We start from the raw sequence: 94280 nt of genomic DNA on the forward strand, positions 1-94280 counted from the left end.
CCATAGCGTTTTGGACCCACCTGATTTCCATGCCGAACTCAGAAGTGAAACGAAATAGCGCCGATGGTAGTGTGGGGTTTCCCCATGTGAGAGTAGGACATCGCCAGGCTTTAGTTTTATTTTCACTTTTTCGAAAAGTGAAGACAAAAGCGGACACTTGCTTATTAAAGCGAGTGATACCACTGCGGAGTGGTAGTTCAGTTGGTTAGAATACCGGCCTGTCACGCCGGGGGTCGCGGGTTCGAGTCCCGTCCACTCCGCCACTTATTTGAGCGTCGTCTCAATAAACACGAATTACAGGGGTGTAGCTCCAATTGGCAGAGCAGCGGATTCCAAATCCGCGTGTTGGGAGTTCGAATCTCTCCACCCCTGCCATACTCTGAAGCCTCAGCAGTAATGCTGGGGCTTTTTTGCATCTGAAGAAAAGAGAAGCTGACTAGTTGGAAGAGTTGTCGACTCCTCTGATACCAAAGTATCGGGGGATTGAAAGCTCATATCTCCGGGATATTGGTCCACTTCACCTATCCCCCATGTTCATAAGCTCTGGCTTAGGTCAGGGGCTCTTTTATTTCTAACGAATATGTCTTTTATTCCTAACGTATAGTTCCGATGTCAGGTGTATGTTTATCCAACGAATATGGCATACCTTTGCTTCAGGTAGATTTATTTTCTAGTAATGTAATTACTAAATGTTGATGTATCGCTTTGTTCTTTCTGGTTTACCTTCGAATTTCATAACACTTTTTCTTCGTTATCGAGCACATCTGATTCACAATTTATTGAAAGGTTAGTGGTTACATTGACTTGGATGATTACTGACTTGGTTCCTGTTATCATCATGCATTAATGCTAATAATTAGGAAGTAAGTTTATGCCACATTTTCGATTCCGTGCTGTAGAGCCACAAGCTGTTCAGGCATTATCAAAACCCCTTACGGATGAACTTCAGCCTCTAATGGACTGTCCGCGTGAGGATTTTACTTTTGAGTATATCTACACTACGTTTTTCAATGAGGGTGAGGTGAGTGCTGCATATCCTTTTGTCGAAGTGCTTTGGTTCGACCGTGGCCAGGAAGTGCAAGATGAAGTTGCCAAGCTTATTACGCAACAAGTGCGCGGTATCGCTGGTGCCGATATTGATGTTGCAGTTATCTTTTCCGCCTTATCTCCTAAAGCTTATTACGATAATGGCGAACACTACTAAAGGTTAAAGGCTATGAGGCTGAGTTTCATTGTAACTTTGGGTTTATGTTTCTCAGCTTCAGTATGTTCTACTCCTTGGGAGTCTGCGGTTAATCCTACCCGAAACTCTTCCTCCTCTATTGGTAGTTATGCTAACGGTTGTTTAGATGGTGCATTACCCTTGCCTCTCGATGGCGTTGGTTATCAAGTCTTACGTAGTAAAACGAAGCGCTACTATGGGCACCCTAAAACGATAGAGTTTATTGAAAATCTGGCGCTTAAAGCTCATCAAAATCTCAACACCACTCTGCTAATTGGTGATTTATCTTTACCTAGAGGTGGAAGGTTCTCCTCTGGTCATTCTAGTCATCAAACCGGGTTAGATATCGATATCTGGTTAAGACTTGCTGACCAACCGCTTTCTTATAACGAATTACAACTTCCTAAGCCCATGAGTGTGGTGGATTTAAAAGGTTATTCCATACTTAATCATCGCTGGGAAGAACGGCACTTTAAGCTAATTCGGTACGCTTCAAAAAGTAAGGATGTTGCACGAATTTTTGTACATCCTGTTATTAAGGAGCAACTTTGCTTGCAAGAAAACGGCAAAGATCGTTCTTGGTTACGTAAAGTACGTCCATGGTGGGGGCATCATTACCACTTTCACGTCAGGTTGTCTTGTCCTGATTCGAGCGACTATTGTGTTGATCAAGCACCACCTCCAGTAGGCGATGGCTGCGGTGTTGAGCTCGCAAGTTGGGCCCCGAAAGCGAAACTTATTGATACCCCTCCACGGGTAAAAACAACCTCTAAGCCCAAACGAAAAAAAGTCGTTCCACCTCAATGCTTGCCGCTTATCAATCCTAATTAGTGTTACTCTCCAGGTTTATCTGTACTTGGTGATCTCTTTTATGAAACTGGAGAAACATCATACTTTTGTCTACATTGAATAATACCAATACAAAAACTAACCCAATTAGTTTTGGGGACATATTATAGAAATCTAAATTAAACAAAGAGTTGTAGTATGGGTAAGTTGTAACTTCTTTGTTTAGAAAAAGATCTTTCGTCACGATACTCTGGTTTCTTAGCAATATGTCTGTCAGTTGGCTAAAAAGCGATAACAACGCAGACAAGTGTGTAAGGCAGGGATATGCCCTTTTCCTGTTAGAAGAGTAAATCAAGGACAAAACCATGACTATGATTTGTGCAAAAGAATTTGCAGAGTGGTTAAGACACAGATTTAGCAGTGATACTAAAGGAGTCTCTTTGACTCGAGAGGATGTGAATCACCTGACTGGGCGTCAACGCCTTGATCCGGGTTTTGTTAATGATGTGCATTATGAGCTGATGCAATATGGGATGGCTTTCGTTACTGATACGAGCCGAGAAAACTTTTATTTAATACCTGTTTCTCAAGCGGAGAATTGGCGTGAGAGACTAGAGTATCATTTTGAAAAAGAGCTATTCTGCAATATTATCCCTATTGAAAAATCAGGTTGAGAAAAGGTTCAACTTTGATGTCAAAGTTGAACCTAATTGCTCTTATGCTAACCCTTGAATAATCACGAATTTTTCAAGCAACTGCTCTTCAGTTTCGACATGGTTCGGATCAGTGATTATGCATTTTGTAATTGGACACACTGACTGACAGGTCGGCTTTTCGTAATGCCCCTTACACTCTGTACATAGCGCTGGATCAATTTCGAAAATGCTCTCTCCCATACTGATTGCCCCATTGGGGCATTCGGGATCACACATGTCGCAGTTAATGCATTTATCAGTAATGAGCAAGGCCATGGTTACTTACCAGTCGGGTTACGGGTGTCCTGCCCTGAGTTTAGATTACGCATTAATAGGCCATATTCTAAATCTAGCTCTGCTGGTACTGGAATGAATACAAAGTGACCGTTTCCTTTCGCGTCTTCAATAGACTCTGATTTGCGGTTTTCCATTGCCTCTAGCGTGAAAACAATATTGCCTTTTGGCGTCATTAGTTCAAGGCTATCACCGACAAGAAACTTATTTTTTACTTCTACTTCAGCCATGTCACCACGACGTTTGCCAGTGAATTCACCAACAAACTGTTGAGCATCAGAGACTGAGTAACCATAATCGTAGTTTTGGTAAGTATCGTGTGTATGACGGCGTAGGAAGCCTTCAGTGTAGCCACGGTGAGCTAGGCTTTCTAGTGTACCCATTAGGCTTTCATCGAATGGTCGACCTGCTACAGCATCATCAATTGCTTTACGATAAACTTGAGCGGTACGTGCGCAGTAGTAGAACGATTTAGTACGACCTTCAATTTTCAATGAGTGAACACCCATCTTAGTTAAGCGTTCAACGTGCTGAACCGCTCGTAGGTCTTTAGAGTTCATGATGTAAGTACCATGCTCATCTTCGTAAGCCGCCATTTTTTCTTCTGGACGGTGCGCTTCAGAAAGCAGAACGACTTCATCTGTTGGTTTGCCGCGACCAATTGTGGTTTCAGGGCGCTCGTCTTGTACTTCGACAGGCTGTGCTTCAGTCGGGTCGAATTTCTCTACGATATCACCAGCGTCGTTTTCTTTACCCTCTTCAACTTTGTATTCCCAGCGGCATGCGTTAGTGCAAGTGCCTTGGTTAGGGTCACGTTTGTTGATATAGCCAGAAAGTAGGCAACGACCAGAGTAAGCCATGCATAATGCACCGTGAACGAATACTTCAAGCTCAGTTTCAGGGCAATGCTCACGAATTTCTTCGATTTCTTCTAGAGATAGCTCGCGAGAAACGATCACACGCTCCACGCCATTCGCTGCCCAGAACTTAACGGTCGCCCAGTTTACAGCGTTCGCTTGTACAGAAAGGTGAATTGGCATTTCTGGGAAAGCTTCACGAACCATCATAATTAGGCCTGGATCTGACATGATCAATGCGTCAGGACCCATCTCTACGATTGGCTTAAGATCACGGATGAACGTTTTTAGCTTCGAGTTGTGTGGTTGAATGTTACATACCACATAAAGCTTTTTGCCTAGGGCGTGGGCTTCATCGATACCGATTTTTAGGTTCTCGTGGTTAAACTCGTTGTTACGTACGCGAAGGCTGTAGCGAGGTTGGCCAGCGTAAACTGCATCTGCCCCGTAGGCGAATGCGTAACGCATGTTTTTCAGGCTGCCCGCTGGAGATAGTAGCTCAGGCACGAATGCTTTCTCAGTTGTCATTGCTCAATTCTCTTTTATCTGATCACAAGTCAGGCCAATTCCACCTAATGGAAATGGGGCGCAAATTTTACGTCAAAATGTGAACTGTGACTAGGGTAATTGTGCTTCAGATAGAAAAACGCCCTCAAAAAAAGTGAGGGCGTTATGGTTAACCTTTATACAATATTATGCGTTAGGATTCGGTAAGCCGCCTAGCGCATCGTATAGGTTGGGAAGGAAAGCACTGAACTCTCCACACATTAGAGAGAAGTCTGCATCAAATCGAGCTGCTTGATCTTCACGTGGAATATCATCGTTTTGATCTTTCAATTCATCAGAGAATTTTAGACGTTTGATGCCTGCATCTTCCGTCATAATGAACTCAATACGATCTTGCCAATTAAGCGCAAGTTTCGTCACGACTTTATCCGCAGCGATGTGGTTGCGGATTTCATCAGTGGTTAGCTCTTGCTTCTTACAGCGAATCACACCACCTTCTTCAAGTACGGATTTTAGCTCAGCTTCGTCCATCATGCTGATACCTTGAGGTGTGTCACCGCTTTTCACCCACTCGGTTAGCGTAGTTTCAATCGCCACTTCTGGAATAGCAGGAACAACAGGTAAACTACCCATGGTTTTACGAAGCAATGCTAATACATCTTCTGCTTTTTTATAGCTGCTTGCATCAACAAGGATAAAACCTTCTTTTGGCATGATGAGCACGTGAGTGTGGCTGCTGCGGCTGAATGCGCGCGGCAGTAAATCCATTACGATGTCATCTTTCAGATTGTCTTTCTCTTTCTTCTTCAGAGGACGACCTTCTTGCGCTTCCATTGCTTCTACTTTTGCATTCAATGATTCTTTGATCACAGAGGCAGGTAGCATTTTCTCTTCTTTCTTGGCGCAAATCAGAATGCGGTTTTCTGACACGTGAGTCATCATATCGCCATGTCTACCCATTGCACTGACCCAGCCAAATTTCTGTTTGTCTTGACTGCCACACGGGGTGAATCGGAATTCAGACAGCTGAGTTTCTAGTTGTTCGGCGTTAAAAGTAACCTCGCGGTTAACGCGGTATACCAGACAGTTTTTAAACCACATAAATCTTCTCTAGGCTTGATGACAAGGGACTAATCATAGGGAATTTTTGTGCTGATGTCTTAATAGAAATGAAAAATATCCGAATGAACCTCAAAAGAAAGTTATATGAAAATTTGTTTTCAAAGGTCACAAAAGTGTCATAATTGGTAGTGATAATGCTTATGCATAGAGAGGCGCTTTGTCTCTTAAATTCATTAGCTCAACGAACATAAGGTTACTCAATTATGTCTAGAAGGATTCTGGTTGTTGAAGACGAAGCTCCTATTCGCGAAATGCTGTGCTTCGTACTTGAGCAGAAAGGTTACCAAGCGGTAGAAGCGGAAGATTATGATACTGCAGTAACCAAACTGGCTGAACCCTTCCCTGATTTAGTTTTACTGGATTGGATGTTACCAGGCGGTAGTGGCATTAACTTCATCAAACATATGAAGCGAGAGGAATTAACGCGCAACATTCCAGTTGTGATGCTTACCGCTCGTGGTGAAGAAGAAGATAAAGTGCGCGGTTTAGAAGTCGGTGCGGATGACTACATTACTAAGCCATTCTCTCCTAAAGAGTTGGTTGCACGCTTAAAAGCGGTGATTCGTCGCGTTACTCCGACTGCACTAGAAGATGTAATTGATGTACAGGGATTAAAGCTTGACCCTGTATCGCACCGTGTTACGGCTAATGATGCGCCATTAGACATGGGTCCAACAGAATTTAAGATGCTTCATTTTTTCATGACGCATCAAGAACGCGTATACAGCCGTGAGCAGCTATTAAACAATGTTTGGGGCACTAACGTGTATGTCGAAGACCGTACGGTCGATGTTCACATTCGCCGCCTGCGTAAAGCATTGGAAGCTGCAGGGCATGATAAGCTGATCCAAACTGTTCGTGGTGCTGGATACCGCTTCTCGACGAAGGCATAAATTAACACGCAGCTTATCGGTACCATTTCTGGAGTTATGAGTGGTTGAAAGATTAACGTGGAAAAAGCTGGCCTGGGAGCTGGCTTTTTTTTACACCCCATGGGTGATAGTAGGTTGGATATTCGGTTATATGCCGTGGTTGCTTTTGGCTGCTACGGCATTGCAGCTTGTGTGGCATTTGCATAACCAAGTACGTTTATCTTCTTGGTTATGGGATGAAAAACGCCTCACGCCACCATCTGGTAGCGGTAACTGGGAATCTTTGTTCAATGGGTTGTATCGCTTACAACAGCGCCAACGCCGCAAACGAAAAGAGCTTACTAATCTTATTCGTCGATTCCGAAATGGTGCAGAATCGCTACCCGATGCGGTAGTGGTATTCCGTGCTGAAGGTAATATTGTTTGGTGCAACAAGCTGGCTCAGCACTTACTGGGCTTTCATTGGCCAGAAGATTCAGGTCAACCTATCTCCAATCTCATTCGTACACCTGATTTTATCAAGTACCTCAACAAGAAAGACTTTTCAGAGCCATTAGAAATGCGTTCACCACTCAATGTCGAACGCATGCTAGAACTACGTATCGTACCGTATACCGAAGGTGAACATTTGATGGTGGTGCGTGATGTTAGCCAGTTAAAACAACTTGAGGGAATGCGTCGCAACTTCTTTGCCAACGTATCTCATGAACTGCGTACACCAATGACGGTGCTACAAGGTTATCTTGAGATGACAGAAGATCCTGATATGGTCGTGGGTCCAATGTGGAGCAAAGCTCATGGTGTCATGACGGAGCAGCTTAACCGCATGAACAGTTTGGTGAACCAACTACTGACACTATCTAAAATTGAAGCGGCACCTATGCATGAGCTTGAGGAAGTCGTGAATGTGCCCGCGATGCTTGAAGTGTTAGAAAAAGAGGCGGTTAGCCTTAGTGGGGACAACCAACATAAATTGAAATTTGATGTTGATGCTAGCCTACGCGTGCTGGGCGATGATGACCAGTTACGTAGTGCTATCTCTAACCTCGTTTATAATGCCGTCAAATACACACCGCCTGGTGCGAACATTAATGTTCGTTGGTTCCAGACCTCTCAAGGCGCATGCTTAGAGGTGGAAGATAGTGGTGATGGCATTGAACCTCAGCACCTCCATCGACTTACTGAGCGTTTTTATCGAGTGGATAAAGCAAGATCACGTGATACTGGTGGAAGTGGTTTAGGGCTAGCCATTGTAAAACACGCGCTGAGTCACCATGACTCTCATTTAGAAATTCACAGTGAAGTAGGTGTGGGCAGTAAGTTTTCTTTCGTATTGCCTGAGCGTTTGGTGGTGAAATAATGACTTTACGATTGGCAAAAACATTCAGTTTATTCGCGCTTGTTTGTTCTTTTATGGCTGGCGCTCAAGATAAACCATTGCCGACTTATCATAAAACGACGGGGATTGTCGGGAACTTGCTCTCTGTTGGCTCCGATACACTTGCGGGTATGACAACGCTTTGGGTTGAAGAGTTTAAATCCATTTACCCGAATATTAATGCGCAAGTCCAAGCGTCTGGCTCTTCTACTGCCCCTCCAGCATTGACCGAACAAACAGCTCAGTTTGGTCCCATGAGCCGCCCTATGCGTTTAAGAGAGGTTGAAGCGTTTGAACGTGAACATGGCTACAAGCCAACGGCGCTTAGGGTAGCCATCGATGCAATCGGTATTTTTGTTCATCAAGATAATCCAATTCAAGGTCTTAACTTTAGTCAATTAGATGCTTTGTTTTCTGCCACGCTACGCTGTGGTGAAAGTCAATTTGTAACAAACTGGCAGCAACTCGGTCTTGAATCACAGTGGGCAAAGCGAAACGTACAGTTGTTTGGTCGTAACTCCGTTTCTGGAACTTATGGTTACTTCAAAAGTAATGCCTTGTGTGGCGGCGATTTCAAGACTCGAGTTAACGAGCAGCCAGGCTCCGCGTCAGTTGTGCAAGCTGTAGCGTCAACCATCAGTGGAATTGGTTATTCCGGTGTCGGTTATCGAGTGGCAGGCGTGCGCTTAGTCCCTGTGGCTAAAATGGGAAATGACTACGTGACTCCAACGCGAGAACATATTGTTAGTGGTAAGTACCCACTATCACGTTACTTATATGTTTACGTGAATAAGCACCCTGATTACCCATTAACACCAATTGAAGCTGAGTTTATTCGCTTTATCTTTTCTGCTCAGGGACAAGCGTTGGTTGAGAAAGATGGTTATGTGCCCATTACGGCAGACTTTGCAGAAGAAGAGTTAAAAAAAGTCGGCCTGTAAGCCGACTTTTTATTTAGGTATGGACAGTACGAGATCAGAAAGTGAGTGTCCACTTCGCGCTGTCCCAACGTTCTTGTTCTTCCTGTAAATCCGCGTGAAGTAATTTATTGTTTTCTAGCCATGCTTCATCTGTGCAGGTGAGAATCCATTCGTCATTTTTGATAGATAAGGTGATATCAGGCAATGGATCTTCATTACGCTGCCCATTTAATACGATAGAAAGTCGTAATATTTTGATGAGGCTTATAATGTCACTCTGTTTATAGAGGTTGAAATCTGGTAGTTCTTGCAATTTGAGCGCTTTACGCTGGAAGCGAGCTAATGTTGCAAGCACTAATTGCTGCTCACGGTTGAAGCCTTGTAGGGTGGAGTGCAACAGAATATAAAAAGAGTGGCGATGGAAACTACGCAAGTTGATACTTAATCCGACTTCATGAAGCAACGCTGCCCATTCTAGTAAGTCAAATAACTCACTCTTTTTCTTAATGCCTAGTTCAGAGCGTACCTGACATAACATCTCACGTGCATGCCCCTTAACACGAGCGGCATGCTCTAAGTCGACTCGGTGCTTGTTGGCTAAATTTTCTGTGGTGCGCATGCGAATATCGGAGCGTGCAAAACGTTCTTCCATTTCGTACAACAGGCCTTCGCGTAGAGCACCATCGGAGAAAAACATTTGCTCAATGCGAAGCGCTTTGAAAATCGCGGACAAAATCGCTACGCCTGCTGCGAATACGGGTTTACGTTCTTCTGTTAGACCCGCCAGCTCAATATCTTCAATTGAATCAAATTTACACAGAGTTTCGATAAGTGTATCCAGTCGACTCGCTGTGATCAGGCCATCTTCAAAACCTAATCCTACTAGCACTTCTTGAATCGCTTTGATGGTTCCTGATGAGCCGAGAGCAATATCCCAGCCCTTTTTACGATATGTTGAAGCGATGGACTCGAGTTTTTGTTCGGCCGCTAACATCGCCTTGCTGAAGTTTTTTCCTGACAGTTTGCCGTTTTTAAAGTATTGCTCTGTAAAACTGACGCATCCCATCTGTTTACTGTTGAGAAGCTCAGGCTCAAATTCTTGTCCAATAATCATCTCGGTACTGCCGCCTCCGATATCGATGACTAGTTTGGAGTTGGATTCTACTTGAGTGTGCGCGACACCTAAGTAAATCAGGCGGGCTTCTTCTTCTCCAGGGATAATTTCTATTGGGAAAGGCATCACTTCTTTTGCACGCTCGATGAAAAGGTGGGCATTTTTAGCGCGTCTTAGTGTGTGTGTTGCGGCGATACGTACATTTGACTCATCAAGCCCTTGCAACCTTTCAGCGAACATGGCTAAGCATTCTAGTGCACGCTCCATTGCGGCGTGACTTAAGTTCAATTCACTGTCGAGTCCTGATGCTAAGCGAACACGTTGTTTATGACGACTAACCAGTTGTAGGTCACTGCCAACAACTTTGGCCACCACCATATGGAAACTGTTTGAGCCGAGGTCTATCGCGGCAATGTAGCGAGTATCTTGTTCAAGTATTTGAGGCATCTGAATTTTGTTTTCTAGTTTGCTTTTCTATATTTTTAAGATAGTCATAGATAGCGATTTGAGAGCGAACTTTTTTGCGATTACCTCGTGGTACGTAAGCGTTACTCATTTCTTTATCTATTAAACGAGCCTTTACTGTATCGGTAAAATGGATATTCGTTATATCAATAATTCTCTGTTTCAAACGTGGATCACGGACTGGTACTGCTACCTCGATACGGTGATCAATATTTCTTGTCATCCAGTCTGCGGAGGAGATATAAACTTGCGGATCGCCATCATTGTGGGTGATCACCACGCGAGGGTGCTCAAGAAAGCGGTCAACAATACTGATGATGCGAATATTGTCGCTGATCCCCTCAATGCCCGGTACTAATGAGCACATGCCTCGAATGATCATGTTTATTTTTACACCGGAAGTACTTGCTCCATAAAGCTTATTGACGATGCCTTTATCGACTAGGTTATTGACCTTGATCGTAAGAGCGGCTTTTTTCCCTAGCTTGGCATTCGCAATTTCATTATCAATTAAGCGGTAGATTTGGGTTCGAGAATTACGAGGAGATACCATAAGGTGATTGAACTTCACTGGTCGGTATGGATTCTCAATGTAACCGAAGACATTACGGACTTCATTAGTGATTTCTTGATCTGCCGTAAGAAGGGAGAAGTCGGTATAAATTCGTGCCGTCTTCTCATGGAAGTTGCCTGTGCCGATGTGTGCGTAGCGAATAATTTCTTCACCTTCGCGTCGGCTAATCATCAGTAGCTTTGAGTGAATCTTAAGACCAGGTGCACCAAAGATGACGTGAACACCCGCTTCGGTTAATACTTTTGACCATTCGATATTGGCTTCTTCATCAAAGCGAGCTTGCAGCTCGACGACCACAGTGACATTTTTGCCGTTGTGCACTGCATCAATTAAAGAGTTCATCAAGCGAGAATCTTTCGCGACGCGATAAATGTTAATCTTGATACTAAGTACTTTGGGATCGAAGGAGGCTTGGCGCACTAATTCACTAATGTGGTCAAAAGTGTGGTAGGGATAATAGAGCAGAATATCTTTCGCTTTAATCGCGTCAAAGCTGTTGGCATAACCTTCGAAATCGGCACATTTCATTGGCGGGAGAGGTTTATTTTCAAGATACTCTCGTCCAACATTTGGAAAGCCGATGAAGTCTTTAAAGTTGTGATAGCGTCCGCCGGGGATAAGGTTATCGTAGTTAGAGATATTAAGTTTGTTACACAGAAACTCTAACATTTGAGGCGGCATATCGCGTTCGTAGACGAAGCGAACGGGCTTTGCTGTCAGTCGCTGATTGACACCCTCTGACATTTGTTCAAGCAAGCTGTACTCGATTTCATTGCGTAAATCGTATTCAGCGTCACGCGTCATTTTCATCGCATAGCCGCTAAGCTCATCATAATCAAAAAAGCCTTTGAACAGCTCGTCCAAACAGTGGCGGATAATATTATCAAGTAAGATGATGGTTTTTCGACGCTTTCCTTTCTGTTCTGGTACCATCACAAAGCGGGGAAGGTGATCGGTCGGAATTTCGATCAGAGCGTATTGGTAATGTTCTTCTTTACGCAGTTCTACGGCGATGTAAGCGTACTCGTCTTTGAGAAATTGCAGAACATCAATCTCGTCTTTCATTAGGAGGGGAGTGATATGCGGCATTACCTCTCTACGGAAGTATTTCGCGATCCACTTTTGTTGCGATTCATCCAGTTGCTGTTCGTTGACCAAGAAAATGCGACGTCGCGCCATTTCTCGAATCAATTCGCTGTAAAGCTCATCAAATTGTTCGTTAAGCTTTAGTGCTTTCGACTGCATTTTGGTTAACAGTCGTTTAGGGCTATCACTGCCACCGCGCTCTTGGCTGATTAGGATTCTGCGCTTCACGTCCGCAAAGCGTACTTTGTAAAATTCATCTAAATTGTTGGAAAAGATCCCAAGAAAGCGAATACGTTCGATCAAAGGGACGGTTTTATCGGCAGCTTCTTGTAATACTCGTTCGTTGAAAGACAACCAACTCAGTTCTTTTTCTATATATAGTTTTTCTGCGCTCATAACCTTACCTAGCCAAAAGTGAAGTAATACGTACTCATCTTGGAAAAATGGATGAGTGAGAACATTATGAGATTTTCATTACAGATTTATTTCATACCACGCATTGCATAAGAGTTGTATTCTTTTCAGGTGTTTAATGTGATCTGTAATATAATTGTCATCTTAACGACATATTCTAGTACTAAGTCAAAAAAGGTAGAGATTTAAATGGCACAAGCCGAGTTTTCATTGCAGGAAAAAGATAAGAAACGACTGATAAAAGATCGTTTAGTTCGACTTGCAGTGACATCCGGTGGTGTCGGCGTACTTGCGGCGCTTATTTTGATCTTTGTCTACCTCGCCATGGTGATCATTCCGCTTTTTTCTGATGCGGAGATCAAAACCAACCAAGCCATTCGAGCCACTCATATTGAAACACCACTTGCGATTTCAGTGGATGATTACGCTCAGCTCGCGTTCGTTCTAACCCAAAGTGGTGAGATTCAATATTTGTCGATGGACGATCCTACGAAACCTGCGGTGTATACACAGCAAATCGCCCAGAAACCCGTCGCTTTCTCTCAATCTGCTCCTGGGCTAGGTTGGTATGGATTTGTTGATGGGCAGGGTAAAGCGAACCTTTTCAAGCCAGAATTTAATGCCACATTGAGAGAAAATACACGTCCTCCGGAAGTGATTGAGCTAGACACCAGCATGGATCTGACACTAAGTACGTCTCAAGATCCTGTGACTCAGTTTGTATTTGCAGCTTCGACGCCCTTACCAACGGTTGTTTGGCAGACGCAAAGCGGTGAAGTGAAAGCTCGCTGGCAAGTGGCTTCGTCTTTGGGTACGTCTCCTACAACGATCGATTTTACGTTCTCTTCAGGCTTTAATACGCCTCAGCAAATGTTGTTGACACCTGACGGTGAAACGCTTTATTTGCGCGATGGCTCTGAGTTGATCGTGTTAAAGAAAACCGCACGTAAATTTGCTGTGCGAGAGGTGGTCGATCTCACTCAAGGTGATAAGAAGCATTCCGTTCGTACGATAGACTTATTGGCTGGTGCTTACTCGCTTTTGGTGACGCACAACGATGGTCGGGTGTCGCAATGGTTTGATACGCTGCAAGAAGAAAAACGCACGTTAACGCATATTCGTGATTTTAAATTGGCATCAGAGCTTAAGTATTTGTTGCCGGATTCTCATCGAAAAGGATTTTATAGCTTTTACACCAACGGCACGTTGCAAAGCCATTATACAACCAGTGAAAAACTGGTGTTGTTTAAGCGTGCGTACAATCAAGCGCCCGCAATCGCAGCAATGTCTAACAATGAACGCTACTTAATCACTTGGCAAAATAATGCGTTAAATGTTGCGGAAGTGGACAATGCCTATCCGGAAATTTCATTGTCTTCATTATGGCAAGAAGTGTGGTACGAAGGGTATCCTGGGCCTGAATTTGTGTGGCAATCGACTTCGGCGAGCGATAACTTTGAGGCTAAGTTCAGCCTAGTACCTATTGCGTTTGGAACGATAAAAGCGGCGATGTTTGCGATGCTGTTTTCAGTACCGCTCGCAGTGCTAGGTGCTATTTATACGGCTTACTTTATGTCGCCACGCATGCGTCGTGTAGTAAAACCGTCGATTGAGCTAATGGAAGCACTGCCGACGGTGATCATTGGTTTCCTCGCGGGATTGTGGTTCGCGCCTATTGTCGAAGATCATTTGATTACGATCGTCGTTATGCTGTTTGTTTTGCCCTTGAGCACCATGATTATGGGCGGGCTATGGGCATTAATACCGCAACCTTTGCGGAATCGTCTGCCTAATGGTTGGCATGCTTTAGTGCTCATGCCTGTCATATTGGTACTGATTGGGCTTGGAGTGTGGATTTCGCCTACGATTGAGCAGACGTTCTTTGGTGGCGATATGCGCTTATTCTTAACCGAGCATGGTATTGGTTACGATCAACGCAATGCATTGGTGGTGGGGCTAGCGATGGGGTTTGCTGTTATCCCGACGATTTTTACCATTGCCGAAGATGCTATTTTCTCTGTACCGAAGCATTTATCGGATGGCTCTTTGGCATTAGGGGCCACGCCTTGGCAAACTTTAATCTATGTTGTCTTGCTTACTGCAAGCCCAGGTATTTTTTCTGCCATTATGATGGGCCTGGGACGCGCTGTTGGCGAAACCATGATTGTGTTAATGGCAACGGGCAATACGCCATTAATGGATTGGAATATTTTGGAAGGATTGCGCAGCCTGTCGGCGACCATCGCCGTTGAGTTGCCAGAGTCGGAAGTTGGAAGTTCGCATTATCGCCTGCTGTTCCTAGCTGCATTGATTTTGTTTGTGTTTACGTTTGCAGTAAACGCGCTTGCGGAGTGGGTTCGTCAGAGACTGAGAGATAAGTACCGTGCGTTGTAATAATGGTTTGAATAAAGAGCGAGTAATAACGTGTTAAATTGGATTCGTTCTGGCGCACCGTGGATATGGCTAACAGGCGGTGCAGTCAGCATCAGTTTGTTGTCGGTATTAGGGTTGTTACTCCTTATCGGCTGGAAAGGCCTGACTTACTTTTGGCCAGCGCCCTTGTATCAGTGGAATGTTGCAGCGCTGACTCCTGTACAAGGCGAAGTGCTACATGAAAATACTATTCTGATTGGTCAAGTGTATGAGCGCAGCTTTGTACCGAAGAGTTATTTGCCTGAAAGCGCAGCACAACAGTTAGAAGACGATGAAGATTTTGCCACGCGACTCAACATCAAAATCGCTAACCGAGAGTTGTATCCCGCCGATTTTATCTCCGTATTGCAAATGCAGTTGGATGAGCCCACGACGCCAAAAGAGTGGGCGGTGATAGAGCGCAGTAGCGGTGGTTATTTCTTTGGTAAGCTGGTGGCGTTTCAAGATGGCGATAATATATACACCAGTGATATTCAATCGATACTAAATAAAAAGCTTGATGATGCAGAAACTCTGCGCCATGAGATTGATTCTTTGGTGGTCGATCAGCTTAAAGAGCTTGGTTGGAAGCTAGAGCAGTTGCGATTAGAAAAGCGCAAGCATGAATTGAATGACACGCTGACAGAAAGCTTCTTAAAGGAAAATCAGACGAAAAAAGAGCAGATAGAAAAAGCGCTTGCGACGTTAGATTTGCAACTTGATGGTTTACGACTTCAGCTCTCTGACTATGCCTTGATTGCCGAGGATATGACGGGGTCACAAGTATCGATTCCGCTCGAAGATATTTTGGACTACTGGTATCCAAACCAAATGTCACTGCCTGATAAAGTCATGCATTGGGGAAAACAGGTTTGGAAGTTTTTATCTGAAGATCCAAGAGAGTCTAACTCCGAAGGAGGCGTGTTCCCTGCGATATTTGGTACGGTTTTCTTAGTACTCATCATGTCGATCATTGTGATGCCACTCGGGGTGATCGCCGCTATCTATCTACATGAATACGCTAAGAATAACGCTCTAACCAGAGTTATTCGTATTGCGGTTATAAACCTAGCGGGTGTTCCATCGATTGTTTATGGCGTGTTTGGTTTAGGCTTCTTCGTTTATACGATTGGTGCCTCTATCGACAACGTATTCTATGCGGAGAAGCTACCGGCACCAACCTTTGGTACGCCGGGTTTGTTATGGTCTGCACTAACTCTTGCCGTGCTGACGCTTCCAGTTGTGATTGTGACGACGGAAGAAGGTTTAACTCGTATTCCGAGTTCAGTACGACATGGCTCTCTGGCACTTGGTGCAACTCAGTTCGAAACGCTATGGCGCGTGGTTTTGCCTATGGCGACGCCAGCTATTATCACAGGTTTGATCCTTGCGATTGCGCGTGCAGCTGGCGAAGTAGCGCCACTGATGCTGGTGGGGGTCGTGAAATTGGCATCCAGTTTACCGGTTGACGGACAATTCCCTTATGTGCATTTGGATAGAAAGTTCATGCATTTAGGTTTTCACATTTACGATGTTGGCTTTCAAACCTCCAACATCGAAGCGGCGCGACCATTAGTTTATGCCACCTCTTTCTTACTCGTGACAGTGATTGTCGGGCTAAACTTAACAGCAATCAGTATTCGCAATAATTTACGAGAAAAATACAGAACGTTAGGACAAGATTAAGTATGTTTAATTTTGATAGTACATTAGGTTATGAGCCACCATTGGACGTTCATAATTTAACGGATGAACAAACAGCCATCTCAATCGAGAACCTTAATCTGTTCTATGGTCAAACTCAGGCGCTGCATGATATTTCGATGCGAATTCCCAAAGGGCGAGTCACCGCTTTTATCGGTCCTTCAGGGTGTGGAAAGTCGACGTTATTACGTTGCATCAACCGCATGAACGACTTAGTGGAAGGATGTCGAGTCACAGGCAAAGTGCGTCTCCATGGCAAGAATGTTTATCATCCTAATGTCGATGTTGCGACACTTCGACGCCGAGTGGGGATGGTGTTTCAAAGACCCAATCCATTTCCTAAGTCTATTTATGAAAATGTAGTTTATGGCTTACGCTTACAAGGTGTAAAAAACAGCCGCAGTTTAGATGACGCAGTGGAGCGATCCTTGCGCTCGGCGGCGTTGTGGGATGAGGTAAAAGACCGCTTGCATGAGAACGCATTTGGCTTATCTGGTGGTCAGCAACAGCGCTTGGTCATTGCGCGCGCGGTGGCGATTGAGCCGGAAGTCCTGTTATTGGACGAGCCAACATCAGCGTTGGATCCAATCTCAACTTTAACTATTGAAGAGCTTATCAATGAGCTGAAGACTCAATATACTGTCGTTATCGTTACCCATAACATGCAACAAGCGGCGAGAGTGAGCGATCATACTGCATTCATTCATATGGGTAAGTTAATTGAATACTCTGACGCGGACTCGATCTTCACCTCGCCAATGAAGAAACAGACCGAAGATTACATTACGGGTCGCTACGGTTAAGTCGCGACTCTATACGGAATAAGGAACATCATGCACTTTGGACGTCATATTTCAGGACAATTTAACGTAGAGCTAGAATCGATTCGTACTCATGTATTAACCATGGGAGGCTTGGTAGAGCAGCAGCTTTCGTATGCTATTCAAGCCTTGCATAAAGAAGACATCGAACTGGCGCGTAAGGTTGTGCGTGACGATCATAAAGTGAATGCGATGGAAGTCTCGATCGATGACGCTTGCACACGCATTATTGCTAAGCGTCAGCCAACGGCAAAAGACTTGCGCTTAATTATGGCTATCATCAAAACGATCACTGATTTAGAACGTATCGGTGACGTGGCGACACGTATTGCTTACGTTGCCATTGAAAGCCCATCATCAAAAGAACGACAATTCCAAGTGTCGTTAGAGCCTCTCTGCCGTCAGGCAATTAATATGCTGCATCAGGTTTTAGACGCGTTTGCCCGTATGGATGTAGAAGCGGCAGCAGAGGTGCACAAACAAGATGACAAACTAGACGCCGAGTATGAAGCGGTGATTCGTCAGTTGATGACTTACATGATGGAAGATCCAAAAAATATCCCTAATATTCTGCAAGTGATGTGGTCTGCACGCGCGATTGAACGCGTGGGGGACCGCTGCCAGAACATCTGTGAATACATTATTTACTTTGTGAAAGGGAAAGATGTACGCCACCTAGGTGATCAAAGTATTGATGACGTACTGAAGTAACTGACTTCAACAAATAGACCAGCTTTTAGGCTGGCCTATTTATTAGAGAGAAGGAAAGCACGTCAATATTTATCAGGAACGAAGGTCTGATCATCAATGGGCGCTCTGACGTAACCTTCTTTATTGAGTTCAGGTAATTCGATGGGTGAGTACTCAAGTGCTTTGTAGTCAATCTGGCTTAGTAAATGACTGATACAGTTCAAGCGCGCTTTCTTTTTGTCATCTGAAGGGACGACCCACCAAGGGCAGCTTTTCGTGTCTGTATAGGCAAACATCTTATCTTTTGCTTCCGAATACTCCGCCCAGCGATGACGTGACTCCAAATCCATGGGGCTGAATTTCCAACGTTTGATCGGCGTATTAATTCGACCTAGAAAACGTTTTTCCTGCTCTTCGTCTGAAACCGAAAACCAATACTTAATCAGAATAATCCCAGAGCGTTGCAACATTCTCTCGAATTCAGGGCAAGAGCGTAAAAACTCCTCGTATTCATCTGGAGTACAGAACCCCATGACTTTTTCGACACCTGCTCGGTTATACCAACTTCGGTCAAATAAAACGATTTCACCAGCAGATGGTAAATGAGCGACGTAACGTTGGAAGTACCATTGCGTTTTTTCTTTTTCTGTCGGTGCAGGCAGAGCCACTACGCGACAAACACGCGGGTTTAGCTTTTCTGTAATTCGCTTTATCACTCCGCCTTTGCCCGCAGCATCACGTCCTTCAAACAGAACCACCACTTTTAACCCTTTGTGTTTGACCCACTCTTGAAGTTTTACGAGCTCAATTTGAAGGTTTTTGAGCTCCTTTTCGTATTCCTTTTTCTTCAATTTAGACATACACATTTCCTCACTCCTTGATAAACAATATGTTAGCACTCAAAAGCTATGCGCGTGAGGTTACGGTGGTCTATTTGAGAGCTGCTACGACATCGGTAATGGCTTGTGTACTTGTGATGGGGATTAAAAAATCATCGACATCGGATGCGCCCATTTTGCTTTGTTCAGCAACAAAGGTCATTTGGCTAGGGCGTGTGGTTTTGCCTGACAGATGGATTTCAGGAATTTGAGTGTCTTCTACTAACGCACGTACGTTACTCGCATTAACGCCAGCCCCCGCCATGATTGCTATGCGCCCTTGGGCTTGCTTAACCAAAGCTCTAAGCACATCGATCCCTTGTGGTGCTGAAGGCGCAAGACCGGAGGTTAAAATACGTTCACAACCTAAGCTGATCACTTCTTCCAAAGTTTTTTCAGCGTCACGACACTGGTCAAAGGCACGATGGAAGGTCACGCCTAAGCCAAGCGCTTGAGCAAATTCACACAGCGCAGCCGCGTAAGGCATATGAATATCACCGTCTTGAGTGAGCACGCCGAACACGACACCGCTCAAGCCTGATTGGTGAGCCGCTTCAATATCCCAACGCATCATTTCGATCTCTTCTTCATTGTAGAAGAAGTCACCTTGGCGTGGGCGGATCATGGCATAAACTGGAACACTCGAAAGCTTAGCCGCTTGCTGCATAAAACCATAACTGGGTGTTAGTCCGCCTAAAGCCAAAGAGGAGCAAAGTTCAATCCGAGTGGCGCCGCCAGCAATGGCGTAGTGCAGAGATTCAATATTATCGATACAGACTTCTAGGTGAGTAACCATGTTCATTCATCCTGCTAACGTTACAAATAGGTGTTGTGGCTAAGATATTAACAGGGCAAGTAAGCAGAATCTGTATGGAGGGGATGATAAATAGAGGTAAAGTTTACGCTAAAGCGTTACCTCATTTTGGCGGTTTATCTGAAGGAAAAAGAAAGCCCAGAGCAGAGGCTCTGGGCTTTGATAGGACTTTACTTAGACTGATTGGCGTTTGCTGTTTTCCGCATTAGCTTATTGCTTTATATACATCCAACCATCACACCCGTTGAGCTAGGGTGAAGGTCTATTATTTTTTGCCTAGGTCAGCTGCGTGCTCAGATAGGAACGCTGCAACACCTTTTGGAGATGCGTCCATACCTGCTTTACCTTCTTCCCATTGTGCAGGACATACTTCGCCGTGCTTCTGGTGGAAGTTAAGAGCGTCAACCATGCGTAGCATTTCGTCGATGTTACGGCCTAGTGGTAGGTCGTTAACTACTTGGTGACGTACAACGCCTTCTTCGTCGATTAGGAAAGAACCACGGAAAGCAACGCCTGCTTCTGGGTGCTCAACGTCGTAAGCTTTACAGATTTCGTGCTTAACGTCAGCAACTAGTGGGTACTTAACTTGACCGATACCGCCATCTTCGATAGCAGTGTTACGCCATGCGTTGTGAGAGAACTGAGAATCGATAGAAACACCGATTACTTCAACACCTTTAGCTTGGAAGTCAGCTAGACGGTTGTCGAATGCGATTAGCTCAGATGGGCAAACGAAAGTGAAATCTAGTGGGTAGAAGAATACTACTGCTTTCTTACCTTTAGTGAACTCTGCAAAGTTGAAGTTTTCAACGATTTCACCGTTACCTAGAACAGCTGCTGCAGTAAAATCAGGGGCTTGACGACCTACTAGTACCATTTTTTTGCTCCTAAAAAGTATGGTTAGCTCCAAACCGAATTCAGTTGTGTCGGTTTGGTTCGTGTTTGTACGAGACAAACTATAGTACAGATTGTAGTATTGAAAAAAGCGAAATAAATAGATTGAGTTAATCGAAAAAAACGATAATAACAAAACTCTTAACTCGATCACTGGAACGGCGGTAGATACAAATACAATTATGAATAAATGGCCCAGTTTGAAGCAGTTACACTATTTAGTCACACTGCATGAAACAAGACATTTTAGTGACGCTGCAGAGCGTTGTTTTGTCAGTCAGTCGACTTTAAGTAAGGGTATTCAAAACTTAGAGGAATTGATTGGTTGTCCCTTATATGAAAAGAAAGATAAAAAAAGTCCACTGGTTTTTACCCAAACAGGAGAAATGGTAGTAAAGCAGGGGCGAGAGCTGTTAGCAAAAGGGCAAGATTTGGTCGAGCTTGGACGTATGTGCCAAGGCGACGATATGCAAGGCCAGCTAAAAGTAGGATGTATACCAACAATTGCTCCGTTTTTACTGTGTGATTTGGTACAAGAGGTGAACTACCGTTTTCCACAACTGAATCTTTTATTAAGAGAAGACACGACGACAAACTTACTTCAAGCGCTCAGACATGGTGAGCTGGATGTGCTTATTTTAGCGTTACCAGTCGAAATTGATGGGATGGAAAGCCGAGTAGTGGGTAAGGATCCGTTTCGAATGGTTATAAGCGCTAATCAAGCCCAATCGGTCCCTGTGCCGATTCGTTACGCGGATTTACCTGACGAATCCGTCTTTCTACTAGAGAAAGAACATTGCTTAACGGAACATGCGGTATCAGCGTGTAAATTAACAGACAAAGAAAAAATCAATCCGTTTACGGCAACCAGCCTCCATACACTGGTGCAAATGGTTGCGAATGGTTTGGGAACAACGTTCATTCCTCAAATGGCTATCGACCATGGCTTGCTGCATAACCAGAATTTAGTCGTGATCGATCCTCCAGGTAAACAAGCTTATCGCGAAATCGGCTTAGTTTGGCGTCCGAGCTCGTCAAGAACGAAAACATTTAATCAACTTGCAGAAGTCGTTTCAGAGCTGCTTTAGCTATTAGTATTAGCCCTTACTTCTCCATTATTTATCTAAAAGCGCACTGGAAACAGTGCGCTTTCTAGTATTTTATTCTGCTGGTAAACTTTGACTTGTAAAATTTTACAGCTCTTATTTGATGAAGCTTTCATAAAATAGTGAAATTTCACAATGTTAATTTTACACAAAGCCCTGCATATCTTGTTTGACCCCTGTTTAAATCCATCTCTTCAGCCCTTGTGAATACAAGGTGTTTGTTTACCAGTCTATATTCATACGCTTGTTTGAAATGATAAAACGACTTTAAATTTAATGTAATTTTATTACGTAATAACTTACAAAATAAGGTGCTTGATAGATGGTTTTTACCTTGCGGAATAAAACTTTGAATTTTCTGTTTTGTTTATATTGGGGGTTTCACTAAACCCTTTGTTGATATAGCTTATTTAAAGGCGATACGACTTATGTCTAGATTGAAAATACACGTAGCATTACGCAATCTATCGACATGGCTAGACGAGTTGAACACAAAGTTAAAGGATGTAATTTGTTGTTCATAACTTACAAATGTAGCTTTACGCTGACTGCCCAAGATGGATAAAGCACGTTAAGGATGAATGATTATGCTTGCTCAGACAGAACAAAAAACACAACAACTAAAGCAAACCCAAGGCATGCTTGAGGTGAATGGAGTCGTTGCTCCAGAACATCAAGCAATTTTCCCTGTTGAAGCCCAAACCTTTTTATCTCTACTGTGTGAAAAATTTGCCGGACGTGTTGAACAGTTGCTGGAAGCAAGAGAAGAGAAGCAAGCACGTATTGATGCTGGTGAGCTACCAGATTTTCTACCAGAGACACAAGACATCCGTGAAGGAAGTTGGAAGATCCTAGGAATCCCACAAGATCTGCAAGATCGCCGTGTGGAGATTACCGGACCAACTGACCGCAAGATGGTGATTAACGCACTGAATGCGAATGTAAAAGTGTTCATGGCAGACTTCGAAGATTCAATGTCTCCTGCATGGAGTAAAGTGCTAGATGGTCAAATTAACTTGCGCGATGCTGTTAATGGCACCATCAGTTACACCAATCCTGGCAATGGCAAACATTATCAGCTGGAAGATGACCCAGCGGTGTTGATCTGCCGTGTTCGCGGCCTTCATTTAAAAGAAAAACACGTTACGTGGCACGGTCAGATCATTCCAGGTGCGCTATTCGATTTCGCTCTGTATTTCTATAACAACTACAAAGCGTTACTTCAAAAAGGCAGTGGCCCTTATTTCTACCTTCCAAAACTGCAATCGCATCACGAAGCGAAGTGGTGGAGCGAAGTGTTCCATTTCACGGAAGACTACTTCGGTTTGGATACAGGCACGATCAAAGCGACTGTGCTGATTGAAACCTTACCAGCGGTATTCGAAATGGACGAGATTCTGTTCTCGCTTAAAGAACACATCGTTGGTTTGAACTGTGGTCGCTGGGATTACATCTTTAGCTATATCAAAACATTGAAAAAACACTCAGACCGAGTACTGCCAGATCGCCAAGTGGTAACGATGGACAAGCCATTCTTAAACGCTTACTCGCGATTATTGGTACGTACTTGCCATAAACGAGGTGCTTTCGCGATGGGAGGAATGGCCGCATTTATCCCAGCTAAAGACCCGAAAGAGAATCAAAAAGTATTAGACAAGATCCAGACTGACAAATCGTTAGAAGCTAACAACGGCCACGACGGTACCTGGGTGGCTCATCCAGGTTTGGCTGACACTGCTATGGAAGTCTTTAGTGCTGTGCTGGGTGAACGCACCAACCAGTTGGATGTGAGCCGTGCAGAGGATGCGCCTATTACAGCAGCTGAACTGCTTGAGCCTTGTGAAGGCGAGCGCACTGAAGGCGGAATGCGCCACAATATTCGCGTTGCGCTGCAATACATCGAAGCTTGGATTTCTGGCAATGGTTGTGTGCCGATTTACGGACTGATGGAAGACGCAGCAACGGCAGAAATCTCACGCGCCTCTATCTGGCAATGGATTCAACACGGCAAGTCGCTAGACAACGGATTAAAGGTCACTAAAGAGCTGTTCGAGCTCTATCTCAAAGAGGAGATTGAAGTCGTGAAGCAAGAAATTGGCGAACAGCGCTACCATGCGGGTCGATTTGAAGAAGCAGCAGACTTAATGGCAAGGCTCACGACGAGCGATGAACTGACCAACTTTTTGACAGTTCCTGGTTATGACTACCTGGATTAATAAAGAATAACTGTAACACCAATAACGTGAAGGATTTTCAAGGCAGATAGGGAAGTACTGCCTGAGAACGGAAACTCAACGCACACGCATAAAGTGCAAATTATAAAGAGGGATAGACCAATGACTAACTTAACTCGCCGCCAACAAATTGAAGCTCTGGAAAAAGACTGGGCAACTAATCCACGCTGGAAAAATGTGAAGCGTACTTACACTGCCGAGGAAGTGGTGGAACTGCGTGGCTCTATGGTGCCTGCAAACACAATTGCACAACGTGGTGCAGACAAACTTTGGTCACTGGTCAACGGTAGTGCGAAAAAAGGTTACGTAAACTGTCTTGGTGCGCTAACGGGTGGTCAAGCGGTTCAACAAGCTAAAGCAGGTATTGAAGCGATTTACTTGTCAGGCTGGCAGGTAGCGGCGGATAACAACACCGCCTCGACGATGTATCCAGACCAATCTCTTTACCCAGTAGATTCTGTACCGTCAGTAGTAAAACGCATCAACAACTCATTCCGTCGTGCAGACCAAATTCAGTGGGCTGCTGGTAAGACGCCTGAAGATGAAGGTGGTATTGATTACTTCCTACCTATCGTAGCGGATGCTGAAGCGGGCTTTGGTGGTGTGCTTAACGCTTACGAACTAATGAAATCGATGATCGAAGCCGGTGCCGCGGGCGTTCACTTTGAAGACCAGTTAGCATCGGTGAAAAAGTGTGGTCATATGGGTGGTAAGGTATTAGTTCCTACGCAAGAAGCGGTACAAAAGCTCGTTGCAGCTCGTTTGGCTGCTGACGTAGCGGGAACAACAACATTAGTTATTGCTCGTACTGATGCGAATGCGGCGGATCTCATTACTTCAGATTGCGACCCATATGATAAAGACTTTATTGAAGGTGAGCGTACTCAAGAAGGTTTCTACCGCGTTCGCGCGGGTATCGACCAAGCGATTTCTCGCGGTCTGGCTTACGCACCATATGCAGACTTGATTTGGTGTGAAACGGCTACGCCATGTTTGGAAGAAGCACGTAAGTTTGCAGAAGCAATTCACGCTGAATACCCAGATCAATTGTTGGCGTACAACTGCTCGCCTTCATTCAACTGGGAGAAAAACCTAGATGCAGAAACCATTGCTAAGTTCCAACAAGAGCTTGCAGACATGGGCTACAAGTACCAATTCATCACGCTAGCAGGCATTCACAACATGTGGTTCAACATGTTTGAACTGGCACACGCTTACGCTCAAGGTGAAGGTATGCGTCATTATGTTGAGAAAGTTCAGCGTCCTGAATTCCAAGCGGCTGAAAAAGGTTATACGTTTGTTGCGCACCAACAAGAAGTAGGTACAGGTTACTTCGATAGAATGACCAATACTATCCAAGGTGGTAACTCTTCAGTGACAGCATTGACAGGTTCGACCGAAGAAGACCAATTCTAATTGGCAGAGAAACACTTCCTTAATCAGCGTCAGTAATGGCATTTTGAGCGGCAACCCTGCCGCTCTTTTTTCGTTTAACCGGTGTAAAAACGAAACTTACAACAAAGAGAATACGCTTGCGTACTACTCTTCCTGCTCGATTTCTTCAGGTTCCACTTCTTCTTGTAGTTCCAATAAGTTAATCGCAATCGTCACGAAGTCACTATCAGTAATAATGCCGACCAATCGACCTTTGGTGACAACAGGTAGACAGCCAACTTTATGCTTTTGCATATAGATAGCGCTCTCTTTGAGCCCCGCGATAGGCTCTGCCGTCATGATGTTGGTGTGCATCATTTCGTAGAGCGGTGTGTCTAAAGTAAAAGATTGTTCAGCCTCATCTGGGTGCAAGCTCGATTCTTGAGCAGCAAGAATGTCGCGTTGAGTCACCAAGCCTTGTAAGTGGTTATTGGCATCAACAACCGGAATGTGTCGAATATCAAGCGCATCCATCATGCTTTTTGCATCACGCAAGGTGTGCGTGCGCAGTAAGGTATGAGGATTACGAGTCATCATGTCTTCAACCTTGATCATAGAGACCTCCAGCGGCATTGTCCTTCTCTTAAATATAGAGAATATTTTTCTGTATATCTGGGAGCTAACTCGTTTTTCATCAATTAAATAGCACAATGCTGATGGGCTGCGTAATCTGTGTTTTATTGGTGTTTTTATTAATTTGAATAAGTCGGTTTGTGTGCGAGTCAGTTGGCATTTTTAGTTGATATTGAATGTGTCCCCAAGGTAATCCAATGAATTGAATCGCACATTTTTATTCGCTGGATTTTCCAAGATTCTTCTCTCGAAGAAGATACGTCCAGGCTTACCAAATTGAAGACAGCAACCTAGATGAAACGAACAACGTGTAACAAACTTATTGCGCTGGCAGTGGCGGCATTCAGTGTGCCATCAACACAGGCGATTGTGTTAGGAGATGAACAAACCGATCCTGTTGACCGCGTTACTTTGCGAGCAAGTAATATGGCAGAGTTTCCGCTGTGTGGTGGAACGATGCTGACAGAGCAATGGGTACTGACTGCGGCGCACTGTGTGGTGATGGGACAAGGAACCAATGAAGCAACCTACTATGTGACCCCGCCGGGTGAGCTGTCGGTGAATGCGAATGTGTATGAACTTAATTCTGCAGGGCTTGATAACTTCTATCCGGTGTCTCACGTTGTGGTTCATCCGGATTACACCCGGATTTCAAAAGCTGAGACCGACAGTAATGGCAACGTGAAACCTATCCAAACCGGTTTAGATTCAGACATCGCGTTGCTGTATCTCACGCGCCCAGTGGCAAACGCGAGCTTTGCTGACCTAGCGAGTAAAGTTGACATGGAGAGTATCGAAGCACGTTTGGTGGCGGATTGGAACGATAATTACCTGACCAATCAACGTGTCGAAAATGTGCAAGTGTTTGGGTGGGGGACCACTCAGCCGGATGCTTCTGAACCTTCCAATACGCTCAAAACCACCATTAGTACATTTTTACCCATCGACAAATGTTATGAGCGTTTAGAAATTGGCAGCAGTTTTCCGGGGATTATCGACTCAAGAGAAAACCAAACCAAAATCTGTACGCTACCAACACAAAACCATGTATTGGAGCCGGATAGCCATACCCAATATGGCAACTCTGCATGTAAAGGTGACAGTGGTGGCCCGTTGGTCGATGTGGCGACCGGCAAACAAATTGGTATTGTTAGTGGCGGCCCTCTTATTCTACCAACGTGTGGCTCTTTGACGATCCCAAGTTTCTATACCAAGGTGAGCCACTATTACGACTGGGTACAGTCTTACATCACTGCCGATGCGCCACCAAGTCGTTACATCATTGCGCCGAATTTTATCAAAAGTGCTAACAATGAAAGTGGTGACAATAAAGAGTGTCACGATGGCATTGCGACCAATAACTGTGATTTCAAAGGCTCAGATGATGAAGGTGGCAGTCTAGGGTTTTGGTTATTGGGTTTATTCGTGCCGTTATTCTTGTGGCGAAAGCGTGAGGTTTGATAGGGCGATTGGAATGCCAAACTAATAAGCAGCGGTATACGTTGCTTTGCTTTTTTCATGTTCTCTCTTTGGGGCTCAAATTAAAAATAGTGCCAAGTCATCGAGGCTTTTCACGTTTTATTACACTCTTCACCATGGCTTTTACTGCTATATTCTGGTGATTTGCTTGCTATTGCAGCATGTAAACATATACTAGTCTGCTGCGAAAAACTCGTCGCAATTTTATCGTCGCCTAGACGTGATTTGACCAATAGATAAGACAAGTAACATGCAAGTATCAGATTTCCATTTCGACCTTCCAGATGAACTCATCGCTCGCTACCCTCAACCAGAGCGTACCGCTAGCCGACTGCTGCAAATGGACGGCAATACCGGAGAGCTCATTGATGGCACATTTACTGATGTATTGGGCCAAGTTCAACCCGGTGACTTAGTGGTGTTTAATAATACTCGTGTTATTCCTGCTCGTCTTTTTGGCCGCAAGGAATCGGGCGGTAAATTAGAAGTGCTAGTGGAGCGCATGTTGGATGAGAAAAGCATCCTCGCGCACGTTCGTTGCTCTAAATCACCAAAACCAGGTACAACCATTATTGTTGGCGAGAATGATGAATATTCAGCAGAGATGGTTGCACGCCATGATGCTTTATTTGAACTGAAATTTAGTTCTGATAAGACGGTACTAGAAATTCTGGAAGAAATCGGCCATATGCCGCTTCCTCCTTACATCGACCGTCCAGACGAAGATGCAGATAAAGAGCGTTACCAAACGGTATATAATCAAAAGCCAGGTGCGGTTGCGGCACCTACAGCGGGCCTTCACTTTGATGATGTTCTCTTGGAGAAAATCAAAGCGAAAGGTGCAGAGTTTGCTTACGTTACTTTGCACGTTGGGGCGGGTACATTCCAGCCGGTAAAAGTGGAAAATATCAACGATCACCACATGCATGCCGAGTACGTAGAAGTACCACAAGAAGTCGTCGAAGCAATTAAAGCGACGAAAGCGCGTGGCGGACGAATTATTGCTGTTGGTACCACATCTGTGCGTTCACTTGAAAGTGCAGCGCAAGACGCATTGCAAAAAGGGACTGAGCTGGCCCCATTCTTTGGCGATACTGAAATCTTTATTTTCCCTGGTTACGAATATCAGCTAGTGGATTGCTTGATCACAAACTTCCACTTGCCTGAATCAACACTGATCATGTTGGTGAGTGCATTTGCTGGATACGAGAACACCATGAATGCTTACAAACATGCGGTGGAAAACAAATACCGTTTCTTCTCGTATGGCGATTCAATGTTCATCAAGAAGAAAACGGCGTAGTTAAAAATAGATTTACGAGTGCTAGCAGTAAGCTAGGAAATAAAGCATCCATTGCTTTGTCTCTCGCAAGGAAAAGCGACCGCTCCTTAAAGTAGGGTAGAGCCCTAAACACTCAGTCAGACTGTTTCTCTGACACCCGGAGGCATCGTGAAATTAAAATTCGATCTTAAGAAGAAAAACGGCAATGCACGTCGTGGTCAACTGACTTTCGAACGCGGCACTGTTCAAACTCCTGCGTTCATGCCAGTAGGTACTTACGGTACCGTTAAAGGTATGACACCAGAAGAAGTAAAAGGTACTGGTGCAGAAATTCTGCTAGGTAATACGTTCCACCTGTGGCTACGTCCTGGTCAAGAAGTGATGAAAATGCACGGTGACCTGCACGATTTTATGAACTGGCACGGTCCTATTCTTACTGATTCAGGCGGCTTTCAAGTATTCAGCCTTGGTAAGATGCGTACGATCACTGAAGAAGGTGTTCACTTTCGTAACCCAGTAAACGGTGACAAGATTTTCATGGACGCAGAAAAGTCGATGGAAATTCAAAAAGACCTGGGCTCTGACATCGTTATGATTTTTGACGAGTGTACGCCTTACCCAGCGACACACGATGAAGCGAAGAAATCGATGGAAATGTCATTACGCTGGGCACAGCGTTCACGTGACCACTTCGAGAAGCTAGAAAACCCGAACAACCTATTTGGTATTGTCCAAGGTGGTGTTTACGAAGATTTACGTGATGTGTCGGTAAAAGGTCTAACGGAAATCGGTTTTGACGGTTACGCGGTTGGTGGTTTGGCAGTAGGTGAGCCTAAAGAAGACATGCACCGTATTCTTGAGCATACTTGTCCTCAACTTCCTGAAGACAAACCTCGCTACTTGATGGGCGTAGGTAAGCCAGAAGACTTGGTTGAAGGTGTTCGTCGTGGTATCGACATGTTTGACTGTGTAATGCCAACGCGTAACGCACGTAATGGTCACTTATTTGTGACTGGTGGTGTGATCAAGATCCGTAATGCGAAACATAAAACGGATACAACACCATTGGATCCGCATTGTGACTGTTACACTTGTCAAAACTACAGCAAGTCGTACCTTCACCATTTAGAGCGTTGTAATGAAATCTTAGGCGCTCGCTTGAATACAATCCATAACCTGCGTTACTACCAACGTCTGATGGAAAGCATTCGTAAAGCAATTGATGAAGATCGCTTCGATGAATTTGTTACTGAGTTCTATGAGCGTCGTGGCCGTGAAGTGCCACCACTAGCAAAAGAGCAGTAATTGAAAAACTAAAAGAATTAAAGCCTTTGGCATGTCGCCAGAGGCTTTTGCTAATAAAGTAGGCTAACGCACGTTATTTTTGAGAGAGCGATCTCTATTAGTTACTCTCAGACTTGAATCTAAAATGCGAAAGCCCAATTTGTTTGATTATCAATAAAATATAATGAGGATGTTTTAATGTTTATTTCTCAGGCTCACGCAGCAGCAGAAGGCGCGCCAGCAGGCGGTGGTTTTGAAATGCTAATCATGCTTGGCATGTTCGCAGTGATCTTTTACTTCATGATTTATCGCCCACAAGCGAAACGCGTAAAAGAACACAAAAACCTAATGGCTTCTATGGGCAAAGGCGACGAAGTTTTAACTAGCGGTGGCCTAGTGGGTAAAATCACTAAGATTGCTGAAGACAATGACTACATTTCAATTGAGCTTAACGCGAACAATGAAGTAGTAATCAAGAAAGACTTCATCACTGCAGTGCTACCAAAAGGTACGCTTAAGTCTCTATAAAACAGCTAAAGGATCCTCGCTGTGCTAAACCGTTATCCATTATGGAAGTACTTGATGGTGCTTTTTGCCATCATCACCGCTGCGTTATACGCACTTCCAAATATCTACGGTGAAGATCCGGCTATTCAAGTTACAGGGGCGCGTGGCGCCTCTGTAGATATGTCAACGCTGGATGCTGTCACTACTGCTCTTAACAAAGAGCAACTTTCTCATAAATCCATTGCTCTCGAAGATGGATCAATTCTTGTTCGTTTTAACGACACTGACACACAAATCAGTGCTCGTGATGTCATCAGCGAAGCGCTAGGCAAAGACACAATTGTTGCACTTAACCTTGCACCTTCTACACCCGATTGGCTAGAAGCGATTGGCGCGTCACCATTGAAGCTAGGTCTTGACCTTCGCGGTGGTGTTCACTTCTTAATGGAAGTGGATATGGATGCAGCGATGGAAAAGCTTGTTGGTCAACAAGAAGAAGCTTTCCGTAGCGAACTTCGTGACGCCAAGATTCGTTACCGTGCAATCCGCCCTTCTGGAAAAGAAGCGGTAGAAGTGTTGTTGCGTAACGAAGAGCAATTAGCAGAAGCGAAAGCAACGCTAGAAAAGAATCACCCGGACATGATTTTTGTCGATTCTGATTCAAATGGCCGTTACGCTCTTACTGCCACTTTTACTGAGCAACGTTTACAAGAGATCCGTAACTATGCTGTTGAGCAAAACATTACGATTTTGCGTAATCGTGTCAACGAACTAGGTGTTGCGGAACCATTGGTTCAACGTCAAGGTGCTAGTCGCATTGTGGTTGAACTGCCTGGTGTTCAAGACACTGCTCGTGCAAAAGAAATTCTCGGAGCTACGGCAACGCTTGAATTCCGTGAAGTTGATGATAAAGCTGACCTATCGGCAGCGGCAAATGGTCGTGCGCCAGCAGGTAGTGAAATCAAGATGGACCGTGATGGTCGCCCAGTTGTGCTTAAGAAGCGCGTTATTCTTGGCGGTCAAAGCATCACAGATGCAAGCTCAAGTGTTGATGAATATGGTCGTCCACAAGTTAACATCTCGCTAGACAGCGAAGGTGGTAATAAGATGTCTGCGTTCTCTAAGAAGAACATTGGTAAGCTAATGGCTACCGTGTTTGCAGAATACAAAGACAGTGGCCGTCGTACGCCTGAAGGCAAAGTTATTCTGGATAAGCATGAAGAAGTCATCAACCAAGCAACGATTCAATCGGCTCTTGGTCGTAACTTCCGTATTACAGGTATCGACTCTGCTGCAGAAGCACACAACCTAGCACTTCTACTACGTGCTGGTGCACTGATTGCACCTATCTCTATCGTTGAAGAACGTACCATTGGTCCATCAATGGGCCAGCAAAACATCGATATGGGTATCCAAGCATGTATCTGGGGTATGGTTGCCGTAATGCTATTTACGCTGCTTTACTACCGCGGCTTTGGTTTGATTGCAAACATCGCTCTAATGGCAAACTTGGTGCTTATCATTGGTGTTATGTCGATGATTCCAGGCGCTACCATGACGCTTCCAGGGATAGCCGGTATCGTGTTAACAGTCGGTATGGCGGTTGATGCGAACGTACTGATCTTCGAGCGTATCCGTGAAGAAATTCGTGATGGACGCAGTCCACAACAAGCAATTCACCAAGGTTACGCGAATGCATTCAGCACGATTGCTGATGCGAACATCACAACACTAATTACTGCAATCATTCTATTTGCGGTCGGTACAGGTGCGGTGAAAGGTTTCGCAGTTACTCTATCTATCGGTATCTTAACTTCAATGTTCACCGCCATTATTGGTACACGTTGTATCGTGAACCTGATCTACGGTGGCAAACGCGTTGATAAATTGTCGATCTAAGGCTGGGAATTAATATGTTTCAAATTCTAAAAGCAGAGAAGACGATCGGCTTTATGCGTTGGTCGAAAGTAGCATTCGTTTTTTCAATTATAATGATTGCTGCTTCTATCTTCACTTTGTCAACCAAGTGGCTTAATTGGGGTCTAGATTTCACTGGCGGTACGCTTATCGAGGTAGGTTTTGAACAGCCAGCAAACCTTGAAGAGATTCGTGCAGCACTAGATTCCAAAGGCTTTGGTGATGCGACAGTACAAAACTTCGGTAGTGCTCGTGAAGTCATGGTCCGTCTTCGTCCACGTGATGACGTTTCTGGTGAAACGCTAGGTAACCAAATCATTGGTGCTATCAAAGATGGTACTGGCGAAAGCGTAGAAATGCGTCGTATTGAGTTCGTAGGTCCCAACGTTGGTGATGAGCTAACAGAAGCTGGTGGTCTAGCGATCTTGGTATCGCTGATCTGTATCCTGCTTTATGTATCGATGCGATTTGAATGGCGTCTAGCGGCTGGTGCGGTAATGGCATTGGCTCACGATATAATTATCACGCTAGGTGTCTTCTCGTTTCTACAAATTGAAGTTGACCTGACCATCGTAGCTGCGCTACTGACGGTTGTGGGCTACTCACTCAACGATACCATAGTTGTATTTGACCGGATTCGTGAAAACTTCCGTAAGATGCGTAAGGGTGAACCTTCGGACATCATGGACGCCTCAATCACTCAAACGTTGAGCCGTACATTGATTACATCTGGTACGACGCTGTTCGTGGTAATTGCACTGTTCATGCAGGGTGGTGCGATGATTCACGGCTTCGCAACCGCACTTTTACTCGGTATCACTGTAGGTACTTACTCTTCTATCTACGTAGCATCAGCACTGGCTCTAAAACTGGGTATCCAGAAAGAGCACTTGATGCCACCTCAAGTAGAAAAAGAAGGTGCAGAGTTCGACGAAATGCCATAAGGCAGATTGAGAACCGAAAACAAAAACCGCTGAACAATCAGCGGTTTTTTTGTATCTGAATAGAGTCGTGAGTTTGCCGAACCTCATTGTATGGAGAGCCTTACATTGCAGCTAAGTAGATACGGTTCGGTAGATACAAAAAAGCCCAGCTCAATGAGCGGGGCTTTCTAAAGTCATCAGCGTGACGGGCTATATATGACTTTCAAATCTTACTTAAGGATCGCGCTGTTACCGTTTTCGCGAATGTGCTTAAGGATAGATTTTACGCCACGAGCGCTTGAAGCAACGATGTTACCAGACTTCATGTAGTCAGTGCCGCCAGCAAAGTCAGTTAGGATTGCGCCAGCTTCACGAGCAATAAGCTCACCTGCTGCCATATCCCAAGGTTTTAGGCCTAGCTCGAAGTAACCATCAACACGGCCAGCAGCCACGTAACAAAGGTCAAGAGCAGCAGAGCCGCTACGACGGAAATCAGCACATTCAGTGAATAGCGCACCAACGATCTTGATGTAAGACTCAGCGTGTTGTTTCTGCTTGAATGGGAAGCCTGTTGCTAGAACAGTGCCTTGAAGGTCTTTTAGTTGAGCAACACGAATACGTGCACTGTTTAGTTGAGCGCCGGCACCGCGTTGTGCAGTGAATAGCTCGTTTTGCATTGGATCGTAAACACAAGCAACTTCAGTTTTGCCCTTAATACGAACAGCGATAGAAACCGCGAAAGTTGGGTAACCTTTTACAAAGTTAGTGGTGCCATCCAGTGGGTCGATGATCCATTGTACGTCTTTATCTTTACCTTCGATAAGACCTTGTTCTTCAGCAACGATACAGTGCTCAGGGTAAGACTGCTTGATAGTATCGATGATGATGTATTCTGCTTCTTTGTCTACGTTAGTGACAAAGTCATTAGTGCCTTTAAGAGTAGATTCTACTTTATCAGTGTTTTCTAATGATTTAGCAATATGATTGCCTGCCTTTCGCGCAGCGCGAATAGCAATGTTTAGCATTGGATGCATACGAATTTCCCAACGGATGTTAAAGAACAAATGAAAGCGGCGGCGAGTATACCAGAGATAATTAAAAAGGGAAGTGGTTATTTTTTGTTCTAAATGCGGCTGGTTGAGTGTACAGAGCATACTGCGGACGAGAACAATAACCAAGAATGAGAAGAGAGGTCTGCTTGCCTCTAGGGTGTCTTAAAAAACTATGATAACATTCTGCGGTTTTAATTTAGGTAGCAAACACAGATGTTGGATCAAGTAAAAATTGTACTCGTAGGTACCTCTCATTCAGGCAATATTGGCTCAGCAGCTCGAGCAATGAAAGTGATGGGTTTAAACCAACTAGTATTAGTCGATCCACAATGTGAAGTGGATGAACAAACTCTTGCTTTAGCTGCGGGTGCTGGTGATATTGCTCAAAATGCAAAGATTGTCGGCACATTAGAAGAAGCGGTTGAAGATTGTGGCCTTGTTGTGGGTTCTAGCGCCCGCTCTCGTACATTAGAATGGCCAATGCTCGAGCCACGTGAATGCGGTGAGAAATTTGCAGTTGAAGGCCGAAAGCATCCGGTTGCGCTCGTGTTTGGCCGAGAAAGAACTGGTTTGACAAACGAAGAGCTACAAAAGTGCCACTACCATGTTTGTATTCCCGCTAATCCTGAGTACAGCTCGCTTAACCTAGCTATGGCTGTACAAACTCTCAGTTACGAAGTGCGAGTTGCACACTTGAACTTAGAGCAAAGCCAGTTTTCCCCAAATGAATCGGAAGAATACCCGCGTCATCGAGAACTCGAAATGTTCTTCGAGCATCTTGAAAAGGTGATGGTTGAGACCCAGTTTATTAACAAAGAGCAACCTGGACAGGTGATGAATAAGTTGCGCCGTTTGTTCTCTCGTGCTCGACCAGAAACCCAAGAACTTAATATTCTACGAGGCGTTTTGACTTCGATAGAAAAGAAGTTCTGAGTAAATAATAACCACTTTAGGTGTAAGGATGAATACCTGAGTAAAATGGTCAAATAAATACTTGACCAAATTACTCAGGTATGGAAAAATCTTAACCATTACAAACCATGTGGATACGGTGTGGTATGAAACTTACATCTAAAGGAAGATATGCGGTGACAGCCATGCTGGATGTGGCACTGCATTCGCAACAAAACCCTGTACCTCTGGCTGATATTTCAGAGCGTCAAGGGATCTCGCTCTCTTACTTAGAGCAGCTATTTTCAAAATTGCGTAAAGCAGGTCTCGTTGCCAGCGTTCGTGGTCCTGGTGGTGGTTACCGACTTGGTGCCGACGCTCACAGTATCGCTATTGGTACCGTGATTGCTGCCGTTGATGAGTCAGTAGATGCAACCAAATGCCAAGGTAAAGGAGATTGCCAAGGTGGAACACGTTGCCTTACTCACACGCTGTGGCGTGACCTAAGCTCTCGCATTAGTGACTTTTTGAATAACATCACTCTTGGTGAGTTGATGACAGACAATGAAGTACTCGAAATTTCTGATCGTCAGGACATTGATCTGGCGGTAACCCATGGGCTATCAAACAAAAATACAACCGCCGCGCCCATCGGTGTAAACGTCCGCTCTTAGCGGTCAGCTTTTTACATTGGAGTAGAGAATGAAACTGCCGATTTATCTTGATTATTCCGCTACATGTCCAGTTGATCCACGTGTTGCTGAAAAAATGGTTCAGTACATGACAATGGATGGCACATTTGGCAACCCAGCGTCACGTTCGCACCGTTACGGCTGGCAGGCAGAAGAAGCGGTCGATACTGCTCGTGAGCAAATTGCTGACCTTCTAAATGCAGATCCTCGCGAAATCGTATTTACATCTGGTGCGACAGAATCAGACAACCTTGCGATTAAAGGTGCAGCGCACTTTTACTCGAAGAAAGGCAAGCACGTAATCACTTGTAAAACAGAGCACAAAGCCGTTCTTGACCCATGTCGTCAACTTGAGCGTGAAGGCTTTGAAGTGACTTACCTTGAGCCAGAATCAAATGGCTTGATCGATCTAGAGAAGCTTAGAGCAGCCATGCGTGATGACACCGTGCTTGTGTCTATTATGCATGTAAACAACGAGATTGGTGTGGTTCAAGACATTACAGCGATCGGCGAACTGTGCCGTGAGCGTAAAATTGTTTTCCACGTGGACGCTGCGCAATCTGCTGGTAAATTACCAATCGACGTTCAAGAGATGAAAGTTGATCTAATTTCACTTTCTGCTCACAAAGTTTACGGTCCTAAAGGTATCGGTGCACTTTATGTACGTCGTAAGCCTCGTATTCGTCTTGAAGCGCAAATGCACGGTGGCGGTCATGAGCGTGGTTTCCGCTCTGGTACACTACCTACTCACCAAATCGTAGGTATGGGTGAAGCATTCCGCATTGCAAAAGAAGACATGCAAAAAGATTACGATCATGCTTTAGCGCTTCGTAACCGTCTTTTTGATGGCGTGAAAGACTTAGAAGCAGTGACGGTAAACGGTGACTTTGAGCAGCGTGTACCACACAACCTAAACATCAGTTTCGCATTCGTAGAAGGTGAATCACTACTAATGTCGCTTAAAGATCTAGCGGTATCTTCTGGTAGTGCTTGTACGTCTGCAAGCCTTGAGCCTTCTTACGTTCTTCGTGCCCTAGGCATGGATGACGAATTGGCTCACAGCTCGGTTCGTTTCTCGTTTGGTCGTTTCACGACTGAAGAAGAAATTGATTACGCAATTGAACAAATCCGCGTTGCAGTGACTAAGCTACGCGACATGTCTCCTCTATGGGATATGTACAAAGAAGGGATTGATTTGAGCACTGTTGAATGGGCTCACCATTAATCTCAGGGATTGAAATAGAGGATTCGAGGTAATTTATCATGGCATACAGCGAAAAAGTAATTGATCACTACGAGAACCCACGTAATGTTGGTTCATTCGATAAAGAAGATCCATCAGTAGGTAGCGGCATGGTTGGCGCTCCTGCGTGTGGTGACGTAATGAAGCTTCAAATCAAAGTGACACCTGAAGGTATCATCGAAGATGCGAAGTTCAAAACATACGGTTGTGGTAGTGCAATCGCATCAAGCTCACTAGTAACTGAGTGGGTAAAAGGTAAGTCAGTTGATGAAGCGGCAGCAATTAAAAACTCTGAGATTGCTGAAGAGCTAGAGCTTCCACCAGTGAAAGTTCACTGTTCTATTCTTGCTGAAGATGCAATCAAAGCAGCGGTTGCTGACTACAAGAAAAAACACCAAGAATAATTATTCCGTAATATAATGGGAGCTTTGACGCTCCCATTCCAATCGAAATTTAGACAGACTAAGGTGCAGTATGGCCATCACAATGACAGAATCAGCGGCAAGTCGCGTAAGAGCATTCCTAGATAACCGAGGCAAAGGTATCGGTTTACGTCTTGGAGTGAAGACGACTGGTTGTTCCGGCATGGCATACGTACTTGAGTTTGTTGATGAGCTCAATGAAGAAGACGAAGTATTTGAACTCTCTGGAGTGAAAATTATCATCGATCAAAAGAGCTTAGTGTACCTAGATGGTACTGAATTGGATTACGTGAAAGAAGGGTTGAATGAAGGTTTTGAATTCAACAACCCTAACGCGAAAAGTGAATGTGGTTGTGGTGAAAGCTTCAACGTCTAATTGATTGTCCTTCTGGGCAAACGAGTCCGGAAGGCTTTACTAGGACCCGAACTTAATGAATCACTTTGAATTATTTGGGCTACCAAGTCAGTTTAAGCTGGATGGTAGCCTTCTTTCTTCTCAGTTCCGAGAACTACAAAAACGCTTCCACCCGGATAACTTTGCAACGGGCTCAGAACGTGACCGTTTGATGGCGGTGCAAAAGGCGGCGCAAATCAACGATGCCTATCAAGTTCTGAAAAATCCTATTTCTCGCGCCGAGTATATCCTCGCTGAGCAAGGTGTTGAGATCCGAGGTGAACAGCAAACAATGCAAGATCCGATGTTCTTAATGGAGCAAATGGAACTGCGCGAAGAACTGGAAGAGATTGCTGACAACTCCGATCCTGAATCGGCGCTTTTTGACTTCGACTCTAAGGTCAGCAAAATGTACAAACAGCATCTGGCAAGCGTCGAGCAAGAGCTTGATGATGGTCTATGGGCTGAAGCCGCAGACCGAGTTCGTAAGCTAAAATTCATTGCCAAACTAAAGAACGAAATTGAGCTAGTCGAAGACAAACTCCTCGGCTAGTAAGCGTGACAAGGACCTATCATGGCACTACTTCAAATCGCAGAACCGGGCCAAAGCTCGGCACCTCATGAGCATAAGTTAGCAGCGGGTATCGACTTAGGTACTACCAACTCTTTGGTTGCTTCTGTACGTAGCGGCGATGCAACTCCACTTGCGGACGAGCAGGGCCGTACTATTTTACCTTCAGTCGTTAATTACGCTGAGGAAACGTTAACGGTCGGCCACGAAGCCAAAGCCAAAGCAGAGTTTGAACCAGAGAACACGATTATCTCTGTAAAACGTTTGATCGGTCGTTCATTAAAGGACATTCAGTCCCGTTACTCTTCACTTCCTTATCGTTTTAAAGAGAGTGAAAACGGCCTGCCAATTTTGCAAACACCTCAAGGTGACAAAAACCCGATTGAAGTATCTGCGGACATCCTAAAAGTATTGGGTAAGCGAGCTGAAGATACGTTAGGTGGTGAGTTAGCAGGTGTCGTTATTACCGTTCCTGCTTACTTTGATGACGCGCAACGTGCAGGTACAAAAGATGCGGCGAAATTAGCTGGTCTTCATGTTCTCCGTCTACTTAACGAACCAACCGCTGCGGCAATTGCTTATGGCCTAGACTCAGGTCAAGAAGGTGTGATTGCGGTTTACGATCTAGGTGGCGGTACTTTTGATATCTCTATCCTACGTTTATCGAAAGGCGTATTTGAAGTATTAGCAACAGGTGGCGACTCTGCATTAGGCGGTGACGACTTCGACCATTTATTTGCCGATTATTTAATGGAGCAAGCGGGTCTAGAAGCGCCGCTTTCTGCAGAAAAGAACCGTACACTGTTGAACATTGCTACTGAAGCTAAGATTGCTTTCTCTGAGCAAGACAGTGTTGACGTTGACGTTTTTGGTTGGAAAGGCACCGTGACTCGCGAGCAGTTCGAAGATCTGATTCGTCCGCTAGTGAAGAAAACACTGATGTCTTGTCGTCGCGCATTAAAAGATGCGGATGTCGACGCAGATGAAGTACTCGAGGTCGTCATGGTTGGTGGCTCAACCCGTACATTGCTGGTTCGTGAAATGGTAGGCGAGTTTTTTGGTCGCACACCCCTGACAAGCATTAACCCTGATGAAGTTGTTGCAATCGGCGCGGGTATCCAAGCAGACATTCTCGCGGGTAACAAGCCTGACTCTGAAATGTTGCTTCTTGATGTGATTCCACTGTCGCTCGGTATTGAAACCATGGGTGGTTTGGTCGAGAAGATCATCCCCCGCAACACTACGATTCCCGTTGCGCGTGCGCAAGAATTTACCACATTCAAAGATGGCCAAACGGCGATGAGTGTTCATGTGGTACAAGGTGAACGTGAAATGGTTGATGACTGTCGTTCACTTGCTCGCTTCTCGTTAAAAGGTATTCCTCCGATGGCAGCGGGTGCGGCACATATTCGCGTGACTTACCAAGTTGACGCTGATGGCCTTCTTTCTGTTACGGCAATGGAGAAGAGCACTGGTGTTCAATCAGAGATTCAAGTAAAACCTTCTTACGGCTTAAGTGACAATGAAGTGGCGGATATGTTGCGTGATTCAATGACGCACGCAAAAGAAGACATGCAAGCTCGTGCCTTAGCTGAGCAGCGTGTTGAAGCCGACCGAGTGATAGAAGGTTTGATTGCAGCGATGCAAGCTGATGGTGATGACTTACTATCAGAACAAGAGAAACAAAACTTGATTAAAGCCATCGAAGCCTTGATTGAGCTGCGTAATGGTGATGATGCAGATGCGATAGAGCAAGGCATTAAAGATACCGATAAAGCGAGCCAAGATTTCGCATCACGCCGTATGGATAAATCGATTCGAGCTGCGTTGTCAGGTCAATCAGTAGACGATATATAAGAGATAAGTAGTTATGCCTAAGATTATTGTATTACCACACGATGATTTGTGCCCAGAAGGTGCAGTGTTGGAAGCAAACTCTGGTGACACCGTTCTAGACGTAGCGCTAAAAAACGGTATCGGTATTGAACATGCGTGTGAGAAGTCATGTGCGTGTACTACCTGCCACGTAATCATCCGTGAAGGTTTTGATTCACTAGAAGAAAGTGAAGAACTAGAAGACGACATGCTAGATAAAGCGTGGGGTCTAGAGCCTGAGTCACGCCTAGGGTGTCAGGCGAGAATTGCTGATGAAGACTTGGTGGTAGAAATTCCTAAATACACACTAAACCACGCTTCAGAAGATCACTAAAACTATCTTCCCAATATAGGGAAGAAGCAAAAGGAAGATGAGCAATGAAATGGACAGATTCTCGCGATATCGCGATTGAACTTTGTGACAAGTTTCCAGATGTCGATCCAAAAACAGTGCGTTTTACCGATCTTCATCAATGGATCATGGAGTTAGATGAGTTTGACGATGAGCCAAACCGTTCTAATGAAAAGATTCTAGAAGCCGTTATCATGTGCTGGATGGACGAAGCGGACTAAGTCTGTAAAACACAGCCTAGTTAACAATTCTTACTAAAAAAAGCGGACCTTTAGGTCCGTTTTTTTATCCAATTGACATTTTTGCCCTACATAATGCTAACATCCGTGAGTTATTAAAAAGAAGCAGCGTAGGCAACGCTGCTATAAGACAAGGAGAAACCATGTCTACACAGATGTCTGTATTTTTAAGTCAAGAGTCGGCAGCACCACATTGGGGTGAAAAAGCACTGCTTTCATTCGCTGAAAACGGCGCAACTATTCACTTAGGTGAAGGTCATGATCTCGGCGCAATTCAACGTGCAGCTCGTCAGCTAGATGGCCAAGGAATTCGTTCTATTTTTCTTTCTGGTGATAACTGGGATCTAGAGAGCGTATGGGCTTTCCACCAAGGGTTCCGTAACCCTAAAAAACATGGCTCAGTTGAGTGGGCAGCATTGTCTGATGAAGATCAAGCAGAGCTTCAAGCTCGTATTACTTCGACTGATTTTACCCGCGATATTATCAACAAAACGGCAGAAGAAGTTGCTCCTCGTCAGCTAGCGACAATGGCTGCTGAATTCATCAAATCTGTTGCGCCGAAAGGCACGGTGACAGCACGTATCGTCAAAGACAAAGACTTGTTGGCAGAAGGTTGGGAAGGTATTTACGCAGTAGGCCGTGGTTCTGAGCGTACTTCTGCGATGCTTCAGTTAGACTACAACCCAACTGGTGACGAAAACGCACCTGTATTCGCATGTCTTGTGGGTAAAGGCATCACCTTTGATTCCGGTGGTTACAGCTTGAAGCCTTCTACCTTCATGAGTGCTATGAAAGCAGATATGGGTGGCTCGGGTACTATCACTGGTGGCCTAGGATTAGCTATCTTGCGCGGTTTAAACAAGCGCGTAAAACTGATCTTGTGTTGTGCTGAGAACATGGTTTCTGGCCGTGCCCTTAAGCTTGGCGACATCATCACTTACAAAAACGGCAAAACCGTTGAGATTATGAATACCGACGCGGAAGGTCGCTTGGTGCTTGCAGACGGTCTTATCTACGCCAGTGAGCAAAAGCCTGAGTTAATCATTGACTGCGCGACGCTAACAGGCGCAGCGAAGAATGCGTTAGGTAACGATTACCATGCGCTAATGAGCTTTGATGATGAGCTATCGCATCAAGCGCTTACGGCGGCAAGCCAGGAAAAAGAAGGCTTGTGGCCGCTACCACTTGCTGATTTCCATCGAGAAATGTTGCCATCTAATTTTGCCGATTTATCGAATATCAGCTCTGGTGATTATTCTCCAGGTGCAAGTACTGCAGCTGCGTTCTTGTCTTACTTCGTTGAGGACTACAAAAAAGGCTGGTTACATTTCGACTGTGCGGGTACGTATCGTAAAGCCGCTTCTGATAAATGGGCTGCGGGAGCAACGGGTATGGGTGTCCGTACACTTGCTCGTTTCCTCAATGAGCAAGCTGGAAAATAAGATTGATTGCAGCACTCTCTTGTTTGAGTGCTGCTCTTACCCAGTAAGTCACTTTAAAAGCACAACTATTATTACAAGTACAGAAAGGAAATTTTATGGCTCTAGAAAGAACATTTTCAATCATTAAGCCTGATGCTGTAGAGCGAAACCTAATTGGTGAAATCTACAATCGTATTGAAAAGGCTGGCCTACGTATCATCGCTGCCAAAATGGTTCACCTGACAGAAGATCAGGCAAGCGGCTTTTATGCAGAGCATGAAGGTAAAGAGTTTTTCCCTCCTCTAAAAGAGTTCATGACATCTGGTCCTATTATGGTTCAGGTATTGGAAGGTGAAAATGCGATTGCACGTTACCGCGAGCTAATGGGTAAAACCAACCCAGAGGAAGCGGCATGCGGCACTTTGCGTGCTGATTACGCACTCAGCATGCGTCACAATTCAGTTCATGGTTCCGATAGCCCTGAGTCTGCCGCTCGTGAAATTGAGTTTTTCTTCCCTGAATCAGAAGTTTTCTCTCGCTAACTCGTTCATGCATCACTTTTGCGTGATGATCTAGTTCGTAACAACCTCGGATTTGTCCGAGGTTTTTTATTCCGTGTTCTCCATTTCATCGGCGAGTTCATTCGTAAGTACTCGCGAAGACGTTGGCTAATCTGAGCACCTTACAGGGGGAAAGCTTAGTTACGTGTGTTTCTTCTCACTGCTTTCTCTGCACCACTTCTACGCTTTTGCTGTCGGTTGTCTAATCATTATTCTCACCGTAAAGTCTGATTAAAATTTAATCGTTTTTATTTTAATGCCTTAGCAAACTCAGGGTCTTACACCCCTTGTTGTAGCTGAATAAAGGCTGTACAATTCGCGCCCTTATTCTTGTTTCAGTCATTGAGAGGCAACATGACCACTGAAAAAATCAATCTACTCGACTTTGATCGCAAAGGCATGCGTCAGTTTTTCGCGGAAGAACTTGGCGAGAAAGCGTTTCGTGCCGATCAGGTTATGAAGTGGATCTACCATTTCGGTGTAGATGACTTCGAAAAAATGACAAACATCAACAAGAAGCTGCGCGAAAAGCTTTTACACAAGTGTGAAATTAAAGCACCAACTGTAGCAGAAGCTCAGCATTCTTCAGACGGCACGATCAAGTGGGCAATGAAGGTTGGTGATCAGGATGTAGAAACGGTTTACATTCCAGAAGATGATCGCGCAACGCTTTGTGTATCTTCTCAAGTAGGTTGTGCATTGGAATGTAAGTTCTGCTCAACAGCACAGCAGGGTTTTAACCGTAACTTGAAAGTTTCAGAGATCATCGGCCAGGTGTGGCGTGCTGCACGTGAAATTGGTCTTGAGAAAGAAACAGGCCGTCGCCCAATTACGAACGTGGTGATGATGGGCATGGGTGAGCCGCTTCTTAATATGAAGAACTTGATTCCAGCACTGGAGTTAATGTTGGATGATCTTGGCTTTGGTTTGTCGAAGCGTCGCGTAACCGTATCAACATCAGGTGTGGTTTCTGGTCTTGATCAGATGACGGGCAAAATCGACGTTGCGTTGGCGATCTCTCTTCATGCGCCAAATGATAAGCTGCGTAGTGAAATCATGCCGATTAACGATCGTTGGGATATTCAAGATTTCCTAGCATCCGTTCGTCGTTACATTGCTTCATCTAATGCAAACCGTGGCAAAGTAACAGTCGAGTACGTGTTGCTTGATCATGTGAACGATGACATGGACCATGCACGCGAGCTGGCTGAATTGATGAAAGACACACCATGTAAGATTAACTTGATTCCGTTTAACCCGTACCCAGGTTCACCTTACAAGAAACCAAGTAACTCACGTATTGATCGCTTCCAAAAAACATTGATGCAATACGAGCACACAGTTACGGTTCGTAAAACGCGCGGTGATGACATTGATGCCGCATGTGGTCAGTTGGTCGGTGATGTAATTGACCGAACTAAACGTACGGCAATGCTGAAAGCGTCACGCGGTGCCGATACCATTGAAGTGAAAGCTGTATAAACGACCGGAATTCAAAAATAGCCAGAGCCATTCGCTCTGGCTATTTTGTTTATTGTTTAGGACATTTTCGCCAAGATTTGGGACTATCACTCTTCAACCTAAGGTTATTTGGGTATAATTTCGAATTCCTTTGTCAAAGTTTGGACAAAAGCTTGAGCTATCTGTTAGTTTGAGTGTAAAGAGTTTTTGTCTTCGTTGCGCATTCGCTTATCATGGTATGTAACACTAACGATGACACCGATAATTCTCAGCACTTTCTCACATACGTTTTGCTGATTTTTGCAAAACGGGTATTCGCACTCAGATCGCTGAGAGTTTCTTAAAATTATTATTTTTGGTTAACGCGTTTAGGCTAGCTATCTTTAAAGAGGCTTAAGAACAATAACGAAAATACATGACCACGTTAGCCACTAAAACAGATTAAATACCGCCATTATGACAGAACACGAAAATACGAATGAAGTGCCACTCTCTATTGAAGCTGGCACATTACTGAAAAACAAACGTGAATCCTTGGGAATGAGCCAAAAGCAAGTTGCCGATCGCCTGAGGCTTCGCATTTCTGTGATTGAAGATATTGAAAATAACCGATTTGAATCTCAACAAGTCGCGACATTTACGCGTGGTTACTTACGCTCTTACGCTAAATTCGTAGGTCTTGATGAGAAGGTGGTTTTGACGGCGTTAGAGCAGACTGCCGATGCTCAGCCTCAAGAGCAAGAAATTGAAATGCAAAGCTTCTCTCGTAAAACAAAAGACGAGAAGCACAATAGCCGTATTATGCTCCTTACTTGGGTTATCGGGCTGGTCATTATTGGCATTTCAGCGGCATGGTGGTGGCAAAACCAACAAGAGAATAGCCTAACTAAGGAAGTAACGGATTCAAGTGTTGAAGCGCCGCAGCCCACTGCTCAAGAATTAGCTGATATCGATTTGATGACGGCTGAAGAGTTAATCGCAAGCACTCCTGAAGAAGTTGCTTCAACTAATGAAGGCATTGCTGAATCGACTGAAGCACCCGTTGAGCAAGGGGCGGATCCTTTGCTGACTGAAACTGAAAATACAACAAGCGTAGATTCTGAAGAACCTGTTGCCGTGATTGAAGCGGCGGAAGAGGAACAGCCTGCGCCAGTAGTACCTGAAGGCATGACACTTCTTACTATGAAGTTTAAAGCGGACTGTTGGATTCAAGTAAAAGACACCAATGGTAAAACGCTGGTAAGTGGTACTCATAAGCCAGGACAAGATGTAGAACTTACCGGAAAAGCGCCATTTAAAGTGATATTAGGCGCACCGGAAGGGGTTACAATGACATTTGCAAGTGAACCTGTCGACCTTTCTGGGTATACTTCAGGCAAAGTAGCTAGATTCACTCTACCGTTATAAAAAATTATGCAACACGAATCTCCAATTATTCGTCGTAAATCGACGCGTATTTATGTGGGTGATGTGCCAATTGGTGATGGTGCGCCAATTGCAGTACAGTCAATGACTAACACTCGCACGACTGACGTAGAAGCGACAGTCGCTCAAATCCGAGCACTAGAAAAAGTCGGCGCAGATATCGTTCGAGTTTCTGTGCCTACGATGGACGCAGCAGAAGCTTTCAAACTGATTAAACAGCAAGTTTCTGTACCATTAGTGGCTGATATTCATTTCGATTATCGTATCGCGCTGAAAGTTGCGGAGTACGGAGTTGACTGTTTACGTATCAACCCAGGTAACATCGGCAATGAAGAGCGCATTCGCGCTGTTGTTGATTGCGCTCGCGATAAAAACATCCCGATCCGTATTGGTGTCAATGGTGGATCTTTGGAAAAAGACCTACAGATGAAATACGGTGAGCCAACGCCAGAAGCCTTGGTTGAATCGGCGATGCGTCACGTAGACCATCTCGATCGTCTTAACTTTGACCAATTTAAAGTTAGCGTGAAAGCTTCAGACGTTTTTCTTGCGGTGGATTCATATCGTCTGCTGGCGAAGAAAATCGATCAGCCTCTTCATTTAGGTATCACAGAGGCGGGTGGTGCTCGAGCTGGCGCTGTTAAGTCATCTGTTGGCTTAGGTATGCTGCTATCTGAAGGGATAGGCGATACGCTGCGTATCTCTTTGGCTGCCGATCCAGTTGAAGAAATCAAAGTCGGTTTCGACATCCTTAAATCTCTGCGCATTCGCTCTCGAGGCATCAACTTTATTGCGTGCCCAAGCTGCTCACGCCAAGAATTCGATGTGATTGGTACGGTGAATGCACTGGAGCAACGTTTAGAAGACATCATCACGCCAATGGATGTGTCTATCATCGGTTGTGTGGTAAACGGCCCTGGTGAAGCAGAAGTTTCTCATTTAGGTCTAGCAGGTAGTAACAAGAAGAGCGCATTCTACGAAGATGGTAAACGCCAGAAAGAGCGCTTTGATAACGATGACCTTGTGAATAAGCTAGAAGCTAAGATCCGTGCGAAAGCAGCTATGATGAATGGCGAAAACCGCATCGAAGTTAAAGTACAAGATTAATCTCAACGAGAATTACGGTAAGTATTGTGGCAAAAACAATTCAAGCAATTCGAGGCATGAACGATTGCCTCCCAACTCAGTCGCCACTGTGGCAAAAATTAGAAAACACAGTGAAAAATGTAATTAGCGCATACGGTTATAACGAAGTGCGCATGCCAATCGTTGAAGAAACAAACCTATTCAGCCGCGCTGTTGGTGAAGAAACAGACGTCGTTTCAAAAGAAATGTACACCTTTGATGACCGTAACGGCGACAGCCTAACACTTCGCCCTGAAGGTACGGCGGGTTGTGTACGTTCATGTATCCAAAACAGCCTGATCAACCGTGATGAACAGCGTCTGTGGTACATGGGACCTATGTTCCGCCATGAACGTCCGCAGAAAGGTCGTTACCGTCAATTCCACCAGTGTGGTGTTGAGGTGTTTGGTCTAAATGGTCCAGATGTTGATGCAGAGCTTATCATGATGACGGCGCGTCTATGGCGTGAGCTAGGTATCAATGAACATGTCCGTCTTGAGCTGAACTCTATCGGTTCTCAAGAAGACCGCGCAGACTACCGTACTGCACTGGTTGCATTCCTTGAGCAACATATTGATATGCTAGATGAAGATTGTAAGCGTCGCATGCACACGAACCCACTGCGTGTTCTGGATACGAAGAACCCAGACGTTCAAGCTATTTTAGGTGATGCGCCTCGCCTTTCAGATTACTTGGGTGAAGAATCTAAAGCACACTTCGCAGGTCTATGTGAACTTTTAGACGCCGCAGGTATCAAATACACAGTTAACGAACGTCTAGTTCGTGGTCTGGATTACTACAATCGCACGGTATTTGAGTGGATCACTGAGAGCCTAGGTGCTCAAGGCACTGTATGTGGCGGTGGTCGTTACGATGGCCTTGTAGAGCAATTAGGTGGTAAACCAACACCAGCGGTTGGCTTTGCAATGGGCCTAGAGCGTCTAGTACTGATGCTAGAAACGTTGGAACTGACAGACGTTCGTCGCAGTGTTGACGTGTACGTAGTCACTGCGGGTGAAGGCACCATGATGGCAGGAATGAAGCTAGCAGAACAGCTTCGCGAGTCTGTTCCAGGCGTTCGTGTGATGAATCACTTCGGTGGCGGTAACTTCAAGAAACAGTTTAAACGCGCAGACAAAGTTGGTGCTGTTGTAGCATTGGTTCTGGGCGAAAACGAAGTTGCGGATAACACTGTAGTACTGAAAGACTTAGCTGGTGGTGAGCAAGAGACTTACAACCAAGCAGAAGTTGCAGAAAAGATCGCAGCACTGATTTAAGTCTTTTAGTAATCTAACAAAATTACATCCTAGTTCGTAAGCTAAGGCTCCCAAATGTGGAGCCTTTAAACGAAATAGGAACAATGGCAGCTAAGCTGCCATTTACATGTTTTAAGAGGACAGGAAGTGGAACTTTACGATACTGAAGAACAACAAGTTGAAGCCATTAAAGACTGGTGGAAGGAAAACGGCAAAGCCGTCATCATCGGTGCGGTTGTTGGTTTAGGTGGTCTATTTGGCTGGCGTTACTACCAGGATTCTGTGATTCAGGCGAGTGAAGCAGCTTCTCAAAGCTACACGACAGCAATGAATGCTTTGCAAGACAAAGGCACTGATGCTCAAGCTGACGTGAAAGCTTTCATTGAGTCAAATGAAGTAAAAGAATATTCAGTATTGGCTGCACTACAACTTGCTAAAGCACAAGTTGAAGCTCAAGACCTTTCTGCTGCATTGGAGCAACTGAAGTGGGCGCAAAGCAACACTCAAGATGCTGCGTTGTTACCATTGATTAGTTACCGCATTGCGCGTATTGAGACGGAAATGGGTAACTTCGACGCTGCAACGGCAGAGCTAAGTAACGTCACTGATACAGCATGGACAGGTCGTATTGCTGAACTTCGTGGCGATATTGCGATTCGCCAAGGTGACAAAGATGCTGCGTACGCTGCGTATACTGAAGCTCAGCAAGCGGCAGATGCAAGCCCGACACTACAAATGAAATTGGACGATCTGGCGAAATAAGGACCGCATTGGATGAAAAGAGTCTTTAAGAAAGCCTTGCTAGGGGCGTTAACAATGGGAGTACTTGCCGGTTGTGCAGGTGAGAAAGACACCATTGTAATGGCGCCACTACCTCAGGTAGACAGTCAGTTTACAACCAGTAGTGAGTGGAGCACGTCGGTTGGCGATGGTGTCGGTCATTACTTTTCAAAGCTATCCCCTGTATTTGCGAATGATACATTGTTCGTGGCAAGTCGTGATGGCTTAGTAAAAGCGCTCGATCCTGAGAATGGTAAACAACGTTGGCAAACGGACCTAGAAGAAGATGTCATTGCTCGTCTCTCTGGTGGTATCACAGCGGCATACGGAAACCTTTACATTGGCTCTGAGAATGGTGAAGTCATCTCTCTTGACCAAGAAACAGGTGAAATTGTTTGGCGTGTAAAAGTTGGTGGTGAGGTACTGGCGAAGCCAGTTGCAGATTCAGGCCTTATTATCATCAATACTAGCCGAGGCATGTTGATTGCCCTTAATGAGAGTACAGGTGAGCAACGCTGGGCATTGAGTACAGAAGTGCCGAACTTAACTTTACGTGGCGACAGTACTCCGACTGCAATTGGCGGCGGTGTGTTTTGGGGAACGGCAAATGGCCGACTCGCAGCTGCTATCGTTGAGCGTGGTCAGTTGATTTGGCAACAGCCTGTTGGTACGCCAAAAGGCGCGACAGAAATTGATCGTTTGGTTGACGTTGATTCATCGCCAATTGTGCTAGGCGGTACTCTTTTCACCATTGGATACAATGGTCAACTTATCGCCATTGACTTGCGTTCAGCGAACCCGATTTGGAAGCGTAATTACTCATCTGCGACAGACATTTCTACAGATGGTAGTCGCATCTTTGTGATAACGGAAAAAGATCATGTTGTTGCCGTTGATTCACGAAGCGGGACTGAGTTGTGGGAAAACAGCTTGCTTGAGCACCGACAACTTACAGCGCCAGTTATTGTTGGCAATTATCTCGTTGTCGGTGACACGCTTGGTTACCTTCACTGGATGGATCGTTCAACGGGCGAATTTGTTGCGCAGCAGTTTGTCGATGATAGTGGCTTGGCAGTTGGCCCGACGTTATTGTCGGATGGTTATGTGATTACAACTCGCAACGGCGATGTAAAGAAACTAACCATTAACGAATAATATCGTGATATAATTCACATTCGGCTCCTGGCTGGTGACAGCTAGGAGCCGTTTTGTTGTTTGAATTTATTAACCCTGACGTGGTTATAGGTAAAAAGCTGGTTTGATTTGGCATCGAGCAAGTCGTTACCTATAACTACAGAAGAAAGATTATTGTAGAGGTTGTTATGGTACCTGTTGTAGCTCTAGTAGGGCGTCCGAACGTAGGTAAATCTACACTATTTAACCGATTGACTCGCACTCGTGACGCGTTGGTTGCGGACTTTCCAGGCCTAACGCGAGACCGTAAATATGGCCAGGCGAGACTTGGTGAAGAGCACGAATTCATTGTGATTGATACTGGTGGTATCGATGGCACAGAAGAAGGCGTGGAAACAAAGATGGCAGAACAGTCATTAGCCGCGATTGATGAGGCTGATGTTGTATTGTTCCTTGTTGACGGTCGTGCTGGTCTGACACCTTCAGATGAAGCAATTGCTGCGCATCTGCGTAAAATTGAAAAGCCAGCGATGCTGGTAGTAAACAAAATCGATGGTATTGATGCCGATGCGGCGTGTGCTGACTTTTGGCAGCTCGGCGTGGATGATATGTACCAGATTGCGGCCGCTCATGGCCGTGGTGTGACCGCTTTGCTTGAGCGTGCTTTATCTCCATTCTTTGATGATCTACTAACAAGTGAATCTGAAGAAGGTGAGATTGAAGACCTGACTGGATTCGAAGACGAAGAGCCTCTTGTTGAAGATTACACTGAAGAAGACGCAGAAGCAGAGTTCAAACGCCTTCAAGAGCAGCCGATTAAGTTGGCGATCATCGGTCGGCCGAATGTAGGTAAATCGACACTGACTAACCGTATTCTGGGTGAAGAACGTGTAGTTGTATACGATATGCCAGGTACAACGCGCGACTCTATCTACATCCCGATGGAACGTGATGGACGCGAATACGTACTGATTGACACTGCAGGTGTTCGTCGTCGTGGTCGTATCAATGAAACGGTTGAAAAGTTCTCTGTTGTTAAGACGCTGAAAGCGGTAGAAGATGCAAACGTCGTTCTACTGGTGATTGATGCTCGTGAAAATATTTCAGACCAAGACCTAAGCTTGCTTGGTTTTGCACTGAATGCTGGCCGCTCAATTGTCATCGCCGTTAACAAGTGGGATGGTCTAGACAGTGACGTGAAAGAAAGCGTGAAGAAAGAACTGGACCGCCGTCTAGGATTCGTCGATTTCGCGCGTATCCACTTTATCTCTGCGCTGCACGGTACTGGCGTTGGTCACTTGTTTGAATCTATCCAAGAAGCATATAACTCGGCGACAACGCGCGTGGGTACGTCAGTACTGACGCGTATCATGAAGATGGCAGTGGATGATCACCAGCCGCCAATGGTTCGTGGTCGTCGTATCAAACTCAAATACGCACACGCAGGTGGCTACAACCCACCGATCGTTGTTATCCACGGTAACATGGTTCGTGAATTGCCAGATTCGTATAAACGTTATCTGATGAACTACTTCCGTAAGTCTCTGGAAATTATGGGAACACCGATTCGCATTAACTTCCACAACAGTGATAACCCATACGAGAACCGTACGAATAAGCTTACGCTATCACAAGAGCGTAAACGTAAGCGTATGATGTCGATGGTGAAAAACCGCAATAAATAATGAAATTCGAATACCCAAGTTTCTACTTGGGTATTTTTTTATCAAAAGTAATCGTAAAAATGACTATCACAGCAACAAAGACTCGTTTTTGTCATCAAACATGGCAATTAGAAGCACAAATACAGCTCGTTCAATCTACGGAAAAAGTGACTTACGTTATTACAGATGTCACGCCGTTCCATCCCGTTAGTCACATATGGCCGGATCACCCTGCAGACAAAGGAACGTTGAAGGTGAATGGGGCTGAGCATGACGTAGTAGATTGCCAAGTTGGAGCAGTGGAGCAGGAGAGTGGTGCTTTGTATGTGGGTAGTGACATCCCTGTAAAGCGTGATGCTGAAGGTTGGGTGTTTGTCGTCGTGCATGTTTTATCACGTACGGAATCATTTGCAATTAATGACTTGGTAACATTAGCGGTAGATAAAGACTATCAAAATGCTGTGAGTCGAGGCCACACTGCAGGACACTTAGCGTATTTGGCGTTGAATAAAGTACTATCGGAAGACTATTGGCGAAAAGACGCAGACCGCAAAGACCCACATGGTTATTATGACTTTAATAGCTATGCGCAAGTTACTAGTTATGTCACTCCAGACAAGTGCCTCGATACGTACCGTTTAGGCAAAACGCTCCGTAAAAGAGGATTAAACAGTGCAGATATGCTGAATGACCTCCAGGCGATTGCAGAAAAAGTGAATGGCCAACTGGTTGAATGGCTTCAAAGAGATGCGATGATCACCATGGAATGCCACGGCGATAGATTAACGGATTCTCGCTATTGGAAGTGCGATTTAGGGGAAGGTCAATTAGCGGTAATCCCTTGTGGTGGAACGCATGCGAGCCATTTAAATGAGTTTGCTTTTATCCAAGTTAAACTCGTTAAGCTCGACGCTCAAACTATCGAAATGCACACCAATGTAAACACTGCTTTTTGAATAAGATCTTTTTATTAAATTCTGATTTTTCGTTTAATTAAATCTCTTTAGGGTTTTTTATTCTGTATTAAATTGGAATGCAGAATATGTAACTTATGCTTTCGGTGTGTGGTTATATAAATATTCTTTTAAGGGGTGATCGCTGATCAAGGAGTAAATATCAGACGATCAGTATAAGATCCTACGTATCAAGTATGGTTAACGCCTCGTGAAACTTGTTGGGGCGGTGATGAAGATCAACATACTTGTTCGTTATTTTGAGTAGCATGCGTTACTCGAAATTGCTTAGTTTAGAGAGAGGAACGGGATATGCAGCAGAACATTTGCCCGACTTGCAATGTCGAACTGGAATGGACGGGACAATACCATTGTGCACAGTGTGAATCGGATTTTAAAAAAGTAGGTTTTTGCCCTGATTGTGAGGCGGAGCTGGAGAAGCTGCAAGCATGCGGTGCTGCGAGTTACTTTTGCAATGTGTGTAATGAACTCAAGTCAAAATCACGTGTCCGATTTGAGTTCCAGAAAATCAGTTAACCAGAGTTTGTATTCAGTTAACGGTAGAACGAACGTCGCCTTCGGCTAATCGAGTAATCAATACATCTCCCGACTTAACATCTGAAGATTGCGTAATTACTTTACCTTGCTCAGTTTGAGTAATTGAGTAACCTCGTTTCAATGTCGCTAGTGGGCTGACGGTGTCCAACTTTTCTGCGGCAATCGCGAGTTGATGGCGCATAGTCAGTAACTTGCGATCCATTGCATCCATGAGCTTTTGCTCTACACGTTCTAGCTTCGACTTCTGCTCGGCAAGGCGTGTTACAGGAGAATTTAATTGCAGCCGATAATGTTGACGCTCGATTCGCTGTTGACGCAAGGCAATAAAACGACTCATCGCTCGCTGTAAGCGCATGTCCAACTCATCTAACTGTTGCGTCTGACGTTGCAAGCGATAGCTTGGGTGCTGTCTCTCTAGACGGTGCACTAATTGAGCAGATTGCTGCTTTTGTTGTGCTAGGTAGTAACGCATCGCGCTCGCTAACTTATGCTGGCGGGTAACTAAAGCTTGATCTTTGTGGCTGTTATCACGGCTTACTAGCTCAGCGGCTGCTGATGGAGTAGGCGCGCGTACGTCGGCGACAAAATCAGCTATTGTCACGTCAACTTCATGTCCAACGGCGCTAATAATAGGAATTTGGCTTGCTGCAATCGTGCGAGCTAATATCTCGTTGTTAAAGCACCATAAGTCTTCTAATGAACCACCACCTCGGCCCACAATTAGTACATCACATTCATCACGGCTGTTAGCGCGACCAATGGCTTGTGCAATTTGAATGGCTGCGTCCTCACCTTGTACCACTGTCGGATAAATCACAACAGGTAGGGAAGGATCACGACGTTTCAATACGTCTAAGATATCGTAAAGCGCGGCACCAGTTTTCGATGTGATGACGCCAACACGTTTAGGGTGCTCAGGCAAAGATTGCTTATTGATTTGCGCGAACAACCCTTCTGCTGCAAGCTTCATTTTCAGCTCTTCAAACTCTTGTTGAAGACGGCCATCACCTTCCGGTTGCATGCTTTCGATGATCAATTGGTAGTCACCGCGAGGCTCATAAAGAGACAGACGAGCTTTTACTAGGACTTGATTACCGTTAGCGGGTTTGAAAGTAACGCGGCGATTGTTACCACGAAACATGGCACATTTAACTTGAGCGCGAGAGTCTTTAAGAGTGAGGTACCAGTGACCAGAGACAGGAGCTGAAAAGTTGGATATCTCTCCGACGAGCCAAACGATCCCCATTTCGTTTTCAAGGAGTAAACGAACTTCTGCGTTGAGACGAGAAACAGTAAAGATGTTTTGATTGGTCTTGGAGAGCACAGCTAATCTCTTAGACGTGAGTATGGAAATTAGCGGCAATATAATACATAGCAAGGGGGTAATTGCAAGAAAAAAATTAAAAAATTTGTGGTCAAGCGATTGCGTTAACCGTATAATCCCTCCGCAATATCTAATCCAAATGTAGCTAGTTGCTAACGCAGGTTACCCTCATTATGCGAAACGATGAGATTGGATTGTTCTTTTTACTCCTCTAATTGTGAGATATTGCAAATGCTAAGAATTGCCAAAGAAGCGCTGACATTCGATGACGTACTACTTGTGCCAGCACACTCCACCGTTCTCCCAAACACAGCTGATCTTCGCACTCAGCTAACTAAGAACATCACCCTAAACATCCCAATGATTTCAGCGTCTATGGACACTGTTACTGAAGCTCGTCTAGCAATTGCGCTAGCGCAAGAGGGTGGCATTGGCTTTATCCACAAGAACATGTCTATTGAGCAGCAGGCAGCCGAAGTTCGTAAAGTTAAGAAGTTCGAAGCTGGTATGGTAACTGACGCGGTTACTGTAAACCCTGACGCGACCATCGCTGATGTTGTTGCACTCACTGAAAAGCATGGTTTTGCAGGTTTCCCTGTTGTCACTGAGAGCAATGAGCTTGTTGGTATTATCACTGGTCGTGACGTTCGTTTTGTGACGGACCTTTCTAAGAAAGTATCTTCAGTAATGACGCCAAAAGAGAAGTTGGCAGCAGTTAAAGAAGGTGCAACACGAGAAGAAGTGCAAGAGAAAATGCACGAAGCTCGTGTAGAGAAAGTATTGGTTGTGAATGATGAGTTCCAACTAACCGGTATGATTACTGCGAAAGACTTCCACAAAGCAGAACGTAAACCAAACGCATGTAAAGATGAGCGTGGTCGCCTACGTGTTGGCGCAGCCGTTGGTGCTGGCGCTGGTAACGAAGAGCGTGTTGCTGCTCTAGTTGAAGCAGGCGTTGACATTCTACTTATCGACTCTTCACACGGACATTCTGAAGGTGTACTAAACCGCATCCGCGAAACTCGCGCTGCTTACCCAGATCTAGACATCATCGGTGGTAACGTAGCAACAGGTGCTGGTGCTAAAGCACTAATCGAAGCTGGCGTAAGCGCAGTGAAAGTGGGTATCGGCCCTGGTTCTATCTGTACAACTCGTATTGTAACGGGTGTGGGAGTGCCACAAATCACTGCAATCGCAGATGCGGCAGAAGTGGCTAATGATTATGGTATTCCGGTTATTGCTGACGGTGGTATCCGTTTCTCAGGTGATATCTGTAAAGCAATCGTAGCTGGCGCATCATGTGTGATGGTTGGTTCTATGTTTGCAGGTACTGAAGAAGCGCCGGGTGAAGTGATTCTATACAACGGCCGTTCTTACAAGTCTTACCGTGGCATGGGTTCTCTTGGTGCTATGTCTCAAGGTTCTTCTGACCGTTACTTCCAGTCTGACAACGCAGCGGACAAGCTAGTACCAGAAGGTATCGAAGGTCGTATCGCATACAAAGGCCGTCTAAAAGAGATCGTACACCAACAAATGGGTGGTCTACGTTCAAGCATGGGTCTAACTGGTTCTGCAACTATCGAAGATATGCGTACGAAAGCTGAATTTGTACGTATCTCTGGTGCAGGTATGCAAGAGTCTCATGTACACGATGTTCAAATTACTAAGGAAGCGCCGAACTACCGTCTAGGGAACTAATTACCTAACGGAAACGTTTGCTTTTTCCTTGAAGCATTAAGAAGAGGCGAGTACACTCGCCTCGGTTTTAATCACTTAGCCTTAAAAAGACTGCTCAAAATGACTAAAAATATCCATGACCAACGTATTCTGATCTTGGACTTCGGTTCTCAGTACACTCAATTAGTAGCACGCCGCGTACGTGAAATCGGCGTTTACTGTGAACTATGGAGCTGGGATGTAGAAGAAGCGGATATTCGCGAATTCAACCCAGATGGCATTATCCTATCTGGCGGTCCAGAAAGCGTAACGGAAGAGAACTCTCCACGCGCGCCTCAATATGTGTTTGATTCTGGTGTTCCTTTGCTTGGCGTATGTTACGGCATGCAAACCATGGCGGAACAGCTAGGAGGCAAAGTGGCGGGCTCTAACGAACGTGAGTTTGGCTACGCTCAGGTTAAAGTTTCTGGTGAATGTGCTCTATTTAAAGACCTTGAAGCAACTCAAGACGTTTGGATGAGCCATGGCGACAAAGTAGTAGAGATCCCAGCCGATTTCGTAAAAGTTGGTGAGACAGACACTTGTCCTTACGCTGCGATGGCGAATGAAGAGAAGAAATACTACGGCGTTCAGTTCCACCCAGAAGTGACACACACAAAAGGTGGCCTACAAATGCTTGAGAACTTTGTTCTTGGCGTATGTGGCTGTGAACGTCTATGGACATCGGAATCTATCATCGAAGACGCGGTTGCTCGCATTAAAGAGCAAGTGGGTGACGACGAAGTTATCCTAGGTCTATCTGGTGGTGTTGATTCATCGGTAGTCGCGATGCTGGTTCACCGTGCAATCGGCGACAAGCTAACGTGTGTATTTGTTGATAACGGTTTACTTCGTCTAAACGAAGGTCAACAAGTAATGGATATGTTCGGCGACCAATTTGGTTTGAACATCATCAAAGTTGACGCTGAAGAACGCTTCCTAAAAGCACTTGAAGGCAAGTCTGACCCAGAAGAGAAGCGTAAGACTATCGGTCACGTATTCGTAGATGTATTCGATGAAGAGTCTAAGAAGCTGAAAAACGCGAAATGGCTAGCTCAAGGTACGATTTACCCTGATGTAATCGAGTCAGCTGCATCTAAGACTGGTAAAGCGCACGTGATCAAATCGCACCACAACGTGGGCGGTCTTCCAGATGACATGGAAATGGGTCTTGTTGAGCCACTACGTGAGCTGTTCAAAGATGAAGTACGTAAGATTGGTCTAGAGCTAGGCCTGCCTTATAACATGCTTTACCGCCACCCATTCCCAGGTCCAGGTCTAGGTGTTCGTGTTCTTGGTGAAATCAAGAAAGAATACTGTGACTTGCTACGTCGTGCTGATGCTATCTTTATTGAAGAGCTGCACGCAGCTGATCTATACAACAAAGTATCTCAAGCGTTCACGGTATTCCTACCAGTACGTTCTGTTGGTGTAATGGGCGATGGCCGTAAATACGATTGGGTTGTATCACTGCGTGCAGTAGAAACCATCGACTTTATGACGGCACACTGGGCGCACCTACCATACGACTTCCTAGGTAAGGTATCTAACCGTATTATCAACGAAGTTGATGGCATTTCTCGTGTTGTTTACGACATTTCTGGTAAGCCACCAGCGACTATCGAGTGGGAATAATTTTCCTCTAGACAGTTGAGTTTATAAGAACCAGCCTTCGGGCTGGTTTTTTTGTACTTCAAGTTTGTGAAGAGGTGGCTCAACTTTTTTGTGAGAGATATATACATGCGGTTAAATTAAATATATATTCATTTTAATTGTTTAATTATCATAAATGGTATTGCTATGGAACAGGCTGACGTTACCTCTCTCACTCCCATCCTTATTACTCTTTTCCTCGCGCTGACCACAAGAAATGTCGTTGTTGGTTTATTCGCCGGTGTGGTGAGTGGTGTCGCTATGCTTGAAGGGACATTTGTCGAAAAAGGGCCACTAGACTCGTTTAGTGCATTGATGAAAAGCTATCTACTGCCGCAATTAACTGACAGCTACAATGCGGGCGTCATTTTGCTCTTGGTCTTTATTGGTGGCTTTGTTGCCTTGATGGAGAAATCTGGCGGTGGTGTGGCGTTTGCTAAAAAGGTCACTCAATGGGTGGCGAGTAAGTGCCAAGCTCAACTGTCCGCATGGTTCGGTGGTGTGGTTATTTTCTTCTCTGACCTTGGTACACCGTTGATTGTTGGTCCTGTTTTTCGCCCTTTATTTGATAAGTTAAAAGTATCACGCCAAAAATTAGCTTTTATTATCGACTCTACTTCCTCTCCCGTCGCAATCTTGATCCCTTTTATCGGATGGGGCGTTTACATCATGGGATTGATTCAAAAAGAGTTTACTGCCCTGAATGTCAGTATGAGTGATTGGGATGCTTTCATTGGTGCGATCCCGTATCAGTTTTACGCCTTTCTTGCGATCGCGATTGTGCCGATTGTCTCTTTCTTCAAATTAGATTTCGGACCGATGGCGAAGGCTGAACAACTAGCAGAGCAGGGCTCCGACTTTGGGAAAGTGCAGGAGTCCATGAATGTGTTTACGCATAAAAATGCAAAATCTAGTTTTGTATGGGCACCTTTGCTCGTTATGCTGGTGGTTCTATGTACCATCCTCGTGCCACACGGTTTTCCATTTCAAAAAGTGGCAGGATCAACGTTTAGGGCTGCACTTTCTTCTGCATATTTCTTCGCGGCCTTCACTTTAATTGCGCTGATGGCGTTTTATGGCGTAAGAAAGCTTTCGGATGGTATTCAGGTTTATCTGAAAGGGATGTCGAACATGATGTCTGTAGCCGTGATTCTGGTATTGGCTTGGGCGCTTAGCTCGGTTGGGAAAGAATTAGGTGCAGCTGCATACATTGCTGAACAAGCTCAAGCCGGTTTCCCTTACTGGTTATTGCCAGCGGTTGCGTTTTTACTGGCTGGTATTATCTCGTTCGCTACGGGATCATCTTGGGGGACGTTCGCCATCATGATGCCATTAGTGATCCCAACTGCCGTCGCGATTGATGCACCACTGTTGGTTTGTATTGGTGCGGTATTATCTGGTGGCTTGTTTGGCGATCACTGTTCTCCCATCTCTGAAACTACGATTTTGTCGTCGACAGGAGCGGGGTGTGAACAGTATGAGCACTTCCGTACACAATTACCTTACGCATTACTCAATGGAATGATCGCATTGGGGTGTTTTCTTTTAGCTGGAATCAACGCCTCACCAGTGATTGTGCTTGCCGCAATTATTTCTCAGTGTGTGGTTTATTTTGTGCTGTCTAAACAAAAGTCAACCGCGAAGCTAGAGGTGGTTTCGGCAGAACAATAAAGAGAGAAACATCACAAAGCGGAGGCTCACAGGGTCTCCGCTTTTCTTTTGAGTCAAGGTAACATTTTTCTTGTGACAAAATGTGTGTGAGGACCTATTTATTCATTTTGTCTCGCAGAATCAACGTACTTGGCTCGGTGTTTCGTATATATGATCCACTATATGTCTAGTTATTCCTCGTATATTGTATTGTTGAAATCCGGAGACTAGACATGTTTGCACTCAAACATCTTCCTCTTGCATTGAGTTGTGTCTTAGCAGCACAAGTGAATGCGAGTATGAATATTCAGCCCGATCCGCAAAATCCGAATGGTTATGTTATTGCTCGTGGTGACGTTCAAGCCGTAGAGCAAAGCAAAACTTCTGATCCTATGTATGCCATTTGGTCACAAGCATTAGAGACACGCCCGAACTCAGTAGTTGAAGCGATTGTTCCAGGGGCGACAACCAACCCAGAAAACGTGAAGCGTGTAGAGCGTGTATTCCCCGAAAGTGAGTGGGACTTCCTGACTCAAATGGCGGCACCTGAATACACTTACACGCGTTTCCTACGGGCAATTGGTAAGTTCCCTGCATTCTGTGGTGAGTACACAGACGGTCGTGATTCGGATGCAATTTGTAAAAAATCGATCGTGACAGCGTTTGCTCACTTTGCACAAGAAACCGGTGGCCATATTTCGATCGATAACGTATCGGATAATCCGCTAGGGTTGGAAGAGTGGCAGCAAGCTTTGGTTCATGTGCGAGAAATGGGATGGTCTGAAGGGCAAGAAGGTTACACAACAGGTTGTGGTCAAAATGACTGGCAAAACAAACGCTGGCCATGTGAACCTGGACAAGGTTACTTTGGACGTGGTGCAAAACAGCTTTCTTACCATTTTAACTATGGCGCGTTCTCTGAAGTGATGTTTGATGGCGATGCATCTGTATTGCTGAAAAATCCAGGCTTGGTTGCGGATTCGTGGCTGAACTTAGCATCGGCTATCTGGTTCTTCCTAACCCCACAAGCACCGAAACCTGCAATGCTACATGTGATTGACCGTACTTGGGTGCCTTCACAGCGTGAGCTTGATGCTGGCATTGGTTACGGCTTTGGTACCACCATCAACGTGATCAATGGTGGTATTGAGTGTGGTGAGCAAAACAAGGATAAAGGTCAACCTGTTAACCGTATTCGTTATTGGGAAGGTCTTGCCGCCCATTATCAAATTCCAATTGAAGCCGATGAGACCAATACCTGTTGGCAGCAGACGCCTTACGGTAGCTTAAATCTGAATGGTGCGACAGACGTGTTGTACACCAACTGGGATGGTAACTGGAAATACTACTCAGATCGTCCGGGAGGCCACTCTTTTGAATGTGAACTTGTTGGTTTCCAAACGGCTTACTCTGCGCTAGTTGCAGGTGATTATGAGAAATGTGTAACTAACTTCTACCAATCTCATGCGGGTTGGCCAGAAGTTCGTGTAGTTGACAAGTTAGATCCAGTGGATCCGGTCGATCCGCCTGTAGGTGGTGTGGCAGCTTGGGATTCTGGCAAAGTATATAACACGGGGGAACAAGTCTCTTACCAAGGTGCTGTTTACGAAGCGAAATGGTGGTCACAAGGTAATGAGCCAACGAAAGGAGACCCGTGGAAGCTGGTTTCAGGCACTCCTACGGAGCCGCCTACAACGGAACCTGAACCACCGGTGACTGAACCTGAGCCGCCAGTAACCGAGCCAGAACCACCAGTGACAGGCTATTTTGTTCAGTGGGAGCCGGGTGTAACGCAAGTCGCTAACGGCGATAAAGTGACGTACCAAAACAAATGTTTTGTCGCAAAAAATGGCCCTGGAGTATGGGAAAGCCCAACGCAAAGCAACTGGTTCTGGGACGAGATTTCTTGTCAGTGATCGAGTAAAAAACAACCTAACCATCTATAAAGACTCTGCTTTTTTGCAGGGTCTTTTTTTATATATGTAGTGGTTTATTTATGGAATCTAAGTTTTCAATAACAGCTTTTCTCTTTTGTTCTGGAGCCCATTAAAATTCGCGCGCATTTTTTATCAACATTTTTGAAAAAAGGTATTTGTACATGTCGACAAAACTGGCTAACCCAGCACCGCTAGGTCTAATGGGTTTCGGTATGACCACTATTCTGCTCAATATTCATAATGCAGGATTTTTCCCAATTGACTCTATGATTCTAGCGATGGGCATCTTTTACGGTGGCCTTAGCCAAGTAATCGTTGGCATCATGTGCTTTAAACGCGGTGATACATTCGGCACAACTGCGTTTACTTCTTACGGTCTATTTTGGCTAACATTGGTTGGTCTAATCGTAATGCCTCACATGGGTCTTCCTGTAAGCCCTGCAAGCTTTATGGGTTGGTACCTAGCGCTTTGGGGCATCTTCACTGGTTTCATGTTCATTGGTTCTCTATGTTACCCAACAGCGAAGCAAGTGGTATTTGGTTCTCTAACTATCCTGTTCTTCTTGCTTGCTGCTCGTGATTTCACTGGTAGCGAAGTGATCGGTGCTATCGCTGGCTTCGAGGGTATCTTCTGTGGCGCAAGTGCAATTTACTTCGCAATGGCGCAAGTACTGAACAACGAATTTGGTCGTGAAGTGTTACCTGTCGGTAAAGCAAAAATCGCTCGTAAAGTTGAAGCGGTTATCGCCTAAGCTGTTACTCATAATGAAGAAAGGGGGATTAACCATTGGTTAATCCCCCTTTTTTATGTCCTCAATCGGACCACTGCTTTTTCTTATTTATGTGATAACGCTATGTTGATGGTTGCTCAACAGTTTCTGCGCTATTGCTGTCTGCCGTTGGAGCTTTACCCGTTTTACGTCGGTACTTATCTTCCCAGTAATCTGCGCCTTTAATGCCCAGTGCAACAGGGTTAAATGTAAAATCGGTCACACCACGTTTTTGTTGTTCTTCGTAGTCGTTCAGTGCTTTGAGTGCAGGCTTCGACATAAAGAAAATGATCAAAATACCGATGATGTTTAGCCACGCCATCAGTCCTACACCTACATCACCCATCGCCCATGCTAAGTTGGCGGTTTTCACGGTTCCGTAGAACACGGATGAAATAATGATGACTTTCAGAATAAACATCAGTCCATTTACTTTGAACGTACGACGAATGTAAGCAATGTTCGTTTCTGCAATGTAGTAGTAAGCCAGAATGGTCGTAAACGCGAAGAAGAATAGAGCGATTGCGATGAATGGTTTACCCACGCCAGGTAGTGCGCTTTCGATCGCCATCTGTGTAAACACAGGGCCATTTGCACCAATATCCGCTGGTAGGTTTTGAACCAGGAATGTACCTTCAATCGCACCATTTACGTTGTACGCGCCAGTGATAAGAATCATGAACGCGGTTGCTGAACACACAAGTAGTGTATCGATGTAAATAGAGAAAGATTGAACAAGACCTTGCTGAGCAGGGTGATCAACACTCGCTGCTGCTGCTGCGTGAGGACCAGTACCTTGACCTGCTTCGTTGGAGTAGACACCACGTTTTACACCCCAGCCGATTGCTGCACCAACGCCTGCCATTGGTGTGAACGCGTCACCAATGATCATGCCGAAAATGCGTGGAACCTCACCAATGTTTAGAAGGATGATGACAAACGCAGTAATGATGTAAGCTAACGCCATAAATGGCACAACGACTTGGGTAAAGTTCGCGATACGCTTTACGCCACCAAAAATGATGAAAGCCAAAATGACACAAACAACCGTACCAGTGAAAATTTTAGCAAAACTGAAGGTACCAATAGCGGTTTCAATCATGTCACCTGAGCCAAATGCGGCTTCTACTGCGTTACCGATACTGTTCGATTGAACGCCAGGAAGTAGAACACCACAAGCAAAGATGGTCGCGATAGCAAAGATCCAAGCGTACCATTTTTGTCCCATTGCTTTCTCAATATAGTAAGCAGGGCCACCACGGAACTCGCCTTCGTCTTCTTCTTTATAAATTTGTGCAAGTGTTGATTCTGCGTATGCGGTTGCAGCGCCAAAGAAGGCTACGACCCACATCCAGAATACGGCGCCTGGGCCACCGAAACCGATAGCAGCAGCAACACCAGCAATGTTACCTGTACCTACACGGCCAGATAGTGAAACAGCAAGTGCCTGAAATGATGATATCCCTTTTGTTGAACTCTTCCCTGAAAGTAATAAGCGCCACATCTCAAAGAAGTGACGAATTTGTACAAAACGCGTCATGATTGAATAGAACAAACCTGCGCCAAGGCACAAATAGATCAGTACCGGGCTCCAAATAATTCCATTCAGAAAATCAACTAATGACTGCATGAGTATTTTCCCTGTTAGTTGTGTTTGTGGTTGTTTTTCACACAATACATTACCCTTTATGTAATGCAATTGTTAACTTTTTTAGCTACAAATCCTTTGTAGCGTGATGATGAACACAGAATGGAGAGTGGTTGTTAAAATTTGGTTCTTGTTGCTTATTTGCTCCTTTTAGGTAGAAGATTTGCCTGATGATTAATTATGCAGCACATTGTCATTTAAATGTGCTGCGATTTTGATGAGTTAAAAATGCCAGTGGTTATGCATTTTGTGGAGTAAGTGTCTGCCTGTTTTTTGTTCAGTGATGTCCTCAGGCGTAACGACAAAGGTTAAGCTCCGCATTATCCATCACTTTTGCTTTTTCACCTTTCATTACGCTTGCTAGCAATTGACCTGAACCACAAGCCATCGTCCAGCCCAGAGTTCCGTGTCCGGTGTTAGTAAAAAGGTTATCGTATTTAGTCGCGCCGATAATTGGTGTGCCATCAGGCGTCATTGGCCTAAAGCCGCTCCAAAACTCAGCTTGGCTGAAGTCACCACAACGAGGAAAAAGATCACGGATGACCATTTCGATGGTGTTTTTGCGCTTTTGTGGAAGGGAAGCATCAAACCCTGCTAATTCTGCGGTGCCAGCTACGCGAATTCTGTCATCAAATCGAGTCATAGCGACTTTATAGGTTTCATCCATCACAGTAGATCGAGGAGAGAAGTGTTCATCTTCCATCGGGATGGTGAGTGAATAGCCTTTGACAGGGTAGACCGGAATATCAATATCGAGTTGCTTGAGTAGCGCTGTAGAGTAGCTGCCAGAGGCCACTACATATTGGTCTGCTTTAAATTGTCCTCGGTTCGTTTGGACACCTATGATCTTTTTGCCTACTGTAACCCAATTGCTTACTTCAGTATCGAACTCAAATCGGACATCGTGTGCCTTAGCAAGCTCCGTTAGTTGTTGGCAAAATTGATGGCAATCGCCCGTTTCGTCATCAGGTAGATGCAAGCCACCAACCAGTTTGTCTTTCACAAGTGCAAGCCCTGGCTCTTGTTCAATACATTGTTCGACGTCCATTAGCTTAAATCGGGTTCCGCTTTGTTCAAGGAGCTGCATGTCCTTTTCAATGGCTTGCAGCTGTTGATGTGTTCGGAATACTTGCAAGGTCCCAAACTGACGTCCTTGATACTCAATGGCGTGTTCTTGGCGTAACTGTTCTAAGCAAATACGGCTGTGGTTAGCGATCGAAAGCATGCGAGCCTTGTTAACTTGATAGCGAGGTAGGGTGCAGTTCGCGACCATTTTACTCGCCCAGCGGATCATGTCGGCATTCAGAGTGGGTTTGATTTTAAGTGGAGCATGCTCCTCCATTAACCACTTAATGGCTTTAACAGGAACACCAGGCGCAGCCCAAGGCGAAGAATAGCCATATGAGATCTGCCCGGCATTGGCGAAGCTCGTTTCCATGGCACTGCTTGCTTGGCGGTCAATGACGGTAACTTGATAGCCTGCTTGAGATAAATACCAAGCAGAGGTTAAGCCGATAACGCCGCTGCCTAATACGATGACTTCCATTGATGCACTCCACACATTTATCAGAGTGCTCAGTTTCTTTTCTTTACCTTTTGTTAACAATCGATATAAATTACACACAGCGTTTAGAAAAACTATAGGCTCAAGGATGAAAAGTAATCTGATAAGTGGCTTATGTCTATTTAGCCAAGTCGCGGAGTACAACAGCTTTACTGGTGCTGCAAGACATTTACACCTCACCACTGGTGCCATAAGCCAACAAATTATTCATTTGGAAGCGTTATTAGGTTTTACTTTATTTGAACGCCACTCTCGCGGTATTCGTTTAACCGTAAAAGGCACTCAGTTACACCAAGCGACGCAGTTTCACTTTTCGGAACTGAGCAAATTGCTTGATGAGCTCAAAGTAGAAAAACAAACCAATGAAATTCGTTTGAAGTTGACGCCTTCTTTTGCTTTCAAATGGTTAGTCCCAAAGCTCGAAAGCTTCCATCATGATAATCCGGATATCCAAGTACAAATCTTTGCGGAAGGTGCGCTGGTAAATAGTGAGATAAAAGACTATGACGTCGCAATTGACTATGGTCTTCATCCTTATAGAAATGCTAACGCGGAGCTGATTTTGGATGAGCATCTGCTGCCGGTGATGAGTCCAAAATACCTTGAAGATCATGGCTGGCTAAAAACGTTGTTTGGTGAACAAAAAACCTCAATGCCAGTGAAGCAATGGCAAGAGGCGACGCTACTACACGATGCGATGCCATGGGAAAAAGCGACGCGTGACTATGAGTGGCTATATTGGGCGTCAGCGATGGGGTTGGATTTTAAAACCGATGTCGGACACTTTTTTAATCGAACGGATATGGCGATGTCTGCAGCCGAAGCTGGCGTTGGGATTGCGATGGCTCGAATGGCATTGATTGAGGATGAATTGACGACAGAGCGTTTGGTTTCTCCATTCAAACCGATTCCTGCCAATGCAGGGTATTACTTGATCATGAACACACGTACGAATGCGACAGAAACGTTTCGTCACTGGTTACTTGGACAGTTGAATTAGCGTTTTATCTCTGTGATTCATCCCTACGTTATTTGTTGAAAAATTGGGCAATATAAGTTTTATAAGCAAGGTAAGTGCTTTGCTTGCCGCTATTTGAGTGATGAAAGACAGGGAAGAACATGAAAGACGAAACGCTATCCATCCATTTTGGTTACGAAACTGACCCGACCACCAAATCTGTCGCGACACCGATTTATCAAACAGTCGCGTACGAGTTTGACAACGCGCAGCACGGCGCTGATCTGTTTAACTTGGAAGTGCCGGGGAATATCTACACTCGCATCATGAATCCGACTAACGATGTTCTGGAAAAACGCATGGCGGCGTTAGAAGGCGGCATTGCTGGATTGGTCGTGAGTGCGGGGAGTGCAGCGATTAACTATGCGATTCTGACCTTAGCGCAAGCGGGCGATAACATCGTTTCTACGCCGCAACTTTATGGCGGTACTTATACCTTGTTTGCGCACATGCTGCCAAATCAGGGTATTCAGGTGAAGTTTGCTAAAGATGACAAGCCAGAAAGTTTGGCCGAGTTAATTGATGAAAATACCAAAGCGGTGTACTGCGAGAGCATTGGTAACCCTGCAGGTAATATCATCGATTTAGAACGTGTGGCGGAGCTTGCTCACGCACAAGGCGTGCCTGTGATTGTGGATAACACCGTCGCGACGCCAGTGCTGTGCAAACCCATCGAGTTCGGTGCGGATATCGTAGTTCACTCTCTCACTAAATACGTTGGTGGGCATGGCACCACATTGGGTGGCGTGATTGTGGATTCAGGTAAATTCCCTTGGGCGCAGCACAAAGACCGCTTTCCTGTTTTCAACCAACCAGAACCTTCTTACCACGGCGTGGTGTATACCGAAGCGTTTGGTGAGGCGGCATTTATCGGGCGTGCGCGTACCGTACCACTGCGTAATACCGGAGCCGCATTATCACCGATGAATGCATTTATGCTTATGCAAGGGCTAGAAACGTTACCGCTGCGTATGGAGCGCCATACCGAGAACACACTCAAAGTGGCTGAATTCTTGGAACAGAATGACAAAGTCAGTTGGGTAAGTTATGCCGGATTGCCAAGTTCTGAACACTTCCATCTCGCCGAAAAATACATGAAAGGTAAGCCTTCTGCGATTTTGTCGTTTGGTTTAAAAGATGGTTATGACGCTGGTGTGCGTTTTTATGATGCTTTGAAAATCTTTAAGCGTTTGGTGAACATTGGCGATGCAAAATCATTGGCTTGTCATCCTGCATCGACGACTCATCGTCAATTGAGCGAAGCAGAACAAAAACAAGCTGGTGTGTCTCCAGAGATGATTCGTTTATCGGTGGGTATTGAACATATTGACGATATTCTAGCCGATTTAGAACAGGCACTAAACGCGTAAACGATTCTGTTTTTAGCTTTGGGTTACCCATAGGCCAGCCTTTAAAAAAGCTGGCCTATTTTTATTTTATTGTTTAAATATCAAGGGTTTTGGTGTTTTTGGTTTGTGGCATTCCAAAAGCTAATAGAGGGTGAGATTTATTCTCTTGTCACGTTTGGGTTTGTTCCTGATGATGTGTGCAAGTATTACACATTGGAAGGGACTCAAATGTCTTACGTATTTCACCGTCATTGCCATGCCACGCTACCAATCATCGATAGAGGTGAAGGTGTTTATCTATTCGATAAGCATGGAAAGCAGTATCTCGATGCTTGTGGTGGTGCTGCGGTATCAAACCTTGGCCACAGTCATCACGCCGTTAAAAAAGCCATGTTGGAACAGATCGAGCGAGTGCCATTTGCTCATACTGGATTTTTTACTAGTGACAACAGTGAGCGCCTAGCAGAATTGATTTGTCAGCACATGCCTGAACAGTTCAACCATGTGTATTTAGTCAGTGGAGGATCAGAAGCGGTGGAGTCGGCACTAAAAATGGCGCGGCAGTATTTCGTGGAATCAGGTAAGCCAGAGAAAAAGCAATTCATCGCGCGTCAGCAAAGTTATCACGGTAATACCTTGGGGGCTCTGGCTGTCGGAGGTAATGAATGGCGACGTGAACCGTTCAAACCCATCTTACACCCGAGCCATCATATCGCCCCTTGCTATGCTTATCGTTATCAGCAGAGTCATGAGTCGGAATTGGATTACTCATTGCGAGCGGCGAATGAGCTAGAGGCAAAAATTCTTGAGTTGGGGGCTGATAATGTCATGGCTTTTGTCGCTGAGCCCATTGTGGGAGCCACCGCTGGAGCTGTGCCTGCCACACAAGGTTACTTCAAGCGTATTCGCGAAATATGCGACCAATACGATGTGTTATTGATCTTGGATGAAGTCATGTGTGGCGTTGGACGCAGTGGCAGTTTTTTTGCGTTTGAGCAAGAAGAGGCAGAACCCGATCTGGTGTGTATGGCTAAAGGGCTTGGTGCGGGCTATCAACCTATTGGCGCGGTGGTTGCGAATGATCGAGTCTATCAAGCTATTGCTGATGGAAGCGGTTTTTTCCAACACGGTCATACCTTTATGGCGCACCCTGTGGCGTGCGCTGCTGCCGTGGCAACAATTGAAACCATCTTCCAAGATGATTTATTAACGGCGGTGAATCAGCAAAGTGCTTTGCTGCGTAATGAGCTTACTTCTGCATTGGCCCATTTACCGTACATTGGCGACATTCGTGGTAAAGGCTTGTTTTTTGGCATTGAGCTGGTGGCGGATAAAGAAAGCAAGGCGCCTCTGAGTAAAGCCACATTGGCAGACAAACGCATCAAACAGCGAGCAATGGAAAATGGCTTAATGTGCTACCCAATGGGCGGAACGATTGATGGCGTTAATGGGCACCATATTTTGCTCGCACCGCCATTCATTATTCAGTCTCATCATATTGATGAACTAGTCGGTAAACTCTCATTAACGTTAAAAGAGGTGGCGGAGACATGGAAGTAGCAAACCAATATTTGCGAGAACCTATCGCCATTATCGTGGCCCCAAACGGTGCAAGAAAAACTAAGCACGATCACGCCAGCTTACCCATGACAACAGACGAACTGGTTGCAGAGGCTATCGCTTGTCAAACGCTAGGGGCTGCCATGATCCATTTACATGCTAGAGACGCCAACGGACGTCATTCATTAGACATCGACGACAACATGGCAATTTACCATGCCGTGAAAGAAGCGGTGGGACAAAACATGATGGTACAGCTCACCACAGAGGCGGTGGGCTTGTATTCTCCGCCACAACAGATGGCGTTAGTTAAAGCTGTGAAACCAGAAGCGGCTTCTTTTGCATTGAGGGAGTTAATCCCTGATCGCGCAAGTGAGAAAGAAGGGCATGCCTTTTTCCATTGGGTGGCAGAACACAACATCGTGAGCCAAATTATTCTCTACGATGCAACCGACATTGAACGTTATTTCCAACTGCGTGATGCGGGCGTGTTACCTAAAACGCATCAGCATGCATTAGTGGTGTTAGGGCGTTATCACCAAGCTCAACAGTCTTCGCCATGGGATTTACGAGGTTTGAATTTGGCGCGTTTTGTCGAGGAAGAAATTCGATGTGCCATTTGTGCTTTTGGTGCGCGAGAGCAAGACTGTTTAGCGAGTGCGATGTTACTTGGATTCGATGTTAGAGTGGGGTTTGAGAATAACCACTTCGATGTGGCAGGCGAATTAGCAATCAGTAACGCGGCTCAGGTGGAAGCTCTACGCGATGTGGCGCATCGCTTTGCGATTCCTTTACGCAGTGCGCAAAGTTTGCGTTCAGCTTTGAAGTAAATCTGCTCGCGGAAAAGAAAAAAAGAAGAAAGGAAAGTAAAAAGGCTCCATCGGAGCCTTTTCGGTATTTGTCGTTAGTTCTCAGTTTGCGCTACAGGTTGACGAGCGGGATGTTTGATAAACACCGCGACAACAGCCGCTATCGCTAATGCAAAACAGTAGTAAGAATTGGCAACTACTTCAAGTGGCGAGAGGTTGAACACGGAACCTAGCAGTAGTACTTGAGCACCGTAAGGCAACACGCCTTGCACCACGCATGAGAAAATGTCTAACAAGCTTGCTGAGCGGCGAGGAGAGACATTATTCTCTTCCGCCAGTTGGCGAGCAACGCTGCCCGATACAATGATGGCTACGGTGTTGTTTGCCGTACAGCCATTGACCATTGATACCAAACCTGCAATACCTAGCTCGCTTGCACGACTGTTCGCATGCTTAGAGTGACTAGAGCCAAACGCGTGGATAAGGCTACTAACGAAATTTGTTAGAAAAGCAAGACCACCTTGGCGACGCATCAGTTCACTCAAGCCACCAATCAGCATGGATAACAAGAAGATCTCTTGCATGTTACCAAAGCCTTTGTATACGTCTTGGGCTAGATTAGTCAGTCCGTAATTGTCAATCGATGCCAAGCTCACGCCGCCAGCCAAAAGAATGCCAATCGACAGAACCACAAACACATTCACACCAGATACCGCTAGGATCAAAATAGTGATGTACGGCAAGACTTTTAGCCACTCAATATCGCCAGTTGCAGGCACTTGAGTCGCAGTACTGTTGAAAGCGAACACTGCAATCGCGATCAACGCCGCAGGTAAAGCAATACGAATGTTCTCTTTAAACTTGTCTTTCATCTCACAACCTTGAGAGCGTGTCGCCGCGATGGTGGTGTCAGAGATGATAGAAAGGTTATCACCAAACATAGCGCCGCTCAGTACAACGCCTGCGGTTAACGGTAAGCTCATTCCTGCTGATTCAGCAATACCCAACGCTACGGGGGCAACGGCTGCGATGGTACCCATCGAAGTCCCCATTGCTGTTGCGATAAAAGCAGAAATCAGAAAAATGCCCGGTAAAATCATGCTGGTTGGAATAGCGGATAAACCAAGGTTCACTGTTGCATCAACACCGCCAGAGGCTTTTGCTACCGCAGCAAAGGCACCTGCAAGCAGATAGATCATACACATTGCGATGATGTCTGGGTGGCCAACACCACGCATGAAGTGTTCGATTGAGCGGTTAAGTTTCTCTTTACTTAAAAGAAACGCAATGATGATGGCTGGTAATACCGCGATGGGTGCAGGCAGCTGGTAGAAGGCAAATTCCACGCCTTGCAAAGATAAGTAAGTGCCTACGCCAATAAATAGCGCAAGGAATACAATTAATGGGATCAGTGCGACCGCAGACGGTGCAACTGTTTTAGTAGTTTGTTGGGAACCGGACATGTAAACGACAATGTTAATGATAAGAGAGAAGAGCAGACTAATATCACATTTCTACATTGTCAACGTCTAGACGTCTAAATGGCTGTTTAAATTTTACACGTAAAGAAAAAGATAAAAGCTCGTGTTGCGTATCTCACTGATACCACGAGCTTTAGTTATGCGCTAATGAAGAGACTGTCGTTATTGCATTGATTTGGCTTTTTTGCGTTTAACAATACCTAAAACCATCCACGTAAATAAGACAGCAGCAAATGCCCATACCAGATATTTGTATTCGGTGTACAGGTTGCTCAACACGCTTAAATGTTCAAATGCAAAGTGAGTTAACAAGCTGAATACCAATACCCAAACCGTCGCCGCGAGGGCGTTACCGAGCAAAAACTCTCTACGTGGCATTTTCGCGATACCGCATGCAAGAGGCATAAATTGCTTCATTCCTTCAATAAAGCGGCTGACCACCAAGCACGTAGGGCCGTATTTCTGGATAGTCAATTGAAGCGTTTGCATCTTCGGGCCGGAAATGTAGCCTTTTTTATCTAACCACCCCTCAAAGTAATAACCGATTAAGTAGCCACAGGTATTACCAAAAAAGCAGCTCAGCCACGATACCATCATTACCATACTTAGGTTCATGACTTGTTCTGACGAGAGCAAAGATGCCGCGATCATCAGTGATTGACCAGGCATCGGGATACCTATCCCTTCTAGAAATATACTGACAATCAGCGCAACGTAGCCGTATTGCTCAAGCAAAGGCTTCATTGACATGAGAAGTTCGTTAATATGTTCCAAAAGCTTTCCCCTAATAAAAGCGGAACGAAGTTGGAGTGATACTCCGAATGTCCTATTGGGTCAATTCTTGTTTCTCACCATTGAGAAAAACTGACATGCCTCTGATAATTGCGCAGAATCAACCTGCAGCAGGCTTTATTCGCCGCCACGCTCTTTGGTAGCGGCGAATTAGGGAGATCCTTATGACTCTTTGGCTTTGGTGAATGCACCATACAAATCAAGGCGGCGATGACGTAAGTTGGTGACAGAGCCTTCGGTATTAAGCTGTTTCAACTTAGTCAAATCAACATCAGCGAAGATTATCATTTCGGTGTTGGCGCTTGCTTCTGTCAAGGTCGCATCGTGTGGAAAATAGATATCCGACGGTGAAAATACGGCAGATTGTGCGTACTGGATATCGACATTATCAACACGAGGTAAGTTGCCGACACTGCCCCCAATTGCAACGTAGCATTCGTTTTCGATGGCTCGTGATTGGGAACAGATTCGTACTCGTTGGTAGCCATTTTTTGTGTCTGTCCAGAAAGGAACGAACACAATTTGTGCGCCTTGCTCGGCGAGCATTCTTCCCAACTCTGGGAACTCGCTGTCATAACAAATCAGTATGCCGACTTTGCCTGCATCGGTTTCGAACACTTGAACATTGTCACCACCGTCGATCACCCAGTCTTTTTGCTCATGGGGCGTGATGTGGATCTTATATTGAGCGTTTATTTCACCATCTCGTTGCAGCAAGTAGGCCACATTATACAACTTGCCATCCTCGATGACGGGCATACTGCCTGCAATAATGTTGATGTTGTAGGTGACTGCCATCTGCGAGAAGCGGTTTTTGATCTCTTCTGTAAAGCTAGCCAAAAAGCGAATTGCTTCGACGGAATTTTGGTCGTTTTGCAAGCCCATCAGCGGCGCGTTAAAGAATTCAGGAAATAGGGCGAAATCGGCTTTGTAGTTCGCAAGAGAAGAGATGAAGAACTCAGCCTGATCGAGCAAGTCCTCTAAGTCATTCATGGCGCGCATTTGCCATTGCACAACACCAATCCGAATCAGTGTTTTTTCTACATCGTGTACGGATTGAATATCCTCTTCGTAGAAAAAGTTATCCCACTCCAGCAGAGTTGCGTAGCCTTTAGAAGCACTGTCCTCTGGCAAGTAACCACGCATAATACGTTTGACATCGAAGTCGTTTGCAAGCTGAAAAGACAAAATAGGATCGTGAAGCTCACGGCGTTTTATCTTGTCGATGTATTCAGCCACGCTCAGTTCGTCAGCATATTTGTGGTAATTCGGGATGCGACCACCGGCTAAAATTGCTTTGAAATTCTTACTCCGGCAAAGTTCTTTACGCGCATCATACAGACGGCGACCTAAACGCAGCCCACGGTAGTCCGGGTGAACAAATACATCGAGACCATACATGGCGTCACCGGTCACTTGGTTTTGGATGACGTTGTTTTCGGTAATGATGTCGGTATATAGATGAGGAAGAGAAAAGCGGTTGTAGTCCACTTTAATGGTTAATGCTGCACCGACTATTTTTCCGTTATCCTCAATACAGATTTGTCCATCAGGAAACTGATGAATGAGATCCATGATGGTCAGTCGTGGCCATGAGCCACCAACATCAGGAAAAACAAGGTCCATTAATTCCGCGAGCTCTGGGTAATCGGTCGGCTCAATGGTGCGTAAAGAGAGTCTTGGCGTGTTGCTGTCCATATCCTACTATCCATTTATCCTTTTTAAATAGTATGGATGAGAATGCCATAAATTTGAGCAGACAGATACCGAAGTCTTTGAGTTGTTTTGGTTTACCTAAACGAGCTTAAAGAAACAACATTAACTTAGCTTGCTCTTCAGCCATTCGTGAAACACCGCTACTTTTTTAGCTGAAAGTCGATAATTTGGAATCATCACGTAATAACCATAACCGCTCTGTAAAGAGAGGTTAAGAACATGCTGAATGTCCCCTCTTAAAATCGAATACTGCGCCATAAAATCAGGAAGCAAGGCGAGCCCTTTTCCCATTCTGACAGCTTCGCAAGCTAGGTAAAAATGTTCGACGCCTACAGGTTGATAGGTAACGGGAGATTCTACAGTGTAGACCGCTTTAAATTGCTCCCATAGCTGAGGGCGAGTGATTTGAGGTATAAACGGATAATTACTAACAGCGTGCACACTCTCAATTGCAGGAGCATTTGTGCAACCGACTAATAACAATGTTTCTTCGCACAGTAAGTGGCTGTATTCATAATGTGTGGATAATGGAAGGCAGCGAATATGTAAGTCACTTTCGTTGCTCGAATCTTTGACGTTCCCATCCCCGGTACAGACTCTTACTCGGATGTTAGGATGTTGCTGGTGGAAGTCATCAATATTAGGTATCAACCAAAGACTGGCAAAAGAAGGGGTTACGTCCACGGTGAGTAATTCTTGCTTTGAATCTGACTGGATTAAGTTGGCAGTTGCATGCTGAATAAGCTCCAAAGCTTCTGTGACTTGCGGCAGATAACGCTTGCCTTCTTCGGTTAACTCAATACCACTCGCCCCTCTTTGTATTAAAGGTAAACCCACCAATTGCTCCAGCGATGCGATTTGTTTGCTTACTGCGCTTTGCGTAATACATAGTGCATCCGCTGCTTTAGAGAAACTGAGGTAATTAGAGACCGCGACAAACGTCCTTAATGCTCGAATAGAAGGGTATTCACTGCCTTTTAACATACTTCAGTTCCATTAAACTCTGCTTAGGCAAAGAGTAGAATATTCACGGCTTGAAGCAAAGTAAGATGCAACGTATGTGTGATTAGCTTCCTTTCTTATAAAAACTAGCTAAGCGTTTTTTGACGGATTAATCTACAAGAGTATTTTAGATGTTTATTTAATTTCTTTGAAAAATCTACAAATTAACAAGAATCTTTTTCACATCAGCGATTAACCTCAATTTAGTATTGTTTATATATAGTAAACAGACAGCTCTTTTTTCTATTTTTGTTCGGCGATCTTTAGAGGATTGTCAGTATTCTATAAAATTAAATATATTTTTCATTAATTTAAAGTTGGCATTGCATTTGCTCTTTACTATTCGAACCTTCAATGGAACTTATATTAGGAGAACGAAATGAAAAGCAATGTTGTTACTTTGATTAGCCTTTTTTCTTTAGCAACGTTTAGTACTTTATCACATGCTGCGGACTCCAACGATCATGGTGTATATGTTGGCGCCAACTACGGTTACTTAAAAGTTGATGGACAAGATGACTTTGATGATGACAGCGATGTTATTCAAGGTTTAGTTGGTTACCGTTTTAATCCTTACTTAGCGTTGGAAGGTGGTTACATTGATTTCGGTAGCTATGGTAATAACCTAGCAAATGCCGAAACGGACGGCTATACAGCAGCTCTAAAAGTTACCGCTCCCATTGCTGATCGTGTCGACCTTTACGCAAAAGGCGGTCAAATGTGGTACTCGACGGATTACAACGTTGCTGGCTTCCAAGGCAACAAAGATGATGAAGGTGTATTCGCTGGTGCCGGTGTTGGTTTTAAAGTTACTGATAACTTCTTAGTTAACGCAGAATATATGTGGTACGACGTAGAACTCAATGCGGAGAATGTCGCGAACGGTGCAAACACGGAAACAGACTTTAACCAAGCATCACTAGGTGTGGAATATAGATTTTAATATTGTTAACAACTCTAAGCCCTAATAAAAAGCGAAGCCTAAATAGCTTCGCTTTTTCTGAACTCAATCTAATTGAGGATAATAGAGCGTTTTTTAGAATAATTGTTCGTGCCTTTTACTGTCACTCTACTATATTTAGAGCATTTCTAACATGACTATCTAACCTTCTTACTAGTCTCGAAAAACAAAGTTTTATCACTCTATAAGTAATACTCGATAGGTCGATCGCTGCGCTACCTGACATTACATTCATGTGACCTAAAATACCGCGAACGTGTTCTGTATACTCGTTTTTTAGTTTTGAGATGTACGCCATAGCTTTAGCTAGTTGATCCCAAGCAGTAAGGCCTACAGTTGCTATTTGTTGTATTATATGACCCAGACCTGAAATTCTTAATAAGGTCAAAATTGAAGAGACTATTTTACTTACCCAACCATCAGTCATCCGAGCATTATATCTATTGTTGAAGTCAAGAAATACGTTGCGTTCTAGGTAAGCTTGAGATTTGGGTTGTAGTGCCGACCACTCATTACTTGTAGCGGTATTGACATAACCCGGAACAGATTTTTTTCCTAGTCCATGAGCGCAGAAGTAGATGCCAGAACTTCCATCTAGCCGATACTCAATACCACCGTGAGTAAATGGCCAAAGAGGAGACATAGGAACTGGATCTGCGCCATGAGTGCAGCGATAGGAAGAATCTAACTCCCTTCTTGCGTATGGTTTAAAGCCAACTTTTGGTGCGCCAAAAGTATATAGGTGTACGCTATAGCCGTACTGACTCTTCACCCAATCTGCCGCTAATGAAGCAAGAGCACCACCTAAACTATGACCTACACAGTGTATTGCCTTCGGTGCTTTCATGTTCTTTTTCGAATAACCAGCGATGTATGCTGCAAGTTGTGGCTTTATCGTATTGAAGAGATTTACAAAACCTGCATGTACCCTGTAACCGGATGAGGTACCTGATATCCCAATGTTTCCATCGGTCATAATGTCGCCGATGTTTACTTGAGTGCCACGGAAGGAAAATACCAAAGTATCGGCAAACTCGCCCTTACCTCGACCTATCGCTACAAAATCTGATGTCATTCCACCAAATCCCATAAAGCCACTTGTCGTTCCTTTTTTGACATCATTCCTTAGATCAAATGTAAAAAACTTTGCTATATAACCACTAACGTTACGAACATTAGTTGCGAATACAGAATAAGGGATTTCTGCGATTCTAGATGATAGTTTTGGTGAGAGTGATTGCATTCTTTAATTTCCATATAAGTCAGAGTCAATATATCCAAATAAATCACATTGACTATTTACGTAGTAGTCATCGTTTTCGTCATCATCAATTGAAAAAGCAAAGTACTTAAGAGGGTTTGCTGCATCACAGACTAGATTAGCCATATTGTTTTTTACGTAATCCTCTATTTCATAGCCATCGAACGAACCTTCCCAAATAATAACGCTTTCATCAATATCTAGTTCTGTGGTTAAAACAATAGTTACATAATGTTCAATAAGCGGGATCTTAACGCTCTCTTTGTTCTCATACACAGGAGAAAATTCAAACCGACCATTGCTGTCAGTAAATGTTGATAAGTCTATTGATTTTCCTGAAGCGCTTAAACCAATACTAAGACTAACCTTTTGGTTATTAATCGGCTTCCCTTTTTTTGTTAGCACACCATTGATTTGTGGTGTGTATTGGTTAACTTTATCGCTATTCAATATACTCTCTCCAAAACTCATATTAATGCTCAACAATATGATTGTAATAAATCCAAATAAGTAATTTCTCACATCGACTTTTTTCATTTTAAAAATCTATAAATATATATGTATTGTGTTTTTTTACAATATTTAATTTTAACTATGTGATTAATACTGCATTGCTCTGTAACTTGTGAATTTGAAAATTACATTTTTAGATTTATGTTTATCTATTTGACCGATTTTTATTAGAATTAATAAAGTTTAAATCTGGAACACTCAGTCTTCGCTAATCTTAGGTAGTTATATTGTATTGGATTTTTGAGGCTTTCATCAGGTAATGTGAAAGCAAAATAAACGAGAGCTACCGAATGATAAAAACTCTATAAATACTAGGTTTCAGACAATGAAATCGTATTGAAAACAGTTAATTATTCGCTTGGTCAAGAGGTATTTTTATTGCTTTACATCGTAATGCTAGATTGACTTGATAATTTATTTTTCCGCCAATTGTGATAACCAAGAGCAAAAGAAAAGGCTTATTTAGTATCTTTTGATGGTTAGTGATAAACCCAAATTGTTCTACTTTAACCCATCATAATTCTATAACTTAGATTTAGCACTCGTAGTTGTTGATAACTCAAAAACTTAGAACACTTTAAATCGAAGAGCATATAGACACACTTTTGTCCTTGGATGAGTTCTTCTGAACTTCCGTGTAGTTTTGGTGGTGTATTTATGAGCGTATCGTCTGTTACTTAATACTCAACGAGTTTTTAAATCGGCGTACGTTCAGAGTTATGCAGTAATGCTCGTGAAAAGCTATCAGGTAGCATGAGTGCGTGAGAAAAGAAGACAATGTGGATAGTGGGTTATTGATACAAAAAAGGCCACCCGAGGGTGGCCTTTTCCAAATGTTTGGTGGAGCTGGCGGGAGTTGAAATGGTTTCTCACTTCTCATGAAATCAGTAGCTTATATCGATGTTACCAATTTGGTGTTGCATTGGATGTTACATCAATTTCCTGCTTCAAAAGGAACTGAACCCGCGTCCATGTATTCCTAAATCATTTAAAAATGCTAGCTTGTTATAGCAATTCAATCTAAAGCAATAGCGCTGATACTGAGCATTTTACCCAGCCTCACTATCTATTAGTAGCGATTTTAACACATCGGGAGAAGACGGTAGCATTCCGACTTTTAAGCCAAATGGTTTGAATACCTTGTTGAGAATCTCTGTATTGTAGCTGCCCCGATCATTCTCTATATCTGAGAGTGTTTTTCTTGAGACATCGACAAGTCTTGCAAACACATCCTGTTTGAGTCCCAGTATCTTAATGCGTAAACTTTTCAACGCTTGGCCTTGTGTTAGCTCTCCAAGCAACAGGTGTTTGATGATTTTGTTTGCCTCGGTTTTGCGTTCTGATGGACGAGTGGAGGGGGAGATTTTTGAGACTCTCTGATTTATTGAAGTTTTGGGCGATGTATTAACGACATGTCTCTCTGATATCTCGTGAGGTGCATCTCGATTGGCCCTTAAACGAGCTATGACCTCTTCTACAGACTCTCTTTTTTCTGGAGCACTTTTATTCATAGCAGCCTCGATTTATCAGAGCCTCTAAAGCTTATGAATTAGTTATTAATGTTATGAGTAAAAAATTACTCACTTAGCTTTTATCTAGATCTCTGAAGTGATCAAGTAAGTATTCTGTGTAGTAAAGCGGCATCACGATGTGCTCTTTCTCTGTTGCTGGAGATCCTTGAGTACCTGTAAGTTTGATTGTCTTGTGGGGCTTGCACTTCTCGATGTAGGATTGCAATGATTTTGCACGGGTTCGCTTACCACTCTTTACTTCTACAGGCACAATTCGACCTAGGTCATCAGCGATAATGAACTCTATCTCTGCTCTTGCGTCTCCCCAAGAGAAGCTTGGTTCAATACCTAGCGCAGCGATTTCCTGTTGAACATAGTTTTCGGCAACATATCCCTTGTATTCATAGCCTTGCTGTTTGATTTCACGGTAACCAGTGCCGAGCATATGGTTCAATAGCCCTACATCAAAGAGAAATAGTTTAACTGTATTTTCCTTCTGATAAGCAGCTAAAGGAGAACGAGGCTGTCCTTCAATAGGATGGTTTTTTAAAGCAAGCCGACACTTGTGAAGCCATGTAATCGCACTTTCATATTCAGCATAGCGAGACTTGCGTTCGTGAACTCCCTTGAACTTAAACCGTTTAACGGAGTCGTCGAATACCGAAGATAGTTGAGCGGGAATGCTTCGAAATACAGATTCGATTAGCTGTGCGTCCACTTTTCCAGAGTACTTTCCGAACTCACGCATGTAGCCCTCAATTAAGTTCCTATGGACTTCAGATACGGCTTCAATGCGTTCAATAATACTGAGTTCTGAGTTTTCGAACCATGAGTTTACGGCTTCAGGCATGCCGCCAACAAAATAATAATCGGCCAGTAGTTCGATTAATTTTGTATGAGCAGCTGAAGAGTTCAGCTTTTGGTCAAATGCTTTGTGAAGTGCTTTTTCTCCAGATGCCCACAAGAATTCCCTGAAAGTCAGTGGCCTTAAGTTGTGCTGCTCAACTTTTCCAGCGGGAAAGGACGTGAGCAATCCGATATTTGAACCACTGGCCGCAACATAAGCTTTGGGAGCCTTTTCTGCAAAGTACTTAAGAGAGGTGACCGCTCTTGGACATTCACCAATTTCATCTAAAATAAGGAGATCTGTCGATGGTTCGAAGATTTCTCCTGTTAAGAGTTCAATGTTGGTGATGATGTCATCAGGGTTTAGAGAGCCTGAAAAGGCTTCCATTAACTCAGGGCTTTCTAGAAAATCGATTCTTAGGACATGTTCGAATGTACATCCTAATAGTTCCTGCAATAGGAATGTTTTACCAGTTTGTCTAGCACCGTCAATCAGCAAAGGCTTCCTTGTCGGCTTGTCTTTCCAGGTGAGTAGGTTTTCAAGTAGTGTTCGTTTCATCTAGCCACCTCAGTTAAAGTGCTTATCTGGTCGATTGTTTATTACATAAAAATGCGCAATAAAATGCAAGCATTAACATTTAAATGCGCATAAAAATGTATTAAATGACATTTTTATGCGCGTAAAAGTGTTATGTGTGTATTTGTGAGAATGATAGTGTTGGGATTGTGAAGGGAGGTGATGAATCTATGCATCATTTCTGATTGGTTGCTTGGCAAGGTGATCAATTATCGCAGCGAGAAAGCCCTAACGGACTTTCAGATGCCGAAGTTTCTTGCTGTCTAGCTCTTATAGGTAATAAGCTTTATTAGTAAGTAATCCACTAGTTAATAAGCTGACAGAACCCTTGGGGTTAGAAATGAATGTGGTACTACCGTCAGCGATCACTTTCTCTACAGCATCATGTTGATGCCCTGCAACCCAATACCTAGCTCTTGAGATCAACTCATTACTCAACCCTGCATGATAATACGGAGCATAATCGCTGCTGGCATTTTGCTCGAAAGCAAAAGCTTCTTTAGATGGAAGGTGGTGAGATATTGCTATATCAACTTTCTCTGGAAAGTTGTTAATGAATGCTTTGTGCTGCTCTTCAATCATTTGATGGCTGATGTACTTTGTATCATTCATCAGTTCTGAGTACGCATCAATCAGTGTAGATGAGTATGTGTGAATAGGAAACCAAAGAGTTCCCCCATAAATGCCATATCCATCTAAATCAATTGACTCATTATTCAAAAAGAACAGGTTTTCAGTTGTTTCACTATGAGCCTTAAGCTTGGCTAGTACGGAACCCCTAGAATCTTTGAGAACGTCAGAGTTAGCACTAGATTTGCACCCAACGGACGTACTTCTATGGCGGTAGGATTTACTCTTATTGCTATACCATTCATGGTTTCCTGCAATCATTATCACAGTCTTAAAGTGGCGGCAAAGTACATTCTTCACATACGCCATGCCTAAGAGGCCGTTCGCTGTGTCACCTGCAACGACTAAAGTGGCTTCGTTATCGAAGCTATACCAGAAATCACGGCGTATTCCGTGAATGTCGAGATGCAGATCGGAAACAACGTAAAACTTCAAACTATCATGACCTTAGAGTTGATTGACTTCTCCATGGTACAGGGGTTTTTTAGATTAGAGAAGTGAGCACATACGCTAAGTGCTTTAACATCAGTAGCTTAAAGTGAAACCTCCATGGAAGACAATGATTGGACGCTTTGTTTGATTTTTCGGCACTAAGATTTAGACACTAACTTTTAGTGTCTAAATCTTAGTGGTTTATAACTGTCTGAAATTAATCGTTTTTATTGTAAACAGTTAAGATTTTATGCTGAGGAAACTTCTCAGAGGCTGGCGAGAGTGTAATTGTGCTACAGCCGTGTGTACGGCAGGCATTTTTATGAGCGAGGCTGATATGAAGAACGAGGCTAAGGCTACAAGAAGTGATAACGAGCAAGCCGAATCAAAGGATAGTAAGGTTACGCTAAATGGACTTCTTGACTTGCTTGATCACGCTATCTTTACCAATACTGATAAGCTAGTTGAAGTAACTGAAGCCCTCAAAATAGAACTGGAAGAGATCATCGATGGCTATCAAGTTGGCCTAGACGGAAAGTATCAAGAACAATCACCATTCGAGTCTGCACAGCATGAAGCTGTGCTACCCAAGCGGCATGCGCCGCAGTAACGAGTGTTCGGTATCATGCAAGATAGCCTTCTTGTAGTGTATTCTCTAATTCTTTGCCGAGAATAATCTCAAAGTCAGTAAATACAGCAATAGGGCGGCAAGCGTTGCCTTTTTCCTCTAATTGGATGAATCCTTTTGATGATAAGTCGTCGAGAGTTCGTGAGAGTTCGCGGATATGATGACCGCTAATCTCCGCAAGCTCAGCTAGACTTTCAGGCTTTTCTCTATTGATCAGCAGCATTAGTTCGATATTCTCATTACACAGTAGCTTTGAGGCTTCATTTAGTGACGTGAACCAAAGCGTCGGTAGATGCTTGTTATGGCTAATGTTGCCTGCGGCCACACTAATCATGTGCCTACGAATGAGGTCTTCTGACATAACTCCAATACGAGCTTTCATTACTATCCCTCCCAGAACGAAATAACAAAACCCTAGTGTATAAAACGCTGCTCTGAAAGAAAAAGTGGATAGTTATATTCAACGAAAAAACGATACCATCGGACACAACTTTCGAGATCGTGAGGATAATAGAAACAATGAAATCCTAGTATCATTGAGCCTTTTTTCGGGTCACCCTATCCTAAGGTCTACGAGGCTCTTCACTAGAAAAACACTTGTGTATTAGCTGACCAATAAAGACTAGAGAGTTGGTTTTCGTGTGACTCATGGGAGGGGGGCAAAGTAAACTAGTTGCAGTGTTAGTTTGCTTTTCTTTTTATATGTTAGAATAACAGCATGAGTAAATAATCAATGCTTACAATGTCAGAACAATTATATTACAAGCTTTTAAAATCTACTTTTGAAAATGCACTGCTTCATCTTTACTTTAAAGTCAGCGCGTCTCAAAGCTTTGTCAAAGAAGAGCAACGCAACAAAATCCTCATTGATTTCTTAAAACCAAAATTGAAAGAGCAACGCTATTCACTTATCAAAAAGAATTTAAAAACCATCTGTTTAATGAAAAACAAGTTTGGGTCAATCGAGAAATATTTAAATGGGATTGTACAGCAATATAGTTCAATCAAGAGCAAGAGTGATGTAGACAAACTCTATGAGTTGCTTGAGCAGCTTGAGAAGGCAGGGTTTGAAACAAAGTTGATTGAAGAAACTCCAACACAGAATCAAGATGTTGTTTATTTAGATAGAGCACACATTAACAACTGTTTCGATGAGTATGACAATCACCAAGTTGCGCCCATTTCTTTGCTCATTCATACAGAACAAATAGTTAAGTTCACTCAATCCCTAGATGAGCAAGCTTATTTTGAATATGAAGTATTTCAAGTTAATAAATCATTGAAGAGCTATCACTATCGCTTACACCCTCGTTCCTGATTGCTGAACATATAAAAATACTTCAAGAACAATATGTTAAGAATTACGCCTTTTCTACTATATCCTGGAAGAATCCTCATAGGATGTTGTTGGTTGCCAATTCATTGGTGCGGATAAGCATTACATTTTCCAATGTCAGGAACATCACAGGGTTTTGTTAAGTAATTCGGATAGATAACCAAACCACCTGAGCATTGTAATTTCTCATGTATAGCTTCCTACCAAGCGACTGCTTCACTCTATACATCGTACTTTTTGAGAGTAAATGCTTGCAATAACGATATCGCTTTTTTCACTTTTTGTTAAAGCCGTAAAGCTTCTGGCAAACTACCGCTAAGATCCGAGAGTAGCCTTTTCTTGTAGAGATGAGCGGAACAGCTCGCTTAACCCGTATAGTATTGTGGCAACTCCTTGTATCATAAGCGCCATCACCAGATATCTCGATAATTCTTCGGCGTGTTTGATTTACAAAGTTAAGAAGGACTTCAGTATCGTAACATGAGATAAACTCAGTTCTTCTGCGATTATTTTTTGAGTGCAGCGTCGGATACTAAATGCAAATTTGCTCAAACTCTACGCATCCGTCAGTACCATGATTTTTGACTTTCCGTTCACCTTCGCTATAAACCTTGAGGCTGCCAGTATCAGTGGCTAGGTACTGTATTGCACCTCCAGTTTTTGTCTCAAAAGAGACCTCAACTTGTTTAACTCAAAGACTGATACAAATGAAGTATGAGAAGGTAAGAGTAGTATTAGACAGCATAAACAAGGAATCGATAAACTCATCACATGCTAGTGTTGTTGTTTTTTTTTATTCACCTTCAGTACGGTAGTGATGGCTAAGTCGATGAATCGACGAGGTCTGCTACGGTTGATTAACGCTTTGTTGTACTGTTGCAGTTAGTTTTATTGTAACTAGGTCTCGCATAGGCCTAGGATGATTAACTGATATACACGTTTAGCTGTTAAGTTATTGATTTATTTTTAATCTAATTGCCCCCAACCAAACCGTTGAACTAAAACTTACCAAACTTGGAAAGGCTATGGAAGATAAATAGTTTACTGACGGTAGCGAAAAAATAAAAATAGAATAGACAATATCAATTCAAATAAAGATATGATATTGTCTCAATTGATTAGTTAATTTGATAAGTGTAAATTTAATTTCAACACTTCTAATGAAGCTTTCAAATATAGTAATTTAAATTAATTGGATTTAACCTTTTGTGTGAATTTAATGAAAAACCTATAGTTTTTAAAAATAAAATCGCAATCTCTACAAAGGAATTTTTTCTTAATTAAAATCTTCTCTATAAAATTCCTTTCTATTCTATAGCATCCAAAACTAGAACAGTTTTTACACTTCATCTAAACACCTTCCATTAATATTTTATTTTTAATAGGTAATTTATTTACAATGGATTTCATACTTTCTGGTCTTCCATATAAAAAGCCTTGAACAAATATACAGTCATTTATTTCTATCAAATGATTATGTTGCGCAACACTTTCTACTCCTTCTATAACAATTTTATATTCTAAGTTGTACAAAAGATTAATTATAGAATTTAAAAGTGAGTTGTCTTTTAATTCATTTGGAACTCTATTTAAAAAACACTTATCTAACTTGACTTCATATAATGGCAATTTTATTAGATTGTTTAATGTTGAGTAACCCTTGCCAAAATCGTCTAGGGAAAACCTAAACCCTAACTCAACCAAATCATTTATTATCTCAAGTTTATTTTTATTTTCGACAAAAAAAACATTTTCCGTCACTTCAAATATTATATCTGAAGTATCAACCATGTTTTTTTCTATTAATTCATTTAAATATTTTTTTAATTTTTCATGTATCTGTTTGGGTGACAAATTTATTGATAATGTGACATCATTATGAAAATGTGATTTATTTTCGTAATAATCTTTAATTGCATAATCTATAACTCTAAAACCGACAGAGTCAATTAAATCAGCAGACTCAGCCGTTTCTATGAAAACATCTGGAGGAATACAACCTTTTGTAGGATGTTTCCACCTAACCAAAGCTTCTAAACCAACTAATTGACGACTCTTGATATCAAACTTTGGTTGATACTCAGTATAGAACTCATTATTTCGACAAGCCCTTCTTAAATCATTTACTAGCTCAAATTTAAAATTAGCCGTCTGAAGTAGACCAGTATTATACTCAGTATAATGTGACCTTCCTTTTTTCTTGGACTCATACATAGCTAGATCTGAATATTGTAATAAAAGATCCAATCTATCTCCATCCTTTGGATATTGAGAAAAACCAATACTAGCAGTAGATTCTATTCTTCTATTTTTTATAAAAACAGGCTTATTTATTGAACGCGATAAATTGTTAATCTTACTTAAAATGTCAACATTACCTTGAAATATAACAATGAACTCATCACCACCAAATCTATATAATTTATCATCAACATCGATTTCTTCAGTGATGTTGCTAGATATTTTCTTTAGAAACATATCACCAAACGAATGGCCTAACGAATCGTTTATATGTTTAAACCCATCTAAATCAATAAACACTAAATAAAAACTGTTGAGACAAAATGTTCTTTTAAAATCGATTTCCAAACTTCTTCTATTTGGTAAGCCTGTTAAGTAATCAGTTTTTGCTATACTTTCAATTTTTTTATTTGAATCTTTTAACTTTTTTTTCTCTAGCAATATCTTATTATTATATGTCGTCAATATACGTAATATTTTTTTATTTAAAAAATAATATAGAACAAATGAAATAGCCAGTAAAATAAAGAATGAGCTAACTACTATTTTTATATCTTCATATAAGAACTCTTTAAATAGATATTTAAAATCATAGTTTAGTTCATGTTTAAAATTTTTGTCCATAGAAAGTGATATATTTATTCCATATTCACTTATGGTTTTTTCAATATAAAGGAACTCATTGCTATTATCTAATTCAAGATAGTTTTTATAGATATAATCATAGAAAAAATAAAGTGAATGTTGGCTGTTTAAATATCTATTTTCTTTAACCTTTTGGTCATATATAATACCCTTGTAAGTCGAGTAGACCCTATATTCAATATTATCATCCAAACTTGAGTTTTCTAAAAGATTAAAGATTTCATCATGTACACGCTCGAGAAGAAACTCGTTAACATATCCGCTTGCTAAATATAATTCTGTGTTAGGTATTTGTTTTATATATGATACTTTGTTAGAACCAAATTTAGAAGGTACTTTATATCTATACACTCCACCATTGATAGGAAAGTTTTCAAAAAAACTATTAGAATATTTATCTTTTAGATCATCATCAAGCTGGTTAAAAATCTCTGATTCTATAAATTTCTTATCTTTATAGTTTACTATAAAAACATAATTATCTTTGAAGGTTGAGTTAAATTTATTTACTTTTTCTTTTATAAAGTCTTCTTCTATACTGTCTTCATTAGCAAATTCAATGACGGCAGTATTTTTCTTAACACTCTCGATAAGTTCATTTTCTATTAAATTTATAATTGAATAAATTGAAGCTGAAATAGATTCCGCCTCTTCTATTAATGCATTTCTTTTTTCAACTAATTTGTTTTCACTAAACTTATCAATATATAACGAATATTGCTCTAAATTACCTGCAAATACTCTAAAAAAAATTATAATAAAAAAAGTCAAAAGCAAAAATATATAAACGGATAAATTGATACGCGAAATCTTATTATTAATCACTGACATGTTGATATTAGCTTTTTTTAAATAAATGGATGAAATTTTTTGGAGTCATTCCATAAACAACTTTAAACTTCTTTATAAAAAAAGAACTACTGGAAAAACCTAATAATTTCGAAGTTGTAACAACGCTCTTTGTAGATAATAATAATTCCACTGAGTTTTCAATTTTAACTTTAATCACTAATTCAGACATTGTCACATTTAGCTTAGACAAAACTAATTTGACATCTCTAATACTTAAATTTGACCTTTGACAAAGCTTATCAATATTCCAATTTATTATTGGATCTTTTTTTATACACTCTCTTATTTTTTCTAATGTTGGTTCATCTGAGTTTCTCTTGGGCAAGAAAAGATCTTTTTTAATTAGGTCTAACAGATAATTTTTATAATATATTGATGATAACTCGACATCTTTCTTTGTTCTTAAATAAATATAATAATCACGCTTGGACATGATTTGCTTTAAATGAAAGAATGGTATGACTTTAAGCTCTACTATTTCTTCTTCTACAGAATAATGAATAACTTCCCCTTTCGGAAGATAAAGGTAATCACCTGGTTGAAATATACATGAAAACCCGTTATACGATACAGCGCCACTCCCTTCTTCAATTTGGATGATATGTTCATTCTTATTGAAGTAAGCGCCTAATTTACAAGGTTTAACTTTAATTGTTTTCATGATGCAAACCTTTTCGGTGGATTTCTATAATATCCCTGATAATATATTTTGTTAGATATTTTTAAATGTTTTTTTATGCTTGAGTCAACGCCATCAATAATTACTCCAACGTTGCAAAATGGAATTAAAATTTGTGCCACATGCTTTTCTAAATCCTTAAATGAGTACTTTTTGTCTATTTTAATGTAATCCCAATCTATATAGCCTAAACATTGATTAAAAGTTTCATCTTTGTGACAAAAAGAGTCTAAGCAAAACTCAATTCCATACTCTTTGAGTTTTTTTATTGATAGATACAAGTCAGATAGCATATTACTTTCTATTTCATTAACTTCTATCACTAAATTTGTGTTATTAAATAAAGAAATCCTCGTTATGAATTCATCACTCAACAATATATTTGCGGTAATATTAACACTAAATTTGTTTTTTTTATTGTTTTGAAGTTTTTTAATAATATTTAATGCTGACTCCATTATTATTTCATCGGATACAGTCATATCTAAAAACTGCTCCTCATAATATCCATCAGATATAGTGTATAAAACCTCAGAGAAAGCTACATCTCCAGTTTCACTTGAGTAAATAGGATGCAAAAAAATACTATTTGAAATGCCACTTTTAAAATCCATATCTAACTACACCTTTTTAATATGAATATTGTTTTTAAGTTTAAGATTAATCACCTCTTAAAACCTAAGCAACCAGTTTTTTATTATTAGCCATGTTATTTATTGTTATTTATCACCTTTAAAAATACTGTCATTATATTGACATTAAATTGACCTTACAATGACAGATAGCTTGTTGAACATTTAAAATCAAGAGTGCTTTAGTGTGGTCTATGTTGAAGGCTTTATTACGTAACTCGATGAAACTAAGGCAGGAGGTGATGAGCTGTGCGGCAACACAGTTGATCACCCTAGTCTTATGCAGAAGCCTCGTTACACAACAACTAACTGAAAAAATTACAACAAAGTCCTAATCAATCGTGGTTCACTTACTTTCTGGATTGATGAAGAAGTTATAAGCGAATGGAAGCAAAGCAAACAGAGCAAGCGTGGCTGGCCTCGTCAATTCAGCGGCCTCGCCATTACTTAGTCGCACCAGCTATCTTGGACCCTGAGTTAAGTGAGTAAAATCACTAACGAGGTGAATCATGACAAACAAGAAAAAACGTATTATCCGTTCTTCCGAATTTAACACTTGAGTTTGCGGAGAAAGTCGGCGTTGTTGTTGCCGCTAGATAACTATCTCTCCATGACTCTCAAATCTATGGCTGGCGCAAAGCCGCAAATAAAAGCTCCAGTACTGCTGAGCGAGAAAAAGAGCTAGAAATAGTAAAAAAGGCCGCCACCTACTTTGCGAAGAATCTAAAGTGGCTTGTGCTACGAATTTATGTTTGAACAGCTGCAGTATTTCCGTGTATCTCACATGGCTGAGGTGTTTGGCATATCGCGAAGCGGTTTTTACTACTGGATCAAGCATCGTCATAGAGACTGCCTGCGAGAACAAGCCCGTCAGGTATTAGACGACAAAGTCAAAGAGGCGTTTGATAGTCGCAAAGGCAGGGACAGTGCTAGACGTATCCAGATAGAGTTAACTGATAGCGGTAGCTGGCATAATGTGAAGACCATTGCTAGTAGCATGAAGTGTCAAAAGCTAGTAGCGAAGGCTGCTAGTAAGTTCAAATGTACGACGGATAGCATTCATAAGTTGCCAATCACTCCAAACTTGCTGGAACAAGACTTCTCTGCAACTGCCGCTCAATCAGAAATGGGCGGAGATATTACGTATTTGGCGATCAGTGAAGGTTGGCTATACTTAGTGGTAATCATTGATCTTTATTCACAGCAAGTGGTTGGCTAAGAGGATGACAGCAATATTAGTCAGCGATACTCTTTCAAGTACCTTATTCCATCGTGGCTTTCCTGAGCGAGTCATCGTTCATAGTGACCGTGGTAGCCAATATTGTTCGAAAATTTATCGAGAGCTGATAAGTACCTACAATCTAAAACAAAGTATGGATAGGCAAGGAAATTGTTGAGACAACGTTTATATAGAGAGTTTCTTTCATGTAATGACGGTGGACGCCGTACAACATGAGCTGATAATGTCGAGAGAATAGATGCGTCAATCGGTCTTCGAATACATTGAGGTTGAATATAATCGGACGAGAAGGCACAGTGCTCTGGGCGTCTAAGCCCAGTTGACTTTGAAAAGCCAAAAGGTCGCTTAATGCAGTGTCCAGTCTGGCTGGAGCTTCTTCTCGCATCTTCATTTAGTTGAACGGAGAACTATGTTCTCCGAATGACGAAAGGCTGAGTCAGGTATTATCCGACTCGTGTTTGGGTATATAGGCAAAGGTCGGTAGCGTTCAATCGCTACTGAGAGAACACTGTTCTCGCTCAAATCATCAAAAACTAAAGTTTGCTCATTTAATTAATAGATAAAAAAGCTCTCTTTGTGCCCAACTCTCTGGTGAAAAATGTGTTACCTATTATCTTCATAAGTGGGTTTGTCAGAACCAATGGACTAATGAATTTAAGCTCTGAAACACTTTTGCCCCAATCTAATCTAGCACACTTATCTATCACACTTTGTGGATAGTTATTTGACTTACTTTTTCTAATAGATGTAATGTATCTGAAATTAGGCAGTTATTATCATCTTTATAAGGTACTAATGGGATTATTTAGCGCGCTAAAATCTACATACAAACTAAGTCAAAATGGTGTTCAACTATTGAACAGTGGCATGACTGAGCTGAATAATGGTCTAGAGCATCTAAATTCTGAGCTAGAAAATTGGAACGAAGATTTGCTAGAGAAAAAACCACTCAGTGACCTTAAACATACACTCTCGCTCATTGAAGTTGATTTAACTTATGCTCGGAAGTCTTTATCGGAAAATGAGCCTATTTTAGATAAGTATCTATCTCTATATTTAGATGCTGTGCGTATTGGCAAGCAATACATACAATTCGGAATAGATCATAAACAACATAGAAAAACCGTGCTCAAAGTTATTGAACAGACTCATAGCCATACATTGGGTGTTGATTTTTCAAAGTTTGTTGGCGACATCGAGAAGTTTTGTAAAATAATCAAAGACGACCCATCGAATGAAGAGTTGGAAGCCAAAGATGATTTTGAGCATGGAGGCTTGGTGCTTTTCACACAACGTTTAAATCAAGTAATTACGAACCTCAACAAAACAGTCCCCGTAAAGATCTCTTTGCAAAGTACAGATTAGCCAGCATAGGTAACTTTGAACTGTGAACGTTCAAAAAATAGTTAATCACAATTATTATTGGTTATGAAAAAAGAATATTTTAGGCCCAGTGTTTGGAAGGAAGTAAAGGACAACCTAACTCCTGAACAAGTAGAGGCAAGTGGTTTCAGAGTTTATTCTATGACAATAACACCTGAATTAGCCGAGAAACTAGTCAATTACATAGAGTCTAACAAGTTGTCAACTTTCAGACAGTCTACGAAAAATCGAAGACGTGTAAAATTCATATACACTCCTGGCTTTTCGGTAAAGATCTATTACAAAAGTGACGGTTCCTACTCAGTATGTCTCGTTGATTCAGGTGCTACTGGAGGTGGTGGCCGTGACTTCGAAGAGAAAAAGGCAAAAAGCCTAACAAAAATTGAAGTTTACTACGCTATCTTAAAAAAATACCCGCAAGACTTAATGTCAATTTCCTGTTCTTCTTCAGAGCAGGATGATGGTATTCCGTGGTAAATAGTTTCGTTCTGAGGCTTAATGTGGTTAGTAGCTAGAAACCTAAACTGATCAACAAATGAAAATTTATTTTTATTTGTTTGTAGGTCCCAAAGCAGATTTAAACTGATAACTGCGCCTAAAATAACAAAATCTTGTGACCCATTTTTCCGCAATTCGGTTGAAGGAAATTGATAGGATGAATTTTCCCTACCTGAGTTAATTCATGACTTACTAATTTAGCAAAATCACTGGCAAGCTTTTGTCCAGAACCTTCACAGTTGGTACTTCGTAGCACAGAAGTGCCCCATTATGAGTTGCGATTGTGTAAGAGCACATTTGTAAACTTTACTGATCACCTATCCAAACTAATCTATTCACATCGATTTCGATACTATAGTTCATTACGAATGGACTGTGATCCATCACATAACTCAAATTTAACTTTGGGTGATATAATGCTGAAACGGATTACGGCAAACGCACCTTTGCGCCAAAGTTTGGCTCGGAGCACTCGTTCTATCGACATTCTGGCTAATGTAAAGAGAGCCACTGTATTATGATACCGAAAGACGAAATTGAATACGTACTGTCTGAAGCATCTAAGTTGGATATGACTAGTGCTATTAACTACCTACAGAGTAAACTTTATTTAAATAGTGGAATGTCGTGGGAGCACTTTGATGACTTGTTGGTTGAGTACCAGAGAGATCGAAACACTATTACTACCAATTACATTCTTACATACGCTTTAATTTGCCCTAAAAATGATAGAGGAAACACCGCCAATGAAAATAGCATTGTTGACGTTAATGGCTATGGTAAGTTTTGGGACTAACGCAGCTATTCATTGCAAGACAAGTGATCACTTCAAATGGAACGTACAGGTCTCTATTGGAGAAAGTGAGGTTGATTATCGTGTGTCAGGTAAATCTTTTCATTCTCCAATAATTAAAAACTCTGATGGCTCTTACAATTTATTTGATAATGTGAAAGGCAGTGAGGTTTTCCTAAGGCACTTAATTGTTAATGGTAGTGAAGGGAAAATGTTTGGAACTTACGTTGATCTAAAAAAGTCTGAAGTAATACACAAAAGTGTTGTGCCATTAACATGTGTTGAAATAAAACAATATTAAAGTATTTGATTCATAAAGGTCTTTTCACTTCACTTTTTGAAGATCAAGTTTATAGTGCTGCTCTTGGCTCCTCTATTCTTCGAACTGATAACGCTTTTGAATGTCCTCAGAAGAAGGCGAAGTCGTTCGGACCATTCTTTAAGATATTTTTCTAATATCAATCAACAGATTTAGACCAAATTTCTAACTCATAAATGTCTAAAAGTGAGTTGTGTGTGTGGTTTATGGGAGTGCCAGCATCTGCCTACTTGTGATTCGTCACTATTAAGTGCGTGTTTCTTCCAACCCTTTTCAAATCTCGAATCGCAGCTTCTTTTTTCGCAATTCGCAGGGGGCGATCTGAAGTTATAGTATTGTTGATAATATCAATAGCATCACGCTTCGTATGTGTGAACTCGATAACGCCGTAAGGTGTCTTAAACTCTCCCTTGCGTCCAGTCGTCATGATCGTAATTCGATCAAGCATTACTTGGCAAATAACACTGTATTCCGAGAGTGCCGATTCTAGAGAGATGTAGTTGTACTCTCCTCGTCGCAAGCATTTAGCAATGTATTCAATGGTATAACCGTCCTTATGACGACTGTATGAGAATACATAAACACCGTTGCACACCCGCTCTAGTACTCTAGCTTTCACCAAACGAGGTAAACTTTGCTGGAATGCTGTAAGTGAGTCATCAAAAAATAATCTCCTCAGGTCACTTTTTCGGTAAACGTGTATACCTCGCCTGTCAAATTTATGCAGGCGCTCCAATGCATCCTCAATCTTCACTTCAATGCTCATAAGTAGTCATAAAAAGTAAGTATGACATATATTTTTGTACACTTGTGATTGAAGATAGTAATTGGTGATCGCTAATACCCTTCCTGATCCCTGATTGGTTTTTCCGAGTTAAGATCCTAACTCGGAATTTATGGGGATGATTATGGTTGATTTGAGGTGAGGAAATGGCAGCACTAATCGTCAGATGCGATGTTCATTCTCGGTTAGGATCCTAACTCG

At 43.2% G+C, this 94280-nt stretch carries 81 protein-coding genes, 2 tRNA genes, 1 rRNA gene and 3 pseudogenes; 59 read left to right on the forward strand and 28 right to left on the reverse strand.

Features of this window, described 5'->3' with window-relative positions:
- From rrf to R7Z47_RS14990, 6 genes are all read left to right on the forward strand, one after another.
- Nucleotides 1-109: ribosomal RNA gene (rrf, locus tag R7Z47_RS14965) — 5S ribosomal RNA — on the forward strand; the annotation flags it as partial.
- Nucleotides 110-186: 77 nt separating this feature from the next.
- A tRNA-Asp gene (locus R7Z47_RS14970) sits at nt 187-263 on the forward strand.
- Nucleotides 264-298: 35 nt separating this feature from the next.
- Nucleotides 299-375, forward strand: a tRNA-Trp gene (locus R7Z47_RS14975).
- Nucleotides 376-871: 496 nt separating this feature from the next.
- Nucleotides 872-1204 (forward strand): DUF1904 domain-containing protein, encoded by a 333-nt coding sequence (locus R7Z47_RS14980; protein ID WP_005381768.1) that lies wholly within the window; start codon nt 872-874, stop codon nt 1202-1204.
- Between the two features lie 12 nt (nt 1205-1216).
- Nucleotides 1217-2053: a penicillin-insensitive murein endopeptidase gene (gene mepA, locus R7Z47_RS14985; protein ID WP_262597681.1), complete on the forward strand. Its 837-nt coding sequence runs from the start codon at nt 1217-1219 to the stop codon at nt 2051-2053.
- A 323-nt stretch (nt 2054-2376) separates the two neighbouring features.
- Entirely contained in the window at nt 2377-2685 is a 309-nt protein-coding gene (locus tag R7Z47_RS14990) for a hypothetical protein (protein ID WP_005381765.1), read from the forward strand.
- A 42-nt stretch (nt 2686-2727) separates the two neighbouring features.
- Here the strand turns inward: R7Z47_RS14990 and R7Z47_RS14995 are convergent, their stop codons facing one another.
- From R7Z47_RS14995 to rdgC, 3 genes are all read right to left on the reverse strand, one after another.
- The gene (locus R7Z47_RS14995) at nt 2728-2982 is read right to left on the reverse strand and encodes a YfhL family 4Fe-4S dicluster ferredoxin (RefSeq protein ID WP_005381763.1); all 255 of its coding nucleotides are present in this window, start codon (nt 2980-2982) and stop codon (nt 2728-2730) included.
- A 2-nt stretch (nt 2983-2984) separates the two neighbouring features.
- A complete protein-coding gene (gene yegQ, locus R7Z47_RS15000; protein ID WP_005381754.1) occupies nt 2985-4385 on the reverse strand; it encodes a tRNA 5-hydroxyuridine modification protein YegQ in 1401 nt (466 codons plus the stop codon).
- Nucleotides 4386-4550: 165 nt separating this feature from the next.
- Nucleotides 4551-5465, reverse strand: a complete 915-nt coding sequence (gene rdgC, locus R7Z47_RS15005) for a recombination-associated protein RdgC (RefSeq protein WP_005381753.1) — start codon at nt 5463-5465, stop codon at nt 4551-4553.
- A gap of 224 nt (nt 5466-5689) precedes the next feature.
- Here rdgC and phoB point away from each other — a divergent pair, with 224 nt between their 5' ends.
- From phoB to R7Z47_RS15020, 3 genes are read left to right on the forward strand one after another with little or no spacing between them, the layout of a single operon-like run.
- Complete coding sequence (gene phoB, locus R7Z47_RS15010; RefSeq protein ID WP_005381752.1) at nt 5690-6379, forward strand: phosphate regulon transcriptional regulator PhoB; 690 nt, start codon at nt 5690-5692, stop codon at nt 6377-6379.
- 40 nt (nt 6380-6419) lie between these two features.
- Nucleotides 6420-7718: a phosphate regulon sensor histidine kinase PhoR gene (gene phoR, locus R7Z47_RS15015; protein ID WP_005383667.1), complete on the forward strand. Its 1299-nt coding sequence runs from the start codon at nt 6420-6422 to the stop codon at nt 7716-7718.
- Nucleotides 7718-8677, forward strand: coding sequence for a PstS family phosphate ABC transporter substrate-binding protein (locus R7Z47_RS15020; RefSeq protein WP_053306547.1), 960 nt, complete (start codon nt 7718-7720; stop codon nt 8675-8677). The genes phoR and R7Z47_RS15020 overlap by 1 nt, the downstream gene beginning before the upstream one ends.
- 34 nt (nt 8678-8711) lie before the next feature.
- Here R7Z47_RS15020 and ppx read toward each other — a convergent pair whose 3' ends face one another.
- Nucleotides 8712-10217: an exopolyphosphatase gene (ppx, locus tag R7Z47_RS15025; RefSeq protein WP_053306546.1), complete on the reverse strand. Its 1506-nt coding sequence runs from the start codon at nt 10215-10217 to the stop codon at nt 8712-8714.
- Nucleotides 10201-12291, reverse strand: coding sequence for a polyphosphate kinase 1 (ppk1, locus tag R7Z47_RS15030; RefSeq protein WP_005381748.1), 2091 nt, complete (start codon nt 12289-12291; stop codon nt 10201-10203). The genes ppx and ppk1 overlap by 17 nt, the downstream gene beginning before the upstream one ends.
- A 207-nt stretch (nt 12292-12498) precedes the next feature.
- On the opposite strand from ppk1, the gene R7Z47_RS15035 reads away from it, so the two are divergent.
- Genes R7Z47_RS15035 through phoU form a run of 4 tightly spaced genes read left to right on the forward strand, consistent with a single transcriptional unit; the run spans nt 12499 to nt 17957 of the window.
- Entirely contained in the window at nt 12499-14703 is a 2205-nt protein-coding gene (locus R7Z47_RS15035) for an ABC transporter permease subunit (RefSeq protein ID WP_318130208.1), read from the forward strand.
- Between the two features lie 30 nt (nt 14704-14733).
- Nucleotides 14734-16407, forward strand: a complete 1674-nt coding sequence (gene pstA / locus R7Z47_RS15040) for a phosphate ABC transporter permease PstA (RefSeq protein ID WP_025768855.1) — start codon at nt 14734-14736, stop codon at nt 16405-16407.
- A gap of 2 nt (nt 16408-16409) precedes the next feature.
- Nucleotides 16410-17228, forward strand: coding sequence for a phosphate ABC transporter ATP-binding protein PstB (gene pstB, locus R7Z47_RS15045; RefSeq protein WP_005381745.1), 819 nt, complete (start codon nt 16410-16412; stop codon nt 17226-17228).
- A gap of 30 nt (nt 17229-17258) precedes the next feature.
- Nucleotides 17259-17957 (forward strand): phosphate signaling complex protein PhoU, encoded by a 699-nt coding sequence (phoU, locus tag R7Z47_RS15050; protein WP_005381744.1) that lies wholly within the window; start codon nt 17259-17261, stop codon nt 17955-17957.
- Nucleotides 17958-18019: 62 nt separating this feature from the next.
- Here the strand turns inward: phoU and ppk2 are convergent, their stop codons facing one another.
- The 3 genes from ppk2 to R7Z47_RS15065 all read right to left on the reverse strand — a co-directional run bounded on the left by ppk2 (nt 18020) and on the right by R7Z47_RS15065 (nt 20505).
- Nucleotides 18020-18796 (reverse strand): polyphosphate kinase 2, encoded by a 777-nt coding sequence (gene ppk2, locus R7Z47_RS15055; RefSeq protein WP_169628880.1) that lies wholly within the window; start codon nt 18794-18796, stop codon nt 18020-18022.
- 70 nt (nt 18797-18866) lie between these two features.
- Nucleotides 18867-19610 carry a copper homeostasis protein CutC gene (locus tag R7Z47_RS15060; protein WP_104979997.1) on the reverse strand — a complete coding sequence of 248 codons (744 nt, stop codon included), beginning with the start codon at nt 19608-19610 and terminating at the stop codon, nt 18867-18869.
- Nucleotides 19611-19893: 283 nt separating this feature from the next.
- Complete coding sequence (locus R7Z47_RS15065) at nt 19894-20505, reverse strand: peroxiredoxin C (RefSeq protein WP_005381738.1); 612 nt, start codon at nt 20503-20505, stop codon at nt 19894-19896.
- A gap of 199 nt (nt 20506-20704) precedes the next feature.
- Between R7Z47_RS15065 and R7Z47_RS15070 the strand changes: the two genes are divergently transcribed.
- The 3 genes from R7Z47_RS15070 (at nt 20705) to aceA (ending at nt 25278) form a co-directional block, all read left to right on the forward strand.
- Nucleotides 20705-21610 (forward strand): hydrogen peroxide-inducible genes activator, encoded by a 906-nt coding sequence (locus R7Z47_RS15070; protein ID WP_005383681.1) that lies wholly within the window; start codon nt 20705-20707, stop codon nt 21608-21610.
- Between the two features lie 605 nt (nt 21611-22215).
- On the forward strand, nt 22216-23844 hold the full coding sequence (gene aceB / locus R7Z47_RS15075; protein WP_017820561.1) for a malate synthase A: 1629 nt from the start codon (nt 22216-22218) through the stop codon (nt 23842-23844).
- Nucleotides 23845-23964: 120 nt separating this feature from the next.
- Nucleotides 23965-25278: an isocitrate lyase gene (gene aceA / locus R7Z47_RS15080; RefSeq protein ID WP_005381733.1), complete on the forward strand. Its 1314-nt coding sequence runs from the start codon at nt 23965-23967 to the stop codon at nt 25276-25278.
- 123 nt (nt 25279-25401) lie between these two features.
- On the opposite strand, the gene R7Z47_RS15085 is transcribed toward aceA, so the two are convergent.
- Entirely contained in the window at nt 25402-25851 is a 450-nt protein-coding gene (locus tag R7Z47_RS15085; protein ID WP_017820562.1) for a CBS domain-containing protein, read from the reverse strand.
- 312 nt (nt 25852-26163) lie between these two features.
- Between R7Z47_RS15085 and R7Z47_RS15090 the strand changes: the two genes are divergently transcribed.
- The 6 genes from R7Z47_RS15090 (at nt 26164) to secF (ending at nt 33282) form a co-directional block, all read left to right on the forward strand.
- The gene (locus tag R7Z47_RS15090; RefSeq protein ID WP_318130211.1) at nt 26164-27330 is read left to right on the forward strand and encodes a trypsin-like serine protease; all 1167 of its coding nucleotides are present in this window, start codon (nt 26164-26166) and stop codon (nt 27328-27330) included.
- 268 nt (nt 27331-27598) lie between these two features.
- On the forward strand, nt 27599-28651 hold the full coding sequence (queA, locus tag R7Z47_RS15095) for a tRNA preQ1(34) S-adenosylmethionine ribosyltransferase-isomerase QueA (RefSeq protein WP_005381728.1): 1053 nt from the start codon (nt 27599-27601) through the stop codon (nt 28649-28651).
- 147 nt (nt 28652-28798) lie between these two features.
- Nucleotides 28799-29935 (forward strand): tRNA guanosine(34) transglycosylase Tgt, encoded by a 1137-nt coding sequence (gene tgt, locus R7Z47_RS15100; RefSeq protein WP_005381727.1) that lies wholly within the window; start codon nt 28799-28801, stop codon nt 29933-29935.
- A 177-nt stretch (nt 29936-30112) separates the two neighbouring features.
- Nucleotides 30113-30442 (forward strand): preprotein translocase subunit YajC, encoded by a 330-nt coding sequence (yajC, locus tag R7Z47_RS15105; RefSeq protein WP_005381725.1) that lies wholly within the window; start codon nt 30113-30115, stop codon nt 30440-30442.
- Nucleotides 30443-30463: 21 nt separating this feature from the next.
- Complete coding sequence (gene secD, locus R7Z47_RS15110; RefSeq protein ID WP_005381724.1) at nt 30464-32320, forward strand: protein translocase subunit SecD; 1857 nt, start codon at nt 30464-30466, stop codon at nt 32318-32320.
- 14 nt (nt 32321-32334) lie between these two features.
- Entirely contained in the window at nt 32335-33282 is a 948-nt protein-coding gene (gene secF, locus R7Z47_RS15115; protein ID WP_005383689.1) for a protein translocase subunit SecF, read from the forward strand.
- Between the two features lie 209 nt (nt 33283-33491).
- On the opposite strand, the gene suhB is transcribed toward secF, so the two are convergent.
- Entirely contained in the window at nt 33492-34295 is an 804-nt protein-coding gene (suhB, locus tag R7Z47_RS15120) for an inositol-1-monophosphatase (protein WP_005381722.1), read from the reverse strand.
- A 231-nt stretch (nt 34296-34526) separates the two neighbouring features.
- On the opposite strand from suhB, the gene trmJ reads away from it, so the two are divergent.
- From trmJ to R7Z47_RS15220, 20 genes are all read left to right on the forward strand, one after another.
- The gene (gene trmJ, locus R7Z47_RS15125; RefSeq protein WP_005383693.1) at nt 34527-35246 is read left to right on the forward strand and encodes a tRNA (cytosine(32)/uridine(32)-2'-O)-methyltransferase TrmJ; all 720 of its coding nucleotides are present in this window, start codon (nt 34527-34529) and stop codon (nt 35244-35246) included.
- A gap of 125 nt (nt 35247-35371) precedes the next feature.
- On the forward strand, nt 35372-35878 hold the full coding sequence (gene iscR, locus R7Z47_RS15130; RefSeq protein WP_005381720.1) for a Fe-S cluster assembly transcriptional regulator IscR: 507 nt from the start codon (nt 35372-35374) through the stop codon (nt 35876-35878).
- A 28-nt stretch (nt 35879-35906) separates the two neighbouring features.
- Nucleotides 35907-37121, forward strand: a complete 1215-nt coding sequence (locus R7Z47_RS15135) for an IscS subfamily cysteine desulfurase (protein WP_005381719.1) — start codon at nt 35907-35909, stop codon at nt 37119-37121.
- Between the two features lie 38 nt (nt 37122-37159).
- Complete coding sequence (gene iscU, locus R7Z47_RS15140) at nt 37160-37543, forward strand: Fe-S cluster assembly scaffold IscU (protein WP_005381718.1); 384 nt, start codon at nt 37160-37162, stop codon at nt 37541-37543.
- A 70-nt stretch (nt 37544-37613) separates the two neighbouring features.
- Complete coding sequence (gene iscA, locus R7Z47_RS15145; protein WP_005381717.1) at nt 37614-37937, forward strand: iron-sulfur cluster assembly protein IscA; 324 nt, start codon at nt 37614-37616, stop codon at nt 37935-37937.
- Nucleotides 37938-37992: 55 nt separating this feature from the next.
- A complete protein-coding gene (gene hscB, locus R7Z47_RS15150) occupies nt 37993-38508 on the forward strand; it encodes a co-chaperone HscB (protein WP_042521163.1) in 516 nt (171 codons plus the stop codon).
- A 21-nt stretch (nt 38509-38529) separates the two neighbouring features.
- Nucleotides 38530-40383, forward strand: coding sequence for a Fe-S protein assembly chaperone HscA (gene hscA / locus R7Z47_RS15155; protein WP_017820567.1), 1854 nt, complete (start codon nt 38530-38532; stop codon nt 40381-40383).
- A gap of 13 nt (nt 40384-40396) precedes the next feature.
- Complete coding sequence (gene fdx, locus R7Z47_RS15160) at nt 40397-40735, forward strand: ISC system 2Fe-2S type ferredoxin (protein ID WP_005381713.1); 339 nt, start codon at nt 40397-40399, stop codon at nt 40733-40735.
- Nucleotides 40736-40779: 44 nt separating this feature from the next.
- Nucleotides 40780-40974, forward strand: coding sequence for a Fe-S cluster assembly protein IscX (iscX, locus tag R7Z47_RS15165; protein ID WP_005381711.1), 195 nt, complete (start codon nt 40780-40782; stop codon nt 40972-40974).
- A gap of 161 nt (nt 40975-41135) precedes the next feature.
- Nucleotides 41136-42434, forward strand: a complete 1299-nt coding sequence (pepB, locus tag R7Z47_RS15170; protein WP_151514537.1) for an aminopeptidase PepB — start codon at nt 41136-41138, stop codon at nt 42432-42434.
- Nucleotides 42435-42529: 95 nt separating this feature from the next.
- Nucleotides 42530-42955 (forward strand): nucleoside-diphosphate kinase, encoded by a 426-nt coding sequence (gene ndk / locus R7Z47_RS15175; protein WP_042521171.1) that lies wholly within the window; start codon nt 42530-42532, stop codon nt 42953-42955.
- Nucleotides 42956-43327: 372 nt separating this feature from the next.
- Nucleotides 43328-44455 (forward strand): bifunctional tRNA (adenosine(37)-C2)-methyltransferase TrmG/ribosomal RNA large subunit methyltransferase RlmN, encoded by a 1128-nt coding sequence (locus R7Z47_RS15180; RefSeq protein ID WP_017633913.1) that lies wholly within the window; start codon nt 43328-43330, stop codon nt 44453-44455.
- A gap of 435 nt (nt 44456-44890) precedes the next feature.
- The gene (gene rodZ / locus R7Z47_RS15185) at nt 44891-45841 is read left to right on the forward strand and encodes a cytoskeleton protein RodZ (protein ID WP_085569931.1); all 951 of its coding nucleotides are present in this window, start codon (nt 44891-44893) and stop codon (nt 45839-45841) included.
- Nucleotides 45842-45847: 6 nt separating this feature from the next.
- Nucleotides 45848-46966 carry a flavodoxin-dependent (E)-4-hydroxy-3-methylbut-2-enyl-diphosphate synthase gene (gene ispG, locus R7Z47_RS15190; protein WP_005381699.1) on the forward strand — a complete coding sequence of 373 codons (1119 nt, stop codon included), beginning with the start codon at nt 45848-45850 and terminating at the stop codon, nt 46964-46966.
- 26 nt (nt 46967-46992) lie between these two features.
- A complete protein-coding gene (hisS, locus tag R7Z47_RS15195; RefSeq protein WP_262606876.1) occupies nt 46993-48261 on the forward strand; it encodes a histidine--tRNA ligase in 1269 nt (422 codons plus the stop codon).
- Nucleotides 48262-48387: 126 nt separating this feature from the next.
- Nucleotides 48388-49002: a YfgM family protein gene (locus R7Z47_RS15200; RefSeq protein ID WP_005381697.1), complete on the forward strand. Its 615-nt coding sequence runs from the start codon at nt 48388-48390 to the stop codon at nt 49000-49002.
- Between the two features lie 12 nt (nt 49003-49014).
- A complete protein-coding gene (bamB, locus tag R7Z47_RS15205; RefSeq protein ID WP_005381696.1) occupies nt 49015-50175 on the forward strand; it encodes an outer membrane protein assembly factor BamB in 1161 nt (386 codons plus the stop codon).
- Nucleotides 50176-50342: 167 nt separating this feature from the next.
- Nucleotides 50343-51839: a ribosome biogenesis GTPase Der gene (gene der / locus R7Z47_RS15210; protein ID WP_017820569.1), complete on the forward strand. Its 1497-nt coding sequence runs from the start codon at nt 50343-50345 to the stop codon at nt 51837-51839.
- Between the two features lie 59 nt (nt 51840-51898).
- Entirely contained in the window at nt 51899-52774 is an 876-nt protein-coding gene (locus R7Z47_RS15215; RefSeq protein WP_213973448.1) for an alanyl-tRNA editing protein, read from the forward strand.
- 309 nt (nt 52775-53083) lie between these two features.
- Entirely contained in the window at nt 53084-53308 is a 225-nt protein-coding gene (locus tag R7Z47_RS15220; protein ID WP_012842112.1) for a zinc ribbon domain-containing protein, read from the forward strand.
- A 13-nt stretch (nt 53309-53321) separates the two neighbouring features.
- Here the strand turns inward: R7Z47_RS15220 and xseA are convergent, their stop codons facing one another.
- Nucleotides 53322-54653 (reverse strand): exodeoxyribonuclease VII large subunit, encoded by a 1332-nt coding sequence (gene xseA / locus R7Z47_RS15225; RefSeq protein ID WP_017633909.1) that lies wholly within the window; start codon nt 54651-54653, stop codon nt 53322-53324.
- Between the two features lie 231 nt (nt 54654-54884).
- Between xseA and guaB the strand changes: the two genes are divergently transcribed.
- The 5 genes from guaB to R7Z47_RS15250 all read left to right on the forward strand — a co-directional run bounded on the left by guaB (nt 54885) and on the right by R7Z47_RS15250 (nt 62361).
- The gene (gene guaB, locus R7Z47_RS15230) at nt 54885-56351 is read left to right on the forward strand and encodes an IMP dehydrogenase (RefSeq protein ID WP_017633908.1); all 1467 of its coding nucleotides are present in this window, start codon (nt 54885-54887) and stop codon (nt 56349-56351) included.
- 99 nt (nt 56352-56450) lie between these two features.
- Nucleotides 56451-58004, forward strand: coding sequence for a glutamine-hydrolyzing GMP synthase (gene guaA / locus R7Z47_RS15235; RefSeq protein WP_005381685.1), 1554 nt, complete (start codon nt 56451-56453; stop codon nt 58002-58004).
- A 165-nt stretch (nt 58005-58169) separates the two neighbouring features.
- A complete protein-coding gene (locus R7Z47_RS15240) occupies nt 58170-59693 on the forward strand; it encodes a Na+/H+ antiporter NhaC family protein (RefSeq protein WP_222712433.1) in 1524 nt (507 codons plus the stop codon).
- Nucleotides 59694-59905: 212 nt separating this feature from the next.
- Nucleotides 59906-61588: a chitinase gene (locus R7Z47_RS15245; protein ID WP_222712432.1), complete on the forward strand. Its 1683-nt coding sequence runs from the start codon at nt 59906-59908 to the stop codon at nt 61586-61588.
- Between the two features lie 182 nt (nt 61589-61770).
- Nucleotides 61771-62361 carry an acetate uptake transporter gene (locus R7Z47_RS15250; protein ID WP_222712431.1) on the forward strand — a complete coding sequence of 197 codons (591 nt, stop codon included), beginning with the start codon at nt 61771-61773 and terminating at the stop codon, nt 62359-62361.
- A 100-nt stretch (nt 62362-62461) separates the two neighbouring features.
- On the opposite strand, the gene R7Z47_RS15255 is transcribed toward R7Z47_RS15250, so the two are convergent.
- Both R7Z47_RS15255 and R7Z47_RS15260 read right to left on the reverse strand, forming a co-directional pair.
- Complete coding sequence (locus R7Z47_RS15255; RefSeq protein ID WP_005381681.1) at nt 62462-64009, reverse strand: alanine/glycine:cation symporter family protein; 1548 nt, start codon at nt 64007-64009, stop codon at nt 62462-62464.
- Nucleotides 64010-64316: 307 nt separating this feature from the next.
- Complete coding sequence (locus tag R7Z47_RS15260) at nt 64317-65573, reverse strand: D-amino acid dehydrogenase (RefSeq protein ID WP_171344843.1); 1257 nt, start codon at nt 65571-65573, stop codon at nt 64317-64319.
- A gap of 106 nt (nt 65574-65679) precedes the next feature.
- Between R7Z47_RS15260 and R7Z47_RS15265 the strand changes: the two genes are divergently transcribed.
- The 4 genes from R7Z47_RS15265 to R7Z47_RS15280 all read left to right on the forward strand — a co-directional run bounded on the left by R7Z47_RS15265 (nt 65680) and on the right by R7Z47_RS15280 (nt 70348).
- Nucleotides 65680-66591, forward strand: a complete 912-nt coding sequence (locus R7Z47_RS15265) for a LysR substrate-binding domain-containing protein (RefSeq protein WP_149192391.1) — start codon at nt 65680-65682, stop codon at nt 66589-66591.
- Between the two features lie 119 nt (nt 66592-66710).
- A complete protein-coding gene (locus R7Z47_RS15270) occupies nt 66711-67979 on the forward strand; it encodes an O-acetylhomoserine aminocarboxypropyltransferase/cysteine synthase family protein (RefSeq protein WP_005381677.1) in 1269 nt (422 codons plus the stop codon).
- Between the two features lie 207 nt (nt 67980-68186).
- A complete protein-coding gene (locus tag R7Z47_RS15275) occupies nt 68187-69518 on the forward strand; it encodes an aspartate aminotransferase family protein (protein WP_170894355.1) in 1332 nt (443 codons plus the stop codon).
- Nucleotides 69509-70348: a 3-keto-5-aminohexanoate cleavage protein gene (locus tag R7Z47_RS15280; protein WP_005383736.1), complete on the forward strand. Its 840-nt coding sequence runs from the start codon at nt 69509-69511 to the stop codon at nt 70346-70348. Before R7Z47_RS15275 ends, R7Z47_RS15280 begins: the two co-directional genes overlap by 10 nt.
- A 74-nt stretch (nt 70349-70422) precedes the next feature.
- Here R7Z47_RS15280 and R7Z47_RS15285 read toward each other — a convergent pair whose 3' ends face one another.
- The 4 genes from R7Z47_RS15285 to R7Z47_RS15300 form a co-directional block, all read right to left on the reverse strand.
- Entirely contained in the window at nt 70423-71790 is a 1368-nt protein-coding gene (locus R7Z47_RS15285) for a Na+/H+ antiporter NhaC family protein (RefSeq protein WP_005381672.1), read from the reverse strand.
- 180 nt (nt 71791-71970) lie between these two features.
- On the reverse strand, nt 71971-72558 hold the full coding sequence (locus tag R7Z47_RS15290; RefSeq protein WP_005383738.1) for a DedA family protein: 588 nt from the start codon (nt 72556-72558) through the stop codon (nt 71971-71973).
- A 204-nt stretch (nt 72559-72762) separates the two neighbouring features.
- On the reverse strand, nt 72763-74298 hold the full coding sequence (locus R7Z47_RS15295) for a bifunctional GNAT family N-acetyltransferase/carbon-nitrogen hydrolase family protein (RefSeq protein ID WP_005381670.1): 1536 nt from the start codon (nt 74296-74298) through the stop codon (nt 72763-72765).
- 120 nt (nt 74299-74418) lie between these two features.
- Nucleotides 74419-75300, reverse strand: a complete 882-nt coding sequence (locus tag R7Z47_RS15300; RefSeq protein ID WP_085569924.1) for a LysR family transcriptional regulator — start codon at nt 75298-75300, stop codon at nt 74419-74421.
- 397 nt (nt 75301-75697) lie between these two features.
- Here R7Z47_RS15300 and R7Z47_RS15305 point away from each other — a divergent pair, with 397 nt between their 5' ends.
- Complete coding sequence (locus R7Z47_RS15305) at nt 75698-76261, forward strand: porin family protein (RefSeq protein ID WP_005381668.1); 564 nt, start codon at nt 75698-75700, stop codon at nt 76259-76261.
- A 121-nt stretch (nt 76262-76382) separates the two neighbouring features.
- On the opposite strand, the gene R7Z47_RS15310 is transcribed toward R7Z47_RS15305, so the two are convergent.
- The 5 genes from R7Z47_RS15310 to R7Z47_RS15330 all read right to left on the reverse strand — a co-directional run bounded on the left by R7Z47_RS15310 (nt 76383) and on the right by R7Z47_RS15330 (nt 82052).
- Nucleotides 76383-77522 carry a lipase family protein gene (locus tag R7Z47_RS15310; RefSeq protein ID WP_005383744.1) on the reverse strand — a complete coding sequence of 380 codons (1140 nt, stop codon included), beginning with the start codon at nt 77520-77522 and terminating at the stop codon, nt 76383-76385.
- Between the two features lie 3 nt (nt 77523-77525).
- Nucleotides 77526-78077, reverse strand: coding sequence for an Ig-like domain-containing protein (locus R7Z47_RS15315; RefSeq protein ID WP_246543041.1), 552 nt, complete (start codon nt 78075-78077; stop codon nt 77526-77528).
- A gap of 1025 nt (nt 78078-79102) precedes the next feature.
- A complete protein-coding gene (locus tag R7Z47_RS15320) occupies nt 79103-79564 on the reverse strand; it encodes a helix-turn-helix transcriptional regulator (RefSeq protein ID WP_025506882.1) in 462 nt (153 codons plus the stop codon).
- 73 nt (nt 79565-79637) lie between these two features.
- Complete coding sequence (locus R7Z47_RS15325) at nt 79638-80969, reverse strand: ATP-binding protein (protein WP_318130219.1); 1332 nt, start codon at nt 80967-80969, stop codon at nt 79638-79640.
- A gap of 288 nt (nt 80970-81257) precedes the next feature.
- Nucleotides 81258-82052, reverse strand: coding sequence for a metallophosphoesterase (locus R7Z47_RS15330; protein ID WP_025506927.1), 795 nt, complete (start codon nt 82050-82052; stop codon nt 81258-81260).
- A gap of 334 nt (nt 82053-82386) precedes the next feature.
- Here R7Z47_RS15330 and R7Z47_RS15335 point away from each other — a divergent pair, with 334 nt between their 5' ends.
- Nucleotides 82387-82659, forward strand: a complete 273-nt coding sequence (locus R7Z47_RS15335; protein ID WP_243357279.1) for a hypothetical protein — start codon at nt 82387-82389, stop codon at nt 82657-82659.
- A gap of 13 nt (nt 82660-82672) precedes the next feature.
- On the opposite strand, the gene R7Z47_RS15340 is transcribed toward R7Z47_RS15335, so the two are convergent.
- Nucleotides 82673-83059, reverse strand: a complete 387-nt coding sequence (locus R7Z47_RS15340) for a transcriptional regulator (RefSeq protein ID WP_025506925.1) — start codon at nt 83057-83059, stop codon at nt 82673-82675.
- Nucleotides 83060-83419: 360 nt separating this feature from the next.
- Between R7Z47_RS15340 and R7Z47_RS15345 the strand changes: the two genes are divergently transcribed.
- On the forward strand, nt 83420-83995 hold the full coding sequence (locus tag R7Z47_RS15345) for a DUF2913 family protein (RefSeq protein WP_025506924.1): 576 nt from the start codon (nt 83420-83422) through the stop codon (nt 83993-83995).
- 184 nt (nt 83996-84179) lie between these two features.
- Here the strand turns inward: R7Z47_RS15345 and R7Z47_RS15350 are convergent.
- From R7Z47_RS15350 to R7Z47_RS15365, 4 genes and pseudogenes are all read right to left on the reverse strand, one after another.
- A pseudogene (locus R7Z47_RS15350) lies at nt 84180-84918 on the reverse strand (IS5/IS1182 family transposase); the annotation flags it as partial.
- A gap of 445 nt (nt 84919-85363) precedes the next feature.
- Nucleotides 85364-87730, reverse strand: coding sequence for a putative bifunctional diguanylate cyclase/phosphodiesterase (locus R7Z47_RS15355; RefSeq protein ID WP_025506051.1), 2367 nt, complete (start codon nt 87728-87730; stop codon nt 85364-85366).
- A 7-nt stretch (nt 87731-87737) separates the two neighbouring features.
- Nucleotides 87738-88412 carry a helix-turn-helix domain-containing protein gene (locus R7Z47_RS15360; RefSeq protein ID WP_025506054.1) on the reverse strand — a complete coding sequence of 225 codons (675 nt, stop codon included), beginning with the start codon at nt 88410-88412 and terminating at the stop codon, nt 87738-87740.
- On the reverse strand, nt 88409-89044 hold the full coding sequence (locus R7Z47_RS15365; RefSeq protein ID WP_025506056.1) for an EAL domain-containing protein: 636 nt from the start codon (nt 89042-89044) through the stop codon (nt 88409-88411). The genes R7Z47_RS15360 and R7Z47_RS15365 overlap by 4 nt, the downstream gene beginning before the upstream one ends.
- Before the next feature lie 352 nt (nt 89045-89396).
- Between R7Z47_RS15365 and R7Z47_RS15370 the strand changes: the two are divergent.
- From R7Z47_RS15370 to R7Z47_RS15390, 5 genes and pseudogenes are all read left to right on the forward strand, one after another.
- Nucleotides 89397-89510: pseudogene (locus R7Z47_RS15370) on the forward strand (transposase); the annotation flags it as partial.
- Nucleotides 89511-89571: 61 nt separating this feature from the next.
- A pseudogene (locus tag R7Z47_RS15375) lies at nt 89572-90701 on the forward strand (IS3 family transposase).
- 468 nt (nt 90702-91169) lie between these two features.
- Entirely contained in the window at nt 91170-91667 is a 498-nt protein-coding gene (locus R7Z47_RS15380; protein ID WP_301949514.1) for a hypothetical protein, read from the forward strand.
- Between the two features lie 63 nt (nt 91668-91730).
- A complete protein-coding gene (locus R7Z47_RS15385) occupies nt 91731-92162 on the forward strand; it encodes a hypothetical protein (protein ID WP_025506058.1) in 432 nt (143 codons plus the stop codon).
- Between the two features lie 767 nt (nt 92163-92929).
- Nucleotides 92930-93277 (forward strand): hypothetical protein, encoded by a 348-nt coding sequence (locus tag R7Z47_RS15390; RefSeq protein WP_140281756.1) that lies wholly within the window; start codon nt 92930-92932, stop codon nt 93275-93277.
- Nucleotides 93278-93521: 244 nt separating this feature from the next.
- On the opposite strand, the gene abiEi is transcribed toward R7Z47_RS15390, so the two are convergent.
- Nucleotides 93522-94061 carry a type IV toxin-antitoxin system AbiEi family antitoxin gene (gene abiEi / locus R7Z47_RS15395; protein WP_025506061.1) on the reverse strand — a complete coding sequence of 180 codons (540 nt, stop codon included), beginning with the start codon at nt 94059-94061 and terminating at the stop codon, nt 93522-93524.
- Nucleotides 94062-94280 lie beyond the last annotated feature (219 nt).

The organism is Vibrio sp. 1641, from assembly GCF_033339995.1.
Lineage (GTDB): Bacteria > Pseudomonadota > Gammaproteobacteria > Enterobacterales > Vibrionaceae > Vibrio > Vibrio alginolyticus.

Coding starts and splice junctions, on each gene's coding strand:
- R7Z47_RS14980 (WP_005381768.1), top strand. CDS start 872: ATGCCACATTTTCGATTCCGTGCTGTAGAGCCACAAGCTGTTCAGGCA.
- mepA (WP_262597681.1), top strand. CDS start 1,217: ATGAGGCTGAGTTTCATTGTAACTTTGGGTTTATGTTTCTCAGCTTCA.
- R7Z47_RS14990 (WP_005381765.1), top strand. CDS start 2,377: ATGACTATGATTTGTGCAAAAGAATTTGCAGAGTGGTTAAGACACAGA.
- R7Z47_RS14995 (WP_005381763.1), bottom strand. CDS start 2,982: ATGGCCTTGCTCATTACTGATAAATGCATTAACTGCGACATGTGTGAT.
- yegQ (WP_005381754.1), bottom strand. CDS start 4,385: ATGACAACTGAGAAAGCATTCGTGCCTGAGCTACTATCTCCAGCGGGC.
- rdgC (WP_005381753.1), bottom strand. CDS start 5,465: ATGTGGTTTAAAAACTGTCTGGTATACCGCGTTAACCGCGAGGTTACT.
- phoB (WP_005381752.1), top strand. CDS start 5,690: ATGTCTAGAAGGATTCTGGTTGTTGAAGACGAAGCTCCTATTCGCGAA.
- R7Z47_RS15020 (WP_053306547.1), top strand. CDS start 7,718: ATGACTTTACGATTGGCAAAAACATTCAGTTTATTCGCGCTTGTTTGT.
- ppx (WP_053306546.1), bottom strand. CDS start 10,217: ATGCCTCAAATACTTGAACAAGATACTCGCTACATTGCCGCGATAGAC.
- ppk1 (WP_005381748.1), bottom strand. CDS start 12,291: ATGAGCGCAGAAAAACTATATATAGAAAAAGAACTGAGTTGGTTGTCT.
- R7Z47_RS15035 (WP_318130208.1), top strand. CDS start 12,499: ATGGCACAAGCCGAGTTTTCATTGCAGGAAAAAGATAAGAAACGACTG.
- pstB (WP_005381745.1), top strand. CDS start 16,410: ATGTTTAATTTTGATAGTACATTAGGTTATGAGCCACCATTGGACGTT.
- phoU (WP_005381744.1), top strand. CDS start 17,259: ATGCACTTTGGACGTCATATTTCAGGACAATTTAACGTAGAGCTAGAA.
- ppk2 (WP_169628880.1), bottom strand. CDS start 18,796: ATGTCTAAATTGAAGAAAAAGGAATACGAAAAGGAGCTCAAAAACCTT.
- R7Z47_RS15060 (WP_104979997.1), bottom strand. CDS start 19,610: ATGGTTACTCACCTAGAAGTCTGTATCGATAATATTGAATCTCTGCAC.
- R7Z47_RS15065 (WP_005381738.1), bottom strand. CDS start 20,505: ATGGTACTAGTAGGTCGTCAAGCCCCTGATTTTACTGCAGCAGCTGTT.
- R7Z47_RS15070 (WP_005383681.1), top strand. CDS start 20,705: ATGAATAAATGGCCCAGTTTGAAGCAGTTACACTATTTAGTCACACTG.
- aceB (WP_017820561.1), top strand. CDS start 22,216: ATGCTTGCTCAGACAGAACAAAAAACACAACAACTAAAGCAAACCCAA.
- aceA (WP_005381733.1), top strand. CDS start 23,965: ATGACTAACTTAACTCGCCGCCAACAAATTGAAGCTCTGGAAAAAGAC.
- R7Z47_RS15085 (WP_017820562.1), bottom strand. CDS start 25,851: ATGATCAAGGTTGAAGACATGATGACTCGTAATCCTCATACCTTACTG.
- R7Z47_RS15090 (WP_318130211.1), top strand. CDS start 26,164: ATGAAACGAACAACGTGTAACAAACTTATTGCGCTGGCAGTGGCGGCA.
- queA (WP_005381728.1), top strand. CDS start 27,599: ATGCAAGTATCAGATTTCCATTTCGACCTTCCAGATGAACTCATCGCT.
- yajC (WP_005381725.1), top strand. CDS start 30,113: ATGTTTATTTCTCAGGCTCACGCAGCAGCAGAAGGCGCGCCAGCAGGC.
- secF (WP_005383689.1), top strand. CDS start 32,335: ATGTTTCAAATTCTAAAAGCAGAGAAGACGATCGGCTTTATGCGTTGG.
- suhB (WP_005381722.1), bottom strand. CDS start 34,295: ATGCATCCAATGCTAAACATTGCTATTCGCGCTGCGCGAAAGGCAGGC.
- trmJ (WP_005383693.1), top strand. CDS start 34,527: ATGTTGGATCAAGTAAAAATTGTACTCGTAGGTACCTCTCATTCAGGC.
- iscR (WP_005381720.1), top strand. CDS start 35,372: ATGAAACTTACATCTAAAGGAAGATATGCGGTGACAGCCATGCTGGAT.
- R7Z47_RS15135 (WP_005381719.1), top strand. CDS start 35,907: ATGAAACTGCCGATTTATCTTGATTATTCCGCTACATGTCCAGTTGAT.
- iscU (WP_005381718.1), top strand. CDS start 37,160: ATGGCATACAGCGAAAAAGTAATTGATCACTACGAGAACCCACGTAAT.
- iscA (WP_005381717.1), top strand. CDS start 37,614: ATGGCCATCACAATGACAGAATCAGCGGCAAGTCGCGTAAGAGCATTC.
- hscB (WP_042521163.1), top strand. CDS start 37,993: ATGAATCACTTTGAATTATTTGGGCTACCAAGTCAGTTTAAGCTGGAT.
- hscA (WP_017820567.1), top strand. CDS start 38,530: ATGGCACTACTTCAAATCGCAGAACCGGGCCAAAGCTCGGCACCTCAT.
- fdx (WP_005381713.1), top strand. CDS start 40,397: ATGCCTAAGATTATTGTATTACCACACGATGATTTGTGCCCAGAAGGT.
- iscX (WP_005381711.1), top strand. CDS start 40,780: ATGAAATGGACAGATTCTCGCGATATCGCGATTGAACTTTGTGACAAG.
- pepB (WP_151514537.1), top strand. CDS start 41,136: ATGTCTACACAGATGTCTGTATTTTTAAGTCAAGAGTCGGCAGCACCA.
- ndk (WP_042521171.1), top strand. CDS start 42,530: ATGGCTCTAGAAAGAACATTTTCAATCATTAAGCCTGATGCTGTAGAG.
- R7Z47_RS15180 (WP_017633913.1), top strand. CDS start 43,328: ATGACCACTGAAAAAATCAATCTACTCGACTTTGATCGCAAAGGCATG.
- rodZ (WP_085569931.1), top strand. CDS start 44,891: ATGACAGAACACGAAAATACGAATGAAGTGCCACTCTCTATTGAAGCT.
- ispG (WP_005381699.1), top strand. CDS start 45,848: ATGCAACACGAATCTCCAATTATTCGTCGTAAATCGACGCGTATTTAT.
- bamB (WP_005381696.1), top strand. CDS start 49,015: ATGAAAAGAGTCTTTAAGAAAGCCTTGCTAGGGGCGTTAACAATGGGA.
- der (WP_017820569.1), top strand. CDS start 50,343: ATGGTACCTGTTGTAGCTCTAGTAGGGCGTCCGAACGTAGGTAAATCT.
- R7Z47_RS15215 (WP_213973448.1), top strand. CDS start 51,899: ATGACTATCACAGCAACAAAGACTCGTTTTTGTCATCAAACATGGCAA.
- R7Z47_RS15220 (WP_012842112.1), top strand. CDS start 53,084: ATGCAGCAGAACATTTGCCCGACTTGCAATGTCGAACTGGAATGGACG.
- guaB (WP_017633908.1), top strand. CDS start 54,885: ATGCTAAGAATTGCCAAAGAAGCGCTGACATTCGATGACGTACTACTT.
- guaA (WP_005381685.1), top strand. CDS start 56,451: ATGACTAAAAATATCCATGACCAACGTATTCTGATCTTGGACTTCGGT.
- R7Z47_RS15240 (WP_222712433.1), top strand. CDS start 58,170: ATGGAACAGGCTGACGTTACCTCTCTCACTCCCATCCTTATTACTCTT.
- R7Z47_RS15245 (WP_222712432.1), top strand. CDS start 59,906: ATGTTTGCACTCAAACATCTTCCTCTTGCATTGAGTTGTGTCTTAGCA.
- R7Z47_RS15250 (WP_222712431.1), top strand. CDS start 61,771: ATGTCGACAAAACTGGCTAACCCAGCACCGCTAGGTCTAATGGGTTTC.
- R7Z47_RS15255 (WP_005381681.1), bottom strand. CDS start 64,009: ATGCAGTCATTAGTTGATTTTCTGAATGGAATTATTTGGAGCCCGGTA.
- R7Z47_RS15260 (WP_171344843.1), bottom strand. CDS start 65,573: ATGGAAGTCATCGTATTAGGCAGCGGCGTTATCGGCTTAACCTCTGCT.
- R7Z47_RS15265 (WP_149192391.1), top strand. CDS start 65,680: ATGAAAAGTAATCTGATAAGTGGCTTATGTCTATTTAGCCAAGTCGCG.
- R7Z47_RS15270 (WP_005381677.1), top strand. CDS start 66,711: ATGAAAGACGAAACGCTATCCATCCATTTTGGTTACGAAACTGACCCG.
- R7Z47_RS15275 (WP_170894355.1), top strand. CDS start 68,187: ATGTCTTACGTATTTCACCGTCATTGCCATGCCACGCTACCAATCATC.
- R7Z47_RS15280 (WP_005383736.1), top strand. CDS start 69,509: ATGGAAGTAGCAAACCAATATTTGCGAGAACCTATCGCCATTATCGTG.
- R7Z47_RS15285 (WP_005381672.1), bottom strand. CDS start 71,790: ATGTCCGGTTCCCAACAAACTACTAAAACAGTTGCACCGTCTGCGGTC.
- R7Z47_RS15290 (WP_005383738.1), bottom strand. CDS start 72,558: ATGTCAATGAAGCCTTTGCTTGAGCAATACGGCTACGTTGCGCTGATT.
- R7Z47_RS15295 (WP_005381670.1), bottom strand. CDS start 74,298: ATGGACAGCAACACGCCAAGACTCTCTTTACGCACCATTGAGCCGACC.
- R7Z47_RS15300 (WP_085569924.1), bottom strand. CDS start 75,300: ATGTTAAAAGGCAGTGAATACCCTTCTATTCGAGCATTAAGGACGTTT.
- R7Z47_RS15305 (WP_005381668.1), top strand. CDS start 75,698: ATGAAAAGCAATGTTGTTACTTTGATTAGCCTTTTTTCTTTAGCAACG.
- R7Z47_RS15310 (WP_005383744.1), bottom strand. CDS start 77,522: ATGCAATCACTCTCACCAAAACTATCATCTAGAATCGCAGAAATCCCT.
- R7Z47_RS15315 (WP_246543041.1), bottom strand. CDS start 78,077: ATGAAAAAAGTCGATGTGAGAAATTACTTATTTGGATTTATTACAATC.
- R7Z47_RS15320 (WP_025506882.1), bottom strand. CDS start 79,564: ATGAATAAAAGTGCTCCAGAAAAAAGAGAGTCTGTAGAAGAGGTCATA.
- R7Z47_RS15325 (WP_318130219.1), bottom strand. CDS start 80,969: ATGAAACGAACACTACTTGAAAACCTACTCACCTGGAAAGACAAGCCG.
- R7Z47_RS15335 (WP_243357279.1), top strand. CDS start 82,387: ATGAAGAACGAGGCTAAGGCTACAAGAAGTGATAACGAGCAAGCCGAA.
- R7Z47_RS15340 (WP_025506925.1), bottom strand. CDS start 83,059: ATGAAAGCTCGTATTGGAGTTATGTCAGAAGACCTCATTCGTAGGCAC.
- R7Z47_RS15345 (WP_025506924.1), top strand. CDS start 83,420: ATGTCAGAACAATTATATTACAAGCTTTTAAAATCTACTTTTGAAAAT.
- R7Z47_RS15355 (WP_025506051.1), bottom strand. CDS start 87,730: ATGTCAGTGATTAATAATAAGATTTCGCGTATCAATTTATCCGTTTAT.
- R7Z47_RS15360 (WP_025506054.1), bottom strand. CDS start 88,412: ATGAAAACAATTAAAGTTAAACCTTGTAAATTAGGCGCTTACTTCAAT.
- R7Z47_RS15365 (WP_025506056.1), bottom strand. CDS start 89,044: ATGGATTTTAAAAGTGGCATTTCAAATAGTATTTTTTTGCATCCTATT.
- R7Z47_RS15380 (WP_301949514.1), top strand. CDS start 91,170: ATGACTGAGCTGAATAATGGTCTAGAGCATCTAAATTCTGAGCTAGAA.
- R7Z47_RS15385 (WP_025506058.1), top strand. CDS start 91,731: ATGAAAAAAGAATATTTTAGGCCCAGTGTTTGGAAGGAAGTAAAGGAC.
- R7Z47_RS15390 (WP_140281756.1), top strand. CDS start 92,930: ATGAAAATAGCATTGTTGACGTTAATGGCTATGGTAAGTTTTGGGACT.
- abiEi (WP_025506061.1), bottom strand. CDS start 94,061: ATGAGCATTGAAGTGAAGATTGAGGATGCATTGGAGCGCCTGCATAAA.